A 113636-nucleotide genomic window follows, 5' to 3' on the forward strand; every position below is an offset into this window, starting at 1 on the left:
ACCTCGACGACTACGTGTACCGGGCGCTGCGCGCCGGGGCGAGCGGCTTCCTGCTCAAGGACACGTCGCCCGCACGGCTGCTCGACGCGATCAGGGTGGTCGCCGCGGGCGAGGCGCTGCTGGCCCCCAGCGTCACCCGTCGGCTCATCGCCGAGTTCACCCGCCTGCCGGCGGCGCGGCGGGTGCCGGGCAGGCTCGACGGGGTGACGCCGCGGGAGCGGGAGGTGTTGACGTTGATCACCCGTGGGATGTCCAACACCGAGATCGAGCAGCACCTGCACCTCAGTCGGGGCACCGTCAAGACGCACATCGGCCGGTTGCTGACGAAGCTGGCCGTCCGCGACCGGGCCCAACTGGTGATCGCGGGCTACGAATCCGGGCTCGCCGACCGGTGAGCTGGCGTCGACCGTCGCGAGCGCTGCGCCGCCCCAGCGGGGCCGAGCGTCCGATCCGGTGGCGTTGACCGGGGGACCGGGGGTGTGGCAGCATTCGCGGCCTGACGGCAGTGAAGGAAGCCGGTGCGATTCCGGCGCGGTCCCGCCACTGTCACCGGGGAGCGATCCCCCCTCGTGAGTCACGACCGTGCGTGCGCGGTTGGAAGGCCGGGGGTGAGCGTCGATCCGGGAGCCAGGATACTTCGGCCGTCGGAGTGACCCCAGGGCGTGGACACCCGAGGAGGACCCGATGACGCACCGCGTCTCCGCCATCGACGATCATCGTCGCATCGTGCCCAGGCGCGACAGCGCGCCGGCGAGCAGCCGCATGTCCGCAGCCCCGTCCGGCCGTCGCGCCGCGCGTCCGGCCGGCCGTGGTGTGCCGGCCCCCGGCCGCCCCGCAGCGGTCGGACGCGTCGCCCGTCCCTGACGCCCGCACCGCGCCGCCCGACCCCGCCGGCCCGCCGGTGAGCCGTTTCCCGGCCCGCCGGAACCGCTGAACCGCGTCCATCCCTCGCCTCGCCCCGGTCGCCTCCGCGCCGGCCCGGGCGTCACTCTCCGGAGCTGTCCGTGCGCATCCTGCTGCTCTCCACCGCCGACACCGACCTGCTGGCCGCCCGCGCCAGCGGCGCCGACTACCGGCTCGCCAACCCCGCCCGGCTCGCCGCCGACGCCGTGCCGGCGCTGCTCGACGGCGCGGACCTCGCGGTCGTACGCCTGCTCGGCGGCCGGCAGGCGTGGCCGGACGGGCTCGCCGCGGTCCTCGCCTCCGGCGTGCCCACGGTCGTGCTCAGCGGCGAGGCCCTGCCGGACGCGGAGCTGATGGCGGCCTCCACCGTCCCCGCCGGGGTGGCCACCCAGGCGCTCGCCTACCTGGTGGAGGGCGGCCCGGAGAACCTCGCCCAGCTCGCCCGGTTCCTCTCCGACACGGTGCTGCTCACCGGAGAGGGGTTCGCCCCGCCCGCGCCCACCCCGACGTACGGCGTCCACGGCGACCGTCCCGCGCGACCCGACCGGCCGACCATCGGGATCGTCTTCTACCGGGCGCACGCCCTCGCCGGCAACACCGGCTTCGTCGACGCCCTCGCCGACGCCGTCGACGCGGCCGGCGGCAACCCGCTGCCGATCTTCTGCGGTTCGCTGCGCGGCCTCACCGCCGGCGCGGGGCCGCTCGGGCTCTTCGGCCGCTGCGACGCCCTGCTGGTCACCGTGCTCGCCGCCGGCGGCACGGTCGCCGCCGACGCCTCCGGCGGGGGCGACGAGGACGCCTGGGACGTGGGCGCGCTCGCCGCCCTCGACGTGCCGGTGATCCAGGCGCTCTGCCTCACCAGCACCCGCGAGCAGTGGGCCGGCAGCGACGCGGGACTGTCCCCCCTGGACGCCGCGATGCAGGTGGCCGTCCCCGAGTTCGACGGCCGGATCGTCACCGTGCCGTTCTCGTTCAAGCGGATCGACGCCGACGGGCTCTCCAGCTACGTCGCCGACCCGGAGCGGGCCGCCCGGGTGGCCGGCATCGCCGTGCGCCACGCCCGGCTGCGGCACGTGCCCAACGCCGACAAGCGGCTCGCGGTCGTGCTCAGCTCCTACCCGACGAAGCACTCCCGGGTGGGCAACGCCGTCGGCCTGGACACCCCGGCCTCGGCGGTCCGGCTGCTCGCCGCCCTCGCCGAGGCCGGCTACCACCTCGGCGACGCCCCGGTGCCCGACGACGGCGACGCGCTCATCCACGCCCTCATCGCCGCCGGGGGACACGACGTCGAGTGGCTCACCCCGGAGCAGCTCGCCGCCGCCGAGGCGCGGGTGCCGGGGGAGACGTACCGGCGCTGGTTCGACGAGGCGCCGGCGGAGCTGCGGGAGCGGATGCTCGCCCACTGGGGGGAGCCGCCCGGCGGGCTCTACACCGACGGTGGCGACATCGTGCTGGCCGGGCTGCGCTTCGGCAACGTGGTGCTGCTGATCCAGCCGCCGCGCGGCTTCGGGGAGAATCCGATCGCCATCTACCACGACCCGGATCTGCCGCCGAGCCACCACTACCTGGCCGCGTACCGCTGGCTGGCCGCGCCGGCGGCCGACGGAGGCTTCGGCGCCGACGCGGTGGTGCACCTGGGCAAGCACGGCACCCTCGAGTGGCTGCCCGGCAAGGGCCTCGGCCTGGCCGCCGACTGCGCCCCGGACGCCGTCCTCGGCGACCTGCCGCTGGTCTACCCGTTCATCGTCAACGACCCCGGCGAGGGCACCCAGGCCAAGCGCCGCGCGCACGCCGTCGTCGTCGACCACCTGGTGCCGCCGATGGCCCGCGCCGAGACGTACGGCGACCTGGCGAAGCTGGAGCAGCTCCTCGACGAGTACGCCACCGTGCAGGCGCTCGACCCGGCCAAGGTGCCCACCGTGCAGGCGCAGATCTGGGAGCTGGTGCGCGCCGCCGAGCTGCACCACGACCTGCACACCGAGGACATGCCCGACGCCGACGACTTCGACGACTTCGTGCTGCACCTCGACGGGTACCTCTGCGAGGTCAAGGACGTGCAGATTCGCGACGGCCTGCACATCCTGGCCGCCGCGCCCACCGGCGAGCCCCGGGTCAACCTCGTCCTCGCCGTGCTGCGCGCCCCGCAGGTCTGGGGCGGCGCACGTGCCCTGCCCGGCCTGCGCCAGGCGCTCGCCGCCGCGTACGGGCTCGACGAGCAGGCGCTGCTCGCCGCGCCGGGGGAGCGGCTGGCCGTGCCCGAGGCGCTGACCGACACCGTCGACGGGCCGGCCGGCACCGCCGCCGACGCCGTCGACCTGATCGAGGCCCTCGCGCGCCGGCTGGTCGTCGGCATGGAGACCCTCGGCTGGGACGCCGACAAGGTCGACGCCGTGGTCGAGGAGGTCACCGGTCGGGCCGTCGCGGACGCCGCCGCGGTGCTCCGCTTCGCCGCCACCGAGCTGGTGCCCCGGCTCGACCGCACCACCGACGAGATCGACCGGGTGGTGGGCGCGCTCGACGGGCGGTTCGTCCCGCCCGGGCCGTCCGGCTCGCCCACCCGGGGCCTGGTCAACGTGCTCCCCACCGGCCGGAACTTCTACTCCGTCGACCCGAAGGCCATCCCCAGCCGCAACGCCTGGGACGTCGGGGTGGCCCTGGCCGACTCGCTGCTCGCCCGGCACCTCGCCGACACCGGGGAGTACCCGCGCTCCGTCGGCCTGACCGTCTGGGGCACCAGCGCCATGCGCACCCAGGGCGACGACGTCGCCGAGGTGCTCGCGCTGCTGGGCTGCCGCCCCACCTGGGACGACCGCTCCCGCCGGGTCACCGGCGTCGAGGTGGTGCCGACGGCCGAGCTGGGCCGCCCCCGGATCGACGTGACCGTGCGGATCTCCGGGTTCTTCCGGGACGCCTTCCCGCACGTGGTCGCGTTGATCGACGACGCGGTGCGGCTGGTCGCCGCCCTGGACGAGCCCGCCGAGCAGAACTTCGTCCGCGCGCACGTCGCCGCCGACCTCGCCGAGCACGGCGACGAGCGGCGGGCCACCGCCCGCGTCTTCGGCTCCAAGCCGGGCGCGTACGGGGCCGGGCTGCTGCCGCTGATCGACGCCCGCAACTGGCGCAGCGACGCCGACCTCGCCGAGGTGTACGCCGTCTGGGGCGGCTACGCCTACGGCCGGGGGCTGGACGGGCGGGAGGCGCGGGCCGACATGGAGCGCTCCTTCGCCCGGATCGCGGTGGCGGTGAAGAACCAGGACACCCGCGAGCACGACATCGTCGACTCCGACGACTACTTCCAGTACCACGGCGGGATGGTGGCGATGGTCCGCCACCTCACCGGTGCCGCCCCGGCCGCGTACGTGGGGGACTCGGCCATGCCGCACGACGTGCGCACCCGCACCCTCGGCGAGGAGACCCGGCGGGTGTTCCGCGCCCGGGTGGTCAACCCGAAGTGGATCGCCGCGATGCGCCGGCACGGCTACAAGGGCGCGTTCGAGCTGGCCGCCACCGTGGACTACCTGTTCGGCTACGACGCCACCGCCGGCGTCGTGGACGACTGGATGTACGAGCACCTGGCCGCCGCGTACGTCTTCGACGAGACCACCCGCGAGTTCCTGGAGCAGTCGAACCCGTGGGCGCTGCGCGGCATCACCGAGCGGCTGCTCGAGGCGGCCGACCGGGGCCTGTGGGCCGCGCCCGAGCCGGCCACCCTGGACCGGCTCCGCGAGACGTACCTGGCCAGCGAGGGCGACCTGGAGGATCGCGCATGACCACCTATCCGTTCAGCGCGGTGCTGGGCATGGACGACATGCGGCTCGCCCTGCTGCTCAACGCGGTCTCCCCGGCGATCGGCGGGGTGCTCGTCCGCGGCGAGAAGGGCACCGCCAAGTCGACCGCCGTACGGGCCCTGGCCGCGCTGCTGCCGCCGGTGGACCGGGTGGCCGGCTGCCGCTTCGCCTGCGACCCGGCGACACCCGACCCGTCCTGCCCGGACGGCCCGCATACCGACGAACCGGCCGCCGAGCGGCGTCCCGCGCGGCTGGTGGAGCTGCCGGTCGGCGCGGCCGAGGACCGGGTCGTCGGCTCGCTCGACCTGGAGAAGGCGCTCGGCGAGGGCGTCCGCGCGTTCGAGCCCGGCCTGCTGGCCGCCGCCCACCGCGGCGTGCTCTACGTCGACGAGGTCAACCTGCTCCACGACCACCTGGTCGACCTGCTCCTCGACGCCGCCGCGATGGGCCGCTGCCACGTGGAGCGGGAGGGCGTCTCGGTCAGCCACGCGTCCCGGTTCCTGCTGGTCGGCACGATGAACCCGGAGGAGGGGGAGCTGCGCCCGCAGTTGCTGGACCGGTTCGGCCTGACGGTGGAGGTGGGTGCCAGCCGGGACCCGGCGGTCCGGGTGGAGGTGGTCCGCCGCCGGCTCGCCGCCGACGCCGACCCGGCCGGCTTCGCCGCCCGCTGGGCCGACGCCGACGCGGAGATCGCCCGTCGGGTGGCCGCCGCCCGGGGCCGGCTCGACCGGGTGCTGCTGCCCGACGCCGCGCTGCGTCAGATCGCCGAGGTGTGCGCGGCGTTCGACGTGGACGGCATGCGCGCCGACATCGTCACCGCCCGCACCGCGCTGGCGCACGCCGCCTGGCACGGTCGGGACGTGGTCACGGTGGAGGACGTCCGGGTCGCCGCCCGGCTGGCGCTGCCGCACCGCCGCCGCCGGGACCCGTTCGACACGCCGGGGCTGGACGAGAAGCGCCTCGACGAGGCCCTGGACCGGGCCCGCGACGACGACCCCGACGACGACCCGGGCGGTCCCGGCGGTCCGGGCGACGACCCGCGCGGCCCCGGCCCGCAGGGCGGCCCCGGTGGCCCCGGCAACACCCCCGACGACGGCGGATCCCGGGACGACGGCGGCCCCGGACCGGACGCGGCGGGCGACGCGAACGGGTCGGGTTCCCGGCGCGACGGCGACGCCGGCCGGGACCGGGCTGAGGGGAACGGGCCCGACGGCGCCTGGCCCGACCGGTCCGACCGTGACCAGGCGCCCGGACGGGCCGACGACGTGAGCTCGGCCGACGCCGGCGCCGACGGCGGGACCGGCCGGGCCGAACCGGCGCCCGGCCGGCCCGGCACGGGCGGGCAGCCGGTGGCCGTACCCTGGCAGGGGCTGAGGGCGCGGCTGCTCACCGCACCGGGGATCGGCGACGGGGTGCCCGGCCGGCGCTCCCGCGCCCGCACCGGGCGGGGGCGCACCACCGGGGCGCGGGTGCCGGCCGGCCGGGCCGGGGCGCTGCACCTGCCGGCGACGCTGCGGGCCGCCGCCCCGCACCAGCACACCAGGGGCCGCGTCGCCGGGCCGCTGCGGCTGCGCCCCGAGGACGTCCGCGAGGCCGTCCGCGAGGGACGCGAGGGCAACCTGGTGGTCTTCGTGGTCGACGCCAGCGGCTCGATGGGCGCCCGGGCCCGGATGGCCGCCGTCAAGGGCGCCGTCCTCGCCCTGCTCACCGACGCCTATCAGCGCCGGGACAAGGTCGCGGTGGTCGCCTTCCGGGGGGCCGCCGCGCAGACCCTGCTGCCGGCCACCTCCTCGGTGCTCGCGGCCTCCACGCGGCTGGCCGACCTGCCCACCGGCGGGCGCACGCCGCTGGCCGAGGGGCTGCTCGCCGCCGCCGACCTGCTGCGGGTGGAGCGGTTGCGCGACCCGAAGCGCCGGCCCCTGGTGCTGGTCGTCACCGACGGCCGGGCCACCGCCGGGGAGCGCCCGCTCGACCGGTCGGCCCGCGCGGCGGCCGTGCTCGCCGCCACCGGCGCCCCCTGCGTCGTCGTGGACTGCGAGTCCGGCCCGGTCCGCCTGGGCCTGGCCCGCCGCCTCGCCGCACAGCTGGGCGCCGACCACCACCGGCTCGACGAGGTCGCCACCGCCCCCCTCACCGACCTCGCCACCCACCCCGCCCAGCCCCGCGATCGTGCACTTCGCGCCCCGGCATGACGGACGAAAGCGCCGAAAACGCGGGCGCAAACTGCAAGATCGCCACAGCCACAGCCACAGCCACCGCCACCGCGACCGCCGGGGCGCAGAAGAGGAGCGTTGCCTGATGCCGCAGGGGAAGCCGTCCCACGTGCCCGCCGACGGGTTGACGACGCGGCAGCGGCGCAACCGGCCGTTGCTGGTGGTCCACACCGGGCAGATGAAGGGGAAGTCGACCGCCGCGTTCGGGCTGGCGCTGCGCGCCTGGACCGCAGGGCTGCCGATCGGGGTGTTCCAGTTCGTCAAGAGCGCCAAGTGGCGGGTGGGCGAGGAGAACGCCTTCCGCGCCCTCGGCGAGGTGCACGAGCGCACCGGGCAGGGCGCCCCGGTGGCCTGGCACAAGATGGGCGAGGGCTGGTCCTGGATCCAGCGCGGCGGCGACGCCGACCACGCCGCCGACGCCCTGGAGGGCTGGCGGCAGATCCAGCGCGACCTGGCCGCCGAGCGCTACGGCCTGTACGTGCTCGACGAGTTCACCTACCCGATGAAGTGGGGCTGGGTGGACGTCGACGAGGTGGTCGACACCCTCGCGAACCGCCCCGGCTTCCAGCACGTCGTGATCACCGGCCGGGACGCCGACCCGCGCCTGGTCGACGCCGCCGACCTGGTCGCCGAGCTGACCAAGGTCAAGCACCCGATGGACGCCGGCCAGAAGGGCCAGAAGGGCATCGAATGGTGAGCGGCCCCACCCGGCGCACCGACCAGCGCCGCCCCGACGGGCCGACCGCGCCCGCCGGGCACCCGACCGCCGAGGATTCGGCCGCGCCGTGGGCACTGCCCCGGGTGGTGGTCGCCGCGCCCGCCAGCGGGCACGGCAAGACCACCGTCGCCACCGGGCTGCTCGCCGCGCTGCGCCGCCGCGGCCTGGCCGTCAGCCCGCACAAGGTCGGCCCCGACTACATCGACCCCGGCTACCACGCGCTCGCCGCCGGCCGCCCCGGCCGCAACCTCGATCCGTGGCTGGTCGGCGAGGAGCGGATCGCGTCGCTGCTGCGGCACGGCGCCGCCACTCCGACGCCCGCCGACATCGCCGTGATCGAGGGGGTGATGGGGCTGCACGACGGCGCGGTCGGCCGCCGCGGGTACGCCTCCACCGCGCACGTCGCCCGGCTCGTGGACGCGCCGGTGCTGCTGGTGCTGGACACCACCGCGCAGGGCCGGTCCGCCGCCGCGCTCGCCCTGGGCATGGCCGCGTTCGACCCCGGCGTGCGGATCGGCGGGGTGATCCTCAACCGGGTCGGCTCCCCCCGGCACGAGTCCCTGCTGCGCGACGCCCTCGCCGAGGTGGACGTGCCGGTGCTCGGGGCGGTCAGCCGCGCCGCCGAGGTCGCCGCCCCGGCGCGCCACCTCGGGCTGGTGCCCGTCGCCGAGCGGGCGCCGGAGTCGCTGGCCATCGTGGCCGCCCTCGCCGACCTCGTGACGTCCACCGTGGACCTCGACGCGGTGCTCGAGCTGGCCCGCACCGCCGCGCCGCTGCACGCGCCCGCCTGGGACCCGGTCGCGGCCGTGGGTGGCCCCGCCGGCGACGAGCGCCCGGTGGTCGCGGTCGCCGGCGGTCCGGCCTTCACCTTCTCCTACGCCGAGACCGCCGAGCTGCTCGCCGCCGCCGGCGCCACCGTCGTCCCCTTCGACCCGCTGCGCGACCCGGGCCTGCCCGCCGGCACCCGCGCGGTGGTCGTCGGCGGCGGCTTCCCCGAGGCGTACGCGCCACAGCTCGCCGACAACGCCACGCTCCGGGCCGAGCTGGCCGGCTTCGACGGCCCGGTCGTCGCCGAGTGCGCCGGGCTGCTCTACCTCGGCCGGTCCCTCGACGGCGTGCCCATGTGCGGCCGGCTCGACCTCACCGCCCGGATGACCGGCCGGCTCACCCTCGGCTACCGGGACGCCGTCGCCGTCACCGGCTCCCCGCTGCACCGCCCCGGCGACCCGGTACGCGGCCACGAGTTCCACCGCACCGTCACCGACCCGGGGCACGGCGACCGGCCGGCGTGGCGCTGGGACGGCGCCGACCACGGCTTCGTCGCCGGCCGGGTGCACGCCTCCTACCTGCACACCCACTGGGCCGGGCACCCGCACGCCGCCCGCCGCCTGGTCGAGGCGGCGAGCCGGTGACCGGGCACGAGAACGGCGAGCGGGTGACCGGGCACGAGAACGGTGAGCCGGCGAGCGCGCACAAGAGCGGCGAGCGGGTGACCGTGCGCGGCGGGACGCCGGGCGGGGACGGCCGCACCGCCACGCTGACCGGCGTCGGGGTCGGTCCCGGCGACCCGGAACTGCTCACCCTCCGGGCGGTCCGGGTGCTGACCGAGGCGGACCTGGTGTTCGTACCGGTGATGGACCGCCTCGCCACGGACGGCGACGCGCCCCCCGGGCGGGCCGAGACCACCGTGGCCGCGCACGTCGCGCCGGACCGGCTGCGCCGGCTGCCGTTCGCCCTCAACGACCGGGGCGGGGTGACCGCGCGCCGGGAACGCGCCTGGGACGACGCCGCCCGGGCCGTGGTGGACGCGGTCGACGGCGGCGCCCGCGCGCTCGCCTTCGCCACCATCGGCGACCCGAACGTCTACTCGACCTTCGGCTACCTGGCGCAGACCGTCCGCGCCCGCCGCCCGGCGGTCGAGGTGCGCACGGTCCCCGGGATCACCGCCATGCAGGACCTCGCGGCGCGCAGCGGCGTGCCGCTCTGCGAGGGCCGGGAGCCGCTGACCCTGCTGCCGGCCACCGCCGGGCTGGCGCTCTTCGCCGACGCGCTCGCCGGCCCGGGCACCGTCGTGGCCTACAAGGGCTGGCGGCGGCACGCCGACCTGGTCGCCGAGCTGCGCCGGCAGGGCCGCCTGGGTGACGCCGTGCTGGGCCGGGGCCTCGGGCTGCCCGGCGAGCGGATCGGTCCGGTCACCGACGCCGCCGACGACCTGCCGTACCTGTCGACGCTGCTGGTCCCCGCCCGCCGGGACCGTAGGGGAGGAAAACTGTGACCACCGCGCCGATCGCGGACCGCGCCGACGACGGCGGGCCGACCAGCACGGGCAAGGTGTGGTTCGTCGGGGCCGGCCCCGGCGCGGCCGACCTGCTGACCCTGCGCGCCGCCCGGGTGATCGGCGCCGCCGACGTGGTGGTCTGGGCGGCCAGCCTGGTGCACGCCGACGTGCTCGCCCACGCCCGCCCCGACGCGGAGATCGTCGACTCGTCGCGGCTGCCGATCGAGGGGGTGCTGCCGCTCTACGAGCGGGCCGCCGCCGAGGGGCTGACCGTGGCGCGGATCCACTCCGGCGACCCGGCGCTGTGGGGCGCGGTGCAGGAGCAGCTCGACCTGTGCCGGGCGCTCGGGCTGGCCGTGGAGATCGTCCCGGGCGTCTCGTCGTTCACCGCCGTCGCGGCGATCGTCGGCCGGGAACTCACCATCCCCGAGGTCGCCCAGTCGGTGATCCTGACCCGGCTGGAGGGCGGCAAGACCCCGATGCCGCCCGGCGAGCGGGTCCGCGAGTTCGCCCGGCACGGCACCACCATGGCGCTGTTCCTCTCCGCCGCCCGCTCCGGGCAGGCGCAGTCCGAGCTGCTGGCCGGCGGCTACCCGCCCGACACCCCGGTCGTGGTGGCGTACCAGGCGACCTGGCCGGACGAGCTGGTGGTGCGGTGCGCGCTCGGCGACCTGGAGGCCACGGTCAAGGAGCACAAGCTCTGGAAGCACACCCTCTTCCTGGTCGGCCCGGCGCTCGCCGCCGCCGGCACCCGCTCGCACCTCTACCACCCCGGGCACTTCCACACGTTCCGGCGGGCCGAGCCGGCGGCCCGCGCCGACCTGCGCCGCGCCCGGGCCGGCGCGACGGCGGGGGACGGGCACGCCGGATGACGTACGCCGAGCCGCCGTTGCGCGAGCCGGACCTGCCACGTACGGCGAAGGTCCGGCCCACCGCGCTGCGCACGGGCTGGACCACCGGCGCCTGCGCGACGGCGGCGGCGAAGGCGGCGGTGACCGCCCTGGTCACCGGCGTGCCGCAGCGGGAGGTGGAGATCGGGCTGCCCGCCGGCCGGCGGGTCCGCTTCCCGGTGGCCCGCTGCGAGGTCGACGGCGGCACGTCGGCGGAGGCCGTGGTGGTCAAGGACGCCGGCGACGACCCGGACGTCACGCACGGCGCCGAGCTGACCGTCACCGTCGCCTGGCGGGACGCGCCCGGGCTGCGGCTCGACGGCGGGCCGGGCGTCGGCACGGTCACCAGGCCGGGCCTCGGGTTGCCCGTCGGCGGGCCGGCGATCAACGAGACCCCGCGCCGGATGATCGGCCAGGCGGTCGCCGAGGTGGTCGACCTGACCGAGGTGGGCGTCCGCGTGGTGGTCAGCGTGCCGCGCGGCGAGATCATGGCGCGCAAGACCACCAACCGGCGGCTCGGCATCCTCGGCGGCATCTCCATCCTCGGCACCACCGGCATCGTCCGCCCGTTCTCCACCGCCTCCTGGCGGGCCAGCGTGGTGCAGGCGGTGCACGTGATGGCCGCCCAGGGGGAGCGGACCGTGGTGCTGTGCACCGGCGGGCGTACCGAGCGGGCCGCCCGCGCGCTGCTGCCCGAGCTGCCCGAGGTGTGCTTCGTCGAGGTCGGCGACTTCACCGGCGCGGCGGTCACCGCCGCCGTCGGCGACGGGATGACCGGGGTGGTCTTCGTCGGGATGGCCGGCAAGCTGGCGAAGCTCGCCGCCGGCATCCTGATGACCCACTACACGCGGTCCAAGGTGGACCTGTCCCTGCTCGGCGACGTCACCGCCGAGGCGGGCGGCGACCCCGACCTGGTGGCGGCGGTCGTCGCGGCGAACACCGGGCGGCACGCGTACGAGCTGTGGGAGGCCGCCGGGCTGCTCGGCGCCGCCGGTGACCTGCTCTGCCGGCGGGTACGCCAGGTGCTGCTCCGGTTCGCCGGGAACGCGGTCACCGTCGACGTGGCGATGGTGGACTTCGCGGGCGACCGGGTCGTCGCCTCGTCGGGCCGGTGGGCGGCGTGACCGGGAGCCCGCCCGCCGGGAGCGCCGGGCCGGCCGTGACCGTGGTGGGGATCGACGCCGGAGGGGGGCCGCCGCACCCCGCCGCCGCGCCCGTGCTCGCCGGGGCCCGGCTGGTGGTGGGCGCCGCCCGGCACCTGGCCGCCGTACGCCTGCCGGCCGGCGCCGACACCGTCGCCCTCGGGCCGCTCGCGCCGGCGCTGGACCGGCTGGCCGCCGCCGTCGCCGCCGGGACGGACGCCGTGGTGCTGGCCAGCGGGGACCCCGGGCTGTTCGGGATCGTCCGGCGGCTGCGGGCGGCCGGGCTGCCGCTGCGGGTGCTGCCGGCCGTGTCCAGCGTGGCCGCCGCGTTCGCCCGCGCCGGGCTGCCCTGGGATGGCGCGGCCGTGGTCACCGCCCACGGCCGGGACCCGCGACCTGCGCTGAACGCCTGCCGGGCGCTGCCCGCCGTCGCGGTGCTCACCGCCCCCGGCGCCGGGGCCGCCGAGCTGGGCGCCGGCCTCGTCGGCTGGGCCCGCCGGCTGGTCGTCGCCGAGCACCTCGGCACCGACGCCGAGCGGCTCACCGAAACCACCCCCGAGGCGGCCGCCGCCCGCGACTGGGCCGACCCGCACGTGCTGCTCAGCCTCGCCGGGGAGCTCGGCGCCGCCGGGATGCGGTCGGACAACCAGCCGGCCGCCGCGCCGGCCGGCGGGTGGGCGCTGCCCGAGTCCGCCTACACGCACCGCGCCTCCATGATCACCAAGTCGGAGGTACGCGCCCTCGCCGTGGCCCGGCTGCGCCCCCGCCTCGGCCGGCTGGTCTGGGACGTCGGCGCCGGCAGCGGCTCGGTCGGCATCGAGTGCGCCCTGCTCGGCGCGGCCGTGGTCGCGGTGGACCGCGACCCGACGGCGCCGGTCCGCGCCAACGCCGCCCGGCACGGCGTCGACGTCCGGCTGGTGGTCGGCGCCGCCCCCGGGGCGCTGCACGGGCTGCCCGACCCGGACGCCGTCTTCGTCGGGGGCGGCGGCACCGACGTGCTCGCCGCCGTGGCGCACCGCCGGCCGGACCGGGTGGTGGTGACCCTCGCCGCCGTCGACCGGGTAGCCCCGGCGGTCGGGCTGCTGCGCGCCGCCGGCTACGCCGTCGAGGGCGTCCAGCTCTCCGCCGCCCGCCTCGCCGACCTGCCCGGCGGATCCATCCGACTCGCGGCCACCAACCCGGTGGTCGTCCTCACCGGGGAGCGCCCGTGAACCACCCGCCCACCGCCACGGACCAGCCGACCCGGATCGGGCTCGTCGCCGCCACCGCCGCCGGGCGGCGGCACGCCCGCACCCTCGCCGACGCCTGGCCGCACGCCCGCCTCGTCACGGCGGACACCGTCGCGGACGCGCTGCGCGCCGCCTGGGCCGAGTGCGACGCGGTGGTGGCGTTCCTGGCCACCGGGGCGGTGGTGCGCGTCCTCGCGCCGCTGCTCGGCGACAAGCACACCGACCCGGCCGTGGTGGTGGTCGACGAGGCGGCCCGGCACGCGGTCGCGCTGCTCGGCGGGCACGCCGGGGGCGCCAACGACCTCGCCGGGCGGGTCGGCGCCCTGCTCGACGCCGCCCCGGTGGTCACCACCGCCACCGACGCCGCCGGCCTGCCCGGGCTGGACACGCTCGGCTGGCCCGTCGAGGGCGCGGTCGCCGCCGTCAGCCGCGCCATCCTCGACGGCGAGCCGGTCACCCTGGTCGCCGACGCCGCCTGGCCGCTGCCCGCCCTGCCCGACAACGTGCGCCCCGCCCCGGCGCCGGCCGGGTACCGGTTGCTGGTCACCGACCGGGTGGTGCCGCTCGACGACCGGACGGCCGTGCTGCGGCCCCCGTCGTTGGTCGCCGGGGTGGGGGCCAGCCGGGGTGTGCCCGCCGCCGAGGTGCGCGGCCTGCTGGACCGGGTGCTCGCCGAGGCCGGCCTCAGCCCGGCCAGCCTGCGGCACCTGGCCAGCGCCGACATCAAGGCCGACGAGGCGGGCATCCGGGCGACCGCCGACGCGCTCGGCGTACCCCTGGTGACGCATCCGGCGGCGGAGCTGGCGGCGGTCGACGTGCCGCACCCCAGCGAGGTGGTCCGCGCCGCCGTCGGCACCCCCAGCGTCGCCGAGGCCGCGGCGCTGCTCGGCGGCGACGCCGCGCTGCTGGTGCCGAAGACCGCGACGGCGATGGCCACCGTGGCCGTGGCCCGGCACGCCCCGCGCGGCCGGCTGGCGATCGTCGGCCTCGGCCCCGGCGCGCCCGACCTGCGCACCGGACGCGCGGTGGCCGAGCTGCGCCGCGCCGCCGTGGTCGTCGGCCTCGACCAGTACGTCGACCAGGTCCGCGACCTGCTCCGCCCCGGCACCCGGGTGCTCGCCAGCGGCCTCGGCGCCGAGGAGGAACGGGCCCGCGCCGCCGTCGCCGAGGCCGTGGCCGGTCACGCCGTCGCGCTGGTCGGCTCCGGCGACGCCGGCGTGTACGCGATGGCGAGCCCCGCCCTGGAGTACGCCGACGAGCGGATCGACGTGGTCGGGGTGCCCGGGGTGACCGCTGCCCTCGCCGCCGGCGCCCTGCTCGGGGCGCCGCTCGGCCACGATCACGCCTACCTGAGCCTGTCCGACCTGCACACCCCGTGGGAGGTCATCGCGCGCCGGGTGGCCGCCGCGGCCGAGGGCGACTTCGTGGCGCTGCTCTACAACCCGCGCAGCCGCGCCCGGGACTGGCAGCTCGGCGCGGCGCTGGAGGTCTTCGCCGCGCACCGGCCGCCGGACACCCCGGTCGGGGTGGTGCGCAACGCCAGCCGCCCCGACGAGCGGGTGCACCTGGCCACCCTGGCCGACTTCGACCCCGAGCTGGTCGACATGTACAGCGTCGTGGTGGTGGGCAGCAGCCAGACCCGGGTGGTCGCCGGCCGGATGGTCACCCCGCGGGGGTACCGGTGGCGGCGGTGACCATCGGCGCCTGCCAGGGCTGCGGCGCCTGCCTGCGCACCTGCCCGACACACGCCATCCGGCCGGTGCCCGGCGGCCTCGCCGTCCGCGCGGACCGCTGCACCGGCTGCCTGGAATGCCTGGAGATCTGCCCGGTGGACGCGATCCGCGCCACCGACCCCGACGAAAGTGGAGGAAGCCGATGAGTCCGACCGCGGTCAGCGCCGCACCCCCGGCCGGCCGGTGGAGCCGTGCCGAACGGGTACGCCTCGGCGGCATCGTGCTCGCCGTCGCCGTGCTGCACGTCGCCGGCTGGAGCCTCTACCTGTACTGGAACAACCAGCCCGCCGCGGCGGGTGGTCTCGCCGGGGCGGGCACGCTGGCGTACCTGCTCGGGGTGCGGCACGCCTTCGACGCCGACCACATCGCGGCGATCGACGACACCACCCGGCTGATGCTGCTGCGCGGGCGGCGCCCCGTCGGCGTCGGCTTCTTCTTCGCGCTCGGGCACAGCGGCGTGGTGCTGCTGCTGGCCCTGGTCGTCGGCCTCGCCTCGGCCAACCTCGCCGGCCCCGGGCTGGCCGAGGCCCGCGAGGTGGGCGCGACCGTCGCGATCCTCACCGCCACGCTGTTCCTCGCCCTGGTCGCGGTGCTCAACGCGGCGGTGCTGGCCGGCCTGGCGCGACTGTGGCGGCGGCTGCGCCACGGCGACCTGGACGAGCGCGAGCTGGACCTGCACCTGCTCAACCGGGGGCTGGTGCAGCGGGTGCTCGGCTCCCGGGCCCGCGCGCTGGTGCGCTCCTCCTGGCACATGGCGCCGGTCGGGTTCCTCTTCGGCCTCGGCCTGGAGACCGCCAGCGAGGTGACCCTGCTCGCCCTGTCGGCGAGCACCGCCGCCGCCGGCGGGCTGCCCGTGCTCGCCCTGCTCACCCTGCCGCTGCTCTTCGCCGCCGGGATGTCCGCCATGGACACCGCCGACAGCCTGCTGATGAGCCGCGCCTACTCGTGGGCGTACCGGCACCCGGCCCGGCGGCTCTACTACAACCTGGCGACCACGGCGGTGACGGTGCTGGTCGGCGGCCTGGTCGCCAGCGTCTACGCCGCAGGCCTGCTGGTCGACCACCTCGGGGTGTCGGCGCTGTCCTGGTACGCGGGCATCGCCGACCACTTCGAGCAGCTCGGGTACGCCGTCGTGGCCCTCTTCGTGCTCGCCTGGGGCGGCGCGGTGGCGCTGTGGAAGCTGCGCCGCTACGACGAGCGCTACGGCGCCGGGACGGTGCGGCCGTGAGCCGGGTCGTGCACCCCATCGAGCGGGAGTCGTACCGGATCCTGCGCTCCCGGGTGGACCTCGCGCACCTGCCGCCGCTGACCCGGGCCGTCACCGAGCGGGTGGTGCACGCCAGCGCCGACCTCGACTACGTCACCGACCTGGTGTGCGACGAGGCGGCCCTGGCCGGCGGGCTGGCCGCCCTGCGCGCGGGCGCGCCGGTGGTCACCGACGTGGCGATGGTGGCCGCCGGCATCACCGGTCGGCAGACCGTCTGCCCGGTCGCCGAGCCGGCCGCCGCCGACCTGGCCCGCGCGGCCGGGATCACCCGGTCGGCGGCGGCGGTGCGGATCGCCCTGGACCGGGTCGGCCCCGGCGCGGTGTGGGTGGTCGGCTGCGCGCCGACCGCGCTGGAGGAACTGATCACCCTGGACGCCCGGCCGGCGCTGGTCGTCGGGCTGCCGGTGGGCTTCGTGGGCGCCGCCGAGTCGAAGGCGGCGCTGCGGGCCAGCGGCCTGCCCGGGGTGTCCAACCGGGGCGAGAAGGGCGGCTCGGCGGTCGCCGCCGCCGCCCTCAACGCCCTGCTGTACGTGGAGGAGGAGCATTGACCGCTCTGGTCATCGTCGGGCACGGTACGCGCAGCGCGGCCGGGGTCGACCAGTTCGTGGCGTTCGTGGAGCGGGTGCGCCGGCGCGCCGCCGGCGCGGTCGGTGACGTCGAGGGCGGCTTCATCGAGCTGTCCCGGCCGCCGCTGACCGACGCGGTGGGCGCGCTCGTCGACCGGGGACACCGGTCGCTGGTGGCGTTGCCGCTGGTGCTGACCGCCGCCGGCCACGGCAAGGGCGACATCCCCGCCGCGCTGGCCCGCGAACGGCAGCGCCACCCCGGGCTCAGCTACGTCTACGGCCGGCCGCTGGGCCCGCACCCGCTGCTGCACACCGCCCTGGAGCAGCGCATCGACGCCGCGCTGGCCGGCGACGACCGGGCCGGCACCTGGGTGGCGCTGATCGGGCGCGGCTCCACCGACCCGGACGCCAACGCCGAGGTGGCCAAGGTGGCCCGGCTGCTCTGGGAGGGGCGCGGCTACGCCGGCGTCGAGCCGGGCTTCATCTCCCTTGCCGAGCCGTCGGTGCCGGCGGTGCTGGACCGGCTGCGCCGGCTCGGCGCGCGGCGGATCGTCGTCGCCCCGTACTTCCTCTTCGCCGGGGTGCTGCCCGACCGGATCGTCGCCCAGTCGGCCGACTTCGCCGCTGCCCACCCCGACCTGGACGTGCGGGTGGCCGACCTGATCGGCGACTGCGACGCCCTCGCCGACCTCGTCCTCGAACGGCACGCCGAGGCGCGGCGTGGCGACATCCGGATGAACTGCGACACCTGCGCGTACCGGGTGCTGATGCCGGGCTTCGCGGACAAGGTGGGCCGGCCGCAGACCCCGCACGACCATCCCGACGACCCGGTCGACGGCCACGGCCACCACCACCACCACCACGGGGACCATCACCACGGCGGACATCATCACCACCACGACCAGCGGCCCGGCCTGCGCCCGGGGCAGGTCGCGGTGGTGGGTGGCGGCCCCGGCCCCGACGACCTGATCACGGTACGGGGCAAGGCCCTGCTGGACAGCGCCGACGTGGTGGTCGCCGACCGGCTCGCCCCGCGCGGGCTGCTCACCGGGCTGCGCCCGGACGTGGTGCTGGTCGACGCCGCCAAGGTGCCACGCGGGCCGTCGATGTCGCAGGACACCATCAACGACACCCTGATCGCGTACGCCCGCGCGGGCAGGCGGGTGGTCCGGCTCAAGGGCGGCGACCCGTACGTCTTCGGCCGGGGCCACGAGGAGGTCCAGGCGTGCGCCGCAGCCGGGGTCGAGACCGTGCTGGTACCCGGGGTGACCAGCGCGGTGGCCGTGCCGGCCCTGGCCGGCGTCCCGGTCACCCACCGGGGCGTCGCCCACGACGTCACCGTCGTCTCCGGGCACCTGCCGCCGGGGCACCCCGACTCCCTCGTGGACTGGGCGGCGCTGGGGCGCTCCCGGGGCACCGTGGTGCTGCTGATGGCGGTGGACACCATCGCCAAGATCGCGGCGGTGCTGGTGGAGCACGGCCGCGCCCCGGACACCCCCGTGCTCGTGGTGGCCGACGGTGGGCAGCCGGGGCAGCGCACCTGGTCGTCCCGGCTGGACGAGGTGGGCGGGTTGGCCGCTCGGGAGGAAGTCCGTCCGCCGGCGGTGTTCGTGCTCGGGCCGGTGGTGCGGCTGCGCCCGACCGGCGCGGCGGCGGGTCCGGTTTCGTAGGACGGCCGGGTGTCGCCGGTGCTCCTGCCGACCGGTCCGCGCGGCTCACCTCGGATCGCCGGTGGGCGGCCGTGGACGGTCACCCGCACCGCCGTCGGGTGCGACGTCGGCGGCGCGGGTGACCGGTCAGCCGGTGGCCGCGCGGGCGAGGGCGTAGCCGGCGCTGGCCGCGGCGAGGCCGGCGGCGACGCTGAGGGCCACGTTGGCCAGCGCGGCAAGCCGCCGCCCCGCCCGGGCCAGCCGCAGCGTCTCGTAGCTCAGGGTGGACCAGGTGGTCAGCGCCCCGCAGAAGCCGGTGCCGACCGACGCGGTGAGCGCGGGGCCCGCCGGCAGGCCGGTGACCGCGCCGAGCAGCAGCGACCCCAGGACGTTGACCGTCAGCGTGCCCCACGGGAAGCCGGCGCCGAGGCGGGCCTGCACGGCCCGGTCGGTGAGGTAGCGCAGCGGGGCGCCGAGCGCCGCGCCGAGCGCCACGAGCAGGGCGGTCACCGGCCGCCCCGGGCGAGCAGCCGCCCGGCGGCGGCCTCGCCGACCCAGACCGCGAGCAGCGCGCCGACCAGCGTGGCGCCGAGGGAGGCCAGGGCGGTGCCGGGGGCGCCGGCGAGCAGCGCCTGGTGCGCGTCGACCGCGTAGGTGGAGAAGGTCGTGTAACCGCCGAGCACGCCCACGCCGATGAACGGGCGGGCCAGCGGTCGGCCGCCGCCGGCGTGGCAGAGCACCGCCATCAGCACACCGATCAGCAGGCACCCGCTCACGTTGACGCCGAAGGTGGCCCAGCCGAACGTGGCGGGGGAGTGCGGGACGGCGGCCTGGAGGCCGGCCCGGGCCAGCGCGCCGAGCACACCGCCGGCGGAGACGGCGGCCAGCACCGCTGCCGGACGCGCGGCGAGTTCGTCGCGGTCGGCCGGGACCCGCAGGTCGACGTCCGGATCGACGCGCGACGGCTCGGCGGGGCCGGTCACGTCTCCTCCCACGGTGCCGTCGGCCGCAATCCGGCCGTCGTCGCAGCATAACGCCGACGGCCCCGGCCGCCGGGCCGGTGTCGTGCGGGTCGGCCGACGCTCCGCGCGCCGCGCGGCACCGCTCCCCGGGGCTCGGGACCGGCCTGCGCGCCGCCCCCGGGCAGGCCGGCGGCCCTGCCGGCCGGCGTGCCGCCGGGTCGGCCGGGGACGGCCGACCCGTGCCGTGGCGCGCCGGGTCAGCGCACCGCCGCGACGGCGGCGTCGGCGCCGCCCCGCCAGAGCACGCCGGCCTCGGTGAAACCGGCGTCGGTCAGCGCCGCCAGGTGCCAGGAGACCGGCGGGTTCCACTCCGGGCTGTGTCCGGTCGGGTAGATCTCGCGCCGCCGTGCCACCAGCGGGGCGAGTGCCGGGTCGGCCGCCGCCCGCTGCCACCAGTCCGACCAGGACAGCACGGCGCCGCTGGCGTACCGGGCCTCGCGCCGGGTGCGCGCGCTGTCCAGCAGGCGCTTGGTCAGCTCCGGCAGCGCGTCGTCGGGCATGTGGTCGGCGTTGAGCAGGATCCCGCCGGGGCGCAGCAGGCCGCGCAGCTCGGCGTAGAGACGGGCCAGCCGCTCGCCCGGCAGCCAGTGCAGCGCGGTGGCGGTGAGCACCGCGTCGTACTCCCGCACCGGCAGCGCGGTCGTCCACTCCGGCTGCCCCAGGTCGGCCTCGACCACGGTGACCCGGTCGCCGAACGTCGCCCCGGCGATGGCCAGCAGCGCGGGATCGAGGTCGACCAGGGTGATCTCGGCGTCGGGGAAGCGGCCCAGTGCCCGGGCGGAGATGGTGCCGGTGCCGCCGGCCAGGTCGAGCAGGCGGGGGCGCCCGCCGTCGAGGACCGCCTCGACCGCGTCGAGCATCGCGGCGAACCGGTGCTCCCGGTCCGGCAGGTACGCCTCCTGCTGGCGGTCCCAGCTCTCCTGCCAGGCGGCGGCGTTGCTGATGTAAGGACTCATGGCGATGAGGCTAGTTACTGGCCGAGAGCGTTGTCCAGACCTTGTTGCCAGTAATTTGCAACTGCGGGACTGTTGCAGCACGACGGTCCGGGTGGGGCCGGCGGGGTCCCTGCCCGGCCGGCCCCGCTGTCGCCGCGACGGTCAGGCCGAGGCGACCAGTTCCCGCTCCGCCGGCCGCGCCGCGGCCTGCCGGCGGGCCAGTCGCAGGGCGGCCAGCAGCACGCCCAGGCCGGCCAGGGTGACCGCCGCGCCCGCCCAGATCGGGGCGGTGTAGCCGAGTCCGGCGGCGATCGTCGTCCCGCCCACCCACGCGCCGAGTGCGTTGCCGACGTTGAAGGCCGCGATGTTCGCCCCGGAGGCCAGCGTCGGCGCCTGGCGGGCGTACCGCATGATCCGCATCTGCAACGGGGGCACGGTGGCGAAGCCGAACCCGCCCATCAGCAGCAGCGAGGCCACCGTGAGCGGTCGGCTGCCGGCGGTCAGGGCGAAGGACACGAGCACCACGGTCAGCGCCGCGAGCACGACGACCAGGGTGCGCGACACCGACACGTCGGCGGCGCGACCGCCGAGCAGGTTCCCCACGAACAGGCCCACCCCGAAGAGCACCAGCAGCCACGGCACCGTCCCGGTGGCGAAGCCGCTGACCTCGGTCAGGGTGTACGCGATGTAGGTGAACGCGCCGAACATGCCGCCGAAGCCGAGAACGGTCACCGCCAGCGACAGCCACACCTGCGGGTGGGCGAAGGCGCGCAGCTCGCCACGGAGCCCGTCGGCGGGCCGGTCGGCGTCGCCGGTCGGGCGGGCCGGGACGAGCAGGGCCAGGCCGGCGAGCGCGACCACGCCGACGCCGGTGATCGCCCAGAACGTCGACCGCCAGCCGAGATGCTGGCCGAGGAAGGTGCCGAACGGTACGCCGAGCACGTTGGCCGTGGTCAGTCCGGCGAACATCAGCGCGATGGCGCCCGCGCGTCGGGCCGGCGCGACCAGTCCGGCGGCGACCACGGCGCCGATACCGAAGAACGCGCCGTGGCAGAGCGCGGCGACGATCCGGCCGGCCATCATCACCCCGTAGCCATCGGCCAGGGCGGAGAGCAGGTTGCCGATGATGAAGAGCACCATCAGGCCGAGCAGCACCGGCTTGCGCGGCAGCCGGGTGACCGCCGCGGTCAGCGCCACGCCGCCGATCGCGACGCTGAGCGCGTAGCCGGAGATCAGCCACCCGGCGACCGACTCGGTCACCGCGAAGTCGGCGGCCACCTGGGGCAGCAGCCCCATGATCACGAACTCGGTGAGGCCGATGCCGAAGGCGCCGACGGCCAGCGCGAGCAGTCCACCGGGCAGGGACCGGTTCCGTCCAGACATGGTCTTCCGTTCCAGGAGAGAGACAGATAGCTGGCGCGTGCAACTACGCGCGGAAGCAACTAAATAGTTGCACGCGCGGGATGTCGGCGCAAGCCTGCTAGGCTGGGGGTCGACCAGGTCACACCGCGAGGAGGTCGGATGGGCATCGGCGACGACGCCGTGGAGGTCCGCGCACAGGGCTGGCGCACCCTCGCCGCGCTGCACGGCCTCATCGAGGCGTCCCTGGAACGCGCGCTCCAGGCCGGTCACCAGCTCTCCGTGGTCGAGTACACGGTGCTCGACGCGCTCTCCCGGCAGGACGGCTGGCACATGCGGATGCGGCAGCTCGCCCGCGCCGCCGCGCTCTCCGACAGCGCCACCACCAGGCTGGTCACCCGCCTGGAGGACCGCGGCCTGCTCACCCGGATCCTCTGCGCCGACGACCGACGCGGCATCTACACCGAGCTCACCCCCGCCGGGTGCGAGCTGCTCGCCCAGGCCCGGCCCACCCACGACCGGGTGCTGGCCGAGGCGCTGGCCGAGGCCGAGGCCGCCCCGGAGCTGGCCCCGCTGGTCGACGCGCTGCACCGGCTCCCGGCGTCCCGCTGACCAGCCACGCCACGCCGACCCGCCGTTTCGACATTCCCGGGCCGGGGCACATGCCCGACAGGGGATTGTCGAGAGGGGGTCGTGATGGCGGATACGACGACGACGCCGGCCCACGTGCGTCCGTCCGATCCAGCGTCCGGCGGGGGAAGTCCGCGCCGCGACGCCGAGCGGGCCGGGGGGCCGCCGTTCCGCAAGCCGCGCTGGCCGCGGGCGTACGCGTTCGCGCTGGTGACCGGGGCGCTGTTCCTGTTCGCCTGGATCGGTCAGTTCGTCTTCCAGGTGGCGGTGGAGAGCAACGAGGCGAGCCAGCACGGCCAGTCCTTCGCCTGGGCGGACTTCCTGCCGCAGTTCCTCGCCTCCACCTTCGAGAACTGGCAGTCCGAGTTCCTCCAGCTGATCTGGCAGGCGGCCGGCCTGGCCCTGTTCTACTACTGGGGCTCCTCCCAGTCCCGCGAGTCCGACGAGCGGATCGAAGCCAAGCTGGACGCGCTGCTGCGCGAGCGCAACCTGGACCCCGAGAACCCGTGACGTGCGGGTGGCGCCACCCGCGCCCGTCGACCCCGAACCCGCCCGGGTGATCGAGGTGGCGACGTCATCGGCGGCGGGACCCGGCTCACCGCCCGCCTGCCGGCCGTCCCGGCCGCCGGTGGTGCCGCGCCGCCGGCGGGCGTACGGTACCGAGATCGGCGGGCGGGGCGGCGCTGGCCGGGCCGGTCGAGAACACGATCGGGGTGAGCGTGGTGGTCGAGGTGATCGCCACGGGCGGGTGGAGCGGTCGATGGGCAGGACGGGGCGGATCGTGGACCAGCGGCGGGGCGGCTGACGTGACGGGGCGCAACGCCGCGTACGACATGTTCGACGCCGACGCGGCGTCGAAGGGGCTCGGCATCGAGCTGGTGGACGCCGCCGACGGGGCGGCGGTGGCCAGGATGCGGGTGACCGGCGCGATGGTCAACGGCCACGCGATCGCCCACGGCGGCTTCGTCTTCCTGCTCGCCGACACCGCCTTCGCGCTGGCCTGCAACAGCCGCGGTCCGGTCACCGTCGCCGCCGGTGGCGAGATCACCTTCGTCCGTCCCGCCCGCGAGGGCGACCTGTTGACCGCCCGCGCCACCGAGCGCACCCGGTACGGCCGCAGCGGCATCTACGACGTCACCGTCACCCGCGACGGCGGCGAGGTGGTCGCCGAGTTCCGGGGCCGCAGCCGCACCCTGCCGACGCCCGCCGGCTGAGCCTCGCGCCCGCCGCCGCGGTCGGTCGCGCCGGTCCGCTCGCAGAGCAGTTGCCACTGCGGGCGCAGACGCGGGACAGCTCACAAACGCCCGGGCCGACAGCCGCGTCGTGGTGCGCCGCGGGCCGCCGGAGCGCCGTCGTCGCCGGCGCCGATCCGCCCGACCGCCGCCCCCACGACACTCGCCGGCGCGGCTAGCATCGGGGCGGTGCGAATGCTGGTGGTATCGGCCCCGTTGATCGGGCACGTCTTCCCCCTGCTGCCGCTGGCCGGCGCGTTGCGCGACGCCGGGCACGAGGTGCTCGTCGCCACCGCCGCCGACGGCCTGCGGGCGGAGCAGTCCGGGGTGCCGGTGCGCGACGTCGCGCCGGCGTTCGACTTCGGACGGATCGCCCGCGGGGTCATGCTGCGCCACCCGCTGATCGCCCGGGCCGAGCTGGCCGGCACGGCCGGCACCCGGGGCGCGGCGCTGCTCTTCGGCGCGGTCAACGACCAGATCACCGACGGGGTGGTCGCCGTCGCCGAGGAGTGGAAGCCCGATCTGGTGATCCACGAGCCGTTCGGGGTGGCCGGGGCGCTCGCCGCCGCGAAGCGCGGCGTGCCCGCCGTGCGCCAGGAGAACTCCCTCTTCGACGGCCGGGAGCTGGTCCGGGCCACCCTCGCGCGACTCGGTCCCGCCCTGCGCCGCCACGGCCTGACGCACCTGCCGCCACCAGCCGCCGCCATCGCGGTCGCCCCGCCCAGCGTGCGGCGTCAGGACGGCTGGCCCCTGCGCTACGCCGCCCACGCCGGTGGCGGCGAGCTGCCGGGCTGGCTGCGCGAGCCGGCGGAGCGCCCGCGGGTGCTGGTCAGCCGCAGCACCGTCGCCGGCCCCGGCAGCGCCGGGCCGATGCCGGCGGTCGTCGCCGCCGCGGACCGGGTCGACGCCGATTTCGTCCTGGTCCGCCCGGACGCGCGGCTGGCCCGCCGCGCGCTGCCCGGCAACGTGCGCACCGTCGACTGGATTCCGCTCGCCGAGGCGCTGCCGGCGAGCGCGGCGCTGGTCCACCACGGCGGCGCGGGCAGCGTCTTCACCGCCCTCATCGCGGGGGTGCCGCAGCTGGCCACCGTCGGGCCCGGCGACCGGCGGCACAACGCCGAGCTGGTGGCGGCGCGCGGCGCCGGCATCGCGGCCCGGCCCCGTGACATCACCGCCGAGACGTTGACCCGGCTGGTGAGCGACCCGGCGCTGCGCGACGCGGCGAGACAGGTCAGCGCCGAGATCGCCGCGATGCCGGGGCCCGAGGAGCTGGTGCGGAGGCTGGAGTCGCTGCGCTGACGCCGGTGTCCCGCCCGCGCGGCGGCCCGTCCCCCCAGGCGGTGTGGGGCAGGATGCCCGCATGGGACATGTCGTGCTGTTTCACTCCGTCTACGGGCTGCGGCCGGCCGTGCTGACCGCCGCCGACCGGCTGCGCGCCGCCGGGCACACCGTCGTCACCCCCGACCTCTACGGCGCTCCGGCCGCGCAGACGGTGGAGGACGGCTTCGCCCTGCTCCGCAAGATCGGCCAGGAGGCCGTGCTGGACCGGGCCCGGGAGGCCCTGCGCGAGGCGCCGGCCGACGCGGTGCTGGCCGGCTTCTCGATGGGCGCGGGGGTGGCCGGCGCGATGCTCGCCGAGCGCCCCGACGCGGCGGCGCTGCTGCTGCTCTCCGGCGTCGGCGGCGAGCCGGAATCGGTCCGTCCGGGCCTGCCGGTGCAACTGCACCTGGGCGACCCGGACGAATACGACGCGGAGCCGGAGGTCGGGCAGTGGCGGCGGGCGATGACCGACGCCGGCGCGGAGCTGTCCGTCCACCGCTATCCCGGCGTCGGGCACCTCTACACCGACCCGCACCTGCCCGACCACGACGCGACAGCCGCCGCGCAGACCTGGGAGCGGGCGGTCGCCTTCCTCGCCGACCGCTGACCGGCCTTCGGCGGGGGGGCGGCCCGCCGGTCCGCTCCGCCGGGGCGGGCCAGGCCGACGGGCCGCTCTGTCGCCCCGGGGCCAGGCCGACGGTCCGCCCGCCAGGGCGGCGGAGGCGACGGGGCCGCGCCGCGCCGACGGACCGGGCCCTCAGCCGAGGCGGGCCAGGTCGTCGGCGGAGAGCCGGATCGCGCCGGCCGCCACGTTCTGCGCCAGGTGCTCCGGGTCACCGGTGCCCGGGATGGCCAGCACGTGCTGCCCCTGGTGCAGCGTCCAGGCCAGGCGGACCTGGTGCGGCGTCACCCCGTGGGCGCGGGCCACCGCGCGTACCGCGTCGTCGTGCTCGTCTGCCGCGCCCGTCTCCCGCCCGGCGCCGGCGATCGCGAAGAACGGCACGAAGGCCACCCCGCGCTCGCCGCAGACCCGTAGCAGGTCGTCGGCCCACCGGTTCGCGTCGAGGGCGTACGCGTTCTGCACGCACACCACCGGCGCGACGGCCTGCGCCTCGTCCAGGTGGTCCACCCGCACGTTGGACAGGCCGAGGTGTCGGATCAGCCCGGCGTCGCGCAGCTCGGCGAGGGCGGCGAAGCGTTCCGCGACGGAGTCCTGCCCCTCGCGTCGGACGATCCGCAGGTTGACCACGTCCAGGTGGTCCCGGCCGAGGCGGCGCAGGTTCTCCTCCACCTCCCGGCGCAGCTCGGCCGGGGTCAGCTCCCGGTGCCGGGTCGCCGCGTCGAAGGACGGCCCGACCTTCGTCGTGATGACCAGGTCGTCCGGGTACGGCGCGAGCGCCTCCCGGATGAGTTCGGTGGCGTACCGGCGCGGGCCGGTGCCGACGCCGAGCGGCCCGCCCGGCGAGACGTAGAAGGCGGCGGTGTCGATGTGGTTGACGCCGAGTTCGACCGCCCGGCGCAGGACGCGGACGGCGCGCGCCCGGTCCGGGTCGACGGTCAGCCGCATCGACCCGAAGCCCATCCGGTGCACGGTGCGGTCGCCGAGGGTCCAGGTGCCGGCGGCGGAGGCGGTGATTTCTTCGACAGGCATCGGGCGAACCTAGTCAAGGGGCGCCCGTCCGGGCACTCGGTCAGCCGCCCGATACCGCCCGGGGCCGGCACCGGTTAACGTGGATCGTGGGGAGAGACGCGTCCTCCGTCACGCCGCCGCCGGCGTCCCGCGCGGCAGCCCCCACGCCGACCTCCATTCGCGACGCTCCCGCCGGTCCGGCCGTGCCGCCCCGGCGGCCGCCGGGGCGCGGTCGCCCTCGACGGGCGCGCCGCGGTCGGCCGCCCGGCCGCGGAGGTCCACCACCGGCACCTCGGCGCGCCGACCGGCCGGCGCCACCGCGTCCGACGACTGCCCGGCCCGCCGGGCGACCGCGGCCCGCACCGCCCTCGGCAGCCGGGCGTAGGCGACCTCGCGGAGCACCGGGTCGGCGACCGTGTACCCGCCGCCGGCGCGGCCGACCAGCAGGCCCGCGGCGGCGAGGGCGCGCAACTGCGGCACCGCCCGGTCGGGCGACCAGCCGAGCAGGCGCGCCACCGACGACGCGGTGACCCCCGCGCCGGGGGCCGCGACGCCGAGGGCCGCGACGGCCGTCAGCGCCGCCCGCCGGATGCCGTCGAGGCGGTCCAGCCGGGCGTCCACCTCCCGGCGCACCGCGTCGGGCACGGGCAGCAGCGCGGTCGGCGCCGCGTCGAGCGACGCCACGTACGCGGCGGCCCGGCCGGGGTTGCCGTCGACCAGCGGCAGCAGGCGCGCGGCCTCCGCCGCCGGCCGGTCGGCCCGACCCAGCAGGTGGCGCAGCAGCCGGCCGGTCTCCACCGGGCGCAGCGGCGGCACGTCCAGCCGGTGCCGGCGGTCCCGGGCCCCGGGCAGCACGTCCGCCCACTCGGGCCGGTGCAGCGCCACGACCGCCAGCGGCAGGGACCGGGCGGTGGCCGCCGCGAAGAGCCGGTGCAGGAAGCGGTTCAGCTCGCCGGTGCCCCGGTCCAGGTCGTCCACCGCCACCACCAGCGGCTCCCGGGCGGCGAGCGCCAGCAGCACCTCCCGCGCCACCTCGGCGCCCCGCGCCACCTCGCGGGTGCCGTCCGGCCCGGCCAGCACCCCTTCCAGGGTGAACACCGCCTCGGCCACGTCGGCGGGCGGCACCAGGCCCGTGAGGGTGGCGGTGAGCCGACGGCGTACCACCGCGGGCGGGTCGTCCGCGCGGAGGCCGGCGGCCCCGCGCACCAGGTCGGCGACGGGCGCCAGGGCCTCCGGGCACGGCGGGCAGTGCGCGACGCACCAGCGCACCGGCACGTCGTCCACCGCCGCGACGGCGCGCCGCAGCTCGTGCAGCAGCCGGCTGCGCCCGCTGCCGGCGGGGCCGACCAGCGACAGCCAGCGCGGGCTACGGTCCCGTACGGCGTGGACGATCAGGTCCCGGGCGGTGGCCAGTTCCCGCCGTCGCCCGACCAGCGGGCCCTCGTGCGGGGTCGGGGCCGGCCGGGTGGTGCCGGTGGCCTGCCACACGTCCACCGGCAGCGCCTTGCCGGCGAGGGCCACCGGCGGCACACGGCGCTGGTCGACCAGCCCCACGGTGGCCCGGTGGGTGGCCGCGCAGAGCGCCACGCCGCCGGGCGGGGCGTACTCCTGCAACCGGGCGGCGGTGCTGGTCACCGCGCCGCTGGCCGCGCCGTGCCCGCCGTCGTGCGTCGCGGCGAGGTCCACCAGCGCCTCGCCGGTGGCCACCCCGACCCGGACCCGCAGCCGCGGGGCGCCGGGCAGGGGACGCCGGTCGAGGGCCCGCTGGATGTCCAGCGCCGCCCGCACCGCCCGGTACGCGTCGAACCCGTCGGACTCGCGCGCCCCGAACAGCGCCATGACCGCGTCGCCGACGTACTTCTCGACCACCCCGTGCCACCGGCGCAGCACCCCGGCGACGGTGGCGAAGTAGGCGCGTTGCAGGGCCCGTACGTCCTCGGGGTCGAGCCGGTCGAAGAGCGCGGTCGACCCGACGATGTCGGCGAACAGCACGGTGACCGTGCGTCTCTCCTCCGGCACCGACCAGCCTGCCGAGGCGGCACGCTGCGGAGAAACGACGATGGTGGGCATGGGCATCGCACCCGCCTTTCCCCCCGTTGGCTGACGACGCCTCGGACACTGTCACCTCCGGGTCCGCGGCGGATCTGCAGAACGACGTATGTCGGCCACCCGCAACCTTTGGTCGCGATGTCGGCGCGACGAGCACCACAGGGGCAAAAGACCCGTAGAACGGCGCGTGGACGGATGACTAGGCTGCGTGCCATGGCCAGCGACGTGGACACCGCACCGCTCGTCGGCCGGGCCGACCTGGTGACGACGGTACGGTCCGCGCTGCTCGACGAGGTCGCGCAGGGGCACACCGCCGCGGTCTTCCTCACCGGCGAGAGCGGCGTGGGCAAGACCCGGCTGCTGCGCGAGGTGAGCGACCGGCTGCGCGACGCGGGCGCCCTGGTGCTGACCGGCTCCTGTCTGGACATCGGCGACGCGTCGCCACTGCACCCGCTGCTGCAGGCGTTGCGCCGCTTCGACGCCGAGCTGACCGGCTCCCACGCTCGGACGTCCTCGGCCGTCCGCGGCCTCCTGCGGGTGTTCGCCGACGAGACCGCCGGCCCGGACGGCGCCGGGGCGCTGCTGGAGCGGGTCTCCCGGGGGCTGCACCTGATCGCCGAGGGGCGCCCGTTGGTGCTGGTGCTGGACGACCTCCAGTGGGTCGACCGCAGCACCCGCCAGTTGCTGCTCTATCTGCTCGCCGGCCTCGGTGACCTCCAGCTCTCCGTGCTCGCCGCGGTGCGGGCCGAGTCGTTGCAGGGCGCGCACCCGCTGCGCCGGGTGCTCACCGAGCTGCGCCGGCTGCGCTCGGTGCGGGTGCTCGACCTGGCCCCGCTCGACCGGGCCGGCACCGACCAGCTCGCCGCCGCCGTGGTCGGCCGCCCGCTCGCGCCCGAGGCGGCGGAGCTGGTCTGGCAACGCAGCGGGGGCAACCCGTTCGTGGTGGAGGAGCTGGCCCGCGACCTGCGCGACGGCCGCGACGGGCTCTCCGACACGCTGCGCGAGGTATTCCTGGCGCGGGTCGACGCGCTGCCGCAGCACGCGCACGCCGTGGTGCACGCGGTCGCGGCCGGCGTCGAGCCGGTGGAGCACTGGCTGCTGGCCCGGGTGACGCGGCTGCCCGAGGACGAGCTGATCGAGGCGGTCCGCGCCACCGTGGCGCACCGGCTGCTGGTGGGCGACGACGACGGCTACCGGCTGCGGCACCGGCTGGTCGCCGAAGTGCTGGAGCACGAGCTGCTGCCCGCCGAGCGGGCCGCCCTGCACCGCCGCTACGCCGAGGCGCTCACCTCGGGCCCGGCGGAGCTGCACCAGGCCCGCCTGGCGCACCACTGGCGGCTGGCCGGCGAGCCGGCGCGGGCGCTGCCGGCGGCGACGGCGGCGGCCCGCGAGGCCGAGCGGCTGCACGGCTGGGCCGAGGCGCACCGGCACTGGTCGGTCGCGTTGCAGTTGGCCGGCTCGCCCGGCGTGGGTCCGCGGGACGTGGACCGGCTGACCCTGCTGGAACACGCCGCCGAGGCCGCCCACCACTGCGGCGAGCACGCCCGCGCGCTGACCCTGCTCGAGGAGTTGGCCGGCTCCGGCGCCGACCGGTCGACCTGCGCGCTGCACATCCGGCGGGCCCGCTACCTGGCCGCCGCCGGTCGGTCGGCCCTCGCCGAGGCCGAATACCGGCGGGCCCTGGAGGCCGCCGACTGCACGCCGCGGGAACGCGCCACCGCCGCCGCCCACCTGGCCGAGCTGCTGCTGCACCTCGGCCGGTACGCCGACGCCGGCCGGCGGGCCCGGGAGGCGCTGGAGCTGTCCGCCGCGGTCGAGGGCTCCACGTCGGAGGTCGTGCTGGCCAGCGCGGCCCTCGGCTTCTCCGAGGCGTACCTGGAGGATCCGGACGCGGGCCTGGCGGTGATGCGCCGGGCGCTGGAGACCGCCGAGCGCTCCGGCCGCCCCGAGGACGTGGCCTGCGCGTACCTGCACCTGGCCGAGCTGTTGACCGGCCCGCTGAACGTGCTGGAGGAGGGCGTCGTCGTCGCCCGCCGGGGCGCCGAGCGGGTGGCCGAGCTGGGCCTCGGCCGCACCTGGGAGACCCGGCTGCTGGCCATCGCCACCAACGGGCTGTTCCGCGTCGGTCAGTGGGCGGAGGCGGAGAAGGTCGTCGCGGCGGCGCTGCGGCACCGCCCCTCCGGCGCGGACGCGGTCGAGCTGCTGCTGGCGCGCTGCCGGCTGTCGGTGGGCTACGGCGACATCGCGGCCGCCGACCGCGACCTGGACGCGGTGGCCACCGTGCTCGCCGGCGGCGGGGCACGGCACGTGATTCCGTTGCTGACGCTGCGGGCGGGGCTGGCCATGTGGCAGGGCCGGCACGACCTCGCCCGGCAGGCGGTGCAGCGCGGCCTGACCGAGAGCCGCTCCGACGACGTGGGCATCCTCGCCGCGCTGGTGTGGCACGGCCTGCGGGCCGAGGCGGAGGCGCACGCCAGCCGGACGATCGCGGTGGACGAGACCGCGGTGCGGCGGCTGCGGGAGGTGGCCGACCGGGTGGCCCGCAAGAGCGAGGATGCGGCCCGCCCGGTGCGCGACGTGGTCGACGGGTTCCTGGCGCTGTGCGCCGCCGAGGTGAGCCGCCTCGACGGCAGCGACCCGGAGCTGTGGGCCCGGTCCGTGGCGCAGTGGGACCGGCGTCACCACCCCTACCCGGCGGCCTACTCGCGGCTGCGTCAGGCCGAGGCGCTGCTGGCCCGGCGCAGCCGCAGCGCCACGGCGGGCAAACTGCTGCGGCAGGCGTACCAGGTGGCGCAGGGGCTCGGCGCGGTGCCGCTGACCTCGGAGATCCGGACCCTCGCGGGCCGGGCCCGGGTGTCGCTGGAGGACCGGCCGGTCGCGGGCGAGCCGACGGCCGGCCCGGACGGCGACGAGTTGGCGGTGCTGACCGCGCGGGAGCGGGAGGTGCTCGCCGCCGTCGCCGAGGGGCTGACGAACCGGGAGATCGGCCAGCGGCTGTTCATCAGCGAGCGGACCATCGGCGTGCACGTCTCGCACATCTTCGACAAGCTCCAGGTCCGCACCCGGGTGCAGGCCAGCGCCATCTTCCTGCGTAACCGGCCCGCCTGACGGGCGCGTACGGATACGTCGTTCTACTGATCCGGCCGACGCTCGTCGGCTGGCAGGCTGTGCAGCGTCGCCGACGGCACGAGGTGCCGGAACCACAGTGGAGGAGAGATGACGGAACCGGTGTGGGGCCCCGTGCATCGGGACATCGTCGACCTGCTCGCCGACCACCCCGCCGACGTCCCGGCGGTGGTCGACCACCTCACCAAGCTCCAGGACCTGTTGGTCCGGCTGCCTCCGCTGGAGGCGAGCTGCCCGCTGGCCGACTTCAACAAGCTCTATCTGACGATCACCGAGAGCGTGCTGAACGGGCTCTACGACGACCGGTTCGCCGACCCGGTGTTCCTGTCCCGGCTCGACGTGGAGTTCGCCGCGCGCTACTTCGACGCGATGCGGCTGTGGACCGACTCCAGCCCGGGCACGCCGAAGGCCTGGGCGTGCCTGTTCGAGCGGATGCGCGGGCCGGACGCCCGCCCGCTGCCGTCGGCGGCCGCCGGGGTGAACGCGCACATCAACTTCGACCTGCCGTTCGCGCTGGTGACCACGTTCGACAGCCTGGAGTCGGAGCCGGTCGACGGCACCGAGCAGCACCGCGACTACCTCGAGATCAACAACATCTTCGCCGACAAGATCCCCGGCCTGCGGCGCGGCTACCTGGAGCGGTGGCAGTTGCTCATCGACATGCTCAACGGCGACATCGACGACTGGTACCAGGGGGAACTGGTCGAGTACACCCGTGACGTCGCCTGGCGCAACGCGCAGAAGATCTGGCGGTGCCGGCACGACCCGGCCGCCCACGAGTGCGAGCGCGCGCGGTTGGACGACACCGCCGCGGCGCTCGGCCGGCTGCTGCTGTCGCCCCTCGGGGCGTTCCTGCAGTAGCCGGGACGGGGGGTCCCCGCGCTCCGCACCGGCACACGGCGGAGCGCGGGGACGCGTCCGGGGCCGCGTCGCCGGTCGCCGGGCCCCGCCTCGGGGGTGGGGGAGGGCCGGCCGGCCCGGGGGGTGTCGGCCGGCCCGCACGGGGTACGCCCGCGCCGGCCGGTGGCCACAGGTCGGGCTGGCGGCTCCGGTCGGTCCGTCGGGAACGCCCTCCCGCCTGCGGCGGAAGGGCGTTCCGGGTTCGCCGTTCCGGGGGGCGGCCGGCGGGGGACCGCCTACGGTCGGGTCAGGACGGCCGAGGGGCGGGGACGGGGATGGCTGACGAGCACGGGGCGGGGGCGCGGCGCACGCGTGCCCGCCGCCCGCCGCCGGCCGGCCCGGGCCGGGACCTGCGCGCCGCGCGTGATCCCACCCGCCCCGGCCGCCGCGCCGGTCGCCCGGTCGTCGTCCCGGAGGTCGTGGCCAGCCCGAGCCGGCCGGCGGCGCCTCCCGGCCCGCTGCGACGGTGGCTGCTGGTGCACCGGGTGCAGCCGGTGGGCCCCGAGGCGGCGGAGGGGCAGGCGCGCTCGCACGCCTGGTGGCAGGTCATGTGCCTGACGGGGGTGGACTACTTCTCCACCCTGTCGTACCTGCCGGGGATCGCGGCGGTGGCGGCCGGGGCGCTCTCCCCGCTGGCCACCCTGCTGATCGTCGCGCTGACGCTGCTCGGCATGCTGCCGATGTACCGGCGGGTGGCCCGGGAGAGCCCGCACGGGCAGGGCTCGGTGGCGATGCTGGAACGGCTGCTGCCGTTCTGGCGGGGCAAGGTCTTCGTGCTGGTCCTGCTCGGCTTCGTGGCCACCTCCTGGATCATCACGATCACCCTCTCCTCGGCCGACGCCACGGTGCACCTGCTGGAGAATCCGCTGGTGCCCGAGGGGGTCGGCGGAACGGCGGTCGCCGTCGGCGTCACCGTCGGGCTGCTGCTGGTCCTCGGTGGCGTCTTCCTGCTCGGCTTCCGGGAGGCGGTGGCGGTGGCCATCCCGCTGGTCGCCGTCTTCCTGGTTCTGAACGCGGTGGTCGTGGCGGTCTCGGTGGCCGAGATCGCGGCGGATCCGGGCATGCTGGCGGACTGGACCTCGGCGCTGAGCGTGGGCCGGGGCCCCGGCGAGGTGGCGGTGACCGCCGTGCTGGCCTTCCCGCTGCTGGTGCTCGGGCTCTCCGGCTTCGAGACCGGGGTCAGCATGATGCCGCTGGTGGCCGGGGACGGGCCGGACCGCGCGGCCCGGCTGGCGGCGCGGATCCGCAACACCCGGCGGATGCTCGCCACCGCCGCCCTCGTCATGTCGGTCTACCTGGTCTCGACGTCGCTCGTGACCACGGTCCTCATCCCTCCCGGTGAGTTCGCGCCGGGCGGGGCGGCCAACGGCCGGGCGCTGGCGTACCTCGCCCACGAGCACGTCGGGGAGGTCTTCGGCACCGTCTACGACGTCAGCAGCGCGCTCATCCTCTGGTTCGCCGGCGCCTCCGCGATGGCCGGCCTGATCAACATCGTGCCCCGCTACCTGCCCGCCTACGGCATGGCGCCCGAGTGGGGCCGGGCGGTGCGGCCGGTCGTGATCGTCTACACCCTGGTCAGCATCGCGATCACCGTGGTGTTCCGCGCCGACGTCAACGACCAGGCCGGGGCGTACGCCACCGGGATCCTCGCCATGATGGTCTCCGCCGCCGTGGCGGTCACCATCTCCGCGGCCCGCCGCCGGGAGCGCGCCGCCGCCGTCGGCTTCGCCGTGCTCACCCTGGTCCTGCTGTACGCCCTGGCCGAGAACGCCGTCGCCAAGCCGGACGGCATCACGATCTCGGTCCTGTTCATCCTCGGCATCGTCGCGGTCTCGCTGGTCTCGCGGGTGAGCCGGACCACCGAGCTGCGCGCGGAGCGGATCGAGTTCGACGAGCGGGCCCGACGGTTCGTCGCCGACTCGCTGGCGCACGACGGCCGGCTGCACCTCATCGCCCACAAGCGGGCCCGGGGCGCGGTGAAGGAGTACACGGTCAAGGAGCGGGCGCAGCGGGGGATGAACCCGGTCCCGGGCGAGGGCGACATCCTGTTCCTGGAGATCGACGTGGTCGACCCGTCCGAGTTCAGTCAGGTGCTGCGGGTGCACGGCGTGGAGGTCGGGGGCTTCCGGGTGCTGCGGGCCAGCAGCCCGGCGGTGCCGAACGCCATCGCGGCGATCCTCCTGGCGCTGCGCGACGCCACCGGCGTCCGGCCCCACGCCCACTTCGAGTGGTCCGAGGGGAACCCCCTCGTGCACCTGCTGCGCTACCTCATCCTCGGTCGCGGCGACACCCCGCCGGTGGTCCGGGAGATCCTCCGCAAGTCCGAGCCGGACCCGACCCGCCGACCGGGCATCCACGTCGGCGGCTGACCCCGGCACCCCGTTCCGGCCCCGGACCGCACGGGCCGTTCTCCGCCCCGACAAGGTGAATCGTACGTTTATTCATCTTCGGCTGACTTGTCCGAGTTCCGCTCGTATCGTGGCCTTCGGTGGCTGTCGGGATGTCAGTCACCCCGTGCCCGGTTCGGGCCGGTCGTGTCATGCACGAGAGGCAGGGGAAGCCTGATGTCGACGTATCAAGGGGACCGGCGAGCGGCACCAGCCAGGCGGCGGTCCCGGTGGTTCTTAGCCGGCGGGCTGGTGGCGGGAACCCTGGTGGCCGGGGTGGCGGGCGGCGCCGCGGTGGCCGCGGAACGAGCGCTGCCCACCGCGTCGGACACGCCGTCCCTGGTGCTGCGCGGCGACGACTCCGGCGCGGGGCACCGCGACGACCGTCGCGAGCAGGGCCGCGCCGACCTCGGCGGGCAGCACTCCGGCGACCCCGCCGGGCAACCGTCCCGGGATGCCGCCAGGGAGCCGTCCCGGCATGGCGCCGGGGAGCCCTCCGCCGACGCCGCGGGCGAGCGCTCCGGGGACTGGTCGGGTGACCCCGCCGGGGAGCGCCGGGGCGGGGAGGAGGGCCGGCACCGAGGGTCCGGGGCCGGGCGCCGCGGGGAGGTCGAGGTGCCGTGCGACTCGACGAAGCTCATCGCCGCGCTGGTCCGGGCCAACGCCGAGGGCGGCGCGCACCTGCGGCTCGCGCCGAAGTGCACGTACGAGCTGACGCACGCCTTCCAGCAGCCCGACGACTACGACGGCGGGATCCGGGACGCCCGGGAGGCGGCCGACAGCGCCGAGAACCCGGGCGACGCCGAGGCCCCGCCGCGCAACCCGCAGCACGACAGGGCGGGCCTACCGGTCATCTACCACCCGATCACCATCCGGGGCGAGGGCGCCACCATCGAGCGGGACGTGCACGCCGAGGCGTTCCGGTTCTTCACCGTCCGCGACGGCGGAGAACTGACCCTCTCCGACGTCGTGCTGCGCAACGGCCTCTCCGCCGCCGAGGGCGGCAGCATCCACGTCGTGCACGGCGCGTCGGCCGTGGTCGAGCGCACCACCGTCGTCGGCAGCACCTCCCTCTCCGCGGAGGGCGGCGGTGGCGGGATCTTCAACGACGGCAACATGGTGGTCGCCGACAGCACCTTCGTCGGCAACCACGCCGCCGGCACCGCGGGCAAGGGCGGGGGCCTGCTCAACGGCGGCGTGCTGAGCCTGCGCACGTCGGAGTTCCGGAACAACACCGCCGTCGCGTACGGCGGCGGCCTCGGCAACTACCGCGGGGCCGCCGAGGTGCGGGAAAGCACCTTCGCGGACAACAACGCGGCGCAGGGCGGCGGCATCGCCAGCTTCTCGGCCCGGACCAGGGTGGCCGACAGCAAGGTGCTCGGCAACACCGCCCAGACCGGTGGGGGCATCGCCAACTCGGACGCTCTGATCTTCCTGCGCGGCCTGGAGGTGCGCGACAACACCGCCACCGGCAACGGCGGTGGCATCTCCACCTTCCAGGGCCTGCTGCCGCTCGACGACAGCGTCGTGGCCGGCAACACCGCCCGGGGCGCCGGCGGTGGGATCTACGCCGCCAAGTCCAACCTGCTGGTCCGCCACAGCGAGGTCGACTGGAACCACGCCGTCGGCGCGGCGTCGAAGGGCGGCGGGGTGTTCGTGACCCAGGGGCAGGTCTCCCTCTACCGCAGCCGGGTGGCCGGCAACACCGCCACGGTGAAGCCGGGCGGTCTCTTCGCCGACAAGGCCCGGGTCAGGGTCGACGACGAGACCGACATCATCGACAACGAGCCCACCAACTGCGAGGGCAGCCGGGTGCCGGTGGCCAACTGCTTCCGCTGACCGGCCGCCCCCGAGGGGCGCACCCGGCCCTGCTCCCGACGATCGTGAGGATCGTCGTCGGCGCGGGCCGGGTGCGCCCCTCGTCGCGTGCCCGCCGTCCGTTCGCCGTCGGGCCGAGCCCGCCGGCGCGAGCTCGGCTGGTCGGCCGCTCCGGCCGGGCCCAGCGGCCCAACCGGGACATGGAACCGCTGGCGGTGTGGCCGCTGCCCGGGAGAGGTCGCGGCCACACCGGTACGGTTCCACGGGACCGGGGTTCACGAGGTCGGCGTCGTGGCGGACAGTTCGTCGGCCTGGTCGCGACCGCCGTGCTGTGCCGTCCGCTCCCGGACCGCCCTCGGTGAGGCGGGTCCGGGCCGGTTGCGTGCGGCGCGGAGCATGGTGGCGATCAGGATGGCCCCGCCCGCCGTCAGGACGACGCTGACCATCGCGGCGATCCGCATCTCTTGGGTGAAGGCGTCGAAGGCCGGGCCTCGCCGGTGTCCTGGACGGCATCGCGGCCGATCTCGCGCGGCGGGGCATCGAGGCCTGAGTCGCGGCAGGCGGGTTTGTCACGCGGCCCGGATCGTTCCCGAGCGACTCGGAGTCCATCGCGCGGCGATCACCCACGGTGTCGCCGAGGTGCGGCCGCCGCCGGCCGAGCGCGGCTGCCGGGTGCACGACCGAGCGCGGCTACCCACCCTCGCCGACGTGGTGGCCTGCCTGGGCCATCACCCGCGCGCCTTGATGGACGCCACCGAGGTGCGGGTCCGCCGACCGTTCCCGCCGCCCGCTCCGGCAACGTGCCCCGCCTCCGGCGCGGTTCGATCCCGTCGACCTGACAGCCCATCCTCCTAGGACGCCTTAGGGAATGTGCGGCAGACGGCCGGAACGTGCGGCCGGCGGCCGGCGTGGTCGACCCTCGCAGTGCCCGCCCGTCGCCCATCCCGGTGACGTTCCCCGGCCGGCCCACGGACGTCGTCGCTGCCGCGCCCGCGTCGCCGGCGGTTATCACGTTGACGAGCGCTCCGCGCCGTCACTAGGGTCTGCGTCGTGTCCAGCCCCGAGGCGTCCAGACGCCAGCCACCGGTGTCCGGTGGCTGGCCCTCGTTGACGTCGCGCTAGGCGCTGTCGGAACCGGACAGCGTCCCCTTCGGGCGTCCCCGCCACCGGTCGTCGTCGTCCGGCTGTCCCGGCCGGCGGGTCTCCGCGTCACCACCGTCGTGCCGCCTCCGCGCACCGGGATTGCCTCGCGCGGTGGTCTCCGTGCGCCCGGCTGGACGGTTGTCCCGTGCGCCGCCCAGCCGTGGTCCGCCGTGACCCACCCGCGTCCTCTTCATCCATCCACGACGCGGAATGTGGAGTGTCATGCCGATCGCCATCTACCTGCTCGGACTGGCGGTTTTCGCCCAGGGAACCTCCGAGTTCATGCTGTCCGGCCTGGTGCCGGACATCGCCCGGGATTTGCACGTGCCCGTCCCGGCCGCCGGCGCGCTGACGTCGGCCTTCGCGGTAGGAATGATCATCGGAGCGCCGCTGATGGCCGCTCTCAGCCTGCGGTGGCCCAGACGTCGGGCGCTGCTGGTCTTCCTGACCGCCGTCGTCGTCGTGCACGTCGTCGGGGCGGTCACCGACAGCTTCGGCCTGCTGCTGGCCACCCGGGTCGTCGGGGCCCTGGCGTACGCCGGGTTCCTCGCGGTGGGCCTGGCCACGGCGGCCGGTATGGCCGGGCCCGGGGCCAAGGGCCGGGCCGCCTCCGTGCTGCTCGGGGGTCTCACCCTCTCCTGCGTGGCGGGGGTGCCGGCCGGGGCGTTCCTCGGCCAGTTGTGGGGATGGCGCTCGGCGTTCTGGGCGGTGGCCGTCGTCTCGCTGCCCGCCATCGTGGCCATCCAGCGCGCCGTCCCGGGCACGGCACCGGACGCGGCCGTACCGAGCGCCCGGCGCGAGCTTCGGGCGCTGCGCCGTCCCCGCCTGCTCGTGAGCCTGCTCCTGGGCGCCCTGGTGAACGGGGCGACCTTCTGCACCTTCACCTACCTGGCGCCGCTGATCACGGACGTCAGTGGTTACGACCGGACGTGGGTGCCGATCCTGCTGGCCCTCTTCGGCCTGGGGTCGTTCGCCGGTGTGACGGTCGGAGGTCGCGTGTCGGACTCACAGCCCATGCGGGTCCTGGTGCCCGGTGGGGTGGCCCTGCTCGTCGGCTGGCTCCTGTTCGCGGCGACCGCGGCCAGCGCGCCCGCCGCGTTCCTGCTCGTCTTCGTCCAGGGGACGCTCTCGTTCGCGGTCGGATCCACGCTGATCACCCGGGCGTTGTACGCGGCGGCCGACGCGCCGTCGCTGGGCGGCTCCTTCGCGACCGCTGCCCTGAACGTGGGCGCGGCCGTGGGCCCCCTGCTGGGCGGGGCCGCCATCGGCGCGGGGCTCGGCTACCGGTCCCCGCTGTGGGTCAGCGCGCTGCTGGTGGCACTGGCGTTCGTCACCGCCGTACTCACCTGGACGGTGTGGCGGGATGCCGGGACGGAGTCGCCCGCGGGGGTGGTCGCCTCCTAGCCGGGATCGCGGTCCCCCGCCGCCGCACGAGACCGTCCACGACTTCCGGCCCGCGCCCCCCAGGCGCGGGCCGGAGGGGTTCGTCCTACTCGGACGGCTGGGGCAGCTCGCAGTCGACCTTCGGGTTGGCGCCGATGTAGTTCAGCGGCCCGGCCACGATGGTCACCAGGATGGTGCCCGCCTCGGCGCAGTTGGTGTCGTCGCCGCTGTAGTAGCCGCGCTGGCCGGCGGCGACCGCGCCGATGATCAGCCAGATGACGACGAGGACTCCGAATATCGACGTGCCCCGCATCGGTGCCTCCAGAAAGGGTGTGGTGGTTCGAGGTGTCGGACCTTGTACCCAATCGCGTCGAACGACTAACGACGCCGCCGATCGACCACCGGCGGCCCCACCGGCCCGACGGCCCGCCCGGACCAGGCCGCGCCGGTGCGCTATCGGATCGGCGACCGACGGCGCCGGTGCGCTATCGGATCGGCGACCGACGGCGGCGCGCGGCGGCCCGGCGGGCGTACAACTGCGTCGGAGCACGGCGCAGGAGGACACCATGGACGCCCCGACCCCGCACCTGTACGTCGACCGCCCCGAGGACGTCGCCGCCGCGGCCCGCGCGCTGGCCGAGGGCGCGGTGGTGGCGGTGGCGTTCGGGAACTTCTACGCGCTGGTGAGCCGCCCGGACGCGGCCACCGTGCGCCGGGTCAACGTCGCCAAGGGCCGGCCGGCCGAGCAGGTCGGCAGCATCACCACCGCCTTCGGGCGGATCCCCGCGATGTTCGACTGGTCGCGGCTGCCGCACCGGCTGCCCGCGCACCGGGTGCGGCAACTGATGGGTGTCCTCTACGGCGCGGGCCCGTTCGGCTTCCGTGGTCCGGCCGTGGACGGGCTGCCCGTCCACCTCACCCGGCACGACCGGGGCGTACGCACCACGCAGGTGATCGCGCCCGGGCTGGCCTGCCCGTCGAACGTGTTCCTCGCGCGGGCGGTCGCCGAGACCGGGGTGGGCTACCTCCACGTCACCTCGGCGAACCGCTCCCGGCACCTGACCGGGGCCGCCGAGGAGCCGGCGCACTGGAAGGCCGAGGGCATCGCCGAGGACTTCGCCCACCTCGACGACCTGGTGGTGCTCGCGCACCGCGACGAGGCGGCGGCCCGGGCGGCGCACCCCGGGCACCTGCCGGCCTCGGTGACGGTGCTGTCGTTCCACGCCCCGGCCGGGGAGCCGGAGGAGCCGCCGGTGCTGACCGTCGACCGGCACGGCTCGCTGCACGTCGACGACGTGCGCCGGGCCGCCGCGCCGCTCGGCCTCCAGGTGCGGCTCGGTCCCACCGCCGGTCGGCGCCTGCGGGTCCGGGGGTACGCGGAGGCGATGGTCTGACCGGGTACCGCTTCGGGCTGGTGGTGTCGGGCGCCCCACGGCTGCCGCCCGGGGGACTGGCGGGCCTCGGTCCCCGGGTGCCCCGCGTCCTGCCCGAACGTTCCGAATGCCCGACGTCCCCGGATGCCCGACGTCGCGGCGTCCGGATGAGCGGACGCCGCGACGTCGGTGGCATCGGGTGGATCGTGTCGTGGCGCCGCCCCGGTTCGCGGGGAAGCGCCATCGCGCCGCCGCCGGCGCGGCGGCGGCCCCGGGGGTCAGGCGTCGCCGCCGCCCACCGGCAGCGCGGCGGCCGCCTCCTGCGGGGCACCGGCGAGCACCTTCGCCTGCTGGGGCCAGGTCGCGAGGCTCGGCGCGGCCCGCAGCCCGGCTCCCCGGATCGTCTCCCGCAGCGCGGCCTCGTCCAGCTCCGCGAGCTGCCCGTACGTGCGGATGCCGGCCGCCTGCAGCGCCGCCGCCATCTTCGGGCCGATGCCCTGGATGCGGCGGAAGTCGTCGGCGGCGTCCGCGTCGGCGGCGTCCGCGTCGGCCGCGGGCCGCACCGGCGGGGTCGCCACCGCGCTACGTGCCGCGGGCACGACCACCGGCTCGCCCGGCTCGTCCGCGGGCGGCTCGGCCGGCTCGTTCACCGGCTCGGCCGGCGTGGTCGCCGCCGGCGTCGCGTCCGGTTCGGCGGAGGCGGCGGGAGTCGGCTCCGCCGCTCGGGCGGCTGCGGGGACGGGCTCGGTCTCGGGCTCCGCCTGGGCGGGGATGGCGGCGGCCGGGACGGGCTCCGGCTCGGTCTCGGGCTCCGCCTGGGCGGGGATGGCGGCGGCCGCGACGGGCTCCGGCTCGGTCTCCGGCTTCGCCTGGGCGGGGACGGCGGCGGCCGGGACGGGCTCCGGTTCGGTGGCCGGGGCCTCGCTCGGGGCGACGGCCGGCGCCGGCTCCGGTGCGTTCGCGGCGACGGGTTCCGGCTCGGTGGCGGTGGCCGGCGCCTCGGCGGGGTCGGGGTCGACGGGGCCGGTCAGCCCGGCCGCCGCGGGCAGCACGACCTCGGCGTCCGGCCGGTGATCCGGGGTGGTGTCGAGCGGCGCGGTCGCCGGCACGGGGTCGGTGTCGGGCGCCGGCACCGGGTCGCCGGTGAGCGCCATGTCGGCCGGGTCGACCTCGTCGGTCCGGCCGGCGTCGGTGGCGACGACGGTGACCGGGGCGGCGCCGGCGTCGGCCGGGGCGTCGGGGGCGGGCACGGGGTCGGCGACGGCGTCGGGGGCCCGGTCGAGGGTCACCTCGGGGCGTACCTCGTCGGTGGTGGCGGCGGGCGGCGGGTCGACCACCACGGCGGTCATGCCGGCGACCGGGTCACCCTCCACCGTGGGTGATCCGTGCCCGGCGGCGCCCTGCCGGCCGCGCCAGAACCAACCGCCCGCCACACCCACCAGCAGGGCCACGATCAGTATCAGCCAGTGCCCGAATGACCACGCCACGGCAGACCTCCTATTCGTTCGCGTCGAAACTCCGAGAAAAAACTCGCCGCAGCTTCGCACACGCGCCCTACGGGCGACAGGCAGGATCCGCCGGTCACGGCGGGGATGGGACGGGTTGCACCGGCGGTGTCCGGCGGGCAACGGACCGTCGTCACGCGGCCTCTTCCGCGCACGGTGCCGGACGGACACGGGGGGACCCCGGCGTCGGGCGGGCGCCGGGGTCCGGGTCGGACGGTCAGTCCTCTTCGCCCCGATAGGTGTAGAAGTCGTTGACGAACTTGCGCGCCAGTCGGGGCACCCGGCTGGTGACGCCGAAGTAGCCGCGTGCGCCGAGCAGCGCGAGGCGACCGACGACGGGCTTGTACATCCGGTCGTCGCCGTTGGTGCCGCTCCGGTTGAGCGAGTCGGCGACCCGGGCGAAGCCGTACGGCAGCATCGCGGCCTCGTAGTCGGCCACCGCCTGGAGCAGCGTCTTGTCGCCGGCCGCGGCCTGCCGGAGCTGCCGGCAGAGCAGGGCGGCGTCGCGCAGCGCGGTGTTGGCGCCCACGCCGCGCCCCGGGGTCATGGTGTGGATGGCGTCGCCGAGCAGGGTGACGGTGCTGCTCTTCCACGGCGGCACCGGCTCGCTGGTGGACACCCGGATCGGCAGGGCGCTGCCCGGGTCGCTGCGGGCGAGCAGTTCGCGCAGGTTCGGGTGCCAGTTGCGGGTGAGTTGGAGGGCGAGCAGGACGAGGTCCTCGCCGCGGCGCTGCATGACGTCGGGCGGGAATCGGCGGGCGGTGCTCCAGATGACCAGGTTGATGTTGTCGCGGGTGGTGTCGTGGCGCAGCCCGGGCCAGTCGACCAGCAGGGCGGCGTCGGCGGGGTCGACGCCGGGTTTCAGCGTGCCGTCGCCGTTCCACTTGAACTCCATCACGTGCAGCACGCCCATCATCCCGCCGGTGCCGAAGATCAGCGAGATGCCCTGCTCGATCCGTTCGGGCAGCAGTTGGCGGGTGTGCGGGGTCAGGGGGATGCGGGTGGCGATGTTGACGGTGCCGGCGTCGCGGGTGACCGCGTGCGGCAGGTACTGGCGGCGTACGGCGGAGTGCGTGCCGTCCGCGGCGACGAGCAGGTCGCCGGTGGCGGTGCTGCCGTCGGCGAAGTGGGCGGTGACGGTGCCGTCGTCGCGTTGCTCGTACCGGGTGAAGGTCTTGTCGAAGTGGACGGCGTCCTCCATGCCGGTGAGCAGGACCTGGCGCAGGGTCATCCGCGCCACGGACCGTTCGGTGTCCACCGGGTCGGTGTCGGGTCGCAGGGTGAACGAGGCCGTCTGGCGCATCCGCTGGGTGATGACGTTGAAGTAGCGGGGAGAGCGGGCGCAGGTGGCCAGGTAGGTGTCGAACAGCCGTGGCGGCAGGCACTCGCGCAGGGCGCGGCTGCCGGTGGGGCCGATGCCGACGCGGTAGCCGAGCAGTCCCTCGCCGCGGGTGCGGTACTTCTCGTAGACGGCGACGCTGATCCCGGCGCGGCGCAGGCCGTGGGCCAGGCACAGTCCGCCGGTGCCGGCGCCGATGATCAGGACGTGGGGTGGTCTGGGCGACATGGCGACCACCCGCTCAGCCGGCCGCGTGCGGGGACGGCGCGTCGGCGGCGTCCCAGCGGTAGAAGCAGCCGGCGATCGCGTCGCGCGGCGAGCGCCAGGTCGGCAGGTACGGCGAGGTGTGCGCGGACAGACGCTCGTTGACCTGGCGGTACAGCGGGTGGTTGCGGGCGCCGGCCAGGGCGTCCGGGTCGGCGTCCGCGGTCTCCATCAGGTGGACGCACAGGTCGTGCAGGCAGTACAGGGAGCGGTGTCGGACCCCGGTCAGGGCGGGCAGTTCGGTCGCGTCGGACTCGGCGAAGATCTGCGCGACCCGACCCTCCGCGCCCGGGATGATCCTGCTGACGATCAGTAGACGGCTCATGGGACCCCTCTCGCCGGTGGCGCTCCGCGAGCGGTGTCGGAGACCACGGACTGTTGTGCGGCCCACCCTGCCGGGGCGGCTGTCACCTGCCCGTCACGCGCGTCGCCGCGGCGGTGACGCCGGGGAGTCCGGCGCGATGCCGGTCGTCGTGGCGGTCGGGCCGGTCGTCAGCGGGCGCGGGGTGCGACCCGGGCGGGCGGCGTGCGGTGCGGCGGGGCCGGGGTGTCGCGGGTGGCCTCCCGGATGGGCGCGAGGGTGTCGTCGAGCAGCGCGGTCATGGCCGCGGAGGGTTCGAGTCGCAGTTCCCGCAGCAGCAGGTCGCGGTAGACGTAGAAGGCGTGCACGGCCTCGAAGGCGTTGCCCTCGGCGAGGTGGATGCGCACCACCAGCCGGTGCGGGGTCTCGCGCAGCGGCTCGGCGGCCATCGCCTCGAGCGCGGCCTCGAGGGCCTGTCCGTGCCGGCCCGCCGCCAGGTGCTGGCCGGCCAGTTCCTCCAGCATGTGCAGCCGTAGCTGGCGCAGCCGCTCGCGGTCGGCGAGGACCCAGTCGTCGTACCAGCCGGGGAGCAGGTCGTGCCGGCCGGCGGCGAGGGCGGCGGCGGCGCACGGGTCGTCGCCGTCGCGCACCCGCGCGGCCGTGCCGATCAGGGCGTCGACGTCGACCCGGACGGCGGGGCCGAGGCGTACGGTGTCGCCGGCGGTGGTGAGCGGGCAGCAGGGGTCCTGGCGCAGCCGCCACAGCGCGGTCCGCAGGGACGACAGCGCGCGGTCCTCGGGGGCGTCGGGCCAGAGCAGCCCGGCGAGGTGGCTGCGGGTGGCGCCGGGGCGCAGCCCGATCAACGCGATGACCCGTTGCAGGCCGCGCGGCACCACGACGGGGGCGTCCCCGTGCAGCAGTCGGAAGCCGCCGAGCAGGTGCAGCGATATCTCGGTGCCGGGGCGGCGCCCGGTGGTGGGCATCGACGGATCAGCGGCCACGGCGGCACCCCCTGCGGAACGCTCGTCCCGACTCCTCTGCTGTCCCGGCGCGGCTGCCCTTGACCCCACTGTCGGGTCGCTCCGCCGCGGCACGGCGTCGCGCCGCGGCCGCCGGGCTGACCGTGACGAAGATTATCAATAGTGGTCACTCTCGGTCAACGTGTCGTAGGGGATCCGACTGTCGGCGGCGAGTCCACGAAAACGGTTCTGAACTGCGGATAGTCCTTCGTGGCTGGTGGGGGTTTACAGCGGATACACAGCATGCGTCAACGCAACGTCACGAAGTGGCGTCGTCGGCCGGCGGGCCGCGGTGACGCCGCCGTGACGCCCGTGGCCGCATCGTGTCGCCAGTCGTCCGGCTCGGCCGGCGCCGTCGTCACCGACGTCGGCTGCCGTGGAGGGAGGCCCGCCCATGGACCGTTCGCTGATCGTCGCGAAGGTGGTGCCGAGCGCCGAGGCGCGCGTCGCCGAGATCTTCGCCGAGTCCGACGCGACGGAGCTGCCGCGCCTGGTCGGGGTGCGGCACCGGTCGTTGTACCGGCTGGGTGACCTCTACGTGCACCTGCTGGAGACGGACGCGCCGGCCGGGGCGGCGGTGGAGGCGGCCCGGGGGCACCCCGAGTTCGCGCGGGTGAGCGACCGGCTGCGCCCGTACGTCTCGCCTTACCTGCCGACGTGGCGGGAGCCGCGCGACGCCATGGCCCGGTGCTTCTACCGCTTCGACGCCGCGCCCGCCGGGCGGCCGTCGTGACCGCCACCGCGCCCCGGGAGGGGCAGCTCTGGTCCCGCTGCGGCGGCTGCGCCACCCTGCTGTACCGCAAGCGGCTGCGCCGCAACCTCGACGTCTGCCCGGAGTGCGGCACGCACGCCCGCCTCGACGCGCCGGAGCGGCTGCTCCAGCTCGTCGACCCGGGGTCGTTCACCGCCCTGCCGGACCGGCCGGCGGAGGTCGACCCGCTCGGCTTCGTCGACCTGCTGCCGTACCCGCACCGGCTCACCGCCGCCCGGGCCGGCACCGGCCTGGCCGAGGCGGTCGTCTGCGGCACCGCCACCATCGGCCGGCATCCCTGCGCGCTCGCGGTGATGGACTTCCGCTTTCTCGGCGGCAGCCTCGGCTGCGCTGTCGGGGAACTGATCACCCGGGCCGCCGAGCGGGCGCTGGAGGACGGCACGCCGCTGATCCTGGTCACCGCCTCCGGCGGCGCGCGGATGCAGGAGGGTGTCCTGTCGCTGATGCAGATGGCCACGGTCAGCCAGGCGGTCGCCGCGCTGCGGGAGGCGGGGCTGCTCACCGTCAGCGTCCTCACGGACCCGACGTACGGGGGAGTGGCGGCCTCGTTCGCCACCAACACCGACGTGGTGCTCGCCGAGAGCGGCGCGCGGATGGGCTTCGCCGGTCCCCGGGTGATCCGGCAGGTCACCGGCCGGGCGCTGCCGGAGGGCTTCCAGACCGCCGACTTCCTGCTGCGGCACGGGCAGGTCGACATGGTGGTGCCCCGGCACGCCCTGCGGGGCCGGCTGGCGGCGCTGCTCGCCGCGGCCCGGGCGGGGCGCCGGCCGGCGGCGCGTCCCGCCGTACCCCGGCAGGAGCGGTCGCCGGTCGTGGCGCCGCCGGCCGGCGGGGCGGGTGCCGCGACGGCGCCGGGCCCGGCCGACCCGCCGGGCGGCGACGCCTGGGAGACGGTGCGGCTGGCCCGGCACCCGGGTCGACCGACCACGCTGGACTACCTGGAGTCGGCGTTCGACGGCTTCGTCGAGCTGCACGGCGACCGGCTCGGCGCGGACTGCCCGGCCGTGGTCGGCGGACTGGCCCGGCTGGACGGCCGGCCCGTCATGGTGATCGGTCACCAGAAGGGCCACACCACCGCCGAGCTGGTCGCCCGCAACTTCGGCATGGCCAGCCCGGCCGGGCACCGCAAGGCGCTGCGGCTGATGCGGCTCGCCGCCCGCCTCGGCCTGCCGGTGGTCACCCTGGTCGACACGCCCGGGGCGGATCCGGGCGTGGACGCCGAGGAGCAGGGGCAGGCGGCGGCCATCGCGGAGAACATCCTCGCCCTGGCCGTGCTGCCCACGCCCGTCGTCGCGGTGATCACGGGCGAGGGCGGCAGCGGCGGCGCGCTGGCCCTCGCGGTGGCCGACCGGGTGCTGATGCTCCAGCACGCCGTCTACTCGGTGATCAGCCCCGAGGGCTGCGCCGCCATCCTCTGGCCGGACCGGGGCGCCGCCCCGCAGGCGGCGCGCGCGTTGCGGCTGACCGCGCCCGACCTGTGCCGCCTCGGGGTGGTCGACGACCTCGTGCCGGAGCCGGCCCCGGCCGCGCACCACGAGCCGGAGGCGGCCGCGCGGGCGCTGCGGGCGGCGGTGTCGGCGGCCCTGCTGCCGCTGCTGGACGTGCCGCCCGCCACGCTGGTCCGGCGCCGGCGGCAGCGGTTCCGGCGCTTCGGCGCGGCCCGCGTCGGCGCCCGGGCGGGTGCCCGGTGAGCGCGGGCGGCGCCCCGGTCGACACCGCGCCGGCGGGCACGGAGTCGGCGTCCGGGGTGGACGCGGTGCTGGCCGGGCTGCGGCGGCACGTCCGGGATCTCGTCGCCGAGCTGGCCGGCCCGGTCCGCCGGGTGCGGCTGCGCAGCGGCGACACGGTGCTGGAGGTGGAGTGGCACGGCGGGCCGCCCGTGGAGGCGCCGGAGGCGGTGCCCGTCGTGGCGCGGCCCGCGCCGCCGCCCGCCGACGACGCGCCGGGCCGGTACGCGGTGCGCTCGCCCATCGTCGGCACGTTCTACCGGGCGCCGGAGCCGGGCGCCGCGCCCTTCGTCGCCGTCGGCGACCTGGTCCGCCCCGGGCAGGTCATCGGCATCGTCGAGGCGATGAAGCTGATGAACGAGGTGACCGCAGACCGGGGCGGCCGGGTCGCCGAGGTCCTCGCCGCCGACGGTCAGCCGGTCGAGTACGACCAGCCGCTCGTCGCGCTGGACCCGGCCTGAGGCGGGGCGTGATGTTCGAGAAGGTGCTGATCGCCAACCGGGGTGAGATCGCCCTGCGGGTGCTGCGCGCCTGCCGCGAGCTGGGGGTGCGTACCGCCGTCGTCTACTCCACCGCGGACGCCGACTCCGCCGCGGTGCGCCTCGCCGACGAGGCCGTCCTGATCGGGCCGCCGGCCAGCCGGCGCAGCTACCTCAACGCCGCCGCGATCGTGGAGGCGGCCCGGCAGGTCGGCGCGCAGGCGGTGCACCCCGGCTACGGGTTCCTCTCGGAGGACGCCGACTTCGCCGAGATCTGCGCCGACAACGGGCTGACGTTCATCGGTCCGCCGCCGGAGGTGATGGCCGCGCTGGCGGACAAGTCCTCGGCGCGGGCGCTGATGCGCCGCGCCGGTCTGCCGCTGCCGCCGGGCAGCGTCGCGCCGGTGCCCACCGCGGCCGCGGCGGCGGAGGTGGCCGCCGAGGCGGGCTACCCGGTGATCGTCAAGGCGGCGGCCGGCGGCGGCGGCCGGGGCATGACGGTGGTCGCCACCCCGGCCGAGCTGCCCCGGGCGTACGCGCGGACCAGGGCCGCCGCGCAGGCCGCGTTCGGCGACGACCGGGTGTACGTGGAGCGGTTCCTGACCGGCGCCCGGCACGTCGAGGTGCAGTTGCTGTGCGACTCGCACGGCAACGGGGTGCACCTGGGCACGCGGGACTGTTCGGTGCAGCGCCGGCACCAGAAGCTGGTGGAGGAGGCGCCCGCCCCCGCGTTGTCGGCCGGCACGCTGGAGGCCATCGCGGAGTGCGCCCTGCGCGGCGCGCTGTCCGCCGGCTTCACCGGGGCCGGCACGGTGGAGTTCCTGGTCGACCCGGACGAGCGGTTCCACTTCCTGGAGATCAACTGCCGGATCCAGGTCGAGCACCCCGTCACCGAGATGATCACGGGGATCGACCTGGTGCACGAGCAGTTGCACATCGCCGCGGGGGTGCCGCTGCGCTGGCGGCAGGAGGACGTCCGCCCGTACGGGGTCGCCATCGAGTGCCGGGTCAACGTGGAGGACCCGGACCGCGGGTTCGCGCCGACCCCCGGCCGGCTGGACCGCTTCGTCCCGCCCGGCGGCCCGTTCACCCGGGTCGACACGCACGGCCACGCCGGCTACCTGTTCGGCCCGTACTACGACTCGCTGCTGGCCAAGGTGGCGGTGTGGGCGCCGGACCGGGAGCTCGCGCTCAACCGGCTGGAACGCGCCCTCGACGAGTTCGACGTCGCCGGCCCCGGGGTCCGTACCACCATCCCGTTCGTCCGGCGGGTGCTCGACGACGCCGGGTTCCGCAAGGGCCGCTACTCCACCGGCCTGGTCGACCAGTTGCTCGCCGGCCCGTCCGACGCACACCACAGGAGGCTCCGTTGACCGTCACCCATGGCCGTCCACTGACCGCCGAGATCACCGACATCCTGGTAACCAACTGCGGGCTGGACGCCGAGGCCGCCGCCCGCGCCCCGGCCGCGTCCCTGGAGGAACTCGGCATGGACTCGCTGGCGCTGCTCGAACTCTCCGCCGTGGTCGCCGACCGGTGGCAGGTGCGGATCCCCGAGGAGGCCGGGCAGCTCAGCATCGCGGGGGTGGCCGAGTTGGTGGCCCGCCGCGCCGACCCGCCCGGACACACCGAGAACAGCGTGCTCATCGCCGCGCCGCTGCCGCTGGTCTGGGACGTCACCAACGACGTGGCCGGCTGGCCCGAGCTGTTCACCGAGTACGCCCGGGCGGAGATCCTGGACGGCGACGGCGACACCGTGCGGTTCCGGCTCACCATGCACCCCGACGAGAACGGGGTGGCGTGGAGCTGGGTCAGCGAACGCACGGCCGACCCGGCCACCCGGCAGGTGCGCGCCCGGCGGGTGGAGACCGGGCCGTTCGAGTACATGCGCATCCACTGGCGCTACGCGGAGGAGCCCGGCGGCACGCGGATGACGTGGGTGCAGGACTTCGCGATGAAGCCGACCGCGCCGGTGGACAACGCCGGCATGACCGACCGGATCAACGCCAACAGCGCCGTGCAGCTCGCCGTCATCCGGGACAAGATCGAACGCCTGGCCCGCGAGGGAACGGCTGGCCCGGCCCCCGCCGCCGCGGCCGCCACCACGCCCGGCCCGGCCCCGGCCGCGCGCACCGCCGACGAGGCGACGGGAGCCGGCGATGAGTGACCAGACCCTGCGGCTGGTCGCCGCCGCCGCCGTCGCGCCGGACAGCCGCCGTGGCGGCGAGCTGCGGGTGCTGCTCGGCCCGAAGACCGTCGGCAGCACGTCCGGCTTCATGGGGGTGGCGACGCTGCGCCCGGGGGAGCGGATCGCCGAGCACTACCATCCCTACAGCGAGGAGTTCCTGTACGTCGCCCGGGGCGCGATCACCGCCGACCTGGACGACGAGCCGGTGCCGCTGGCCGCCGGGGAGGCGCTGTTCGTGCCGCGCTACGTCCGGCACCGGCTGCGCAACACCGGCGACGAGCCGGCCGAGGTGGTCTTCCACCTCGGTCCCCTCGCCCCCCGGCCCGAACTCGGCCACGTCGACACCGAGCTCGTCGAGCAACGGGGCGGGTCGTGAGCGCGAGGAGTGAGCCGGGGTTGCGAGCCCCGCAGTCGCGAACCGAGGTGGCGTCGTGAGCGCGAGGAGTGAGCCGGGGTTGCGAGCCCCGCAGTCGCGAATTGAGGTGCCGTCGTGACCGGGCGCCGCACGGTGGTGACCGGCGTCGGGGTGGTCGCCCCCGGCGGCGCCAGCCGGGACCGGTTCTGGAAGGCCATCACCGAGGGGCGCACCGCGACCCGCCGGATCACCTTCTTCGACCCGTCCGCGTTCCGGTCGCAGATCGCCGCCGAGTGCGACTTCGACCCGGTCGCCGCCGGCCTCTCCGAGGCCGAGCGGCGGCGCGCCGACCGGTACGTGCAGTTCGCGCTCGCCTGCTCCGCCGAGGCGGTCGCCGACGCCGGGCTGGAGCTCACCGACGCCGAGCGGGACCGCGCCGGGGTGGTGCTCGGCACCGCCGTCGGCGGCACCATGGCCCTGGAGCAGGAGTACGTCACGGTCAGCGACACCGGCCGCCGGTGGCTGGTCGACGCCGCGCGCGGCGGCCCGTACCTCTACCAGGCGCTGGTGCCGAGCAGCCTGGCCGCCGACGTGGCCTGCCGGCACGGGCTGCACGGCCCCGCGCAGGTGGTCTCCACCGGCTGCACCTCGGGCATCGACGCCATCGGGTACGCCCACCAGCTCATCGCCGACGGCGAGGCCGACATCGTGCTGGCCGGGGCGGCGGACTCGCCTATCTCCCCGGTGACCGTCGCGTCCTTCGACGCGATCAAGGCGACCAGTCCCGACAACGACGATCCGGCGCACGCCTCCCGCCCGTTCGACGCCGACCGGCACGGCTTCGTCCTCGCCGAGGGCGCGGCGGTGCTGGTGCTGGAGGAGGCCGGGCACGCCCGGCGGCGCGGCGCCCACGTCTACTGCGAGGTCGCCGGCTACGCCAGCCGCAGCAACGGCTACCACATGACGGGGCTGCGGCCCGACGGGCTGGAGATGGGGCTGGCCATCTCGGCCGCGCTCAAGCAGGGCCGGATCGCCCCCGAGCAGGTCTCCTACATCAGCGCGCACGGTTCCGGCACCCGGCAGAACGACCGGCACGAGACCGCCGCGTTCAAGCGGGCCCTCGGGCAGGCCGCGTACCGGGTGCCGATCAGCTCGATCAAGTCGATGGTCGGGCACTCGCTCGGCGCGATCGGCTCGATCGAGATGGCCGCCTGCGCCCTGGCCGTCGAGTTCGGCGTGGTGCCGCCGACGGCCAACTGGACCACCCGGGATCCGGAGTGCGACCTGGACTACGTGCCGAACGAGGCGCGGGAACTGCCGGTGGACGTGGCGCTGTCGGTCGGCAGCGGGTTCGGCGGCTTCCAGTCGGCGATGGTGTTCCGCCGGCTGTCCGGGGCGGTGCTGCCGTGACCGCCCGGGCGGTGGTGACCGGCATCGGCGTCGTCGCGCCCAGCGGCATCGGCGCCGGGGCGCACTGGCGGACCGTGCTGGCCGGCACCCGCCGGACCGGGCCGATCACGCTGTTCGACCCCACCGGCTACCCCACCCGGCACGGCGGGGAGGTGCCCGGCTTCGACGCCGCCGCGTACGCCGACAACCGGCGGCTGGTGCAGACCGACCGGTGGACGCACCTGGGGTTCGCCGCGACCCGGCTCGCGCTGGCCGACGCCGACCTGCCCGAGCAGGCCCCCGACCCGTACGGGTACGCGGTCGCCCTGGCCAGCTCGTCGGGCGGGAACCTGTTCGGGCAGCGGGAGCTGCAACGGCTGTGGGGCGGGCCGAGCCGCACCGTGGGGGCGTACCAGTCGATCGCCTGGTTCTACGCGGCCAGCGTCGGGCAGCTCTCCATCCACCACCAGTTCAAGGGGCCCTGCGGCGTGCTGGTCGCCGAGGCCGCCGGTGGGCTGGACAGTCTGGCGCACGCCGCGCGGGCGGTGCGCCGGGGCACGCCGGTGGTGATCGCCGGGGCGACGGAGTGCCCGCTGAGCCCGTACGCCCTGGCCTGCCAGTTGCGTTCCGGGCTGCTCAGCGACGTGGTCGATCCGGAGCGGGCCTACCGGCCGTTCGACGCCGCCGCGAGCGGTTACCTGCCCGCCGAGGGCGGCGCGGTCTTCGTGGTGGAGGAGCTGGGCCACGCGCTGGCCCGGGGCGCCCGCGTGCACGGCGAGGTGACCGGTTGGGGCGCCACCCACGACGCCGTCCACACCGGACCGGACAGCGCCGGTGACCCCGCCCAGTACGCCCGGGCGATGCGGCTGGCCCTGGACCGGGCCGGCGTCGGGCCGGACGCGGTCGACGTGGTGCTGCCCGACGCGCTCGGCGTGCCCCGCTACGACCGCAGCGAGGCCGAGGCGCTGCGCGCCGTCTTCGGCGACCGGCCGCCCCCGGTGACCACGCAGAAGCCGCTGACCGGCCGCGCGCACCAGGGCGGCTCCGCGCTGGACGTGGCCACCGCCCTGCTGGCCTTCGCGCACGACACGCTGCCCGCCTCCGCCGGCCCCGACGAGGTGGCCGACGGCTGCGAGCTGGACTTCCTCCGGGAGCACCGGCGGCCGCGCAGCCGGCTGGCGTTGGTCTGCGCCAGGGGTTTCGACGGGTTCAACAGCGCGCTGGTCCTGCGCGGGGCGGCGCCGGCGAGGGGAGCGGTGGCATGACCGGACAGAGCGGGCAGCGGGCGCGGGTGGTCTTCCTGGTGCGGGTCCCGGCGCCGCGCACGGAGCAGTTCCTCGCCGCGTACGAGGCGATCCGGCACCTGGTCGCCGGTGGCGTGCCGGGGCACCTGGTCGACCAGGTCTGCCGTTCGTCGGCCGACCCGGAGCAGTGGCTGATCACGAGCGAGTGGGCGAGCCTGGCCGACTTCGAGGCGTGGGAACGCAGCCCCGAGCACCGGGACCTGGTGCGGCCGATGCGGGAGTGCTTCACCGACGCGCGTTCGCTGCGGTTCCTCGTCCACGCCCAGACCCCCACGCCGGCCCCGGCCTGACCGCCGCCTCCCACCGCGCCGCCGGTGCCCGCCCGGGCGCCGGCGGCGCCGTCGTCCGCCCTGCGGCGCGGTTGTCCGCCCGCCCCGCACGGTGACCGGGCCGGCGCGTTGCGCCATCGGCCGTCCGGGGGAGGCCGTTCCACCGTACGCACGAGGTGTCATCCGGCGGTTACGCTGAGCCGGCCTACCCGCCCGATCCTGCCCGCCGAAGCGGCTGCCGGCAATCCGGCCAGCCGCTCTTTCTGATCTAGCCATTTGCATCTAGTAATGGATCGGGACGGCGTCGTAAGGTTCCCCGCAGCACTCCGATGGACGCACCTTCTGGGCATTTTGCCCTCTTTGAGGCTGGGCGGTGAACGGCAGTGACAACAGGAAATCCTGCGGCGACGGACCGGGGCTGGGTTGACGAAGTTCTGCTCGCAGGCCGTTCCACCGACGTTTGTCTTCGACTGCCCGAGCCGATCGACCGGGACACGCTGCGCCGGCTGGTGACCGACGCGCAGGCCCGGCTCGCCGCCGCCGGACTGCGTCCCGGAGGCGCCGCGGCGCTGCGGATGCCGCCCTCGCTGGCGTACGTGGTGAACCTGCTGGCCACCTGGCGCACCGGGGCGCAGGCCGTGCTGCTCGACCACCGGCTCACCGACCACGAGGTGGACCGCGCGCTGGAGCGGCTCACCCCGCAGGTGGTCGTCGCGCCGGTGCGCACCGGCGGCGGGGCGCTGCGGATCTTCGTCGACGTCACCGAGGGCGTCACCGCGTACGCCGACCGCCCCGCGGTCAGCGGGCACGCGGTGATCCAGCTCAGCTCCGGCTCGACCGGCCCGTCCAAGGTGATCGGTCGCACCGCCGACGACCTCGTCGCCGAGGTGCACCGCTACACCCGCATCGACGGGGTGGCGCTGCCCGGCGAACGGATCATCCTGCTGCCCTCGATGGTGCACGTGCTCGGCCTGGTCGGCGGCCTGCTCTACGGCCTGCACGCCGGGGTCGAGCTGGTGCCGCCGGAGCGGCTCAGCGGCGACGCCGTGCTGGCCGCGATCGCCGGCGGCGACTCGCCGGCCACCGTGCTCGGCGTGCCGTTCCACATCGGACTGCTCGCCTCCACCCGGCCCGCCGGGCCGCTGCCGCAGTTCAAGCGGATGACCACCGGCGGCGAGCTGGTCCCGGCCGCCGTCGCCCGCGCCTTCACCGACCGCCACGGCGTGCCGCTGGGCAACATGTACGGGATGACCGAGGTCGGCGTCATCGGCACCGACCTGTACGGGCGGCACCGCCCGTCGATCGCCCCCGCCCCCGGCATCGAGGTCCGCGAGGTCGACGGCGAACTCCAGGTCAGCCGCCCCGCGTCGCCGTACGTCGGCCTGAGCGACCCGACCCGCTGGGCCGACGGCTGGCTGCACACCCGCGACGCCGGCACGGTCGACCCCGACACCGGGCTGGTCACCGTGCGCGGGCGGCTGGACTCGCAGGTCTCCGTCGGCGGCCTGAAGGTCGACCTCACCGAGGTGGAGACGACCGTCGCCGAACTGCCCGGCGTCGCCGCCGCCGTGGTCGTCTGGGACAACGGCATCACCGCGTACGTGCAGCCGGACGGGCCGCTGTCGGAGGAGGTGCTGGACAAGCTGCTCGCCGAGCGGCTGGCCGGCTACAAGCGGCCGCGCACCCTGCACCTGCTGGATCAGCTGCCCCGCACCACGACCGGCAAGCTGGTCCGCTCGGTCGACGCGCTCCGGGCGGCGTCGACGTGACCGGTCCGCCCCGCCGCCCCGTCCACCCGTACCTCGACCACCTCGACCGGCGGCGCGTCGGCGCCGACCACCGCGACCGCCAGGACCAGGCCCCCGCCGACCCGCGGGTGCCCGACGCGCAGGCCCGCCACGCCCGGCACCGGCCGCAGCAGCCCGCCGCCCACCGGCCGCGCGGGCCCCGCGCGCCGGGGCACACCGGCAGCGACGGGCACCGGCATCCGCCGGCGCAGGCCACCGTCGCGCAGCCCCACCCCGAGCGCCTTGCCCACCGCCTCCTTCGCGGTCCACAGCCGCAGGAAGTCCGCCGCCCGACCGCCGGCGGGCCGCCCGGCCAGCCAGGCCGCCTCGGCCGGGGCGTACCACCGTCGGGCCAGCGCCAGGGCGGGCAGCGGCCGGGACCGCTCCACGTCGACCCCGACCGGGCCGGCCACGCGGGCGGCGACCACGACCACGCCGTCGGTGCGGCTCACGCTGACCGGCAGCTCCGGCATCGGGTCCACATCGCAAGCGCCGACGAGCGGACGCCCGTCCGGGCCGTGGCCCACCACGATCTGCGCCTCCGCGCGGCCGAGCAGCGTGGCACCCGCCCGCCGCAGCAGCCGCCCGGCCGGGATCGGCAGACCGCCGCCCCCTCGGCCGACCCACACGTACACGGTGTCCCGACCGGGCACCGGTAACTGGCTCACGGAAAGAGGTTAACCATGCGAGCCGAGATCCGCGCCTTCGTCGTCGAGCAGCTCGAGGACATGAACTACGACGTCGAGGGCATCGACGACGAGACCACCCTCGGACCGTCCGGGGTGGACCTGGAGTCGTTGGCCCTCGCCGACCTGGCCGTGCGGGTGGAGGACCGCTACGGCCTGAAGTTCGCCGACGACGAGTCGGAGAAGCTGGCCCTGATGACGGTCGGCGAGTTCACGACGATGGTCGCCGACCGGGTCGCCGGGGCGACGAGCGACAACTCCTGATGGCCGGTCAGCCCGACCTGGGGCGAGCCGACCTGGTGACCATGCTCGCCGAGCTGACCGAGAAGCCGGCCGCCGAGGTCGGCGACCGGATCGGCTCGATGGAACTGGCCTGGTTGGTGCACCTCGTCGAGCAGCGCTACGACCGACGGCTCGACCTCACCGACGACCAGCTCGCCGGCATCCGTACCGTCGACGACGCCCTGGCGGTCTTCCGGACCTCCCTGACCGCACCCGCCGATGGCTGAGCGGGCCGCCGTCCAGCTCACCGGCGTCCACGCGACCAGCGCGCTCGGCAGGGGACCCGACGCGCAGCTCACCGGCGTGCTGACCGGGGCGCCCGCGTTCCGGCCGGTGGACCGCTTCGACACGGCGGCGCGCCGGGTGGACGCCGCCGCCACCCTGCCCGACGTCGGCGACCTGGCCGACGAGCTGGCCGAGGCGGTCGACGCCGCCTGCCGGGCCGCCGGGCTCGACGCGGGCCGCCGGGCCGGCGCGGCGCTGCTGCTGGCCGTGCACGGCTGCGCGGGCGTGCCGGCACTGACCACCGGCCTGGCCGCGCGGACCGGGCTCACCGGCCCGACCCGGGCGTACACCACCGCCTGCGTCTCGGCCAGCAGCGCGGTGGCGGACGCCGCGACGCTGATCCGGCGGGGCGACGTCGAGCGGGCGGTGGTCGCCGCCGGCTACCTGGTCGAGCCGGACCAGTACGCGCTCTTCGACGCCGGCCGCGCCCTCGCCACCGACGGCGCGGTGCGCCCGTTCAGCGCCGGCCGCACCGGGCTGCTGCTCGGCGACGGGATCGCCGCGGTGGTGCTGGAGTCGGCGGCCGTCGCCCGGGCGCCGATGGCCGACCTGCTCGGGTGGGGTCGGGCCGGGGACGCGTTCCACCCGTGCCAGCCGGAGCCGGGCGGGCGTGGCCTGGCCCGCGCGGTCGCCGCGGCGCTGCGCCGGGCCGGGCTGGCGGCGGAGGCGATCGGGTACGTCAACGCCAACGCCACCGGCACCGGCTACAGCGACGCCTCCGAGGCGGCGGCGCTGCGCACGGCGCTCGGCGCGGCGGCGGCGCGGACCCCGGTCAGCTCCACGAAGGCCCTGCACGGGCACGCCCTGGAGGCCTCCGGCCTGCTGGAGCTGGTGGTCACCGTGCTCGCCCTGCGGCACGGGAAACTGCCCGTCAACGCCGGCTGGCTCGGCCCGGACCCGGCCTGCCCGGTCGACGTCATCCGCGACGCGCCCCGGCCGGCCGCCACCGGGTACGCGCTGAGCCTCAACGCCGCCTTCGGCGGCGCGAACACCGCCCTGCTGGTGGGTGCCGCATGAGCGGGGTCGACGGCCCGCGCGCGGGCCGGGACGTGCTGGCGCCCGCCGCCGGTCGCCTCGTCGTGCTGGCCGAGGCGGCCTGGCCCGAGCCGGGCGACGGCGCGCCGCCACCGGTGCCCGGGTTCGTGCACTCCAGCTTCCCGCCGCTGGTCGCGGCGGTCGCCGAGCGCTGCCTGACCCGGGCGTACGACGGGCGACCGGCAACCGACGGCGAGCGGACCGCGATCGTGCTGGCCAGCGCGGCCGGGGACCGGGCCAGCGCGGCGCACGTACGCGCCACGGTCGCCGCCGGCGGCCGGCCCGGGCCGCTGTTCTTCTTCCAGTCGGTGCCCAACAGCGTGGCCGGGCACGTGGCCGCCCGCTGGGGGCTGGGCGGGCCCGTGGTCTGCCTCGCGCCGACCGGGGACCCGCGCGACGAGGGGATCGCCGAGGTCGACCTGCTGCTGCACGACGGCGACGCCGACCGGGCGTTGCTGGTCCTGATCGAACAGGCACCGGACGACGGCGGTGCGCGGGACGCGGGCGGGGACCCCGGGGCCCGGGCCGTGGCGGTGCTGCTGGGGGGAGGAGACGCACCATGAGGACCAGGGGACTACGGGGGACGCTGGCCGCGGACGAGGGGATCGGCGCCGGCAACGTGCTGGCCCGGGTGCTGGCGCACGGCGCCGACCCGGACGGGCCGGGGCTGACCTTCGACACCGCCGTGGACGGCCACCCGGCCGAGCGGCCGCTCACGCTGGGCCGGCTCGACGAGCGGGTCGCCGCCCGGGCCGCGTGGCTGCACGAGCGGGGGATCAAGCCGCGCGACCCGGTCGCCGTCTGGGCCACCGCCGCCGCCGACATGGTGCTCAGCTTTCTCGCGCTGACCCGGCTCGGCGCGATCCCGGCACTGATGAACGGCAAGCTGCGTCCCGAGATCGCCGCCGAGTACGTCCGCCGGCTGCGCGGCGTCGGGGTGCTCGCCGACGACGCGCACACCGCGCTGCTGGTCGGGCACGACCTCGGCGTGCCGGTGATCGGTACCCCCGCCGAGGCGGGCACCGGCGACCCGGCCGCCGCGCCGGCGCACTACCGGCACCACGCCGACGACCCGGTCGTCATCACCCACACCTCCGGCACCACCGGGGTGCCCAAGGCGGTGCTGCACTCGCACGCGAGCCTCTTCGCCGCCACCCGGCACCTGCTCACCATGCCGCAGGCGCAGGGCACCAGCCGCATCCTCAACGCGCTGCCCGCCCCGCACACCGCCACCGTGCTCATGGTCAACCAGGCCCTCGGCAACCGGGCGGAGATGTTCCTGCTCTCCGACCAGAGCGGCGAGCGGGTGCTCGACGCCATCCAGCGCTGGCGCCCTGACGGGGTGTTCGGCTTCTCCGTCACCTGGGCGGAGCTGGCCCGCTTCGACCTGTCCGCGTACGACCTGGACTCGGTGTCGCTGTGGTTCAACACCGGCGACTGCTCGCACGAGCCGCACGTGCGCCGGCTCGTCGCGGTCGGCTCCCGGGACGTGGTGACCCGCGACGGGATCAGCCGGGTGCCCGGCTCGGTCTTCATCGACGGGCTCGGCTCCAGCGAGATGGGGCACTCGATGTTCCACATCACCCACCGCACCGACACCGACCGGTACGGCCGCTGCATCGGCCGCCCCTACCGCTTCGCGAAGGTCGCCGTGCTCACCGCCGACGGCGACCCGGTGCCGACCGGCGAGGTGGGCTGGCTCGGCATCGACTCGCCGTCGCTGTTCCGCGGCTACTGGAACGACTCGGTCACCACCCACCGCTTCCGTCGGCGCGGCTGGTACCTGACCGGGGACCTGGTGTACGCCGACGACGAGGGCCGCTACTACCACATGGACCGGGCCGTCGACTCCGTCGACGCGGGCGACGGCCGGCGGTTCTACACCGCGCTGTCGGAGGAGCGGATCCTCGCCGCCTGCCCCGACGTCACCGACTGCACGGTGGTGATCGTCGCCGAGACCGGCCGGGTGGTCACCGACGTGCTGCTGGAACTCGCCGCCGGCGCCGACGACGCCGAGGACCGCACCGAGCGGGTCCGGGCGGCGCTCGGGCCGGACGTCGGCGCGACCCTGCGCCGGGTGGTGCCGGTACGGCCCGCCGACATCCCGGTCACCGTCACCGGCAAGGTGCGCAAGGTGGTCCTGCGGGAGCGCTATCTCACCGAGTCGCCGTCATGACCGCCGTCATCACCGGGATGGGGCTGTTCACCCCCGTCGGCCGGGGCGTCGCGGCGACGTTCGACGCGCTCTGCGCCGGGCGGTCCGGGCTGACCCGACCACCGGCCGGGCACCCCGCCGCCGGGTCGCTGGAGGTCGCCGGCCTGCTCCCGCAGATCGACCCGCGCACCGTCGCCTCCGGCCCGGAGACCCGGGTGCTGGACCGGATCGTCGTGCTCGCCCTGCTCGCCGCCGCCGACGCGCTCGCCGACGCCGGCATCGAGGTGGGCCGGGACGTGGACCCGGGCCGGATCGGGGTCATCGTCGGCGGGGTCGGCGGAATGTCGACCCTGGAGGCGCAGGTGCTGGCGCGGGCCGAGCGGGGCCGCGCCGCGGTCAGCCCGTACCTGCTCACCGGCATCCTGCCGAACATGCCGTCGGCGCGGATCGCCATCGCGCACGGCATCCGCGGCTACACCTCGTCGGTCGGCACCGCCTGCGCCTCCGGCGCCCAGTCCGTGGCCGACGCGGTCCGGCTGATCCGGGCCGGGGAGGCCGACGTGGTGCTCTGCGGGGCCAGCGAGGCACCGCTGTTCCCGACGTTCGCCGACACCTTCGGCAACGCCCGCGCGCTGGCCCGGGGCTGGGACGACCCGACGGCGGCGAGCCGGCCGTTCGACGCCCGCCGCAACGGGTTCGTGCTCGCCGAGGGCGCGGCCCTGCTGGTGCTGGAACGCGCCGAGCACGCCGCCGCCCGGGGCGTCACCGGCTACGCCGAGGTCGCCGGCTACGGGGCGACCACCGACGCGTACCACCCGACCGCCCCGCGGCCCGACGGCGCCGGCGCGGCGGAGTGCATGCGCCGCGCGCTGGCCAGCGGCGGCGTGCCCGCCGCGCGGGTCGGCTACGTCAACGCGCACGGCACCGGCACGAAGCTCGGCGACATCGCCGAGACCACCGCCCTGGCCGAGGTGTTCGGCGACGGCGGTGTGCCGGTCAGCTCCACCAAGGCGCTCACCGGCCACCTGCTCGGCGCCTCCGGGGTGCTGGAGACGGCGGCCACCGCGCTGGCGCTCGGCCGGGGCCTGCTCCCGCCGACGCACAACCTCGACGACCCGGACCCGGCCTGCCCGGCGGACCACATCCGCACGGAGCCGCGGGCGACGGAGACCGGGTACGCGCTGACCAACTCCTTCGGCTTCGGCGGCCAGAACGTGAGCCTGCTGCTCGCGCGGGCCGCCCGGCCGAGGGCCTGAGACAGGCTCCACCCCGGGCGGGGCGCGCCCGGGCGGCAGACCACGGGGGACCCGTGGAAAGGGCTGAGGACATGGACATCCGTGGAATAGACCACATCGAACTCTACGTGGGGGACGCCCGGCAGGCGGCCTTCTACTTCGGCCGGGCGGTCGGCTTCCACCTCTGCGGCCAGGGCGGTCCCGAGACCGGGCTGGCCGACCAGCGGTCGCTGCTGCTGTGCCACGCCGACATCCGGATGGTGCTGACCTCCGGGCTGACCGCCGAGCACCCGGCGTCGCGGTACGTGCAGCGGCACGGCGACGGCATCGCCGTGGTCGCGCTGGAGGTCGACGACGCCGCCGCCGCGTACGCCGAGCTGGTGCGCCGCGGGGCGGCGGGGGTGACGCCACCGACCACCTGGACCGGGCCGGACGCCGAGGTGGTGACCGCCGAGGTGGGCGGCTTCGGCGACGTGCTGCACCGCCTCGTGTCGCGGCACGGCGACCGCACCGAGTTCCTGCCCGGGGCGGTCGAGATGACGCCCCCGGCCGGCGGCAGCGACGACAAGCTGCTCGCCGAGATCGACCACCTGGCGGTCTGCGTGCCGCCGGGCCAGCTCCACGAGACCGTGCGGCACTACCGGGAGGTGTTCGGGTTCGCGGAGATCTTCGAGGAGCACATCGAGGTCGCCGGGCAGGCGATGAACTCCAAGGTGGTGCAGAGCCCGTCGGGGCGGGTCACCCTGGTGCTGCTCGAGCCGGACCGCAGCCGCCGGCCGGGGCAGATCGACGCCTTCCTCGACCAGCACGCCGGCGCCGGGGTGCAGCACCTCGGGCTGCGCACCGACGACATCGTCACCGCCGTCGGCACCCTCGCCGACCGGGGCGTGCGCTTCGCCGGCACCCCCGGCAGCTACTACGACACCCTCGAGGCGCGGGTCGGCCGGGTGGACGCGCCGCTGGACCGGCTGCGCGACCTCGGTGTGCTGGTCGACCGCGACCACGGCGGGCAACTGCTGCAGATCTTCACCGAGTCCATGCACGTGCGCCGCACGCTCTTCCTGGAGCTGATCGAGCGGCGCGGGGCCCTGACGTTCGGCAGCGGCAACATCAAGGCGCTCTACGAGGCCAAGGAACGGGAACTGGCCGCGGCGGGGGCGAGGACCGCCGCCGCGGCCGCGACACCGCAGGAGGTGCGGGCGTGACCACGACCGAGTTCGAGCCGACACTGACCGCCGAGGAGGAGGCGCTGCTCCCGTCCGACGAGGACGTCGCCTTCTACGCCGAGCACGGCTGGTACCTGTCGAAGAAGCTGCTCACCGACGACGAGGTGGACGCCCTCACGGCGGCCGCCGACCGCTACTACGACGGCGAGCGGGCCCGCCACCTGCCGGTGCGCCCGCCGAAGCTGGCCTACTGGGAGCCGTCGAAGGGCGCGGTGCAGCGGCACAACGACTACGTCCACCACGAGCACGACGGGCTCGGGGCGATCCTGCGCAAGCCGCTCATCGGCGCGGTCGCCGCCCGGCTCGCGCGGGCCACCGAGATCCGGGTCTTCCAGTCCACGCTGATCTACAAGCCGCCGATCTCCGGCGAGCCGTCCAACATCGTGCCCTGGCACTTCGACAAGCACTACTGGGCGTCCTCGTCGTCGGAGAACATGCTCACCGCGTTCATCCCGTTCCATGACTGCGGCGAGGAGATGGGCACGATCACCATGGTCGACGGCTCGCACCGCTGGAAGGAGGTCGGCGCGGACGACACGGTGGTGCGCCACTTCGCCGACCGCGACCGCGACCAGTTGGAGGAGATGCTCGCCGCGAACGCGGCCCACAACGGCGCCGAGATCCGCAAGGTGCCGATGGTGATCCCCAAGGGACACATGAGCTTCCACCACTGCCGCACCTACCACGGCAGCGGCGCCAACGTCAGCGGCCGCCCGCGCCGGGCGATCTCGCTGCACCTGCAGGACGGCGACAACGCCTGGCGGGAGTACCCCCTCTCCGACGGCACGCTCGCCGCGTACAACCACGACGTGCTGGTCCGCCGCACCCCCGACGGGCGGCCGGACTACGCGGACCCCGAGTACTGCCCCATCATCTGGCGCCACCGCGCCCCGCAGGGAGGCTGACATGTCACGGTACGACTGGGGAAAGACGCACCCGGGCATCGAGCGGCTGGAGAAGGCGGTGACCGACCGCCGCGACGTGGTCATCCAGCACCCGCTGTACGCCAACCTCGACACCCACGAGGCGCTGGTCACCTTCATGGAGCACCACGTCTTCGCCGTGTGGGACTTCATGTCGCTGCTGAAGTCGTTGCAGCGGCAGCTCACCTGCGTCACCGTGCCGTGGATCCCGACCGGCCCGACGGGCAGCCGCCGCCTGATCAACGACATCGTGATGGTGGAGGAGAGCGACGAGCTGGGCGACGGCTACATCAGCCACTTCGAGCTGTATGTGCAGGGCATGCGGGAGGCCGGCGCCGACACCACGGCCGTGGAGAAGCTGATCGACCTGCTGCGGGCGGGCCGGCCGGTGACCGAGTCGCTGGTCGAGGCCGGCGTGCCCGGGCCGTCCGCCGCGTTCGCCGCCACCACCTGGCGGATCATCGAGGAGACCCCGGTGCACTGCCAGGCGGCGGCGTTCGCCTTCGGCCGGGAGGACCTGATCCCCGACATGTTCACCCAGGTCGTCGCCGTCAACGAGCGCAGCCGCAAGCTGAACACGTTCGTCGACTACCTGGAGCGGCACATCGAGGTCGACGGCGAGCAGCACACCCCGATGGCGATGCAGATGCTCGCCGACCTGTGCGGCGACGACGACGCCAGGTGGCAGGAGTGCGCCGACACCGTCAACACCGCGCTCGCCGCCCGGGCGAAGCTCTGGGACGACATCCTCGCCGCGGTGAAGGAGGGGCGCGAGCGGTGACCGACGCCGACCCGGTCCGGCTCTACCGGACGGTACGGCTGATCCGCCGGTTCGAGGAGCGGGCCATCGAGCTGGTCCGCTCCGGGCACGTCGTCGGCGGCATCCACCCGTACCTCGGGCAGGAGGGGATCGCCGCCGGGGTGTGCGCCACCCTGGGTGTCGACGACGTCGTCGCCGGCACCCACCGGGGGCACGGCCACGTGCTCGCCAAGGGCGCCGACCCGGCGCGGATGCTCGCCGAGCTGTGCGGCCGGGTCACCGGCCTCAACGCCGGCCGGGGCGGCTCCATGCACGCCGCCGACTTCGGCGTCGGCGTGCTCGGCGCCAACGCCATCGTCGGCGCGTCCGGGGCGATCATCACCGGCGCGGTGTGGGCGCGCCGCCGGCGCGGCGACGACGTCGTCGGGGTGAGCTTCTTCGGCGACGGCGCGGTCAACGAGGGGATGCTGCTGGAGGCGTTCAACCTGGCCGCGCTGTGGCGGGTGCCGGTGCTGTTCGTCTGCGAGAACAACGGCTACGCCACCACCATGCCCGTCGCGGGCGCGGTCGCCGGCAGTATCCCCGGCCGCGCCGCCGCGTTCGGCATCCCGGCCGCCGTCGTGGACGGCCAGGACCCCGAGGCGGTACGCGACGCCGCGGCGGCCGCCGTCGACCGGATGCGCGCCGGCGGCGGCCCCGAGCTGATCGAGGCCCGCACCTACCGGTTCGACGCCCACCACACCTTCGAGCACGCGGTACGCCTCGACTACCGCCCGCCCGACGAGGTGGCCCGGGGCCGGTCCCGGGACCCGGTGGACATCCAGGGCGGGCGGCTGCCCGCCGACGTGCGGGCCGAGGTCGACGCCGAGGTCGAAGCCACGCTGGAGGCGGCCGTCGAGTTCGCCCTCGCCGGACCCGAGCCGGACCCGGCCGACGCCCTGGCGCACCTGTACGCCAGCGGGCTGACCGCCCGCACCGGAGGTGGGTAGATGCCCAGACTGTCCTACCGCAAGGCGCTCACCCGGGCCCTCGCCGACGAGTTGGCCCGCGACGAGTCGGTGTTCCTGCTCGGCGAGGACATCCGGGTGGCCGCCTCGAACGTCACGGCCGGGCTGTTCAAGCGGTTCGGCCCCGACCGGGTGCTCGACACCCCGCTGTCGGAGCAGGCGTTCACCAGCTTCGCCACGGGGGCGGCCCTGGCCGGGATGCGGCCGGTGGTCGAGTTCCAGATCCCGTCGCTGCTGTTCCTGGTCTTCGAGCAGATCGTCAACCACGCGCACAAGTTCCCGCTGATGACCGGCGGGCAGTGCGCGGCGCCCGTCACCTACCTGGTGCCCGGCTCCGGCTCCCGGACGGGCTGGGCGGGGCAGCACTCCGACCACCCGTACAGCCTCTTCGCCCACGTCGGGGTGACCACGGTGGTGCCGGCCACGCCGGCCGACGCGTACGGGCTGCTGGTGTCGGCGGTGCGGTGCGACGACCCGGTGGTCGTCTTCGCCCCGGCCGGGGCGCTCGACGTCCGCGACGACGTCGACCTCGCGGCCCTGGCGCCGGTGCCGCTCGGCCGGGGCCGGGTGCACCGCTTCGGCGACGACGTGACCGTGGTCGCGGTCGGGCACCTGGTGCACGACGCCCTCGCGGTCGCCGACGAGCTGGCCGACCAGGTGTCGGTGGAGGTGTTCGACCCGCGCACGCTGTACCCGTTCGACTGGGACGGGCTCGCCGAGTCGGTGTCGCGCACCGGGCGGCTGGTGGTGGTGGACGACTCCAACCGCTCCTGCGGCATCGCCGGCGAGATCATCGCGACCATGGTCGAGCGGGTGCGCCTGGTCGCGCCGCCGCGCCGCGTCACCCGCCCCGACGGCGCGGTGCTGCCGTTCGCCCCGGCGCTGGACCGGGCCGTGCAGCCGAGCCGAGAGCAACTCCTGGCCGCCATCCAACACGTCATGAAGGACTGACCAATGACCGACGCCGACTACCGCTGGCCCTCCGCCGCGCAGGCGTGGCTCGACCTGCCCGCGCCGATCCGCGCCGAGATGGTGGCCGCCGGGGCAAAGTCCTGGCGGGAGATCTTCGACGGCCGGGCCACGTACAACAAGCAGTGGCGGCTGGCCCGGCCGCCGGTGATGGACGAGACCTCGCTGGGCGTGCTCAACGCCGTCTCCGACCGCCTCGCCCAGCTCCTCTTCGAGGCGTGCCGGCGACGGGCCGGCACGGCGGGCGAGCTGCGCCGGCTGCTGGACGTGCCCGACGGCGAGACCCGGCTGCTCGACGACGACGAGCCGCTGACCGAGGCGCTGCTGGACGCGTTCCGGCCGGACGTGCTGCTCTCCGACGGGGTGCCCCGGTTCGTGGAGTACAACATCGACAGCAGCCTCGGCGGGGCGTTCGACGCGGACACCACGGTGCGCCGCTTCGTCGACGTCTACCGCCGGCGCGGCCTCACCGACCGGATCCGGCTGGCGGCGGCGCCCTCGGCGGTGGACCAGCGGTTCGCCGCGATCCGCGCCGGGCTCGGCCTGCCCGAGGGCGCCCGGGTCGCCATGCTGATCGACTTCGACGCCGAGTACCCGGGGCTGGACGACCCGCAGCGGTTCATCCGGCTGCTGTCGCCGGTGGTCGAGCGCGCCGCCGTGTCCGGCATGGACCTGGTCATCGCGCCGGTCTCCCAGGTGACCCTCGACGACGGCAAGCGGCTGGTCGCCGGGGGCGGCCCGGTCGACGGGGTGTTCCGCCTCTTCGTGCCCAACCGGGTCACCCCGAGCGCCGGGGTGGACGCCCTGGAGGCGGGGCTGGCGGCCGGGACGGTGCCGATGTGGGTGTCGGCGGCGGCCTGGCTGATCGCCAACAAGCGGGCCTTCGCCTGGCTCTGGGAGGACGCCGACGCGCTGGCGCCGGCGGACCGGGACCTGGTCCAGCGGTACGTGCCGCGGACCTGGTCGCTGACCGCCGACCTGCTCGACCGGGCGGTGGCCGACCGGCCCGGCCTGGTGGCGAAGCCGGCCGACGGCTCCGCCGGGGTGGACGTGCTGATCGGCCGGGAGACCGACGCCGACGCGTGGCGGGACGGGCTGACCCGGGCCGTCGAACGGGGCGGCTTCATCCTCCAGGAGTACGTGAAGGCCGACGACGTGCCGCTGGACTTCGTGCACATCGAGACCGGCGAGACGGTCAGCGCGGAGGTGCCGTACAGCATCGCCCCGTACCTGTTCGGCCGGCGGGCCGCCGGTGCCTGCATCCGCACCGGCTTCCCCGGCTGCGACGGCGTGCTCAACCTGGCCCGCGGCGTCCTCCTCTCCGGCCTGCTGGTGGTCGACTGACCCACCACACCGGGCGGTGGGACGGCCGGCGCGGGTCGTCCCACCGCGCTTGGCCGCGCGTCAGTTCTCGGCCTCGTGGTCGAGGCCCTTCGCCACGATCCGGGGCGCGGCGTAGATCGCCATGAGCCCGAGGACGATGGTGACCACGCCGCTGCGCATCGCCTCGTCGACGGGCACGGGTGGCTTCGCGGATCCGTCGTGGTGCCCGGATCGCCGGCGTCCTTGAGACACTTGGATCACAGCCGCCACGCTCTGCACCAGCGCCGCCACGATCACCAACCACTGCAGCCAGGACGCGTCCGGCGACACTCTCAACCTCCCGTCGGACGATGCCCGTTTCAATATGTACCGCCGCGGGTCCACACAGGAACCCTGGGGCAACTCCACCGGCACGGCCGCTCAACCTACGGCGTCGATCCGGATCCCGCAGCCCTCTGCGGTGGGACGGCCGGCGGTGGGACGGCCGACCCACCGGAAACCCGCTTTTCGGCCGGGCAAGACCGGGGCAGCATCAGCGGGGTGGGCGAGGCGCGGGTGGGATTGACGGTCGACCAGTTGCGCCCGGTGGTGCGGGCGGCGTGCGGACGCGGTCGGGAACTGCGGTCGGCCGAGCGGCTGGCGGGCGGCACGAGAAAGGGCGTCTACCGGCTGTCCCTCGACGACGGCTCCACCGTCGTCGCGTACGTGTGGCACCCGGCGGAGGACTACTGGCCGGCGGGGGCGGCCCCGGAACCCGACGACCCGTTCGGGCACGCCACCGGGGCCGGCCTGTTCGCGGCGGCGCACCGGGAGTTCACCGCCGTCGGGGTGCGGGTGCCCCGGCTGCTGCTGCTCGACCGCACCGGCAGCCTGCTGCCGGGCGACGTGGCGGTGGTGGAGGACGTCCGGGGCGGCACCCTGCAGGACCTGCGCCAGCGCGATCCGCGACGCGCCGGGGCGGTGCTGGCCCGGCTCGGCGACGCCGTCCGGGCCATGCACGTCTGCCAGCGCGACCGGTACGGCCGGCCGGGCCTCGACGGGCCGGCACCGGGCCGGCCGGTGGAGCGGGTCGTGCTCGACCGGGCGCTGCGTGACCTGGCCGAAGCCGCCGCCCGGGTCGGGCGGATCGCGGCCGTGTGGCAGCGTCTCGCCGACACGCTCACCGAGCGGTACGCCGCCGTGCCGCCCCGGTCCCGGTACGGCCTGATCCACGGGGAACTCGGGCCGGACCACGTGCTCGTCGACGACCACGACCGTCCGGTGCTCGTCGACATCGAGGGCGCCACGTTCCTCGACGTGGAGTGGGAGCATGCCTTCCTGGAACTGCGCTTCGGCGACGCCTACCCGGCGCTGGCCGTCGACGGTCTCGACGGGCACCGGCTGCGCCTCTACCGGCTCGCGCTGCACCTGTCGCTGGTGGCGGGCCCGCTGCGGCTGCTCGACGGCGACTTCCCGGACCGGGCCGGCATGCGCGCCATCGCCGAGCACAACGTCACCCGGACGCTGGCCCAGCTCACCTGAGCCGTCCCGTCAGCGTCGACGGTGGCGAGTGCCGTGACGGCGTCACGGCGCGCTCGTAGGTGTCGCCGCCTGGTGTCAAAGTCAGCGGCGGAGGGTCGTGGAGGGCGACTCTCCGAAGCGGGCCCGGTACTCGCCGGCGAAGCGACCCAGGTGGACGAATCCGTGGTCGAGGGCGACGGCCGTCACCGACGTCCCGGGGTCGGCCGCGCGCAGCGCGGCGTGGACCGCGTCGAGCCGGCGGGCGCGCAGGTACGCCGTCGGCGTGGTCTGCAGCTCCCGGCGGAAGCAGTCCTGCAGCGTCCGTACGCTCACCCGAAGCGCCTCCGCGACGTCTCCCACCGTCAGCGCCTCGTCGTGGTGTTCCGTCATCAGTGCGCAGGCGCGTCGGACGAGGCGCCCGGGCGCCGGGTGCCCCACCGGCTCGGCGAGCAGGTCGCTGTAGGTGTGGCGGTGGGTCAGCAACAACTTGCCGATGAGCGCCTGCTCGAAGCGGCCGATGATCTGTGGGTGGTCGAGGAGGGAGGCGCCCGCCGGCTGGGACAGCTCGTCGGCGAGGAAGTCCACCCCGCGTGCCCAGGCCAGCGCCGAGGGGGTGCCCATGGTCATGCCGACGTCGAACCGGACCTGGTCGTCCACGGGTCGGCCCAGCAGCCGGGCGAGCTCCCGATCTACCGCCCGCCGGCCGGCGTAGAAGATCCGGTGCGGGGACGCCTCGGACCAGTGCATGTCCGAGGCGTCGTAGGGGGAGAGGACGGAGGCGACGTCAGGTGTCGAGGTCACGGTGCGCCCGGCGTGCCTGACCTCCGCCCTGCCGCCACGGGGAATCTGCACGAGGTAGAAGGTCTCCAGCGCGGCGGGCTGGATCCGCACCGCCTGCGCGTAGTCGAGGTCGACGACGCCCACGCCACCCGAGCGGCGGGCCGTCATCCGCAGGCGGACGCTGCGGACGCCCGGCTGGGGCGTGAGCCGGTGCGGACAGAAGACGCGACCGACCTCCGTGCGGGCGCGCTCGATGTCGTCCGTCCTGACCGTCGTGGTGGCCATCGGGCACCTCCTGCTCGCCCCGCACCGGGACGCCCTGCTGTGCCGAGATTAGGGCGGCGCCAGGGTGATCAGCAGAGGCGTGCTCCAAACCCGACACCACGGGGTCGCCGGGGCGGGCTTCGCCTCGCTCGCGCGACGCGGATGGCGCCCGCGTCCAGCGGATAGCAGCCCTGCCGCCCTGCTGGTTAGCGTGCGATCGCCGCCGGCGCCCCTGTCGTCGCGGCTCCCACCATCGGGTCGCAGAGTCTGTGGAGGTTCGCCATGAGGATCGCCGTCGTCGGTGCTGGATTCGCCGGCCTGAGCGCAGCGAAGGTGCTGCGGCAGAGCGGCTTCGAGGTCTCCGTGTTCGAGAAGGCGCCCGACGTCGGAGGCGTCTGGAGCAGCACCCGGAGATATCCGGGGCTGCGCACCCAGAACAACAAGGGCACCTACCACCTCTCCGACCTGCCGATGCCCGCCCACTACCCGCAGTGGCCGTCGGGCGAGCAGGTCCAGCAGTACGTCGAGAGCTACGTGGACCGGTTCGGGCTCCGCCCCGTCCTGCGCCTGTCCACGGAGGTCGTCGCCGCGAAACTCGTGGACGACGAGACCGCGTGGCTGATCGCGTCGCGACCGACGGGCGGCCGGGATCCCGCGACCTGGGAGCGGTACGACCACCTCGTCGTCGCCAACGGCGTCTTCTCCGATCCGTTCGTCCCGTCCTTCGCGGGCCGTGCGGACTTCGTCGCCGCGGGGGGAAGCGTCCTGGCCTGCGGGGAGTTCCACGATCTCGAGGCGGCGCGGGGAAAGAACGTCCTCGTCGTCGGGTACGGCAAGTCGTCCTGCGACGTGGCGGTCCCGCTGAGCGACGTCGCCGCGCAGACCCACGTCGTCGCCCGTCAACTGCTGTGGAAGATGCCCAAGAAGCTCGGCGGGGCGGTCAACTACAAGTACCTTCTGCTCACCCGGATGGGCGAGGCGCTGTTCCGGTACATCAGCGTGAAGGGCTTCGAGCGGTTCCTGCACGGCCCGGGCAACGGTCTGCGTCGCGGCATGCTCGACAGCGTGGGGTCGGTCGCGACCCGGCAGCTCAAGCTGCGCGAACTGGGTCTCGTGCCGGACGGGACGTTCGAGGACATCGCGCGGAGCACCGTCAGCCTCGCGACGGACGGGTTCTTCGAGCGGGTCGCCGACGGCCGGATCAGCGTCCACCGCGACCAGCAGATCAGCGAACTCCTGGTCCACGAGGGGCGGCCGGCCGCCCGCCTCGTCGACGGCACGGTGCTCCGCGCCGACCTGGTCGTCTGCGGCACCGGCTTCCGGCAGCACGTGCCCTTCTTCGACGCCGCCCTGCACGCCCGGCTCGAGGACGACGCCGGCAACTTCATGCTCCACCGCCAGATCCTGCCGGTCGACGTGCCGCGCCTGACCTTCGCCGGCTATAATTCCTCGTTCTTCAGCCCGCTCAGCGCCGAGATGGCGGCGGTGTGGACGGCCGCGTACCTGCGGGGCGGGATCCCGCTGCCGTCCAGGGAGCGGATGCGGGAGCAGGTGCGTACGCGGCTGGCCTGGATGGCGGCGCGGACCCACGGGCAGCACGCCCGTGGCACGAGCATCATCCCGTTCTCGATGCACAACATCGACGAGGTGCTCGACGATCTCGGGCTCAACCTCGGCCCGCTGGCCCGCGCCCGCCAGTGGCTGCTGCCCGTCGACCCGCGCGCCTACCGGAGGGTCACGCCCCGGATGATCCGGCGCACCGCCGCGACGGCGACCAGGGAGTCGGCGAGCCAGCCCGCCTGACGAGGGGACCTCTGCCGAGCTGGCCCGTCAGCCCGGACGGCGGGTGGTCGTGAGGTGGGCGCCGAGGCGGCGGACGGTCTCGGCGGCGGCGACGGCGTCGCTGCGGGCGCTGCCGTGCCGGCCGTCGCTGCTGTAGATCGACGGGTCGGCGGTGAGCGGGTGGTCGGTGAGCCGCACGTGCAGGGTGCCGAGCCGCTCCGCGAGCGCGCCGGTGTGCGTGGAGAGCCGTCGCATCCGTTCGGCCAGGCCGGCCCGGTGCCGCTCGGGCACCGCCGGGCTGTGCGAGACGTCGAACATGCCGACGGTGATCACGTCGGCCCCGGCCGCCCGCAACGCCTCGATCATCGCGGTCAGCTCCGCGTCGACGGCGTCCGCGTCGTACGCCGGGTGGAAGGCGTCGTTGCCGCCGCACACCACCAGCGCCAGGTCGGGGCGGAACGCCAGCGCCGGGGCGAGCTGGGTGGCGCGCACCTCGTGCGCCCGCAGCCCCCGCAGCCCGAGGTTCAGGTACGCCAGCTCCGGCCGGACGGCCCGCAGCTCGGCGGCGATGCGGTCCGCCCACTGCACCTCGGGATAGCCGTCGACCCGCTCGCAGAGCCCTTCGGCCACGCTGTCGCCGAGCACCGCGAAGCGCCGCCACGGGTGGTCGCGCAGCAGGGCGACGCTCTCCCCGTCGCGGAGGCACCAGGGATCCGTCGATTCGGTCAGCGTCGATGGCATGAGCGCACGTTAGTCGACCGGGTCGCCTCCGGCCAGCGGCCCGTCGGGCAGGGCGACCTCCGCCAGGTAGACGCTCGTGCGCTCCTCGTGGGAGGAGTAGTAGCTGACCCACAGCGTGCCGTCGTGCCAGACCAGGCCGGGGTAGCCGCAGTCGCCGCCGGAGGGCAGCGCGACCAGTTCGGTCAGCCGGCCCCGCCGCGGGTCGACGGCGCAGATCGCCGTCCGCACCGCGCCGTCGTGCAGGCGTACGCCGGCCACCAGACGGCCGTCGGGGAGCCGGCGCAGGGCCGGACCACCCACCCGCACCCCGAGGTCGGTCCACGTCCACTCCCGGTACGGCGGCCGGGCCCGGCCGAGCTGCGCGGTGGCCGTCTCCCGGTCCCGCCGCAGCAGGCAGGTGGCGGTGCCGTCGGGGTCGAAGGCCAGCCCGGACTCGTTCGGGTAGCCGCCGAGGAAGAGCGTCTCCACGACCGGCTGCAGGTCGACACCGTCGCCGCTGCGGTAGAGCCGGACGAAGCGCGGCTCCCGGGTGGCGTAGCCGACGGCGTACATCGCCCCGGCGTGCCACGTCGCCTGCCAGACCCAGACGCCCGGCTCGCCGACCGGGGTGGGCTCGCCCCACCGGTGGCCGTCCGCCGACATCCAGGTGACGGTCCGGACCTGCGGCGGCGCGTCCCCGGTGACCGCGGCCGCGAGCAGTTGCAGCCGGCCGTCCGGCCGCACCACGAACCGCGGGTCGCGCAGGTCCGAGCCGGGCCGGGCCAGCACCGCCGCCGTGCGCCACGCCCGGCCGTCGGGGGAGGCGAGCAGCCGGATCACCCCGTCGGCCGACAGGTGGGACGCGCCCTCGCGGAAGGCACAGAACCAGCCGCCCGCGTGCCGGACCAGGTCGGTGAACGCGCTGTGCGGCGCCGCGTCGCCGATCCGGCGCACCGCGCTCACCCGGGCGAGCGCCGGGCGGTCGGTCGAGGACGTCGTCATGTGGCCCGACGCTAGGGGGCGCGGCCGACGCCCCGGCGGCCCGCGGGCGAACGGCCGGCGAACATGCCGGCGCCGAGTACCTTCCTCACCCCGGGCACCGCACGGACGTGGCCTCCGCCTGGTACGCCAACTCGTCCCGTCGCATCCCGCCGGGGCGCCACGTCGCGTCGGGCATCATGGCGGCATGGTGCAGGTGGCGGTGTGCGGGCCGGCGACCGCGTCGGGCACCGAGCTGGCGTACGCCCGCCGGGTGGGCGAGCTGCTCGCCGAGCGCGGCGCCACCGTGCTCTGCGGAGGCGGCGGCGGGGTGATGTCCGCCGTCGCCGCCGGCGCCCGGTCCCGCGCCGGCCTGGTCATCGGCGTACGCCCCGACGACGGCGCCGCGCCCGGTCCGGTGGCGGACGTGTCGGCCACGGTCGTCACCAACATGGGCCAGGCGCGCAACGCGATCCTGGTGTGGAGCGCCGACGCGGTGATCGCGGTCGGCGGCTCGTGGGGGACGCTCTCGGAGGTGGCCCTGGGCATGCGGCGCGGCGGCATCCCGGTGGTGGTGCTCGGCGGGTGGCGGATCGTCGACGCCGACGGCGGGCCCGTCGACGGCCCGCTGCACGTGTCCACCCCGGAGGAGGCGGTCTCGGCGGCGCTGCCGGCGTGACGTCGCCGCGCCCGCGGGGCCGCCCCGCCTGCGAGTCAGCCCTGCTGCCCGGCCCGGTACGCCGCCGCGAGCCGCTTCGGCGCGCGGTCCTGCCACGCCTCGACGACCAGCTCGGTCAGCTCGTCGGGGTCGATCCGGTCGAGCCGGACCAGGACGGCCGGGTAGCCGTCGAAGTGCGGGGTGGTGAAGTAGACGCCGGGGTCGTCGGCGAGCAGCGCCTCCTTCGCCCCCAGGTCCGGCACCCGCACCCCGAGCACCGGGCCGTCGGGCGCCGCCGCCCCGAGGGCGTCGAGGTCGGCGCGGCGCAGCGGCCGCTCCCAGACGAACGCCCGGTCGCGGACCTTCCACGCCGGCGCCCCCTGGTAGGAGGGGTGCTCGCTCGTCTCCGGCAGGCCCAGCGCGATCCGGCGTACGTCGTCCCAGGTGGCCATGTCCCGACCCTACGCCCGACCGACGACGCGCGGTTTCCGCCCGGCCGGCTCGGGGGCGGGCCGGGGGCGGAGGCCGGGCAGCAGCGGCAGCAGGGTGACCACCAGGCAGAACGCGGTCATCACCAGCAGGGCGGGGACGAGGCCGAGCGCGGTCACGGACCAGCCGCCCAGCAGCGCGCCCAGCGGCAGGCCCGCGAACGCCAGCGACCCCGACAACCCGATCACCCGGGTCTGCAGCTCGGGCGGCACCCGCTCGTAGATCGCCACGCCGAGCAGCGGGTTCACCGCCGCGATGCCGATGCCGGACGCGAACGTCACCGCCAGCACCACCGCCAGTTCCTCGCTCAGCGCCAGGACCAGCAGCCGCGGGGCGCCGCTGACGGCCGCCCCGACCACGAAGGCCAGGTACCGGGGCAGCCGGGGGCCGAACGCGGTGAACAGCAGGTTCCCCAGCAGGGCGCCCGCCGAGAACGCGCCCAGCACCAGGCCCAGCCCGGCCGGGCTGCGCAGCACCTCGGCCACCCAGAGCGGGATGTAGACGGCGACGCTCGCGTTGACCACCATGTTCAGCGCCGAGATCGCCAGCAGCATGGTCAGCAGCATCCGGTCCCGGCCGAGGTAGCGGAACCCGCCCGCCAGCGCGCGCAGGTAGCCCTCCGGCCGCGTCGACGCCGTCGGCGGCGCCGGCGGCCGGACGAGGAGCCCGACGAGCAGCGCGCAGACGGCGAAGCTGGCGGCGTCGATGAGGATCGCCTGGGTCACGCCGAACCACCAGATGAGCAGCCCGCCCAGCCCCGCACCGAGCAGGGTGACGAGCCGTCCGAGCCCGTCGTAGGCGGAGGTCAGCCGGATCAGTCGCACCCCGGCGGCCTCGGCGGCGGGACGGAACATGGCGTGCTTGACCCGGTCGCCGACGCCCCGCAGCGCGCCCACGAGGGCGACCAGCGCGACCAGCGCGCCGAAGCCCAGCCACGGGGTGAGGGCCACCGCGACCATCAGCCCGGCGCTGCCCACGTCGGCCAGGATCGAGGTGCGGCGCAGCCCGATCCGGTCCGCCCAGGGAGTACCCAGCGCGCCGGAGAGCAGGTAGGGCAGCGTCTCCGCGGCGGCCACCACGCCCATCTTCGCGGGGCTGCCGGTGGTCTCCAACACCAGCCACGGGATCGCCACCACGGAGATCCGGCTGCCCAGGTTCGAGATCAGGTCGGCGGCGACCAGGGTGGTCAGTTCCCGCCGGGGCGTCACGCCAGGCTGCCGATCGACGCCTCCGGGTGCTCCACCGCGCTCGGGTGGGCCTCGGCGTACCGGGCCCGCAACGCGCGCTTGTCCACCTTCGCGGAGCGGTTGAGCGGCAGCCGGTCGACGAACTCCACCCCGCCCGGCGCCCAGGTGTCGCTGAGCGCGGAGGTGACCAGGTCGATCAGCTCCCGCGCGGTCACCGTCGCGCCGGGGGCCGGCACCACGTAGGCGTACGGCAGCTCGCCGGCGACCTCGTCCGGCACGCCGATCACGGCGGCCGCGCGGACCTGCGGGTGCCCGGCCAGGGCGTCCTCGATCGGGCGGGAGTAGATCGGCCAACTGCGCCGCCGGGTGAGGATCCGGTCGGCGAGCCGGTCGACGAGGTAGAGGTAGCCGTCGGCGTCGACGTGCCCGATGTCGCGGGTGCGGACCCAGCCGTCGACCAGCGTCTCGGCGGTCAGCTCGGGCTGGCCGTGGTAGCCGGCGAAGCGCAGGTCGGTGTGCACCCACACCTCGCCGTTCTCGCCGGGTGGCAGCACGGTGCCGTCCTCGGCGCGGATCTCGACGCGCACGTCGCCGTACGGCCGGCCGCACGAGCGCAGCCGCTCCGGGCGCTCCGGATCGTCGGTCAGCCCCGGCAGGGCGGTGATCACGACCGCCTCGCTGAGGCCGTACACGATGCGCAGCACCGGGCCGAAGCGGGCGACGGCCTGGCGCAGCCGGGCGGGCGCGGCGGGCCCGGCGCCCACGTTGAACATGAACATGGTGGAGAAGTCCGCGCCGTCCAGCGCCGGGTGGTCGAGCACCTCGTAGAGCATCGGCGGGGTGACGAACGTGGAGTTGATCCGCTCCCGCCCGACGGTCTCGATGAACCGCGCCGCGTCCCAGCCGTCGCGGGGGAACAGCACCCCGCCGGTGAACAGGTTGAACAGTGTGGTGATCTGGCCGCTGGCCAGCCACATCGGCGAGTGCGACAGGTGCCGCAGCAGCGGGTACCCGGCCGCCCGGAAGTCGGCGGCCAGGGCGAGGATCTGCGCGTAGAAGCTCTCCCGGTGGTGCACCAGCTTGGGCGTGCCGGTGGTGCCGCTGGTCTGGAGGAAGGACTCCGGCGCCGGCACCCGCGCCGGCAGGTCGTCCCCCGGCGCCGGGGGCCCGCCGGCGGTCAGGTCCGGGCCCGCGCCGCCCGGACCCAGGCAGAGGACCGGCACGCCGGGCAGCCCGGCGGCCAGCTCCGGGCCCAGGCTCGCGGGGTCGCGGGCGTCGTAGACGAAGGCGTCGGGGCGGGCCAGCCGGACGAACTCGTCCACCTCGCGGCGGGACGTGACCGGCGCGATCCACATCGTCCGGCAGCCCAGCAGGTGCAGGGCCAACTGCAGCAGCGGCCCCTCCACCGGGTTGCCGAGCGCGACCAGCACCCCGTCGCCCGGCCGTACGCCGTGCTCGCGCAGCGTCGCGGCCAGCCGGCGCACCTCGGCGGCGACGTCGGCGTAGCTGAGCCGACGCCCGCCGCCGACCAGCGCCTCCCGGTCACCGAAGTCGGCGAACAGCTCCAGTGCCCGGTGTACGTAGCCGTCCCGTCGCTCCGGTCCGTCAGTCATCCGGCAGCCCCCATCGGCGAAGAGGAGTGGCCGTCCGCCGGCCAGCCCGGGGACGGCGCGGCGGGTGGGCGCGCGCCTCGGCGACCGCACCGCCGCCGTCCGTGAGCGTAGGCACCACCGCCGGTTACGGGACAGAGTCCGAACGGCGTTCCGGCCGGACCGGAGGACATTTGATCACGTCGATCAGGTTGATTGACGCCCGTAAAACGGTGCCGCTAGGTTTCTGGACCATCGTCCAGGCGGTGCCGTCAGCGGACGGCCCTGGGCTGCCAACGATGGAGGTTCAATGTCGACCCCGAAGAGATGGCCTGTCATCGCGTCCGCGGCCACGCTGCTGATCGCGGGCACCCCGGCGGTGGTGGCCAGCGCCGGCCCGTCGGACGCCGAGGCGGCCCGCCACCAGCGGACGGTCTGGGCGGGCAGTTGGGCGGCCGCGGTCACCCGGGGCAACGCGACCGGCCTGACCAACAACGGCCTCAACAACCAGAGCGTCCGGATGGTCGTGCACACCACGGTGGGCGGACCGCAGTTCCGGGTGCGACTGAGCAACATGTACGGCGAGCAGGCCGTCAAGGTCGGCCGCGCCACCGTGGCGAAGCCGAACACCGCGACCCCCGACGACCTGTCCGACATCGACACCTCGACCCTGCGGGAGCTGACCTTCGACGGGGCCGCCTCCGCCACCATGAACCGCGGCGCCGAGCTGCTCAGCGACCCGGTCGCCCTGCCCGTCGGCGACCAGCAGGACCTGGTGGTGACCCTGCACTTCCCGACCCCGACCGGGCCGGTGACCTTCCACGGCCAGTCCCGGCAGACCAACTTCATCGGCGCCACGGACCTCACCTCCGCCGCCGACGGCGCCGGGTTCACCATCCGGCCGAACTGCTGCTGGTTCTTCCTGTCCGGCATCGACGTGCAGCGCAAGCACAGCCCCGGCTCGGTGGTGGTCTTCGGCGACTCGATCGCCGACGGCAACGGCAGCACCGTGAACGCCAACAAGCGCTGGCCGGACCTGCTCGCCGACCGGCTCGTCGACGCCCGCCCCGACGTGCGCACCCCGGGCGTGCTCAACCTGAGCCTGGCCGGCAACCGGCTGAACCACGAGGGCACCGAGCCCGGCGCGGGCGGCTTCCCCGGCTACCACGAGCTGGGCCCCAACGCCCTGGCCCGGCTCGACGAGGACGTCTTCGCGCAGACCGACGCCCGGACCGTCATCACCCACCTGGGCATCAACGACATCTGGATGTCGGGCGACTCCGCCGAGAGCATCATCGCCTCGCTGCGGCAGGTCAACCAGCAGGTGAAGGCGCGCGGCCTGCGCAGCCTGGTGTCGACGCTGACCCCGTACGAGGGGCACGGCAACCCGGGGGTGTGGACGCCCGAGAAGGAGGCCACCCGGCAGGCGGTGAACGCGTGGCTGCGCGGCAGCGACGAGTTCGACGGTCTGCTCGACTTCGACCGGGTGCTGCGCGACCCCGCCCAGCCCAGCCGGCTGCTGCCCGCGTACGACTCGGGTGACCACATCCACCCGAACGACGCCGGCAACCAGGCGATGGCCGACGCCGTGCCGCTGCGCCTGCTCGGCCTGTGACATCCGGCGCGGGCGGCGGGTGACCCCCGCCGTCCGCGCCACCGTTCCTGGGGGGAGACCGATCGACCGTGGACGTCACGCACCTGCTGACCCGCCTCTACAGCGACGAGGGCCGGCAGGACCCGTATCCCTGCTACGCGGGGCTGCACGAGCTGGGGCCGGTCAGCCCGGTGCCGGCGCGCCCCGAGCACCGTTCGGTCGCCGCCGTCGCCGTCGGCTACGACCTGGTCAGCCAGGTGCTGCGCGACCCGGAGTGGTACAAGCAGGCGCCGCCGGGCTGGCAGGAGCAGGAGGTGCTGCGCACCCTGCAGACCTCGATGATGTTCGTCAACCCGCCCGACCACACCCGGATGCGGGCCGTCTTCGCGAAGACCTTCACGCCGCGCCGGCTCGGCGCGCTGGAACCGGCCGTGCACCGGGTCGTGGACGGGCTGCTGGACCGGATGGCCGACGCCGGGGAGACCGGGTTCGACTTCGTGGCGGATTTCGCGTACCCGATGCCGGCCCTGGTGATGGCCGAGTTCATCGGCATCCCCGCCGGTGAGCTGGACTTCTACCGGCAGCGGGTGGAGCGCATCGACGAGTTCCTGGACGTGGCGGGCAAGACCCCGGAGCGGCTCGCCGCCGCCAACACCGCCGCCGCGGAGCTGCGTGACTTCTACGCCGACCTGATCGCGCACCGGCGCCGCCAGCCGGGTGAGGACCTGATCAGCGGGCTGGTGGAGGCCGTCGACTCCGGCGACGTGGGGCTCACCGCCGACGAGCTGGTCAGCAACCTGATCGTGCTGTTCAACGCCGCGTTCGTCACCACCGTCTACATGTTCAGCAACGGCCTGCCGCTGCTGCTGGCGCACCCCGACGTGGCCGCCGCGCTGCCCGGCGACGACGCGCTGGCCCGGGGCGCCGTCGACGAGATCCTGCGGCTGGAGGCCCCGGTGCACTTCCTGGCCCGGGCCGCGCCCCGGGACACCGAACTTGGCGGGGTACCGGTCGCGCGGGACGAGAACGTGCTGCTGATCATCGCCGCCGCCAACCGCGACCCGGCCCGGTTCCCCGAGCCGGACCGCTTCGACCCGCGCCGGTCCGGGCCGCCGTCGCTAGCCTTCGGCGTCGGCCTGCACTTCTGCCTCGGCGCGGCGGTGTCCCGGCTGGAGGGCCGGCTCGCGCTGCCGAAGCTGCTGGCCCGCTTTCCCCGGCTCGCGGTCGCCGAGCCGCCCACGTACAGCGGCAGCCTGTTCCTGCGCGGCATCGACAAGCTGCTGGTCCAGACGGGAGGGGAGGCCGCGTGAACGTCCACCCGCAGGTATCGGCGTACCGGGTCGCCCGCGCGGCGGCCGGCACCCCGCCGCTGTACACGCAGACCCTCGCCGAGGCCCGTGCCGCCGACCTCGCCGCGATCCGCGCCGGCGGCGGCGCGGTCGAGCCGGTGCACGAGGTACGCGACACGCACGTGCCCGGCCCGGCCGGCGACCTGCCGGTGCGCATCCACCGGCCGGCGGGGGAGGGGCCGCTGCCCACCCTGGTCTACTTCTTCGGCGGCGGCTGGACGCTGGGCAGCGTCGACACCGCCGACGGCATCTGCCGGCGGCTGGCCAACGCGGTGCCCTGCCAGGTGGTCACCGTGGGCTACCGGCTGGCCCCGGAGCACCCGTTCCCGGCCGCCGTGCACGACTGCCACGCGGCGGCCCGGTGGATCGCCGCGCACCCCGAGGAGTTCGGCGTCGACCCGGAGCGGCTGACGGTCGGCGGGGACAGCGCCGGGGGCAACCTCGCGGCGGCCGTCACCCTGCTGGCGCGCGACGGCGGCGGACCCACGCTCGCCGCCCAGCTGCTGGTGTACCCGAACACCGACCAGACCGGGGAGCCCGGCGGCGACGGCGAGGACCCGCTGCTGTTCAACCGCCGTTCGGTCGCCTGGTACCGCGGCCACTACTTCGCCGACCCCGCCGACGCGCGGGACCCGCTGGCCTCGCCGCTGCTCGCCGAGGACCTGAGCGGCCTGCCGTCGGCGCTGGTGATCACCGCCGAGCACGACCCGCTGCGCGAGGAGGGGGAGCGGTACGCCCACCGGCTGCGCGACGCCGGCGTGCCCACCACCCTCGCCCGGTACGCCGGCATGATCCATGGCTTCTTCGCCATGCCCGGCGCGTTCGACGACGGCCGCCGCGCCCAGGACCTGGCCGCCGCCTTCCTGCGGGAGCGGTTCGGCCTGTCGGCCGGCGACGCCGGCCCGGGGACGGTGGCGGCGGCTGCGGGTTCCCGCCCGGCGCCGACCCGGCCGGCGGTGGGGACGGACGCGAGCGATGGTTGAGACCGTGCTGCCCCGGCAGGACGTGCCGCTCGGCGAGGCGCCCGCGCCCGCCGGCCTGGCCGACTTCGCCGAGCGGGCCCGGGCGGTGCTCCCCGCCGACGTCTGGGACTTCATCGAGGGCGGCAGCGGCACGGAGACGACGCTCGCCGCCAACCGGCGCGCGCTCGACCGGGTGGCCGTGCTGCCCCGCGTGCTGCGCGGCGTGGCGGCCCCGCGCACCGACACGCGGCTGCTCGGCGCCCCCTGCGCCCTGCCGGTGGCGGTGGCGCCGATGGCGTACCAGCGGCTCGTGCACCCCGACGGGGAGACGGCGCTCGCGGCGGCGGCCGGCGCGGCCGGCGTGCCGTACGTGGCCAGCACGCTGAGCAGCGTGCCGATCGAGGAGATCGCGGCGACCGGCGCGGCCGTCTGGTTCCAGCTCTACTGGCTTCGGGACCGGGGCCTCGTCGCGGACCTGCTGGACCGGGCGCACGCGGCCGGGTGCACCGCGCTGACGGTCACCGTGGACGTGCCGATCATGGGGCGGCGGCTGCGCGACGTCCGCAACTCCTTCGCCATCCCGCCGCACGTCGTCGCCGCCAACCTGCCGGCCGGGCGGGACGCGCTCGCGCACGCCGCCATGCCGGGCGTCTCGGCCGTCGCGGCGCACACCGGCGAGGTCTTCGCGCCCGCGCTGAGCTGGGCCGACCTGGACTGGCTGCGGGGCCGTACCGCCCTGCCGCTGGTCGTGAAGGGCATCCTGGACCCGCGCGACGCGGAGCTGGCGGCGGCCGCCGGAGCGGACGCGGTGGTGGTCTCCAACCACGGCGGCCGGCAGCTCGACGGTGCACCGGCCACCGCCACCATGCTGCCCGAGGTGGTGACGGCGGTGGCCGACCGGTGCGAGGTGCTGCTGGACAGCGGCGTGCGCGGCGGGGTGGACGTGCTGCGTGCGCTCGCCCTCGGCGCGCGGGGGGTGCTGGTCGGCCGCCCGATGCTGTGGGCGCTCGCCGCCGGGGGGCGGGCCGGGGCGGAGACGGCGCTGGCGCTGCTGGCCGGCGAGTTCCGCGACGCGCTGACGCTGGCCGGCTGCGCCGACCCGGCGGCCGTCCGCGAGCTGCGCGTGCTGAGGGAGGGCTGAGCGGTGGCCGAACCGGTGGACCTGCACGTCGCCGACCTGCACCCGGCGGTCGACGACCCAGCGCTGAACTCGATGAACTTCCTCAACGAGGTGGCCCAGCACTATCCCGACGCGGTGTCGCTGGCGGCCGGCCGGCCGTACGAGGAGTTCTTCGACGTCGCCGCGCCGCACCGGCACCTGGAGAGGTTCCGCCGGCACCTGGCCGACGACCTCGGGCAGAGCCCGGCGCAGGTGCACCGGACCCTGTTCCAGTACGGCCGCACCAAGGGCATCGTGCACCACCTCGTCGCCCGCAACCTCGCCGTCGACGAGAACATCACGGTCGACCCGGAGGCGATCGTGGTGACCGTCGGCTGCCAGGAGGCGATGTTCCTGGTGCTGCGGGCGCTGCGGGCCGACCCGCGCGACGTGCTGCTCGCCGTCGCCCCGACGTACGTCGGACTGACCGGCGCCGCGCGGCTGCTGGACCTGCCGGTGCGGCCGGTGGCCGGCGGCCCGGCCGGGGTGGACCTGGCCGACCTGCGCGGGCAGGTGCGCCGGGCCCGGGCGGCGGGTCTGCGCCCGCGTGCCTGTTACGTGATGCCGGACTTCGCCAACCCGTCGGGCACGAGCATCGGGCTGGCCGACCGGCGGCGGCTGCTCGACCTCGCCGCCGAGGAGGACCTGCTGCTGCTGGAGGACAACCCGTACGGTCTCTTCCCGGCCGGGGACGCGGGACGACTGCCGACGCTCAAGGCGTTGGACACCGCGCGGCGGGTGGTCTACCTGGGTTCGTTCGCCAAGACGGTGCTGCCCGGCGCGCGGGTGGGCTACGTGGTCGCCGACCAGCGCGTCGCCGGCTCCGACGGCGCGGTGGGCCTGTTCGCCGACCAGCTCGCCAAGATCAAGAGCATGGTCACGGTGAACACCTCGGCGATCGCCCAGGCCGTCGTCGGCGGCGCGCTGCTGGAGCACGGGTGCAGCCTGGTGGCCGCCACCGCCCGGGAGCGGGCCGCGTACGGCCGGAACCTGCGCCACCTCGTCGACGGCCTGGCCCGGCGCTTCCCGCCGGGCGCGTCGCCGGTGCGGTGGAACGTGCCGGCCGGCGGGTTCTTCGTGGTGGTCACGGTGCCGTTCGCGGTCGACGACGCGCTGCTGCACCGCTCCGCCCGCGAGTACGGGCTGCTCTGGACGCCGATGGCGCACTTCTACGACGACGGCGCCCCGGTCGACGCGCTGCGGCTGTCGGTCAGCGCGGTCACCCCGGAGCAGATCGACCTGGGCCTGGACCGGCTGGCGGCGCTGGTCGCCGACGAGACGACCGCCCGGTCGCGGGCGCTCGCCGTCACCCCGCCAACGGCCCGCTGATCTCCCCCGAGCCGCGCGGGATCAACCGGCTCGCGACGAGGTGGGTGGTGGGCGGCCACTGTTCGCCGTCCAGCCGCCGGAAGATCAGCGACGCGGCGACGCGGCCCATCTCCGACGGGTCCTGCGCCACGACGGTGACCGCCGGCTGGAGCAGGTCGGCCAGCGGGAAGTCGTCGAAGCCCACCAGGGCGACGTCGTGCTGGAGACCGAGCTGTTGCAGGGCCCGGATCGCGCCGATGGTGACGAGGTTCTGGGAGGTGAACAGCGCGGTGGGGCGGGGGTGTGCGGACAGCAGCCGGCGTACGGCCTCCTCGGCCTGCTCCTCGGTGTGCAGGTCGTGCACCGCGAGGGAGGGCGTCGGCGGGATGCCGTGGTCGCTGAGCGCCTCCTTGAAGCCCTGGAACCGCTGTCGGGCCGTCGGGATGGTCCGCAGGTCGCCCAGGTACGCGATGGTGCGGTGGCCGTGCCGGACGAGATGCCCGACGGCCGTGGCGGCGCCCTCGTGGTTGTCGGTGAGGACGGCGTCGACGGCCAGCCCCACCGGCGGGCGGTCGACGAACACCACCGGGGTGCCGGCGTCGACCTCACCGGCCAGGTAGCTCTGGTTGTCGCTGGCCGGCGCGACCACCAGGGCGTCGGCCTGCCGCATCGTGAAGGCGTGGATCAGGTCCCGCTCCCGCGCCGGATCCTCGTCGACGCTGCCGGCGAAGATCAACACCCCGCGTTCCCGCGCGGCGTCCTCGAGCGCCCGGTGCAGGGCGGCCGAGAACGGGTTGGCCACGTCCTCCAGGACCGCCGCGATCGCGGCGCTGCGACCGCTGGTGCGGCGGAGACTGCTCGCGGTGAAGTTCGGCCGGTAGTCCAGTTGGGCGATCGCCCGCTGCACGGCGGCGGTCTTCGGGGCGGAGACGCCCGCCTCGCCGTTGACGACCCGCGAGACGGTCTTCGGGCTCACTCCCGCGAGCAGCGCGACGTCCCGCAGGGTGGGCCGCGCCCGGGCGGCGGTCGACGTAGCGGAGGCGGCACCGTGCATGAGCGCTCCTACCGGACTGGTGCTGCGGCGGCCGGGGGCCGTTGACCGTGCCCCCGGCCGCCGATGATCGACTCCCAGGTTATCGCCACACCGAGCGCAACGGCCGCACGGTGAGCGAGCGCACCACCACCTGACCGCCCTCGGCGAACAGGCGGGTCTGGTCGCTGGACGCCGCCGGGAAGATCTGGTCGGTGATCGTGGTCTGACCCGCGCCGCCGAAGACCTCGACGGAGGAGCGGTCCACGTAGATTGTCATCCGCACGCGGTTCCCGTCCATTGTCAGCGGGCCGCTGTGCACGCCAGGGAAGAGCGGACCGACCTCGACCCGGCCGGACCGGGTCCGGTCGACGAAGAGGCGTCGCGCCGCCGCGTCGTACCCGACCACCGTCCGTTCGTCGTCGCCGCCGCGCACGTGCAGGCCGAAGCGGTCGGCGTCGCGCAGCTCGAACTCCGCCTCGATCTCCAGCACGTCGCCGTCGGCGGCGGGCGGCAGGTCCCGTACGCCAGGCCCGAGGGTGGCGTCGCGCAGGGTGAAGGCCGTTCCGTCGCCGCGCAGGCCGCGGACCTGCGCCGCCGGCCGCTGGGTCAGCCGGACCTCACCGTCGATCGTGGACAGCTCGAACTCCCGGGGCAGGGCCATGGCGCCGCGCCAGGGCGAGGTCGGGACGTTGCCGGCGTACTGCCAGTTGTTCATCCAGCCGATCAGGATCCGCTTGCCACCCGGCACGCCGTTGTAGGAGACGGCGGCGTAGTAGTCCTTGCCGTAATCGACCCAGTCGTAGCGTTCCAGCTCGCTGGTCGCCGGCCGGTCGCCGGACATCACGTGGTCGACGAGGATGTGTCCCCAGCCGCCCGAGTTGAAGTCGTTGATCTCCAGGTGCGCCCGCCGGCCGGCCAGGTCGCGCACGTCCCAGGCCACCCAGTCGAGGCGTTCGCTGTCCCTGCCGGTGGCGGTACGGACGACCTCGCCGTCGACGACGAGGTTGACCGCGGTCTCCACCGACCTCGGCAGCACCGGCGCGTCGGTGGCGATCAGGTGGTCGACCAGCAGGTGGCCCCAGCCGCCGGTGTGCTCGTCGACCACGCGCAACTGGGCGCTGCGGCCCCGGAACTCGGTCACGTCCCAACTGCGCCAGTTCACGAAGCCGGAGAAGTTCCCGGTGCCGGTGCGGACCACCTCGCCGTCGACGAGCAACTCCACCACCGTCCGGGGCGTGTCGGTGCCGAGGTGGCCGCCGGCGCCGACGAGAACGCTGAGGTGATTCCGGTCGATGGTGAACGCCGGCGAGGTCAGCGTGCCCGTGGTCGTGTCCGCCTCGAAGAAGGTGGTGAGCAGCTTGTCGCCCACGTGGCCCCGCTCGGAGCGGGCCGGGCCCGCCACCGGTGCGCGGTTGCGCAGGCCGCCGGTCGCCGTCCAGCCCGCCTGCTCGTACGTCCGGCCGTCGGGGAACTCGAAGTCGAGCACCGGTTCGGCGTCCTCGGGCACGAACGCGGTGGTCGTGCCGGGCAGGTGCGGGTGCGCGCCGCCACCGACGAGGAGGTTCAGGTAGTCCTGCCGGAGCGTGAACTCGGGGGAGACCATGCGCCCCTTCGGGGCGTCGAAGCCGAGGAAGCTGTTGACCAGGGCGCGGCCCTGGAAGCCGCTGACCTGCTGCTGGCCGGGGACCGTGCCGGGGTACGGGGCGGCGCCGAAGGGACCCGGCCCGAGTGCCGGGTCGTTCTCGACCGTCCAGCCCGCGTAGCCGTCCTCGAAGTCGGCGAGGAGCGTCCCCGTCGGCGGGGCCGGGTCGCCCGTCACCACGTTGTCGGCGGTGAAGGTGGTGCCGTCCCAGTCGCCGACGAAGTACTGCGCGCCCGATCCGCCGGCCACGGCGCCCGGGTTGAGGTTGACCACCAGCACCCACTTCGTGCGGTTCGGGTCGCCGTCGACCGGCAGTTCGAACAGGTCCGGCACCTCCCACACGCCGCCGACGGCGTTGGCGGGCCCGAAGTCGCTCAGGTGGGCCCAGGACCGGAGGTCGTCGGAGCGGTAGAAGCGCACCTTGTGCTCGGTGGCCAGCACGATCGCCATGACCCAGTAGCCGGCCTCGGCGTCCCAGAAGACCTTGGGGTCGCGGAACTCCCGCGAGCCGAGGTCGAGCACGGGGTTGCCGGCGTACTTCGTCCACGTGCGTCCCCGGTCGGTGCTGTACGCCAGGGACTGCGCCTGGATGCCGGTCGCCGGGTACGCGCTGGTGTAGACGGCGACCATCGCCGGCGCGCCGGGCCGGCCGAAGCCGGAGGTGTTCCGCTCGTCGACCACGATCGAGCCGGAGAAGACGTGCTCGTCGGCCGAGTACGGGATCGCGACCGGCAGCTCCTCCCAGTGGAACAGGTCGCGGCTGACCGCGTGTCCCCAGGACATGTTGCCCCACTGCGCGCCCTCGGGGTTGTACTGGTAGAAGAGGTGCCACTCGTCCTGGTACCACACCAGGCCGTTCGGGTCGTTCATCCAGTTCCGCTCGGGACTGAAGTGGATCTGCGGCCGGTGCGGCTCGTCCCTGGCGCCGGGCGGCGCGCCGCTGGCGGTGGTGCCGGTCAGTGTCGCCATCAGGGCCGCGGTCGTGAACGCCGCGGCCAGCAATCGACGGACCCTCATCCACACTCCTCCGTCCTTCGGGGCTCGCCCGTCGCCGAGACGCGCCGGGCGGCCGAACGTGGAGCGAATGCTGGGCGGTGGCTGACATCGTTGTCAAGAGCGTCCGGCGTGTTACTGCCCGATTACGAGAAAGTGCTTCCAGATGTATTGACACCGTGGCGTGGCTCACTGGAAACTCCGCTGACATCGTTGTCGAGCGAGTCCGGTGAACCGGGCCGGGTGTTTGTCGAGGAGAGAACATGATCCAGCGCACGGGCCGCCGTCGGGGCGCCCTGCTGCTCGCCGCCGTCGCGGCCACCAGCATGGTCGCCAGCGGCTGCGGGGACGGTTCCGGCGGCGCGGGCTCCGCCGGTGGCGGCAGCGTCGCCGTCTCCCTGATCACCAAGAACTCCACCAACCCCTTCTTCGTCGCCATGCAGCAGGGCGCGAAGAAGGCCGCCGAGGCGGAGGGCGTGAAGCTGACGTTGGCCGCCGGCAAGGAGGACGGCGACGAGGCCGGCCAGGTGCAGGCCATCGAGGACGCCATCGCCCGCGGCGACGAGGGCATCCTGATCACCCCGAACGGCCCCGGCGTCAACCCCGCCATCAAGAAGGCCCGGGACGCCGGGCTCTACGTCATCGCGCTGGACACCCCGCCCGACCCGGCCGACACCGTCGACATCACCTTCGCCACCGACAACTTCAAGGCCGGCGAGCTGATCGGGAGATGGACCGCGACCCAGCTCGGCGGCAAGCCGGCGACCATCGCGATGCTGGACCTGTTCAACGACAAGGTCGTCTCCGTCGACTACAACCGGGACCAGGGCTTCCTGACCGGCATGGGCATCGACACCGCCGACCGGCGGAAGAACGGCGACGAGGCGAAGACGGGCAGCTACTCCGGCGGCACCTACACCATCGCGTGCAACGAGCCGACCAACGGGGCCGAGGACGGCGGGCGCACGGCCATGGAGAACTGCCTGACCCGCAACCCCGACATCAACGTCGTCTACACCATCAACGAGCCGGCCGCGGTCGGTGCGCACAAGGCGCTCCAGGCGGCGGGCAAGACCCAGGGCGTCCTGGTCGTCTCCATCGACGGTGGCTGCGACGGCGTACGGCAGGTCGAGGGCGGGGTCATCGGCGCGACGTCCCAGCAGTACCCGCTGACGATGGCCGAGCTGGGCGTGCAGGCGATCAAGAAGATCGCGAACGGCGGGGAGAAGCCGAAGGTCTCCGACGGCCTGGACTTCTTCGACACCGGCGTCACCCTGGTCACCGACAAGGCGGCGACCGGGGTCGAGAGCATCACCAGCACCGACGCCGCCCAGCGCTGCTGGGGCTGAGCCACCCCCGCCGGGCCGGGGCGCCGGGAGCACTCCGGGGCCCCGGACGGGCAGGTCGTCCGCCATCGACAACGGCAGGAGTACGCCGTGACCACCACGACACCACCGACCACCGCCGCGCAGCAGTTCGCCCTGCGCCGGCACTCACCGCTGCAACGCGTCCAGCACCTGCTGCACGCGCACCCCGCGATCAGCCCCTTCCTCGTGCTGGTCGTCTCGTTCGTCGTCTTCTCCACCGTCAACCCGCGCTTCGCCTCGCCCAACTCCCTCTCGCTCGTCCTGCAGCAGGTGGCGGTCATCGGCGCGCTCGCCGTGGGTCAGACGCTGATCATCCTGACCGCGGGCATCGACCTGTCGGTCGGCGCGATCGTCATCCTGGCCATGATGTTCTCGGCCAAGCTGGCCGAGGGGCAGGGCCTTCCCGGCGTGCTCGCTATCCTCCTCGCCATCGCGGTCGGCGCGGCGGCGGGAACGCTCAACGGGGCGCTCGTGACCCGGCTGAAGCTGCCACCCTTCATCGTCACGCTCGGCACGCTCAGCGTCTTCACCGCCGTCGGGCTGCTCTACTCCGGCGGGCAGAGCGTGCAGGCCACCGACCTTCCGCCGGTGCTGAGCTGGACCGGGGAGTCCTTCCCGGTGGGACCGTTCCGGATCACCGCCGGTGTCGTCGCGGTGGTGCTGCTCTACCTGGTGGTCGGGTACGCGCTGGCCAGGACGGCCTGGGGCCGGCACGTCTACGCCGTGGGCGACGACAAGGAGGCGGCGCGGCTCGCCGGCATCCGGGTCGACCGGGTCCTGCTGAGCGTCTACCTCGTCGCCGGCGCGATCTACGGCCTCACCGCCTGGATCCTCATCGGTCGGGCCGGCGCGGCCAGCCCCAACGCCATCACCGACGCGAACCTGGAGAGCATCACCGCCGTGGTCATCGGTGGCACCAGCCTGTTCGGCGGGCGGGGCGCGGTGCTCGGGACCCTGCTCGGCGCGTTGATCGTCGGGTTCTTCCGCAGCGGACTGTCGCTGGCCGGGGTCGACGACCAGTACCGCGTCCTCGCCGTGGGCCTGCTGGTGATCCTCGCCGTGGCCGTCGACCAGTGGATCAGGAAGGTGAGGGCATGACCGCCACCACGCACACCCCCGACGGGCGGACCGGCGCGGCCGGCCCGCGGCGGCGCACGCCGGTGCTGTCGGCGCGAGGTCTGGTCAAGACGTTCGGCAGGGTCGTCGGTCTCGACGGGGTCGATCTCGACCTCTATCCCGGCGAGGTGCTGGCCGTCATCGGCGACAACGGCGCGGGCAAGTCGACGCTGATCAAGTGCCTGACCGGCGCGCTGATCCCGGATGCCGGGGAACTGTTCCTGGAGGGCAGGCCCGCCCAGTTCAAGCGGCCGCAGGACGCCCGGGACGCCGGCATCGAGACGGTCTACCAGACGCTTGCCGTCGCGCCGGCGCTGGACATCGCGACCAACCTCTTCCTCGGCCGGGAGAAGCGCCGGCGCGGCCCCCTCGGCTCGATCTTCCGGATGCTCGACCAGAAGGGCATGCGGCGCGAGGCCGCCCAGGCCCTCGCCGACCTCGGCATCGGCACCCTGCAGAACGTGGGACAGGCGGTCGAGACGCTCTCCGGCGGGCAGCGCCAGGCGGTCTCGGTGGCGCGCGCCGCGGCCTTCGGCAGCAAGGTGATCGTGCTCGACGAGCCGACCGCCGCCCTCGGCGTCAAGGAATCCCAGCAGGTGCTCCGGATGATCGAGGAGGTCCGGTCGCGAGGGCTGCCGGTCATCCTCATCAGCCACAACATGCCGCACGTGTTCGAGGTCGCCGACCGCATCCACATCCAGCGACTGGGTCGCTGCGCGGGCGTGGTGACGCCGGCGTCGCACACGATGCCGGAGGCGGTGGCGATCATGACGGGCGCGACCACCCTCGAGGAGACCCCGGGCCGGACGGCGGCCTGAGGGCCGCTCCGCACATGGCCGGGGCTCGGCGCAGCCTCGGGAAAGGAAGACTGTGATCATCGTTGTCGGCGAGGCCCTGGTGGATCTGATCGAGGAGCCACCGGGGGAGGCCGTCGCCCACCCCGGGGGCAGCCCGGCGAACGTCGCCGTGGCCCTCGCCCGCCTCGGCCTGCCCACGACCCTGCTGACCCAGCTCGGCGACGACGCGCACGGGCGGTTGCTCCGCGCCCACCTGGCCGACAACGGCGTGCGCCTCGACCCCGCCTCGGTGCCGGACCTGCCGAGCACCAGCGTGGCCCGCACGCACGTGGACGCGGACGGTCAGGCGGGGTACGACTTCCGCATCGCGTGGCGGTCCTTTCCGCGGGCGGCCCTGACCGGCGCCGGCGTCCACGCCGACTGCCTGCACACCGGGTCGCTGGGCGCGGTCCTGCCACCCGGCGCCGACGACGTGCGGGCGCTGGTGCACGCCCGACGGGCCACCACGATGATCAGTTACGACCCGAACTGCCGGCCGTCGCTGATGGGGGACCGGTCGGCGGCCCGGAGCCGGGTCGAGGACCTGGTGGCGGCCAGCGACATCGTCAAGGTCAGCGACGAGGACCTGGCCTGGCTCCATCCGGGGCGCGGGCACGAGCAGGTCGGGCGGGAGTGGCTGGACCTGGGCGCTCGCCTGGTGGTGGTCACCCGGGGCCGCGGCGGGGCGTGGGGGGCCACCCGGTGCGGCGAGGCGCGGGTGGACGCCCGGCCGGTGGAGGTGGTGGACACGGTCGGGGCCGGTGACGCGTTCATGGCGGGCCTGCTGGCCGCGCTCAACGACCTCGGCCTGCTCGGCGCGGCGCGCCGCGGGGCGCTCGCGGCGGCCGGCCGGGACGACGTCGCCGCCGCGCTCCGCCGCGCCGCCGACGTCGCCGCCTGGACCTGCCGCCGGCGGGGGGCCGACCCGCCCACGCGGGCCGAGCTGGCCGCCGGGGAATCCGCCGGCGGACCGCTGCGGGTGGGTTGAACGCCCTCGGGTGGGGGTGGCCGTCCACAGTCGACGGCCACGCCCAGGCGTCTCGGTGCTGACACACCGCGTTCACCGCACGGCAAAGCGCGACTGCCCGTATTCCGCCGTCCTCGATGGACACCCATAATGGACGTCATGATCGCCTGGGAGTACGCGTTGCTGGTCCGCCGCTATCAGGGGCAGGGCCGCAACTTCCATGTCAGCTTCATCTGGTACGGCCCCGACGGGACGCGCCGGGACATCACCGCGTACGGCGACACCGCGATCGCGCACCTCAACCGGGCCGGCCGGGAGGGCTGGGAGCTGGTCTCCGCCGCCGAGGACGTGAACAACATCCAGGGCAGCACCGAGGTGCACCGCTACCACCTGAAGCGGCCCGTCGCCTGATCCAGCAGCCCGTTCCGCCCCGGCGGTCCGGCAAGCTGATGCCTGGACCGCCGGACACGGCGGCCGGGGGTCGACGGTCAGTCCCACTGGTCCTGGTTGAGGAAGCGGGCGAAGCCCCGCCACGAGTTCGGCCCCATCACCCCGTCGATCGGCCCGGTGTAGCCCCAGCCCGAGGCGAGCCGCTGCACCGCCTTCCACGTGTTCGGCCCCGGCACGCCGTCGATGGGGCCGGTGTAGCCGTAGGCGCGCATCGCCCGCTGGAGCGCGGCGTACGTGTTCGGCCCCGGGACGCCGTCGATCGGGCCCGTGTAGCCGGCGGTGATCCGCAGCCAGTTCTGCATCCGCTGGTAGCAGACCGGACCGGGGATGCCGTCGTACTCGGTGGTCGTCTTGGGCAGGCCGCCGCCCGGGTTCTGGCTGATGTAGGTCAGCGGGTTGATGCGTACCCCGCTCGGGTTGATCATGTGCCAGTGCAGGTGCGGGCCGGTGGAGCTGCCCGACCCGGGGGCGCCCACGGCGCCGCCCGACCGCCCCACGACCGTCCCGGCGCCGACCGCGGTCCCGTTGGCCAGCAGGAACTGTGACAGGTGCATGTACTGGCTGCGGTACCCGTCCGCGTGGTGGATCGTGACGGTGTGCCCGCCCGTCCCGTTGTAGGGGATGTTCTGGATCGTGCCGGCGCCGCACGCCGGCAACGCGGTGCCGACCCCCATCCCGAAGTCGATCCCGCCGAGCGACCCGTAGTTCAGGTGGTCCTGCCAGGTGCCGGTGATGGGGTAGCCGGCGAACGGGTTGTAGATCACCGGCGCCGCGTGGGCGGTGCCGGGCAGCCCGACGACCCCACCGACGGCGAGGGCGCCGGTGGTCCACGCGGTGCCGCGCAGCAGCGTACGGCGACTGAGTCCGGTCGGTGGCCGGCCGGTCGCAGCGCCACAGCAGGGGGGCAGGTTCTCGCTCATCGTCGGCTCCTCATTCGTGGGGTGACGCGTGGGTGGAGGGGGTGCCGAGACTACGGTCATTCACACATTCGGATCAATGACTGCGGTAGCGTTGCCTCCCGTCGCCGCTGACCGGCCGCCCCGCCCGGGCGCCGGAGCGTCGCGGCGCGAGGAGGAGCGGTGGCGCAGCCGGCAGTCGGGGCGCCCCGGCACGTCGTCGGGGTCGACTTCGGCACCCTCTCCGGCCGGGCGGTCGTGGTGGACGTCGCCGACGGCACCGTGCGCGGCGAGGCCGTGCACGCGTACCGGCACGGGGCGATCACCGAGCGGCTGCCCGACGGGACGCCGCTGCCGCCGGACTGGGCGTTGCAGCACCCGGACGACCACCGCGAGGTGCTCCGGGCGGCGGTGCCCGCCGCGCTGCGGGCCGCCGGCGTACGCCCCGAGGACGTGCGCGGCATCGGCATCGACGCCACCTCCTGCACGATGCTGCCCACCCGCGCCGACGGCACCCCGCTCTGCGAGCTGCCGGAGCTGGCCGGCCGGCCGCACGCGTACCCGAAGCTGTGGAAGCACCACGCGGCCCAGCGGCAGGCCGCCCGGATCACCGACGTCGCCGCCGCGCGCGGCGAGACCTGGCTGCCCCGCTACGGCGGCCGGGTCTCCGCCGAGTGGCAGCTCGCCAAGGCGCTGGAGGTGCTGGAGGAGGACCCGGCGGTCTTCGACCGGGCGGAGCGCTTCGTCGAGACGGCGGACTGGCTGGTCTGGCAGCTCTGCGGCCGGGAGACCCGCAACGTCTCCGCCGCCGGCTTCAAGGGGCTGCGGCAGGACGGGCGGTACCCGTCGGCGGAGTTCCTGCGCGCCGTGCACCCCCGCCTCGACGGGCTGCTGCCCCGGATCGACGGCCCGCTCGCGCCGCTGGGCGCCCGGGCGGGCGGGTTGACCGCCGAGGCGGCCCGGTGGACCGGGCTGCCGGTGGGCACCGCCGTCGCGGTCGGGTCCATCGACGCGCACGTCACCGCGGCGGCGGCCCGCGCGGTCGAGCCGGGCCGGATGCTCGCCGTCCTCGGCACCTCCACCTGCCTGATCATGAACGCGACGGCGTACCACGAGGTGCCCGGGGTCTGCGGCGTGGTCGACGGGGGCGTCACGACCGGTTCCTGGGGCTACGAGGCGGGGCAGAGCGGGGTCGGGGACATCTTCGCCTGGTACGTGCGCACCGGCCTGCCCGCCGAGTACGCCGACGAGGCGCGCCGCCGCGGGCTGAGCCCGTACGAGCTGCTGGACGCCCTCGCCGCCGAGCAGCCGGTGGGCGGGCACGGGCTGCTGGCGCTGGACTGGCACAGCGGCAACCGGTCGGTGCTCATGGACCACGAGCTGAGCGGGGTGCTGGTCGGGCTGACCCTGGCCACCCGGCCCGAGGAGATCTGGCGGGCGCTGCTGGAGGCCACCGCGTTCGGCGCCCGGACGGTGGTCGACGCGTTCACCGCCGCCGGAGTGGCCGTCGACGAGCTGACCGTGGCCGGCGGGCTCACCAGCAACCGGCTGCTGCTGCGGATCTACGCCGACGTCATCGGCCGGCCGCTGCACGTGGTCGACTCCGCGCACCCGGCGGCGCTGGGCGCGGCGATCCATGCGGCGGTGGCCGCCGGGGCGTACCCGGACGTGCCGGCCGCCTCGGCGGCGATGGGCGCCGCCCGGCGCGAGACCTGGCACCCCGACCCGGCCCGGGCGGCCGCCTACGACGAGCTGTACGCGGACTACCGCGCGCTGCACGACCACTTCGGCCGGGGCGGCACCGACGTCCTGCACCGCCTGCGCGCCCGCCGCCACCGCACCCACCCCCGCTGACGCTCCCGGCCCCGCACGCCCGGCGGGGACGAGAGCGGGACGGGGACGCCCCCGCGCGGCGGGGCCGGGCGGGGGCGTCGTGGTGGGGCAGGACTCAGCCGAGGTCGACGGCCGGGTAGAGCGGGAAGCCCGTGAGCAGGTCGCTGGCCTGCTTGCCGACCCGGTCGGCGACGGCCGGGTCGAGGACGTACTTGGCCTTCGACGGGGTGCCGTCCGGGTTCGCGCCCGGCCGGGTCTGGCTGAGCACGGTGTGGATCAGCTCGGCCGTCTCGTCCATCTGCGCCGGGCCCAGCCCCCGGGTGGTCAGCGCCGGGGTGCCGATGCGGATGCCGGAGGTGTACCAGGCGCCGTTCGGGTCCTGCGGGACGGAGTTGCGGTTGGTGACGATGCCCGAGTCGAGCAGCGCCTGCTCGGCCTGCCGGCCGGTCAGCCCGTAGCCGGTGACGTCGATGAGCACCAGGTGGTTGTCGGTGCCGCCGGTGACCAGCTTGCCGCCCCGGCGCAGCAGCCCCTCGGCGAGGGCCTGGGCGTTGGCGACGATCCGCTGGGCGTAGTCGGCGAAGTCGGGGCGGCGGGCCTCGGCCAGGGCGACGGCCTTGGCGGCCATCACGTGCGGCAGCGGGCCGCCGAGCACCATCGGGCAGCCCCGGTCGACCTGGTCGGCCAGCTCGGGCTGGCAGAGCACCATGCCGCCGCGCGGGCCGCGCAGCGACTTGTGCGTGGTCGTGGTGACGATGTGCGCGTGCGGCACCGGGTCGAAGTCGCCGGTGAAGACCTTGCCGGCGACCAGGCCGGCGAAGTGCGCCATGTCGACCATGAAGGTGGCCCCGACGGAGTCGGCGATCTCCCGCATGATCCGGAAGTTGACCTTCCGCGGGTACGCCGAGTAGCCGGCGACCAGGATCAGCGGCTTGAACTCGCGGGCCGCCTCGGCGACCCTGTCGTAGTCGACCAGCCCGGTGGCCGGGTCGGTGCCGTAGCTGCGCTGGTCGAACATCTTGCCGGAGATGTTCGGCCGGAACCCGTGGGTGAGGTGGCCGCCGGCGTCCAGGGACATGCCGAGCATCCGCTGGTTGCCCAGCTCCCGGCGCAGCGCGAACCAGTCCGCCTCGGTGAGGTCGTTGACCTGCCGCACCTGGGCCTTCTTCAGCGCCGGGGACTCCACCCGGTCGGCGAGGATCGCCCAGAACGCGACCAGGTTGGCGTCGATGCCGGAGTGCGGCTGCACGTACGCGTGGGCCGCGCCGAACAGCTCCCGGGCGTGCTCGGCGGCGAGTGCCTCGACGGTGTCCACGTTCTGGCAGCCGGCGTAGAAGCGGCGGCCGACGGTGCCCTCGGCGTACTTGTCGCTGAACCAGTTGCCCATGGCCAGCAGGGTGGCCGGGGAGGCGTAGTTCTCGCTGGCGATGAGCTTGAGCGACTCACGCTGGTCGGCGAGCTCGGCGCCGATGGCGTCGGCCACCCGCGGCTCGACGGCGCGGATCACCTCGAGGGCGCTGCGGAAGGCGGTGGATTCGGCGTTCGGCGACGACATGCGACCTCCAGTGACGTGCGGAAGGCCCAGGCGCTCGGCATGCGTCCTCATGACGGGACCGCTTCCCGATGGTTCTCCATCCCCACGCGCCAGTCACGGCCCGCCGCCGATCCTACCGGGTCGGCCGGGCGCACCCCGGCCCACCTGGGGACCGCCGCACCTGAGGTGTGGTGCATCGACCGGCGTGCGGCCCGCGCGGTTCGCGGTCGTCCCCGGCCGCGCATAGGATCGTGGTCATGGCGGGGGAGGACGGCGGGGGCGGCAGCCTGCTCGCCATCAGCGACCTGCACGTGGGGCACCCGGGCAACCGGGCGGTGGTGGAGGGGCTGCGCCCCGAGTCGCCGGACGACTGGCTGATCGTCGCCGGAGACGTCGGCGACACCGTGGCCGACGTCGAGTGGGCCCTCCGGCTGCTCGGCGACCGCTTCGCGCGGGTGGTCTGGGCGCCGGGCAACCACGAGCTGTGGACCCCGCCGGCCGACCCGGTGACGCTACGCGGGGTCGCGCGCTACCAGCATCTCGTCGACCTGTGCCGGCGCCTCGGCGTGCTGACCCCGGAGGATCCGTACCCGGTGTGGCGGGGGCCGGGCGGGCCGGTGCTGGTGGCGCCGCTGTTCCTGCTCTACGACCACAGCTGGCGCCCGGAGGGTTTCGACACCCCGGAGGCGGCGCTGGCCGAGGCGTACCGGACGGGGATCGTCTGCACCGACGAGTTCCTGCTGCACCCCGACCCGTACCCGAGCCGGTCGGCCTGGTCCGCCGCCCGGGTCGCCGAGACCGCCCGCCGGCTCGCCGCGCGGGAGCCGGGGCTGCCGACCGTGCTGGTCAACCACTGGCCGCTGCTGCGCGAACCGACCCGGATCCTGCGCTATCCGATCTTCGCCCAGTGGTGCGGCACCGAGGCCACCGCCGACTGGCACCTGCGCTTCGACGCCGCCGCGGTGGTCTACGGCCACCTGCACATCCCCCGCACCACCTGGCACGACGGGGTGCGGTTCGAGGAGGTCTCGGTGGGCTACCCGAGGGAGTGGCGGTCCCGGGCCGTACCGCCGTCGCTGCGGCGGATCCTGCCCGCGCCCCCGGCGTGACGACGGGCCCCGGCGCACCGGGGCCCGTCCGAGTCGGTCGGCTCAGGCCGTCACGGCGTCGAGCGACTTCTTGATCGCCTTCGGGGCGGCCGGCGTGCGCGGCGCGTCCGCGCGCAGCTCGATCATCCGCTCGCCGATCTCCTGGAGCTGCTTACGGCCGAGCGCGTCGCGCACCTTGGGGAACCACTCCTGCTCCTCCTCCTCGACGTGGTGCAGGACGTTCTCGATCAGCACCGTGGTCTTGGCGTTGAAGCGCTCGTCGTCGGCGTCCATGGCGAACAGTTCGGCGCAGAGCACGTCGGCGACGTGGTGCTCCTCGTACGACTCGAGGATGTCGTCCTCCAGGTCGGGCAGGAGCTTGCGGACCTCCGGGTACATCACCTCGTTCTCCAGGTAGGTGTGCACCGTGAGGGCCTCCAGGATCTGGCTCACCAGCTTCTGGCGCTGCGCGGCCGGCCCCTCCTCGGCATCCTGGAACGCCTTGAACAGACGGCGCATCTCCTTGTGGTCCTCTTTCAACAGGACGATGGCATCGGTGGACACCGTTGACCTCCTCGGCTCGTCGGACGCCTCCTCCCGTACCCCCGCCGTGAGCAGCGAAAACGGGTGGGGCCCGGCGGATCACCGCCGGGCCCCACCACGGGTCGTGCCGTGCTGTCACTTCACCACGTTGTACGCGTTGACCATGCCCGCGCCGTAGAACGAGTTGCGCTCGCCCCCGGTGCAGACGGCCGGGAAGCCCGGCCGCGGCTCCCAGACGCCCTCCTCACAGGGGACCGACTCGGCGGTCCGCTCGAGGAAGGACGCCAGTTGGCCCGGCGCCATGCCGGGGTGGGCCGACAGGGCCAGCGCCGCCACGCCGGCCGCGTGCGGGCTCGACATCGACGTGCCCTGCTTGTAACCCCAGCCGTTGGTCTTCGTCGCCGGGTCGAAGGTGGTCGACAGGATGCCGTCGGTCGGGGTCGGGCTGACGCCGTTGGTGCGGAACCGGGTGTCACCGCCGGGCGCGGTGACGTCCACGACGCCCAGGCCGTACGAGGAGTAGTAGCTCTTCTTGCCGGTCGGGGCGACCGCCGAGACGGTCACCACGCCCGGCGCCTCGCCCGGCAGGACGAGGCAGGCGCTGTTGAACTCCCCGGACTCGTCCGGGTAGCTGCCGTCGTTGGGCCGGTCGCTGCTGTAGTTCTTGTGCGCCAGGTCCCAGTTCGAGTTGCCCGCCGACGCGACGTGGAGCACGCCCTTGCTCTGCGAGTAGCGGATGGCCCGCTGCACGGCCTGCCACACCGGGCGCTGGCGCGCGTCGTTGCGGCAGTTCAGCTCCCACGGGTCGATGAAGTAGCTGTTGTTGGTGACCTGCATGCCGTGGTCGGCCGCCCACATGAAGCCGCAGAGCGCGGCCTCGGGGTAGATGTACCGGTCGTCGTTGACCACCTTGACGGCGGCCACCTTGACACCCGGCGCCACACCGGTCACGCCGACGCCGTTGACGGCGGCGGCGATGGTGCCGGCCACGTGGGTGCCGTGGTCGGAGACGGTCGGGTTCCAGGCCGCCTCGGTGGTGTCCGCGACACCGCCGATGCAGGACGCGCTCCTGTCCTTGGCGATCTGGTCCTTCAGGTCGGGGTGGCTGGAGGAGATGCCGCTGTCGAGCACGCCCACCACCACGTCGGCGCTGCCGGCGTTGACGGCGTGGGCCTGCGGGACGTCGATCATCGGCATGTCCCACTGCTGGCCGAAGAGGGGCTCCTTGGTCGGGTCGGCGGTCGCGTGCGCCGCCGCGGCCGCGGAGACCTCCAGGGTCTCGCCCTCCTCGAGCGCGGTGCCCAGGCCGGCGGTGGGCGCGGCCGACTCGACGCCCGCCCCCGCCACGTCCCTGACGAAGTCGGGGTTGGTCGAGCGGACGACGAGCACGCCGATCTGGTCGTAGCTGGCCACCACGGTGCCCTTGGCGGCGGCCACGCGGGCGGCCGCCCTGTCGGTCTTGGCACCCTGCGGGGCGAGCACCAGGAACGTGGTGTCCGGGCCGGCGGCCGACGCCGCCGGGGCCAGCCCGCCGGTGACGGCGAGGCCCACACCGAGCGCCACGGCGGACGCGGCAGCCAGTGTCTTGCGACGGAGGTTCTTCACACAGACTCCCAGGGGGCTGTTTCCAGCCGGGCACGCGCCCTGGCGGGGAGCGGCCGGCGGGAGGTGGCGGGGCGCCCTCCTCCGACCCACCAGCGTAGGAGCGGAGTGTGGCGTTACACACACCCGTTCGGACAGACAGGAAGTGTCAGACGGTGGCAAGGGTGTGGGGAATCTCGTCGAGCAGCTCCCGGGCGAGGAACCCGATCCGGCCGAACCGCGGCACCAGCCGCTGGCCGCTCACCGCGTGGGCGAACGCCGCCCAGCAGGCGGCCTGCGCCGGCTCGGCGCCCCGGGACAGCAGCCCGGCCAGCAGCCCGGCGCGGACGTCCCCGCTGCCGGACGTGCCGAGACCGGCGTCGCCGCTCTCCTCCCGCCAGCTCCGTCCGTCGGGCGTGGCGACGTGGCCGTAGAGCGAGACCACGGCGTCGTACCGGCCGGCCAGCTCGATCGCCTCGGCGTCCAGGTCGTCGCCGGGATCCCGGCCGAGCAGGTGCCGCGCCTCGGTGACGTTGGGGGTCAGCACCACCGGCCGCCCGGACCCGACCAGCAGGTCCGGGGCGTGGCTGAGCGCCCCCAGGGCGTACGCGTCGAGCACCAGCGCCGTCTCCCGGGCGGCCGCGTCGAGCACCACGCGCAGCAGGCGCGCGGTCTCGTCGATGTCCTTGAGCCCCGGGCCGAGGGCCACCACGTCCGCCTCTGCCACCAGGTCCGTCAGCCGGTCGCCGGGCCGGCCGGCGACGGCGCCGTCGGCGGTCTCGGGCAGGTCCACCACCAGCGCCTCCGGCACCTGGATGCTCAGCGCGGCGGCGGTGGACTCGGCGGCGGCGAGCTGGAGCACCCCGGCCCCGGCCCGCAGCGCGGCCACGCCGGCGAGCAGCACCGCCCCGGGGGTGAACCGGGAGCCGCCGACCACCAGCACCGTGCCGCGGGCCTCCTTGCCCCCGGTCGGCATCGGCAGCGCCCAGTCCCGCAGCAGCCCGGGGGTGATGACCCGGGTGTCAGACCGGTTCGGCATGGACCTCGTCCTCCCTGGTCGGCCGGGCGCCCTGCGCCCGCAGGTGGCCGACGTCGTTGAACACGTCCGGGACCAGCCGGCCATCGGTCCCGGCGGACCAGCCGGTGATCGAGCAGTTGGCGATGACGTGCTCCCGGGTCAGCGCCATCAGCTCCGCCTCGGTGAGCCCCTCCACCAGGTAACGGGTCAGGAAGACCAGGGCGTCGTGGCCGAACAGCAGCACCCGCCGGCCCTCGTGGTCGCGGCGCAGGTCGCCGAGGAGGGCGCGGAGCCGCAGCGCCACGTCCGTCCAGGACTCGCCGCCGGGCGGGCGGTAGTAGAACTTGCCGAGCCGGTCCCGACGCGCCGCCTCCTCGGGATACCGGCGGCGCGCCCCGTGCCCGGTCAGCCCGTCCAGGATGCCCAGCTCCCGGTCGCGCAGCCGTTCGTCGCACGTGAGCGGGATCCCGGTGCCGGCCAGGGCCAGCTCGGCGGTCCGCACCGCCCGCAGGTACGGCGACACGACCGCGACGTCCGGCCGGCGGGCCTCGGGCAGCCCGGCCAGCCAGCGCGCCGTGGCCCGCGCCTGCTCCTCCCCGGTCGGGCTCAGCGGCACGTCCGGGTCCCGGTGGGTGAGGTCGATCAGCTCCGCGCCGGACGACTCGGCCGCCGTGGCCGCCACGTTCGCCGTGCTCTCACCGTGCCGGACGATCCAGAGCGCTGCCAGTTCCGCCATGCGGCAACCCCTACCCGAGGCCCGCCCCGGATAACCGCCCCCGCGCCCGCCCGGGCGGCGGGACGCTCAGGCCGTCGGGCAGCGGGCGAAGAGGGTGGTGAAGCCGGACTCGACGCGCTCGACGCCGAGCACCAGGCCCGTGCCCTCCCCGGCGATCGTCAGCTCCAGCTCCTCGCTCACCTGGATCGACTCGAAGCTCGCCCAGTCGAGCACGACGTGGTCGCGGCGGGCCTGGAACAGGTCGCCGCGGTCCACCGAGCCGCGCCACCGGCCGGCGCCGTGCCGTGGCACCGCGCCCCCGTATTCGGTCTTCCGCCGGTAGCCCGGCACGAAGTCCTCGTCGTGCAGGACCTCGTCGATCAGCGGGGTGGAGATGTCGGTGACGGTGAACCCACCGGCGGCGTCGAGGGTGAGCACGTCCCGTTCCGGGCCGCACCAGACACCGGTGACGTCGGCGGCGGCGGGCGGCGGGGACTCGCCCGCGCAGCCGGCGGCGACGAGCACCAAAGCCAGCGACGCGTACCCCGTTCGTCCGCGCACGAACGCCCCCCTTCGCCCCGGGATGGTAGCCCCGGCGTCGGGCGTGAACGGGACCAGGCCGGGTAAGCGCTGCTGCCACCGAACAGCGAGAGCGAGATGGGGAGGTACGCCCGTGGCGACCATGACCAAGGAACAGATCAGCCCGGTCAAGGATCAGAACTACGACCTGATCCACGTTCTGCAGATGTCGTTGCAGCACATCTGGAAGCTGGACACGTACATCGCCGACGCGGATTCGCGGGGTGACACGGAACTGGCCACCTGGTTCCGGAAGATGCAGGAGAACAACCGCAAGGCGGGTGAGCAGGGCAAGAAGATGCTCATGTCGCGCCTGCAGGAGGAGATGAGCTGAGTTCCGCCGGCGGTGGCCGGGCGGCCGGACAGGGGCCGCCCGGCCACCTCGCGTACGCCCGAAGCACGGGGCAGCGCGGACGGCCGTCGACCGGCAGAATGTCCATCCTGGTCGTACGGGATGGAGCCGCCGATGACGGTCGTCAGGGGACTGCGGGAAGCGTTGGTGCTGTTCGTGATCGCGCTCGTCGTGGTCGCGGCCGCCGCCGGGGTCTGGGTCGCCCTGGGCGGCGGCGACTTCGTCTACCGCTTCGGCATCGCCCTCGTGGTGGTCGGCGGGCTGCTCGGGGTCACCGGTGACCTCACCCTGAGCCGAATCGGCATGATGGGGGCGCGGGCCACCTTCGGCGCGGCGCCCGAGCGCGAGGCCGCCGGCGAGGGGCGGGTGCTCACCGGGATCGGGATCTTCCTGTTCGTCGGTCTGCCGCTGATGGCCGTGGGCATCGCGCTGATCGCCTGAGACTGCGCCCGGCAGCCGCCGCACGTGAGCGGCACGTCCGGCGCACCGTCGGCGGGCCGGTCGTGGAGCCGCTGGCGGTGGTCGTCGAGGCGACGGTGCTCGTGCGACCTCGCGCCCGGGGCCGGCGACGGCGCCTGGCCCCGGCGCCGGACCGGGTGGGCGCGGCGCTGCGCGACGGTGCCGACCGGCCAACCGGGTTACGGTGTCAGGCGTGGCGACGCCGGCCGAGGAGATCAAGGTGGGGGAGCGGCTGGTCCGCGTCTCCAGCCCCGACAAGCCCTACTTCCCCGAGCTGGGGCTGACCAAGCTGGACGTGGTGCGCTACTTCCTCGCTGTCGGCGACGGCATCCTGCGCGCCCTGCGGGACCGGCCGACCATGTTGGAGCGGTGGCCGCGCGGCGTCTTCGAGGGGGCGAAGATCGGCACCCGGCAGGACAACCGGGGCGACGCCTTCTACCAGAAGCGGCTCCCGGCGGGGGCGCCCGAGTGGGTGCGCACCGCCCACATCACCTTCCCGAGCGGGCGTACGGCCGACGAGGTCGCGCCGAGCGAGCTGGCCGTGGTGATCTGGGCGGCGAACCTCGGCACGCTGCGGTTCCACCCCTGGCCGGTCTCCGCCGCCGACGTCGAGCGGCCCGACCAGCTCCGCATCGACCTCGACCCCATGCCCGGGGTGGGCTTCGACCAGGTGGTGCCGGTGGCCCACGAGGTGCGCGCGTTCCTGGACGAGCTGGGCCTGACCGGCTACCCGAAGACCACCGGCGGCCGGGGCCTGCACGTCTACCTGTCGATCGAGCCCCGGTGGAGCTTCGGCGACTGCCGGCGGGCGGTGCTGGCGCTCGGCCGGGAGATGCAGCGCCGGCTGCCGGAGCTGGTCACCACCACCTGGTGGCGGGAGCAGCGGGACCGGCCGGTCTTCGTCGACTACAACCAGATGTCCCGGGACCACACGATGGCCTCGGCGTACTCCATCCGCCCGACCCCGCGGGCGCTGGTCTCCGCGCCCCTGGACTGGTCGGAGCTGGACGACGCCCGGCCGGAGGACTTCGACGTCACCACGATGCCGGCCCGCTTCGCCGAGCGCGGCGATCCGCACGCGGGCCTCGACGGCCGGCGCTTCTCGCTCGAACCGCTGCTGGACCTGGCCGACCGGGAGGGGCTGGAGGCCCCGCCGGAGCGCTGAGCCCGCCGACCACCGCGGGCCGCGGCCCGGGTGCCGAGCCCGCCGGCCACCGCGGGCCGCGGCCAGGGTGCCGAGCCCGCCGGCCACCGCCGCGGCCGGGACGACTGAGCCCGCCGGCCGCCCCGGGCCCCTCCGGCGGCACACCGCAGCGGTGAGCCCGCCCGGCCACCGCCCGCGCGGCTCACTGCCACGGGCTGCGTTCGCCGTCGAACTCGTCGAAGACCAGCCAGGTGCGGGTGGACAGCACCCCGGCGATGCTCTGCACCCGGCCCAGCACCACGTCCCGCAGCGTGGCGTTGTCCGGCGCCCGGACCAGCGCCAGCACGTCGTGGTCGCCGCCGAGCAGTGCGGCGTGCTCGATGTAGCGCACCCGGGCCAGCTCCGCCGACACCTCCCGCCAGGTGTTCTGCTCGATCTTCAACGCGACGTACGCCGAGGTGCCCAGCCCCGCCGCCTCGGGCGCGACCTGGGCTCGGAACCCGGTGATCACCCCGTCGCGCAGCAGCCGCTCCACCCGCGCGTACGCGTTGGTGCGGGAGATGTGGATCCGCTCGGCGAGGGTGCGCACCGAGGTGCGGCCGTCGCGGACCAGCTCGTCGAGGATCCGCCGGTCCACCTCGTCCAGGGGTCGGGCCGAACGTCCCGTTCCGGCGGCCGGCTCTCCGTTCGGCCCGGACTCCTGGCTCATCTCGATGCCTTCCGCATGCCATCCGTCCCGCGTTTGTCATGGATCTTGAGTCAATCATCCGACGGCAGGAGCATAGGCCCACCACACGTCCCAGGAGGTCCCGCCGTGACGACCACACCCGAGGCGGTCCGCAGGGCATCCCCGCGCAAGCGCCGGGCGGCCACCCCGCCCGACCCGGCCAAGCCGCTGCTGCCGGCCACCGAGCCGGTCCGCCTGCTCGACCCCGCCGGCACGCCGCTGCCCGCCCACGCCGACTACCCCGAGCCGCCCGTCGAGGCGCTCGCCGACATGTACCGGCGGATGGTCATCGGCCGCCGCTTCGACATCCAGGCCACCGCCCTGACCAAGCAGGGCCGGCTGGCGGTCTACCCGTCCTCGCGCGGTCAGGAGGCCTGCCAGGTCGGCGCGGTCCTCGCCCTGCGCGAGGACGACTGGGTCTTCCCGACCTACCGGGAGTCGATGGCCCTGGTCTCCCGGGGCATCGACCCGGTCGAGGTGCTGACCCTGCTGCGCGGCGACTGGCACTGCGGATACGACCCCGCCGCCCGGCACACCGCCCCGCAGTGCACCCCGCTGGCGACCCAGTGCGTGCACGCCGCCGGGCTGGCCTACGGCGAGGCGTACCAGGGGCGGGACACCGTCGCGCTGGCGTTCATCGGGGACGGGGCCACCAGCGAGGGCGACTTCCACGAGGGCGTGAACTTCGCCGCCGTGTTCAAGGCGCCGGTCGTCTACTTCGTGCAGAACAACAAGTACGCGATCAGCGTCCCGCTGTCCCGGCAGACCGCCGCCCCGTCGCTGGCGTACAAGGGCGTCGGCTACGGCGTGCCCAGCGAGCAGGTCGACGGCAACGACCCGGTGGCCGTCCTCGCCGTGCTCACCCGCGCCGTCGCGCACGCCCGCTCCGGCAGGGGCCCGTTCCTCGTCGAGGCCCACACCTACCGGATGGAGCCGCACACCAACGCCGACGACGCCACCCGCTACCGCGACGGCGCCGAGGTCGACGCCTGGCGGGACCGGGACCCGGTCGCCCGCCTGGAGACGTACCTGCGGGCCCGGGGTGTGCTCGACGACGCGCGCGTCGCCGCGATCGCCGAGGAGGCCGAGGCGTACGCCGCCGACCTGCGCACCCGGATGAACGCGCAGCCGACGGTCGACCCGATGAGCCTCTTCGACCACGTCTACGCCGAGCCCACCCCGCAACTGGTCGAGCAGCGCGAGCAGGTCCGCGCCGAGCTGGCCGCCGCCGCAGACGAGGAGGGTGAGCGCTGATGGCCGCCCTGACCATGGCGAAGGCGCTCAACGCCGCGCTCGCCGACGCGATGCTCGACGACGACCGGGTGGTCGTCTTCGGCGAGGACGTCGGGGCGCTCGGAGGCGTCTTCCGGATCACCGACGGCCTCCAGGCCCGGTTCGGCGACAAGCGCTGCTTCGACACCCCGCTCGCCGAGGCCGGCATCGTCGGCTTCGCCGTCGGGCTGGCCATGTCCGGGCTGCGCCCCGTGGTCGAGATGCAGTTCGACGCGTTCGCGTACCCGGCGTTCGAGCAGATCGCCTCACACGTGGCGAAGCTGCGCAACCGCACCCGTGGCGCGCTCAGCGTGCCGATCGTCATCCGGGTGCCCTACGCCGGCGGCATCGGTGGGGTCGAGCACCACTGCGACTCCAGCGAGGCGTACTACGCCCACACCCCCGGCCTGAAGGTGGTCACCCCGGCCACGGTCGAGGACGCGTACTCGCTGCTGCGCCAGGCGATCGACGACCCCGACCCGGTCGTGTTCATGGAGCCGAAGAAGCTCTACTTCTCCAGCGCGGACGCGGGGCTGCCCGCCACCACCGCGCCGATCGGCCGCGCGGTCGTGCGCCGGCCGGGCCGCGACGCCACCCTCGTCGCGTACGGGCCGGCGGTGCCGGTCGCGCTGGAGGCCGCCGAGGCCGCCCGCGAGGAGGGCTGGGACCTCGAGGTGGTGGACGTGCGCAGCATCGTGCCGTTCGACGACGAGACCGTCACCGCCTCGGTCCGCCGCACCGGGCGGTGCGTGGTGATCCAGGAGGCGCAGGGCTTCGCCGGGGTCGGCGCGGAGATCGCCGCCCGGGTGCAGGAGCGCTGCTTCCACGCGCTGCACGCCCCGGTGCTTCGGGTGTCCGGCCTGGACATCCCGTACCCGGCGCCGATGTTGGAGCACACCCACCTGCCGTCGGTGGACCGGGTGCTCGACACGGTGGCCCGGCTCCAGTGGGACGACCAGCCGGACGGGCGCTGGCTGAGCCGGGGGAGCGCGGCGTGACCAGCGTGGACGCGACGCGGGTCTTCCTCCTGCCCGACCTGGGCGAGGGGCTGAGCGAGGCCGAGATCGTCGAGTGGCGGGTCGCCGTGGGCGACGTGGTCACGGTGGACCAGACCGTCGTCGAGGTGGAGACCGCCAAGGCCGTCGTCGACGTGCCCTGCCCGTACGCCGGGCGGGTCGTCGCGCTGCACGGCGCGGCGGGTGAGGTCCGCCCGGTCGGCCAGCCGCTGATCACCATCGCGCCGGTCGACGGCGTCGGCGGGGCGGGCGACGAGCCCGCCGGGCACGCCACCTACCGCGAGGAGGAGCGCGCCGGCTCCGGCAACGTCCTGATCGGGTACGGCACCGGCCACGGCGGCTCGGGGCGGCGGCGTCGCCGTCCCCGGCTCGCGGTCGCCGCCGACCCCCGCCCGGGCGAGCCCCCGGCGGCGCCCGCCGCCCCGGCGGTGGCGGCGGACCGCCCGCACGACGCGGCGCCCCTGGTCATCTCGCCGATCGTGCGCCGGCTGGCCCGCGAGCACGGCCTCGACCTGGCCGCGCTGCGCGGCACCGGCCCCGGCGGGGTGGTGCGCCGCGCCGACGTGGAGGCCGCCGTGGCCCAGGCCGCCGCGCCGGCCGCCCGGCTCGCCGCGGTGCCGGACCAGCCCGTCGGGCCGGCCGCGCCCGACGCGGCGGACGTGGTCGTCCCGCTGACCGGCATCCGCAAGGCGATCGCCGACAAGCTCTCCCGCAGCCGGCGGGAGATCCCGGAGGTGACCATCTGGGTGGACGTGGACGCCACCGGGCTGCTGGAGACGCGGGCCGCGATCAACGCCGCGACCCCGGACGCGCCGGTGAGCATCCTGGCCCTGCTGGCTCGGATCTGCCTGTCCGGGCTGCGTCGGTTCCCGCAGCTCAACGCCCGTGTGGACACCGAGGGCCAGCGCATCGTCCAGTCCGCCGGGGTGCACCTGGGCATCGCCGCCCAGACCGACCGGGGGCTGGTCGTGCCGGTGCTGCGGGACGCGCAGCGGCTCACCACCGCCGAGCTGGCGGCCGAGCTGACCGCGACCACCTCGGCGGCCCGGGCCGGCACGCTGCCCCCGGCGCGGCTCACCGGCGGCACCTTCACGCTGAACAACTACGGCGTCTTCGGCGTCGACGGCTCCACGCCGATCATCAACCACCCGGAGGCGGCGCTGCTCGGGGTGGGGCGGATCGTGGACAAGCCGTGGGTGGTGGACGGGCAGCTCGCGGTGCGGAAGGTGACCCAGCTCAGCCTGACCTTCGACCACCGGGTCTGCGACGGCGGAGTGGCGGGCGGCTTCCTGCGGCACGTCGCCGACTGCGTCGAGCAGCCGGCGCTGCTCATCGCCAACGTCTGACCCGCCGCGACGGCCCCGGTTCCGCCTCCCGGGCGACACCGGGGCCGTCGCCGTCGCGGCCGGCGTTTCCCCGAAGACGGGCCGGGAATGCGGGCCTGGCTGTCCCGCCGAGGGGAGGACGAGGTGGCGTACCCCGACATGCCCTCCGCCGGTGGCGTACGTCGGCACCCGGTCGCCGGTGCCCCGCTGCTCTGCGACGCCCGGGAGCACGGCCTGACGGGCGACGGGGCGACCAACGACCAGCCGGCCCTGGCCGCGCTGGTGGACCGCCTCGGCGACGCGTACGCCGCCGACGGCCGGGTCCGGATCATCCGCTGCCCGCCCGGGGTGTACTCGATGCGGGACTCGGGCACGGTCTGGCGTTCCGGCGTGTCGCTGATCGGCGCCGGCCCGGGGGCGACCCGTTTCGTCCTCAGCAACTCCGGCAACCGGGCCGACCCCGCCCCGCTGGCCTTCTACACCGCGCAGCAGCACGGGGCCGACCGGGACCGCCACCTGGCCGACTGCACCTTCGCCGACTTCGAGATCGACGGTTCGGGCGTGGCGTCGGCGGACTACAACCCGCTGGCCAAGGGCCTCGGCCTCCAGTACGTCGCCCGGGGTGTGTTCCGCAACCTGTACATCCACCACACCGCCGCCACCGGCCTGGGCTGCGACTTTCTCCAGGACTGCCTGATCGACGGGGTGCTGGTGGTCGGCTGCGGGCGGCTGGACAACGGCACGGAGATGGGCGGCGCGGGCATCGGCATCGGCATCGGCGGTTGGGGCAGCGTCGAACGGTTCAACATCGTCAACTGCAGCGCGGTGGACAACGCGACCAACGGGATCTTCCTCGAGTTGCAGGAGGCGAGCCACCTGCGTCCGCGCGGGGTGCGGATCATCGGCTGCCACGCCCAGGGCAACCGCTTCGGCATCTCCGACTGGGGCGCGAACGGCCTGATCGTCTCCGCCTGCACGATGACCGGCAACCTGGAGGCGGGCTTCCATGTCTCGGCGAAGGGCACCACGCACACCGCCGGGCGGGCCGGCCTGCTCACCGACTGCGTGATCGACGGCAACCTGGGCGACGGGGTCAGCATCGGCAACACCCCGGGCCCCTACACGATCCGCGGCAACCGGATCAGCGGCAACGGTCGGTACGGCTACCACCAGCGCAACCTCGGCGGCGCGGAGGAGCACATCGCCGAGGAGATCGTCATCGAGAGCAACGACTTCTACGGCAACAGCGCCGACGCCATCCGCATCGACCGCCCGCTCCGCGACGCGATCCTGGTCGGTAACCGCATCCGCAACAACGGGCGGCAGTGCGCGGCGGCGACGGGCGGGCACGGCGACTCGGTGCGCTACAGCGAGCGGAAGGTGGTGGACCGGCGGGCGACCTGGCCGAACGACGGTCACCGGGGCAAGATGGTGCGGGTCGGCGACCAGATCGCCATGGTGGCCGCCAACAACGACACCGAGCTCACCCTGGCGCCGATCCGCCCCGACGGGCGCAGCGCGTGGAGCGGGGGCACCCCGCTGCCGGGAACGCGGTACGAGTTGCCGCCCGGCCCGCCGGTGCGAGCCGGCATCACGATCAACGCGGCGGTCGACTCGGCCACCATCCGGGGCAACCGGATCTGGGACAACAAGAACCCGAGCACCCAGAGCCACGGCCTCTGGATCACCGACGAGGGCAGTTGCGTCGACTGCCGGGTGGAGGACAACGACCTCGCCGGCAACGCCGACTCGGCCATCCGCATGGACACCCCGCCCGTCGGCGGCCGGTGGGAACGCAACCACGGCGACGACGACTGGACCTGAGCGGCGGGCGGCGGGGGCCGGGCCGGTGGGAATCGCCCGGGGCGGCGCAACCGGGACGCGGCAGGATGGCCGGGCGTCGGCGGTGCCGGTCCGGGCGATCCCGGACGGACCCGGAAACGGGGGCGGCCGCGCCCATTCCGCGCAGTCCGGCAAACGCCTCCCATAATTGCTCTCCGCCATTTCGCCGAAATTGCGCGCCTATCCGCACCGCGTGGAGAGAATGTGGCGGAGGGACACCAATTAACGGGGGGACGCATCATGAAGTTGAGGCGGCGACTGACGGTGCTGGCCGTGACCATCGCGGCTGCGCCGTTGGCCCTCGGCGGGTGCACCGCCGACCGCAAACCGGGCGCCCGGCCGGCCGAGGGCCAGGCGGCCCCGGAGCTGGCCGTGACGCCCGCCGACCGCGCCCGCGAGGTGCCGATCAGCGCCGAGGTGGGGACCGTCGTCAAGGGCGGACGGGTCACATCGGTCCGGATCACCGACGACAAGGGCGCGCAGATCAAGGCGGAGCCGCGGGAGGACGGGTCGGGCTGGGTGCCGAGCCGGCCGTTGCAGCCGCGGCGCACCTACACCGCGGAGGTGACCGCCACGTCTGACTCGGGGAAGACCACCACCCGGAAGACCACCTTCACGACGACGCCGCAATCGACGAAGCCGGAAATCACCAGCACGTTGTATTTTGCCGGCAACCGGACGTACGGCACCGCCATGCCGGTGACCGTCGCGTTCGACCCGCCCATTCCTAAAGAGGCCAGGGCGGACGTGCAGCGCCGATTGTTCGTGAAGACCGACCCGCCGCAGCCGGGCACCTGGTCGTGGGTGTCCGACGGCAGCCAGGTCTATTACCGGGCCCCCGATTTCTGGCGTCCGGGCACCAAGATCAGCGTCCGGACCGGGCTGGAGGGCCTGCCGATCGGCAAGGACCGGGTCGGCGACTCCGACCGGACCGCCACCTCGAAGATCGGCCAGCAGGTGGCTCTGGAGATCGACAACGCGACCAAGCAGATGTCCGTGGTGCGCGACGGCAAGGTCGTCCGCAAGATCCCGGTAAGCATGGGCAAGCCGAGCACGCCGACCTCCAGCGGCAAGATGGTGATCATGGAGAAGCACGAGTTCACGACGTTCGACACCCGGGGTTCGGCCGACCCCTACGTGGTCGACGTCGAGGACGCCCAGCGGCTCACCTGGGGCGGTGAGTTCATCCACGCGGCGCCGTGGTCGGTGGGGGACCAGGGCAACACCAACGTCTCGCACGGCTGCACCAACGTCTCCAACGAGGCCGCGGACTGGCTGATGGGCGTCACGCAGGTCGGTGACCTGGTCACCATCAAGGGCACCGAGGTCAAGTTGAACGAGGGCAACGGCTGGACCGCCTGGAACGTCGGTTGGGACGAGTTCGTCAAGGGCAGCGCGCTGCCCGTGCCGGCCGGGCTCCGGCCCGCCCCGTCGCAGGTGCCCCACCCGGGCGCCGTGGCCGGGGGCTCGCCGGCTCCGGCACCGTCCGTCCGCGGCGGCTGACCCTGCCGTACGCACCCAGGGGACCGGTCCGCCAGGCGGGCCGGTCCCCGACCTGCGGGCCGGCGCGGCGTCGTCGTGGCGCCGGACGTGGCCCGGTGCCGTCCCGCCGCTGGACGTCGTTCAGGGACCGTCATGCCGCCGGACGTGGTCCGGCCGGGGTCGCCGTCGCTCAAGCCAGCGGCACCCGCGCGATGCCGGGGCCGGTGAGGCTGCCCAGCCAGAGGTACTCGCCGTGCTGGCGCACCCCGGTGACCATGTCGTAGCTTCCGCGCGGCCCGTGCAGGGTCCGCAGCACCCGCCCCTCGCCGTCGACCAGCGCGACCAGGCCGTAGCGCAGCGGCTTCGGCTGCACGGCGGCCGGCAGCACGGCGACCAGTTGGCGCAGCCGCGGGTGGGGCAGCAGCCGCTCGACGATCGGCACCCGGGGGCTGGGCAGCGCGATCCAGTACGTCCCGTCGCCGACCGGCGTGAGATTGTCCGGATACGCCGGCAGGTCCGCCAGCACGGTGACCGCCCCGTCGGGCAGGGCGACCCGCACCAGCCGGTGGGTGGCGGTCTCCACCAGCATCAGCGCCGACTCGTCCGGCGTGAGCGCGATCCCGTTGGGGAAGTAGAGCCCCGCGCAGAGGACGTCGGTGTGCCCGCTGCGTGGGTCGTACGCCAGCACCCGCCCGTTGGGCCGGTGCTCCAGCAGGTCCCGCTTCCAGTGCGAGACGGGAAAGCGGTCGGAGGAGTCCGTGAAGTAGACGGTGCCGTCGCGGGCGATGGTGGCGTTGTCGGCCAGGCGCGCCCTCGCGCCGACCCCGCCCAGCTCCCGCACCGCCCCGTCACCGGTCACCCGCAGCAACCCCCGGTACGCGTCGCACACGACGAGGCTGCCGTCGACCGGGTCGACCTCCACGCCCAGCGGCCGGCCGCCGGTCTCGGCGAGCGGCCGGGGTCGGGTGCCCGCCGGCGCGTCCACCGGCCACCACCAGAGCCGGCCGTCCTCCGTCCCGCTGACCACCCGCCCGGAGGGGTCGACGACCACGTCCTCCGGGCCGCTGACGCCGTCGGGCAGGGGCAGCAGCTCGGCGGAGTCGAGCCGGCGGTCGGTGGGAGCCCACGGCCCGTCGAGCGGGGGCGGGACGGTGGCGGGCTCGCGGACGGGACGGATCAGCCGGGGCACGCGGGGGCGGGGAGCGACCATCGGCCCATTCTCGCCCCCCGGGTGTCCCACCCACCGGCCCTCGGCGCGGGCCTTCGGCGCCGCACCGGCGGTCGGGGGCGAGCGTCGGCGTGGTGGTGCGTCTCCTCCCTGAGGATGATCAGGGAGGCCCTCGGGGGTGACCCTGGGTGGACCCGGATCCCGTCCCCGGGCAGGGCGGAAATGTCGGTGGTGGGGGCTAGATTCGTCGGCATGGGGCAGCGTGAGGACAGGTTCCACGTCGAGGTCAGTGTGGACGACTACGTGGTGGACGTGCGGGCGGTCGGCGAGGTCGACATCGCCACGGTCGCCGCGTTCCGGTCCGCGCTCTGGGCAGCCCCGGCCCGGCCCGTGCTCCGGCTGGATCTTTCCGGCGTCCGCGTGCTCTCCGCCGCCGGGGTGCGGGCGCTGGTCGCCGCGCACCTGCGCATCCGCGCCCGGGGCGGCGAGCTGGTCCTGCTGCACCCCGACCCGGTGGTCGCGCGGGTGTTGCGGGCCACCGGCCTGCACCGGGTCATCCCGATCGTCGACCCGTGCGCCGACCGGGAGCTCGTGGCCTGCTGACCACCCCTCGACCGACCGACTGGGCGGGTCCGAGGCCGACCGGATTGACCCGGTGTGAGGCCGGTGGCCGACCGGTCGGGTGCGTGTGCGGCCCGGGGTCGGCAGATCGAGACGACCCGGGTGGCGGCCGGCCGGTCGGGTGTGTGCGGCCCGGGGCCGACCGCGGGTCTGCGGGTCGGCCCCGGGCCCGTGCTCAGCGGCTCAGCGGACGCCGACGAGGTCGACGACGAAGATCAGGGTCTCGCCCGGCTTGATGACGCCGCCGGCGCCCCGGTTGCCGTAGCCCAGGTGCGGCGGGATGGTCAGCCGGCGCCGGCCGCCGACCCGCATGCCCACCACGCCCCGGTCCCAGCCGGCGATGACCTGGCCGGCGCCGAGCCCGAACTCGAACGTCTCGCCCCGGTTCCAGGAGGAGTCGAACTCGCGGCCGGTGGAGTGCGCGACCCCCACGTAGTGGACGTCGGCCAGC

Annotated in this window: 100 protein-coding genes, 2 pseudogenes and 2 riboswitches (2 of these 104 cut by a window edge); of the genes and pseudogenes, 71 read left to right on the forward strand and 31 right to left on the reverse strand. The window is 75.4% G+C overall.

From position 1 onward, the window contains the following. The 14 genes and pseudogenes from ACFY23_RS26215 to cobA all read left to right on the forward strand — a co-directional run. A protein-coding gene (locus ACFY23_RS26215; RefSeq protein ID WP_350681910.1) for a response regulator transcription factor crosses the window boundary here: on the forward strand, window positions 1-395 show its 3' portion. Its footprint begins 262 nt before the window's first position; only the last 395 of its 657 coding nucleotides appear in the window; its start codon lies beyond the left edge, outside the window; the stop codon is at window positions 393-395. 113 nt (window positions 396-508) lie between these two features. Further along, a riboswitch (cobalamin riboswitch) is annotated at window positions 509-638 on the forward strand. A gap of 366 nt (window positions 639-1004) precedes the next feature. Further along, entirely contained in the window at window positions 1005-4673 is a 3669-nt protein-coding gene (cobN, locus tag ACFY23_RS26220; RefSeq protein WP_350681908.1) for a cobaltochelatase subunit CobN, read from the forward strand. Next, the gene (locus ACFY23_RS26225; protein ID WP_387038038.1) at window positions 4670-6883 is read left to right on the forward strand and encodes a putative cobaltochelatase; all 2214 of its coding nucleotides are present in this window, start codon (window positions 4670-4672) and stop codon (window positions 6881-6883) included. The genes cobN and ACFY23_RS26225 overlap by 4 nt, the downstream gene beginning before the upstream one ends. A 106-nt stretch (window positions 6884-6989) precedes the next feature. Next, window positions 6990-7601, forward strand: coding sequence for a cob(I)yrinic acid a,c-diamide adenosyltransferase (gene cobO, locus ACFY23_RS26230; protein ID WP_350686804.1), 612 nt, complete (start codon window positions 6990-6992; stop codon window positions 7599-7601). 95 nt (window positions 7602-7696) lie between these two features. Then, window positions 7697-9034: a cobyrinate a,c-diamide synthase gene (locus ACFY23_RS26235; protein WP_350819413.1), complete on the forward strand. Its 1338-nt coding sequence runs from the start codon at window positions 7697-7699 to the stop codon at window positions 9032-9034. An 83-nt stretch (window positions 9035-9117) separates the two neighbouring features. Beyond that, window positions 9118-9897, forward strand: a complete 780-nt coding sequence (gene cobI, locus ACFY23_RS26240) for a precorrin-2 C(20)-methyltransferase (protein WP_350686807.1) — start codon at window positions 9118-9120, stop codon at window positions 9895-9897. Next, the gene (gene cobM / locus ACFY23_RS26245) at window positions 9894-10772 is read left to right on the forward strand and encodes a precorrin-4 C(11)-methyltransferase (RefSeq protein ID WP_350686803.1); all 879 of its coding nucleotides are present in this window, start codon (window positions 9894-9896) and stop codon (window positions 10770-10772) included. Before cobI ends, cobM begins: the two co-directional genes overlap by 4 nt. After that, window positions 10769-11914, forward strand: coding sequence for a cobalt-precorrin-5B (C(1))-methyltransferase (locus tag ACFY23_RS26250; RefSeq protein ID WP_350686802.1), 1146 nt, complete (start codon window positions 10769-10771; stop codon window positions 11912-11914). Before cobM ends, ACFY23_RS26250 begins: the two co-directional genes overlap by 4 nt. Next, entirely contained in the window at window positions 11902-13143 is a 1242-nt protein-coding gene (cbiE, locus tag ACFY23_RS26255) for a precorrin-6y C5,15-methyltransferase (decarboxylating) subunit CbiE (protein WP_350819382.1), read from the forward strand. Before ACFY23_RS26250 ends, cbiE begins: the two co-directional genes overlap by 13 nt. Beyond that, window positions 13140-14855 (forward strand): precorrin-3B C(17)-methyltransferase, encoded by a 1716-nt coding sequence (gene cobJ, locus ACFY23_RS26260; RefSeq protein ID WP_350685157.1) that lies wholly within the window; start codon window positions 13140-13142, stop codon window positions 14853-14855. The genes cbiE and cobJ overlap by 4 nt, the downstream gene beginning before the upstream one ends. Then, window positions 14843-15066: pseudogene (locus ACFY23_RS26265) on the forward strand (4Fe-4S binding protein); the annotation flags it as partial. The gene cobJ and the pseudogene ACFY23_RS26265, both read left to right, overlap by 13 nt. A gap of 63 nt (window positions 15067-15129) precedes the next feature. Then, on the forward strand, window positions 15130-16122 hold the full coding sequence (locus ACFY23_RS26270; protein ID WP_387038134.1) for a HoxN/HupN/NixA family nickel/cobalt transporter: 993 nt from the start codon (window positions 15130-15132) through the stop codon (window positions 16120-16122). Then, complete coding sequence (locus ACFY23_RS26275; RefSeq protein WP_350685160.1) at window positions 16119-16709, forward strand: precorrin-8X methylmutase; 591 nt, start codon at window positions 16119-16121, stop codon at window positions 16707-16709. Before ACFY23_RS26270 ends, ACFY23_RS26275 begins: the two co-directional genes overlap by 4 nt. Then, window positions 16706-18397: a uroporphyrinogen-III C-methyltransferase gene (gene cobA / locus ACFY23_RS26280; protein ID WP_350685161.1), complete on the forward strand. Its 1692-nt coding sequence runs from the start codon at window positions 16706-16708 to the stop codon at window positions 18395-18397. Before ACFY23_RS26275 ends, cobA begins: the two co-directional genes overlap by 4 nt. A gap of 126 nt (window positions 18398-18523) precedes the next feature. Here the strand turns inward: cobA and ACFY23_RS26285 are convergent, their stop codons facing one another. The 4 genes from ACFY23_RS26285 to ACFY23_RS26300 all read right to left on the reverse strand — a co-directional run bounded on the left by ACFY23_RS26285 (window position 18524) and on the right by ACFY23_RS26300 (window position 21716). Next, on the reverse strand, window positions 18524-18886 hold the full coding sequence (locus ACFY23_RS26285; protein ID WP_350685162.1) for a CrcB family protein: 363 nt from the start codon (window positions 18884-18886) through the stop codon (window positions 18524-18526). Further along, the gene (locus tag ACFY23_RS26290; protein WP_350685163.1) at window positions 18883-19371 is read right to left on the reverse strand and encodes a CrcB family protein; all 489 of its coding nucleotides are present in this window, start codon (window positions 19369-19371) and stop codon (window positions 18883-18885) included. Before ACFY23_RS26290 ends, ACFY23_RS26285 begins: the two co-directional genes overlap by 4 nt. Window positions 19372-19595: 224 nt before the next feature. Beyond that, the gene (locus ACFY23_RS26295; RefSeq protein ID WP_350685164.1) at window positions 19596-20354 is read right to left on the reverse strand and encodes a class I SAM-dependent methyltransferase; all 759 of its coding nucleotides are present in this window, start codon (window positions 20352-20354) and stop codon (window positions 19596-19598) included. Window positions 20355-20495: 141 nt separating this feature from the next. Beyond that, the gene (locus ACFY23_RS26300; protein ID WP_350685165.1) at window positions 20496-21716 is read right to left on the reverse strand and encodes an MFS transporter; all 1221 of its coding nucleotides are present in this window, start codon (window positions 21714-21716) and stop codon (window positions 20496-20498) included. A 138-nt stretch (window positions 21717-21854) separates the two neighbouring features. Between ACFY23_RS26300 and ACFY23_RS26305 the strand changes: the two genes are divergently transcribed. From ACFY23_RS26305 to ACFY23_RS26325, 5 genes are all read left to right on the forward strand, one after another. Then, window positions 21855-22304, forward strand: coding sequence for a MarR family transcriptional regulator (locus ACFY23_RS26305; RefSeq protein WP_350685166.1), 450 nt, complete (start codon window positions 21855-21857; stop codon window positions 22302-22304). An 84-nt stretch (window positions 22305-22388) separates the two neighbouring features. Next, complete coding sequence (locus tag ACFY23_RS26310; protein ID WP_350685167.1) at window positions 22389-22832, forward strand: DUF6766 family protein; 444 nt, start codon at window positions 22389-22391, stop codon at window positions 22830-22832. 323 nt (window positions 22833-23155) lie between these two features. Further along, window positions 23156-23536 carry a hydroxyphenylacetyl-CoA thioesterase PaaI gene (gene paaI / locus ACFY23_RS26315; RefSeq protein ID WP_350685170.1) on the forward strand — a complete coding sequence of 127 codons (381 nt, stop codon included), beginning with the start codon at window positions 23156-23158 and terminating at the stop codon, window positions 23534-23536. A gap of 213 nt (window positions 23537-23749) precedes the next feature. Continuing rightward, the gene (locus tag ACFY23_RS26320) at window positions 23750-24853 is read left to right on the forward strand and encodes a glycosyltransferase (protein WP_350685171.1); all 1104 of its coding nucleotides are present in this window, start codon (window positions 23750-23752) and stop codon (window positions 24851-24853) included. Between the two features lie 61 nt (window positions 24854-24914). After that, window positions 24915-25481 (forward strand): dienelactone hydrolase family protein, encoded by a 567-nt coding sequence (locus ACFY23_RS26325; RefSeq protein ID WP_350685168.1) that lies wholly within the window; start codon window positions 24915-24917, stop codon window positions 25479-25481. Window positions 25482-25631: 150 nt separating this feature from the next. Here ACFY23_RS26325 and ACFY23_RS26330 read toward each other — a convergent pair whose 3' ends face one another. After that, the gene (locus tag ACFY23_RS26330) at window positions 25632-26525 is read right to left on the reverse strand and encodes an aldo/keto reductase (RefSeq protein WP_350685169.1); all 894 of its coding nucleotides are present in this window, start codon (window positions 26523-26525) and stop codon (window positions 25632-25634) included. Window positions 26526-26633: 108 nt separating this feature from the next. After that, window positions 26634-28580 carry an adenylate/guanylate cyclase domain-containing protein gene (locus tag ACFY23_RS26335; protein ID WP_350819383.1) on the reverse strand — a complete coding sequence of 649 codons (1947 nt, stop codon included), beginning with the start codon at window positions 28578-28580 and terminating at the stop codon, window positions 26634-26636. A gap of 186 nt (window positions 28581-28766) precedes the next feature. Between ACFY23_RS26335 and ACFY23_RS26340 the strand changes: the two genes are divergently transcribed. The 4 genes from ACFY23_RS26340 to ACFY23_RS26355 all read left to right on the forward strand — a co-directional run bounded on the left by ACFY23_RS26340 (window position 28767) and on the right by ACFY23_RS26355 (window position 36805). Beyond that, window positions 28767-31661, forward strand: a complete 2895-nt coding sequence (locus ACFY23_RS26340; RefSeq protein WP_350819384.1) for an AAA family ATPase — start codon at window positions 28767-28769, stop codon at window positions 31659-31661. A gap of 108 nt (window positions 31662-31769) precedes the next feature. Continuing rightward, entirely contained in the window at window positions 31770-32540 is a 771-nt protein-coding gene (locus ACFY23_RS26345) for a DUF5995 family protein (RefSeq protein ID WP_350686424.1), read from the forward strand. A gap of 314 nt (window positions 32541-32854) precedes the next feature. Then, window positions 32855-34948, forward strand: coding sequence for an amino acid transporter (locus ACFY23_RS26350; protein ID WP_350686425.1), 2094 nt, complete (start codon window positions 32855-32857; stop codon window positions 34946-34948). Window positions 34949-35143: 195 nt separating this feature from the next. Continuing rightward, the gene (locus ACFY23_RS26355; RefSeq protein WP_350686426.1) at window positions 35144-36805 is read left to right on the forward strand and encodes a hypothetical protein; all 1662 of its coding nucleotides are present in this window, start codon (window positions 35144-35146) and stop codon (window positions 36803-36805) included. Between the two features lie 254 nt (window positions 36806-37059). Here the strand turns inward: ACFY23_RS26355 and ACFY23_RS26360 are convergent, their stop codons facing one another. Then, window positions 37060-37230, reverse strand: coding sequence for a hypothetical protein (locus tag ACFY23_RS26360; protein WP_350819385.1), 171 nt, complete (start codon window positions 37228-37230; stop codon window positions 37060-37062). 919 nt (window positions 37231-38149) lie between these two features. On the opposite strand from ACFY23_RS26360, the gene ACFY23_RS26365 reads away from it, so the two are divergent. Then, window positions 38150-39331: a Cmx/CmrA family chloramphenicol efflux MFS transporter gene (locus ACFY23_RS26365; RefSeq protein WP_350819386.1), complete on the forward strand. Its 1182-nt coding sequence runs from the start codon at window positions 38150-38152 to the stop codon at window positions 39329-39331. Window positions 39332-39416: 85 nt separating this feature from the next. Here the strand turns inward: ACFY23_RS26365 and ACFY23_RS26370 are convergent, their stop codons facing one another. Beyond that, window positions 39417-39623 (reverse strand): hypothetical protein, encoded by a 207-nt coding sequence (locus tag ACFY23_RS26370; protein WP_091095227.1) that lies wholly within the window; start codon window positions 39621-39623, stop codon window positions 39417-39419. A 253-nt stretch (window positions 39624-39876) separates the two neighbouring features. On the opposite strand from ACFY23_RS26370, the gene ACFY23_RS26375 reads away from it, so the two are divergent. Then, window positions 39877-40704, forward strand: coding sequence for a hypothetical protein (locus ACFY23_RS26375; RefSeq protein ID WP_350686232.1), 828 nt, complete (start codon window positions 39877-39879; stop codon window positions 40702-40704). Window positions 40705-40961: 257 nt separating this feature from the next. On the opposite strand, the gene ACFY23_RS26380 is transcribed toward ACFY23_RS26375, so the two are convergent. The 4 genes from ACFY23_RS26380 to ACFY23_RS26395 form a co-directional block, all read right to left on the reverse strand. Further along, a complete protein-coding gene (locus ACFY23_RS26380; RefSeq protein ID WP_350686233.1) occupies window positions 40962-42170 on the reverse strand; it encodes a helix-hairpin-helix domain-containing protein in 1209 nt (402 codons plus the stop codon). Window positions 42171-42405: 235 nt separating this feature from the next. Continuing rightward, entirely contained in the window at window positions 42406-43755 is a 1350-nt protein-coding gene (locus ACFY23_RS26385) for an NAD(P)/FAD-dependent oxidoreductase (RefSeq protein WP_350686234.1), read from the reverse strand. 13 nt (window positions 43756-43768) lie between these two features. Beyond that, complete coding sequence (locus tag ACFY23_RS26390; protein ID WP_350686236.1) at window positions 43769-44116, reverse strand: TcmI family type II polyketide cyclase; 348 nt, start codon at window positions 44114-44116, stop codon at window positions 43769-43771. 167 nt (window positions 44117-44283) lie between these two features. Further along, entirely contained in the window at window positions 44284-45093 is an 810-nt protein-coding gene (locus tag ACFY23_RS26395; RefSeq protein ID WP_350686238.1) for a BTAD domain-containing putative transcriptional regulator, read from the reverse strand. A 412-nt stretch (window positions 45094-45505) separates the two neighbouring features. On the opposite strand from ACFY23_RS26395, the gene ACFY23_RS26400 reads away from it, so the two are divergent. The 10 genes from ACFY23_RS26400 to ACFY23_RS26445 all read left to right on the forward strand — a co-directional run bounded on the left by ACFY23_RS26400 (window position 45506) and on the right by ACFY23_RS26445 (window position 55363). Beyond that, entirely contained in the window at window positions 45506-45844 is a 339-nt protein-coding gene (locus tag ACFY23_RS26400; RefSeq protein ID WP_350686239.1) for a TcmI family type II polyketide cyclase, read from the forward strand. Next, window positions 45841-47574 (forward strand): acetyl-CoA carboxylase carboxyltransferase subunit alpha, encoded by a 1734-nt coding sequence (locus ACFY23_RS26405; protein WP_350819388.1) that lies wholly within the window; start codon window positions 45841-45843, stop codon window positions 47572-47574. The genes ACFY23_RS26400 and ACFY23_RS26405 overlap by 4 nt, the downstream gene beginning before the upstream one ends. Further along, entirely contained in the window at window positions 47571-48071 is a 501-nt protein-coding gene (accB, locus tag ACFY23_RS26410; RefSeq protein WP_350686004.1) for an acetyl-CoA carboxylase biotin carboxyl carrier protein, read from the forward strand. Before ACFY23_RS26405 ends, accB begins: the two co-directional genes overlap by 4 nt. Window positions 48072-48082: 11 nt before the next feature. Further along, window positions 48083-49462 carry an acetyl-CoA carboxylase biotin carboxylase subunit gene (locus tag ACFY23_RS26415; RefSeq protein WP_350686003.1) on the forward strand — a complete coding sequence of 460 codons (1380 nt, stop codon included), beginning with the start codon at window positions 48083-48085 and terminating at the stop codon, window positions 49460-49462. Continuing rightward, window positions 49459-50256, forward strand: coding sequence for an SRPBCC family protein (locus ACFY23_RS26420; RefSeq protein ID WP_350686002.1), 798 nt, complete (start codon window positions 49459-49461; stop codon window positions 50254-50256). The genes ACFY23_RS26415 and ACFY23_RS26420 overlap by 4 nt, the downstream gene beginning before the upstream one ends. Beyond that, window positions 50249-50653 carry a cupin domain-containing protein gene (locus tag ACFY23_RS26425; RefSeq protein WP_350686000.1) on the forward strand — a complete coding sequence of 135 codons (405 nt, stop codon included), beginning with the start codon at window positions 50249-50251 and terminating at the stop codon, window positions 50651-50653. The genes ACFY23_RS26420 and ACFY23_RS26425 overlap by 8 nt, the downstream gene beginning before the upstream one ends. 114 nt (window positions 50654-50767) lie before the next feature. Then, window positions 50768-52042, forward strand: coding sequence for a beta-ketoacyl-[acyl-carrier-protein] synthase family protein (locus tag ACFY23_RS26430; protein WP_350685998.1), 1275 nt, complete (start codon window positions 50768-50770; stop codon window positions 52040-52042). Further along, complete coding sequence (locus ACFY23_RS26435; RefSeq protein ID WP_350685996.1) at window positions 52039-53286, forward strand: beta-ketoacyl synthase N-terminal-like domain-containing protein; 1248 nt, start codon at window positions 52039-52041, stop codon at window positions 53284-53286. The genes ACFY23_RS26430 and ACFY23_RS26435 overlap by 4 nt, the downstream gene beginning before the upstream one ends. Further along, window positions 53283-53615 carry an antibiotic biosynthesis monooxygenase family protein gene (locus ACFY23_RS26440; protein ID WP_350685994.1) on the forward strand — a complete coding sequence of 111 codons (333 nt, stop codon included), beginning with the start codon at window positions 53283-53285 and terminating at the stop codon, window positions 53613-53615. The genes ACFY23_RS26435 and ACFY23_RS26440 overlap by 4 nt, the downstream gene beginning before the upstream one ends. Window positions 53616-53977: 362 nt before the next feature. Continuing rightward, window positions 53978-55363 carry a class I adenylate-forming enzyme family protein gene (locus ACFY23_RS26445; protein ID WP_350685993.1) on the forward strand — a complete coding sequence of 462 codons (1386 nt, stop codon included), beginning with the start codon at window positions 53978-53980 and terminating at the stop codon, window positions 55361-55363. Here ACFY23_RS26445 and ACFY23_RS26450 read toward each other — a convergent pair. Next, entirely contained in the window at window positions 55294-56049 is a 756-nt protein-coding gene (locus ACFY23_RS26450) for a 4'-phosphopantetheinyl transferase superfamily protein (protein WP_350685992.1), read from the reverse strand. The two genes, ACFY23_RS26445 and ACFY23_RS26450, sit on opposite strands and share 70 nt — an antisense overlap. Window positions 56050-56064: 15 nt before the next feature. Between ACFY23_RS26450 and ACFY23_RS26455 the strand changes: the two genes are divergently transcribed. The 13 genes from ACFY23_RS26455 (at window position 56065) to ACFY23_RS26515 (ending at window position 68788) form a co-directional block, all read left to right on the forward strand. Then, window positions 56065-56331, forward strand: coding sequence for an acyl carrier protein (locus ACFY23_RS26455; RefSeq protein ID WP_350685991.1), 267 nt, complete (start codon window positions 56065-56067; stop codon window positions 56329-56331). Beyond that, window positions 56331-56576: an acyl carrier protein gene (locus ACFY23_RS26460; protein ID WP_350685990.1), complete on the forward strand. Its 246-nt coding sequence runs from the start codon at window positions 56331-56333 to the stop codon at window positions 56574-56576. Before ACFY23_RS26455 ends, ACFY23_RS26460 begins: the two co-directional genes overlap by 1 nt. Next, window positions 56569-57651 (forward strand): beta-ketoacyl synthase N-terminal-like domain-containing protein, encoded by a 1083-nt coding sequence (locus ACFY23_RS26465; protein WP_350819390.1) that lies wholly within the window; start codon window positions 56569-56571, stop codon window positions 57649-57651. Before ACFY23_RS26460 ends, ACFY23_RS26465 begins: the two co-directional genes overlap by 8 nt. Then, complete coding sequence (locus ACFY23_RS26470; RefSeq protein ID WP_350687248.1) at window positions 57648-58232, forward strand: beta-ketoacyl synthase chain length factor; 585 nt, start codon at window positions 57648-57650, stop codon at window positions 58230-58232. Before ACFY23_RS26465 ends, ACFY23_RS26470 begins: the two co-directional genes overlap by 4 nt. Then, window positions 58229-59845 (forward strand): class I adenylate-forming enzyme family protein, encoded by a 1617-nt coding sequence (locus tag ACFY23_RS26475; RefSeq protein WP_350687246.1) that lies wholly within the window; start codon window positions 58229-58231, stop codon window positions 59843-59845. The genes ACFY23_RS26470 and ACFY23_RS26475 overlap by 4 nt, the downstream gene beginning before the upstream one ends. After that, window positions 59842-61080, forward strand: coding sequence for a beta-ketoacyl-[acyl-carrier-protein] synthase family protein (locus ACFY23_RS26480; protein ID WP_350819391.1), 1239 nt, complete (start codon window positions 59842-59844; stop codon window positions 61078-61080). Before ACFY23_RS26475 ends, ACFY23_RS26480 begins: the two co-directional genes overlap by 4 nt. Before the next feature lie 71 nt (window positions 61081-61151). After that, window positions 61152-62264 carry a 4-hydroxyphenylpyruvate dioxygenase gene (gene hppD / locus ACFY23_RS26485; protein WP_350684308.1) on the forward strand — a complete coding sequence of 371 codons (1113 nt, stop codon included), beginning with the start codon at window positions 61152-61154 and terminating at the stop codon, window positions 62262-62264. Further along, on the forward strand, window positions 62261-63190 hold the full coding sequence (locus tag ACFY23_RS26490) for a phytanoyl-CoA dioxygenase family protein (RefSeq protein WP_350684309.1): 930 nt from the start codon (window positions 62261-62263) through the stop codon (window positions 63188-63190). The genes hppD and ACFY23_RS26490 overlap by 4 nt, the downstream gene beginning before the upstream one ends. Before the next feature lies 1 nt (window position 63191). After that, complete coding sequence (locus tag ACFY23_RS26495; RefSeq protein ID WP_350684310.1) at window positions 63192-63989, forward strand: DUF3050 domain-containing protein; 798 nt, start codon at window positions 63192-63194, stop codon at window positions 63987-63989. After that, on the forward strand, window positions 63986-64957 hold the full coding sequence (locus tag ACFY23_RS26500) for a thiamine pyrophosphate-dependent dehydrogenase E1 component subunit alpha (protein WP_350684311.1): 972 nt from the start codon (window positions 63986-63988) through the stop codon (window positions 64955-64957). Before ACFY23_RS26495 ends, ACFY23_RS26500 begins: the two co-directional genes overlap by 4 nt. Then, window positions 64958-65926 (forward strand): transketolase C-terminal domain-containing protein, encoded by a 969-nt coding sequence (locus tag ACFY23_RS26505; RefSeq protein ID WP_350684312.1) that lies wholly within the window; start codon window positions 64958-64960, stop codon window positions 65924-65926. A gap of 3 nt (window positions 65927-65929) precedes the next feature. Further along, window positions 65930-67288 (forward strand): hypothetical protein, encoded by a 1359-nt coding sequence (locus ACFY23_RS26510; RefSeq protein WP_350684313.1) that lies wholly within the window; start codon window positions 65930-65932, stop codon window positions 67286-67288. Between the two features lie 519 nt (window positions 67289-67807). Then, the gene (locus tag ACFY23_RS26515; protein WP_350684314.1) at window positions 67808-68788 is read left to right on the forward strand and encodes a phosphotransferase; all 981 of its coding nucleotides are present in this window, start codon (window positions 67808-67810) and stop codon (window positions 68786-68788) included. A gap of 81 nt (window positions 68789-68869) precedes the next feature. On the opposite strand, the gene ACFY23_RS26520 is transcribed toward ACFY23_RS26515, so the two are convergent. Further along, on the reverse strand, window positions 68870-69832 hold the full coding sequence (locus ACFY23_RS26520) for an AraC family transcriptional regulator (RefSeq protein WP_350684315.1): 963 nt from the start codon (window positions 69830-69832) through the stop codon (window positions 68870-68872). Between the two features lie 261 nt (window positions 69833-70093). Between ACFY23_RS26520 and ACFY23_RS26525 the strand changes: the two genes are divergently transcribed. Beyond that, entirely contained in the window at window positions 70094-71614 is a 1521-nt protein-coding gene (locus tag ACFY23_RS26525) for an NAD(P)/FAD-dependent oxidoreductase (RefSeq protein ID WP_350684316.1), read from the forward strand. 27 nt (window positions 71615-71641) lie between these two features. On the opposite strand, the gene ACFY23_RS26530 is transcribed toward ACFY23_RS26525, so the two are convergent. Both ACFY23_RS26530 and ACFY23_RS26535 read right to left on the reverse strand, forming a co-directional pair. Further along, window positions 71642-72334 (reverse strand): SGNH/GDSL hydrolase family protein, encoded by a 693-nt coding sequence (locus tag ACFY23_RS26530; protein ID WP_350684317.1) that lies wholly within the window; start codon window positions 72332-72334, stop codon window positions 71642-71644. 9 nt (window positions 72335-72343) lie between these two features. Beyond that, on the reverse strand, window positions 72344-73315 hold the full coding sequence (locus ACFY23_RS26535; protein WP_350684318.1) for an exo-alpha-sialidase: 972 nt from the start codon (window positions 73313-73315) through the stop codon (window positions 72344-72346). Window positions 73316-73499: 184 nt separating this feature from the next. On the opposite strand from ACFY23_RS26535, the gene ACFY23_RS26540 reads away from it, so the two are divergent. Then, window positions 73500-73970, forward strand: a complete 471-nt coding sequence (locus ACFY23_RS26540) for a dethiobiotin synthetase (RefSeq protein ID WP_350684319.1) — start codon at window positions 73500-73502, stop codon at window positions 73968-73970. Window positions 73971-74005: 35 nt separating this feature from the next. Here ACFY23_RS26540 and ACFY23_RS26545 read toward each other — a convergent pair whose 3' ends face one another. From ACFY23_RS26545 to ACFY23_RS26555, 3 genes are read right to left on the reverse strand one after another with little or no spacing between them, the layout of a single operon-like run. Next, window positions 74006-74401 carry an MmcQ/YjbR family DNA-binding protein gene (locus ACFY23_RS26545; protein ID WP_350684320.1) on the reverse strand — a complete coding sequence of 132 codons (396 nt, stop codon included), beginning with the start codon at window positions 74399-74401 and terminating at the stop codon, window positions 74006-74008. Between the two features lie 9 nt (window positions 74402-74410). Next, a complete protein-coding gene (locus ACFY23_RS26550; protein ID WP_350684321.1) occupies window positions 74411-75646 on the reverse strand; it encodes an MFS transporter in 1236 nt (411 codons plus the stop codon). Then, complete coding sequence (locus ACFY23_RS26555) at window positions 75643-77238, reverse strand: AMP-binding protein (protein WP_350684322.1); 1596 nt, start codon at window positions 77236-77238, stop codon at window positions 75643-75645. Before ACFY23_RS26555 ends, ACFY23_RS26550 begins: the two co-directional genes overlap by 4 nt. Window positions 77239-77551: 313 nt before the next feature. Here ACFY23_RS26555 and ACFY23_RS26560 point away from each other — a divergent pair, with 313 nt between their 5' ends. The 5 genes and pseudogenes from ACFY23_RS26560 to ACFY23_RS26580 all read left to right on the forward strand — a co-directional run bounded on the left by ACFY23_RS26560 (window position 77552) and on the right by ACFY23_RS26580 (window position 83607). Continuing rightward, on the forward strand, window positions 77552-78829 hold the full coding sequence (locus ACFY23_RS26560) for an SGNH/GDSL hydrolase family protein (protein WP_350684325.1): 1278 nt from the start codon (window positions 77552-77554) through the stop codon (window positions 78827-78829). 68 nt (window positions 78830-78897) lie between these two features. Then, window positions 78898-80118: a cytochrome P450 gene (locus tag ACFY23_RS26565; protein ID WP_350684323.1), complete on the forward strand. Its 1221-nt coding sequence runs from the start codon at window positions 78898-78900 to the stop codon at window positions 80116-80118. Next, window positions 80115-81059, forward strand: a pseudogene (locus ACFY23_RS26570) (alpha/beta hydrolase); the annotation flags it as partial. The gene ACFY23_RS26565 and the pseudogene ACFY23_RS26570, both read left to right, overlap by 4 nt. Window positions 81060-81132: 73 nt before the next feature. After that, window positions 81133-82260, forward strand: a complete 1128-nt coding sequence (locus tag ACFY23_RS26575) for an alpha-hydroxy acid oxidase (RefSeq protein ID WP_350819392.1) — start codon at window positions 81133-81135, stop codon at window positions 82258-82260. A gap of 3 nt (window positions 82261-82263) precedes the next feature. Next, on the forward strand, window positions 82264-83607 hold the full coding sequence (locus ACFY23_RS26580; protein WP_350684674.1) for a PLP-dependent aminotransferase family protein: 1344 nt from the start codon (window positions 82264-82266) through the stop codon (window positions 83605-83607). On the opposite strand, the gene ACFY23_RS26585 is transcribed toward ACFY23_RS26580, so the two are convergent. Both ACFY23_RS26585 and ACFY23_RS26590 read right to left on the reverse strand, forming a co-directional pair. Continuing rightward, a complete protein-coding gene (locus ACFY23_RS26585) occupies window positions 83585-84640 on the reverse strand; it encodes a LacI family DNA-binding transcriptional regulator (protein WP_350684675.1) in 1056 nt (351 codons plus the stop codon). The genes ACFY23_RS26580 and ACFY23_RS26585 overlap by 23 nt on opposite strands. Before the next feature lie 79 nt (window positions 84641-84719). Beyond that, a complete protein-coding gene (locus ACFY23_RS26590; RefSeq protein WP_350684676.1) occupies window positions 84720-87278 on the reverse strand; it encodes a GH32 C-terminal domain-containing protein in 2559 nt (852 codons plus the stop codon). Window positions 87279-87517: 239 nt separating this feature from the next. On the opposite strand from ACFY23_RS26590, the gene ACFY23_RS26595 reads away from it, so the two are divergent. The 5 genes from ACFY23_RS26595 to ACFY23_RS26615 all read left to right on the forward strand — a co-directional run bounded on the left by ACFY23_RS26595 (window position 87518) and on the right by ACFY23_RS26615 (window position 91951). Further along, on the forward strand, window positions 87518-88603 hold the full coding sequence (locus tag ACFY23_RS26595) for a substrate-binding domain-containing protein (RefSeq protein WP_350684677.1): 1086 nt from the start codon (window positions 87518-87520) through the stop codon (window positions 88601-88603). Between the two features lie 87 nt (window positions 88604-88690). Then, window positions 88691-89719 carry an ABC transporter permease gene (locus ACFY23_RS26600; RefSeq protein WP_350684678.1) on the forward strand — a complete coding sequence of 343 codons (1029 nt, stop codon included), beginning with the start codon at window positions 88691-88693 and terminating at the stop codon, window positions 89717-89719. Next, on the forward strand, window positions 89716-90555 hold the full coding sequence (locus ACFY23_RS26605) for an ATP-binding cassette domain-containing protein (RefSeq protein ID WP_350684679.1): 840 nt from the start codon (window positions 89716-89718) through the stop codon (window positions 90553-90555). The genes ACFY23_RS26600 and ACFY23_RS26605 overlap by 4 nt, the downstream gene beginning before the upstream one ends. Window positions 90556-90607: 52 nt before the next feature. Then, window positions 90608-91561 carry a carbohydrate kinase gene (locus ACFY23_RS26610; protein ID WP_350684680.1) on the forward strand — a complete coding sequence of 318 codons (954 nt, stop codon included), beginning with the start codon at window positions 90608-90610 and terminating at the stop codon, window positions 91559-91561. Window positions 91562-91690: 129 nt separating this feature from the next. After that, window positions 91691-91951: a hypothetical protein gene (locus tag ACFY23_RS26615; protein ID WP_350684681.1), complete on the forward strand. Its 261-nt coding sequence runs from the start codon at window positions 91691-91693 to the stop codon at window positions 91949-91951. Between the two features lie 77 nt (window positions 91952-92028). Here ACFY23_RS26615 and ACFY23_RS26620 read toward each other — a convergent pair whose 3' ends face one another. Continuing rightward, on the reverse strand, window positions 92029-92910 hold the full coding sequence (locus ACFY23_RS26620) for a peptidoglycan DD-metalloendopeptidase family protein (RefSeq protein WP_350684682.1): 882 nt from the start codon (window positions 92908-92910) through the stop codon (window positions 92029-92031). A 159-nt stretch (window positions 92911-93069) separates the two neighbouring features. On the opposite strand from ACFY23_RS26620, the gene araB reads away from it, so the two are divergent. Further along, window positions 93070-94740 carry a ribulokinase gene (gene araB / locus ACFY23_RS26625; protein ID WP_350684683.1) on the forward strand — a complete coding sequence of 557 codons (1671 nt, stop codon included), beginning with the start codon at window positions 93070-93072 and terminating at the stop codon, window positions 94738-94740. Window positions 94741-94834: 94 nt separating this feature from the next. Here the strand turns inward: araB and ACFY23_RS26630 are convergent, their stop codons facing one another. Further along, window positions 94835-96274: a glycine hydroxymethyltransferase gene (locus ACFY23_RS26630; RefSeq protein WP_350684684.1), complete on the reverse strand. Its 1440-nt coding sequence runs from the start codon at window positions 96272-96274 to the stop codon at window positions 94835-94837. Window positions 96275-96291: 17 nt separating this feature from the next. Beyond that, window positions 96292-96381: riboswitch (ZMP/ZTP riboswitch) on the reverse strand. A 129-nt stretch (window positions 96382-96510) separates the two neighbouring features. On the opposite strand from ACFY23_RS26630, the gene ACFY23_RS26635 reads away from it, so the two are divergent. Then, window positions 96511-97362, forward strand: a complete 852-nt coding sequence (locus ACFY23_RS26635; protein ID WP_350684685.1) for a metallophosphoesterase — start codon at window positions 96511-96513, stop codon at window positions 97360-97362. A gap of 42 nt (window positions 97363-97404) precedes the next feature. Here ACFY23_RS26635 and ACFY23_RS26640 read toward each other — a convergent pair whose 3' ends face one another. The 5 genes from ACFY23_RS26640 to ACFY23_RS26660 form a co-directional block, all read right to left on the reverse strand. Further along, window positions 97405-97905 carry a hemerythrin domain-containing protein gene (locus ACFY23_RS26640; RefSeq protein WP_350684686.1) on the reverse strand — a complete coding sequence of 167 codons (501 nt, stop codon included), beginning with the start codon at window positions 97903-97905 and terminating at the stop codon, window positions 97405-97407. 114 nt (window positions 97906-98019) lie between these two features. Then, complete coding sequence (locus ACFY23_RS26645) at window positions 98020-99489, reverse strand: S8 family serine peptidase (protein ID WP_350684687.1); 1470 nt, start codon at window positions 99487-99489, stop codon at window positions 98020-98022. Window positions 99490-99634: 145 nt separating this feature from the next. Next, window positions 99635-100504, reverse strand: coding sequence for an NAD(P)H-hydrate dehydratase (locus ACFY23_RS26650; RefSeq protein WP_350819393.1), 870 nt, complete (start codon window positions 100502-100504; stop codon window positions 99635-99637). Next, entirely contained in the window at window positions 100488-101219 is a 732-nt protein-coding gene (locus ACFY23_RS26655; protein WP_350687243.1) for a histidine phosphatase family protein, read from the reverse strand. The genes ACFY23_RS26650 and ACFY23_RS26655 overlap by 17 nt, the downstream gene beginning before the upstream one ends. Before the next feature lie 66 nt (window positions 101220-101285). Continuing rightward, window positions 101286-101759, reverse strand: coding sequence for a hypothetical protein (locus ACFY23_RS26660; protein ID WP_350687242.1), 474 nt, complete (start codon window positions 101757-101759; stop codon window positions 101286-101288). Window positions 101760-101880: 121 nt separating this feature from the next. On the opposite strand from ACFY23_RS26660, the gene ACFY23_RS26665 reads away from it, so the two are divergent. The 3 genes from ACFY23_RS26665 to ACFY23_RS26675 all read left to right on the forward strand — a co-directional run bounded on the left by ACFY23_RS26665 (window position 101881) and on the right by ACFY23_RS26675 (window position 103753). Then, window positions 101881-102111 carry a hypothetical protein gene (locus ACFY23_RS26665; RefSeq protein ID WP_350687240.1) on the forward strand — a complete coding sequence of 77 codons (231 nt, stop codon included), beginning with the start codon at window positions 101881-101883 and terminating at the stop codon, window positions 102109-102111. A gap of 132 nt (window positions 102112-102243) precedes the next feature. Then, window positions 102244-102570 (forward strand): hypothetical protein, encoded by a 327-nt coding sequence (locus ACFY23_RS26670; protein WP_350687238.1) that lies wholly within the window; start codon window positions 102244-102246, stop codon window positions 102568-102570. A 211-nt stretch (window positions 102571-102781) separates the two neighbouring features. After that, entirely contained in the window at window positions 102782-103753 is a 972-nt protein-coding gene (locus ACFY23_RS26675; protein WP_350687236.1) for a DNA primase small subunit domain-containing protein, read from the forward strand. Window positions 103754-103934: 181 nt separating this feature from the next. Here the strand turns inward: ACFY23_RS26675 and ACFY23_RS26680 are convergent, their stop codons facing one another. Further along, window positions 103935-104441 (reverse strand): Lrp/AsnC family transcriptional regulator, encoded by a 507-nt coding sequence (locus tag ACFY23_RS26680; protein WP_350687225.1) that lies wholly within the window; start codon window positions 104439-104441, stop codon window positions 103935-103937. Between the two features lie 105 nt (window positions 104442-104546). Between ACFY23_RS26680 and pdhA the strand changes: the two genes are divergently transcribed. The 5 genes from pdhA to ACFY23_RS26705 all read left to right on the forward strand — a co-directional run bounded on the left by pdhA (window position 104547) and on the right by ACFY23_RS26705 (window position 111417). Beyond that, window positions 104547-105713, forward strand: a complete 1167-nt coding sequence (gene pdhA, locus ACFY23_RS26685) for a pyruvate dehydrogenase (acetyl-transferring) E1 component subunit alpha (protein ID WP_350687223.1) — start codon at window positions 104547-104549, stop codon at window positions 105711-105713. After that, on the forward strand, window positions 105713-106729 hold the full coding sequence (locus ACFY23_RS26690) for an alpha-ketoacid dehydrogenase subunit beta (protein WP_350687221.1): 1017 nt from the start codon (window positions 105713-105715) through the stop codon (window positions 106727-106729). The genes pdhA and ACFY23_RS26690 overlap by 1 nt, the downstream gene beginning before the upstream one ends. Further along, window positions 106726-108093, forward strand: a complete 1368-nt coding sequence (locus ACFY23_RS26695) for a dihydrolipoamide acetyltransferase family protein (protein WP_350819394.1) — start codon at window positions 106726-106728, stop codon at window positions 108091-108093. The genes ACFY23_RS26690 and ACFY23_RS26695 overlap by 4 nt, the downstream gene beginning before the upstream one ends. A gap of 138 nt (window positions 108094-108231) precedes the next feature. Then, window positions 108232-109896, forward strand: coding sequence for a right-handed parallel beta-helix repeat-containing protein (locus ACFY23_RS26700; protein ID WP_350681547.1), 1665 nt, complete (start codon window positions 108232-108234; stop codon window positions 109894-109896). A 258-nt stretch (window positions 109897-110154) separates the two neighbouring features. Then, entirely contained in the window at window positions 110155-111417 is a 1263-nt protein-coding gene (locus ACFY23_RS26705) for an Ig-like domain-containing protein (RefSeq protein WP_350681545.1), read from the forward strand. Window positions 111418-111586: 169 nt separating this feature from the next. On the opposite strand, the gene ACFY23_RS26710 is transcribed toward ACFY23_RS26705, so the two are convergent. Continuing rightward, window positions 111587-112606 carry an SMP-30/gluconolactonase/LRE family protein gene (locus ACFY23_RS26710; RefSeq protein ID WP_350681539.1) on the reverse strand — a complete coding sequence of 340 codons (1020 nt, stop codon included), beginning with the start codon at window positions 112604-112606 and terminating at the stop codon, window positions 111587-111589. Between the two features lie 210 nt (window positions 112607-112816). Between ACFY23_RS26710 and ACFY23_RS26715 the strand changes: the two genes are divergently transcribed. Beyond that, window positions 112817-113167, forward strand: coding sequence for an STAS domain-containing protein (locus ACFY23_RS26715; RefSeq protein WP_350681537.1), 351 nt, complete (start codon window positions 112817-112819; stop codon window positions 113165-113167). A 201-nt stretch (window positions 113168-113368) separates the two neighbouring features. Here the strand turns inward: ACFY23_RS26715 and ACFY23_RS26720 are convergent, their stop codons facing one another. Further along, window positions 113369-113636 carry the 3' portion of an FKBP-type peptidyl-prolyl cis-trans isomerase gene (locus ACFY23_RS26720; RefSeq protein ID WP_350681535.1) on the reverse strand. The gene runs 125 nt beyond the window's last position, so 268 of the gene's 393 nt are visible here — the last part of the coding sequence; its start codon lies off the right edge, out of view; the stop codon is at window positions 113369-113371.

The organism is Micromonospora sp. NPDC000121, assembly GCF_042899165.1.
In the GTDB taxonomy this organism is placed as follows: Bacteria; Actinomycetota; Actinomycetes; order Mycobacteriales; family Micromonosporaceae; genus Micromonospora.

Excerpts from the sequence above, each read along its gene's own strand:
- ACFY23_RS26225 (WP_387038038.1), top strand. The coding sequence starts at position 4,670 with ATGACCACCTATCCGTTCAGCGCGGTGCTGGGCATGGACGACATGCGG.
- cobO (WP_350686804.1), top strand. The coding sequence starts at position 6,990 with ATGCCGCAGGGGAAGCCGTCCCACGTGCCCGCCGACGGGTTGACGACG.
- ACFY23_RS26250 (WP_350686802.1), top strand. The coding sequence starts at position 10,769 with ATGACGTACGCCGAGCCGCCGTTGCGCGAGCCGGACCTGCCACGTACG.
- ACFY23_RS26295 (WP_350685164.1), bottom strand. The coding sequence starts at position 20,354 with ATGAGTCCTTACATCAGCAACGCCGCCGCCTGGCAGGAGAGCTGGGAC.
- ACFY23_RS26300 (WP_350685165.1), bottom strand. The coding sequence starts at position 21,716 with ATGTCTGGACGGAACCGGTCCCTGCCCGGTGGACTGCTCGCGCTGGCC.
- ACFY23_RS26305 (WP_350685166.1), top strand. The coding sequence starts at position 21,855 with ATGGGCATCGGCGACGACGCCGTGGAGGTCCGCGCACAGGGCTGGCGC.
- ACFY23_RS26310 (WP_350685167.1), top strand. The coding sequence starts at position 22,389 with ATGGCGGATACGACGACGACGCCGGCCCACGTGCGTCCGTCCGATCCA.
- paaI (WP_350685170.1), top strand. The coding sequence starts at position 23,156 with ATGTTCGACGCCGACGCGGCGTCGAAGGGGCTCGGCATCGAGCTGGTG.
- ACFY23_RS26320 (WP_350685171.1), top strand. The coding sequence starts at position 23,750 with ATGCTGGTGGTATCGGCCCCGTTGATCGGGCACGTCTTCCCCCTGCTG.
- ACFY23_RS26325 (WP_350685168.1), top strand. The coding sequence starts at position 24,915 with ATGGGACATGTCGTGCTGTTTCACTCCGTCTACGGGCTGCGGCCGGCC.
- ACFY23_RS26330 (WP_350685169.1), bottom strand. The coding sequence starts at position 26,525 with ATGCCTGTCGAAGAAATCACCGCCTCCGCCGCCGGCACCTGGACCCTC.
- ACFY23_RS26335 (WP_350819383.1), bottom strand. The coding sequence starts at position 28,580 with ATGCCCATGCCCACCATCGTCGTTTCTCCGCAGCGTGCCGCCTCGGCA.
- ACFY23_RS26340 (WP_350819384.1), top strand. The coding sequence starts at position 28,767 with ATGGCCAGCGACGTGGACACCGCACCGCTCGTCGGCCGGGCCGACCTG.
- ACFY23_RS26345 (WP_350686424.1), top strand. The coding sequence starts at position 31,770 with ATGACGGAACCGGTGTGGGGCCCCGTGCATCGGGACATCGTCGACCTG.
- ACFY23_RS26350 (WP_350686425.1), top strand. The coding sequence starts at position 32,855 with ATGGCTGACGAGCACGGGGCGGGGGCGCGGCGCACGCGTGCCCGCCGC.
- ACFY23_RS26355 (WP_350686426.1), top strand. The coding sequence starts at position 35,144 with ATGTCGACGTATCAAGGGGACCGGCGAGCGGCACCAGCCAGGCGGCGG.
- ACFY23_RS26360 (WP_350819385.1), bottom strand. The coding sequence starts at position 37,230 with ATGGTCAGCGTCGTCCTGACGGCGGGCGGGGCCATCCTGATCGCCACC.
- ACFY23_RS26365 (WP_350819386.1), top strand. The coding sequence starts at position 38,150 with ATGCCGATCGCCATCTACCTGCTCGGACTGGCGGTTTTCGCCCAGGGA.
- ACFY23_RS26370 (WP_091095227.1), bottom strand. The coding sequence starts at position 39,623 with ATGCGGGGCACGTCGATATTCGGAGTCCTCGTCGTCATCTGGCTGATC.
- ACFY23_RS26375 (WP_350686232.1), top strand. The coding sequence starts at position 39,877 with ATGGACGCCCCGACCCCGCACCTGTACGTCGACCGCCCCGAGGACGTC.
- ACFY23_RS26385 (WP_350686234.1), bottom strand. The coding sequence starts at position 43,755 with ATGTCGCCCAGACCACCCCACGTCCTGATCATCGGCGCCGGCACCGGC.
- ACFY23_RS26390 (WP_350686236.1), bottom strand. The coding sequence starts at position 44,116 with ATGAGCCGTCTACTGATCGTCAGCAGGATCATCCCGGGCGCGGAGGGT.
- ACFY23_RS26400 (WP_350686239.1), top strand. The coding sequence starts at position 45,506 with ATGGACCGTTCGCTGATCGTCGCGAAGGTGGTGCCGAGCGCCGAGGCG.
- ACFY23_RS26415 (WP_350686003.1), top strand. The coding sequence starts at position 48,083 with ATGTTCGAGAAGGTGCTGATCGCCAACCGGGGTGAGATCGCCCTGCGG.
- ACFY23_RS26425 (WP_350686000.1), top strand. The coding sequence starts at position 50,249 with ATGAGTGACCAGACCCTGCGGCTGGTCGCCGCCGCCGCCGTCGCGCCG.
- ACFY23_RS26440 (WP_350685994.1), top strand. The coding sequence starts at position 53,283 with ATGACCGGACAGAGCGGGCAGCGGGCGCGGGTGGTCTTCCTGGTGCGG.
- ACFY23_RS26455 (WP_350685991.1), top strand. The coding sequence starts at position 56,065 with ATGCGAGCCGAGATCCGCGCCTTCGTCGTCGAGCAGCTCGAGGACATG.
- ACFY23_RS26460 (WP_350685990.1), top strand. The coding sequence starts at position 56,331 with ATGGCCGGTCAGCCCGACCTGGGGCGAGCCGACCTGGTGACCATGCTC.
- ACFY23_RS26465 (WP_350819390.1), top strand. The coding sequence starts at position 56,569 with ATGGCTGAGCGGGCCGCCGTCCAGCTCACCGGCGTCCACGCGACCAGC.
- ACFY23_RS26470 (WP_350687248.1), top strand. The coding sequence starts at position 57,648 with ATGAGCGGGGTCGACGGCCCGCGCGCGGGCCGGGACGTGCTGGCGCCC.
- ACFY23_RS26475 (WP_350687246.1), top strand. The coding sequence starts at position 58,229 with ATGAGGACCAGGGGACTACGGGGGACGCTGGCCGCGGACGAGGGGATC.
- ACFY23_RS26480 (WP_350819391.1), top strand. The coding sequence starts at position 59,842 with ATGACCGCCGTCATCACCGGGATGGGGCTGTTCACCCCCGTCGGCCGG.
- hppD (WP_350684308.1), top strand. The coding sequence starts at position 61,152 with ATGGACATCCGTGGAATAGACCACATCGAACTCTACGTGGGGGACGCC.
- ACFY23_RS26495 (WP_350684310.1), top strand. The coding sequence starts at position 63,192 with ATGTCACGGTACGACTGGGGAAAGACGCACCCGGGCATCGAGCGGCTG.
- ACFY23_RS26505 (WP_350684312.1), top strand. The coding sequence starts at position 64,958 with ATGCCCAGACTGTCCTACCGCAAGGCGCTCACCCGGGCCCTCGCCGAC.
- ACFY23_RS26510 (WP_350684313.1), top strand. The coding sequence starts at position 65,930 with ATGACCGACGCCGACTACCGCTGGCCCTCCGCCGCGCAGGCGTGGCTC.
- ACFY23_RS26520 (WP_350684315.1), bottom strand. The coding sequence starts at position 69,832 with ATGGCCACCACGACGGTCAGGACGGACGACATCGAGCGCGCCCGCACG.
- ACFY23_RS26525 (WP_350684316.1), top strand. The coding sequence starts at position 70,094 with ATGAGGATCGCCGTCGTCGGTGCTGGATTCGCCGGCCTGAGCGCAGCG.
- ACFY23_RS26530 (WP_350684317.1), bottom strand. The coding sequence starts at position 72,334 with ATGCCATCGACGCTGACCGAATCGACGGATCCCTGGTGCCTCCGCGAC.
- ACFY23_RS26535 (WP_350684318.1), bottom strand. The coding sequence starts at position 73,315 with ATGACGACGTCCTCGACCGACCGCCCGGCGCTCGCCCGGGTGAGCGCG.
- ACFY23_RS26540 (WP_350684319.1), top strand. The coding sequence starts at position 73,500 with ATGGTGCAGGTGGCGGTGTGCGGGCCGGCGACCGCGTCGGGCACCGAG.
- ACFY23_RS26545 (WP_350684320.1), bottom strand. The coding sequence starts at position 74,401 with ATGGCCACCTGGGACGACGTACGCCGGATCGCGCTGGGCCTGCCGGAG.
- ACFY23_RS26555 (WP_350684322.1), bottom strand. The coding sequence starts at position 77,238 with ATGACTGACGGACCGGAGCGACGGGACGGCTACGTACACCGGGCACTG.
- ACFY23_RS26575 (WP_350819392.1), top strand. The coding sequence starts at position 81,133 with ATGGTTGAGACCGTGCTGCCCCGGCAGGACGTGCCGCTCGGCGAGGCG.
- ACFY23_RS26585 (WP_350684675.1), bottom strand. The coding sequence starts at position 84,640 with ATGCACGGTGCCGCCTCCGCTACGTCGACCGCCGCCCGGGCGCGGCCC.
- ACFY23_RS26590 (WP_350684676.1), bottom strand. The coding sequence starts at position 87,278 with ATGAGGGTCCGTCGATTGCTGGCCGCGGCGTTCACGACCGCGGCCCTG.
- ACFY23_RS26595 (WP_350684677.1), top strand. The coding sequence starts at position 87,518 with ATGATCCAGCGCACGGGCCGCCGTCGGGGCGCCCTGCTGCTCGCCGCC.
- ACFY23_RS26605 (WP_350684679.1), top strand. The coding sequence starts at position 89,716 with ATGACCGCCACCACGCACACCCCCGACGGGCGGACCGGCGCGGCCGGC.
- ACFY23_RS26615 (WP_350684681.1), top strand. The coding sequence starts at position 91,691 with ATGGACGTCATGATCGCCTGGGAGTACGCGTTGCTGGTCCGCCGCTAT.
- ACFY23_RS26620 (WP_350684682.1), bottom strand. The coding sequence starts at position 92,910 with ATGAGCGAGAACCTGCCCCCCTGCTGTGGCGCTGCGACCGGCCGGCCA.
- ACFY23_RS26630 (WP_350684684.1), bottom strand. The coding sequence starts at position 96,274 with ATGTCGTCGCCGAACGCCGAATCCACCGCCTTCCGCAGCGCCCTCGAG.
- ACFY23_RS26635 (WP_350684685.1), top strand. The coding sequence starts at position 96,511 with ATGGCGGGGGAGGACGGCGGGGGCGGCAGCCTGCTCGCCATCAGCGAC.
- ACFY23_RS26650 (WP_350819393.1), bottom strand. The coding sequence starts at position 100,504 with ATGCCGAACCGGTCTGACACCCGGGTCATCACCCCCGGGCTGCTGCGG.
- ACFY23_RS26655 (WP_350687243.1), bottom strand. The coding sequence starts at position 101,219 with ATGGCGGAACTGGCAGCGCTCTGGATCGTCCGGCACGGTGAGAGCACG.
- ACFY23_RS26665 (WP_350687240.1), top strand. The coding sequence starts at position 101,881 with ATGACCAAGGAACAGATCAGCCCGGTCAAGGATCAGAACTACGACCTG.
- ACFY23_RS26670 (WP_350687238.1), top strand. The coding sequence starts at position 102,244 with ATGACGGTCGTCAGGGGACTGCGGGAAGCGTTGGTGCTGTTCGTGATC.
- ACFY23_RS26680 (WP_350687225.1), bottom strand. The coding sequence starts at position 104,441 with ATGAGCCAGGAGTCCGGGCCGAACGGAGAGCCGGCCGCCGGAACGGGA.
- ACFY23_RS26690 (WP_350687221.1), top strand. The coding sequence starts at position 105,713 with ATGGCCGCCCTGACCATGGCGAAGGCGCTCAACGCCGCGCTCGCCGAC.
- ACFY23_RS26700 (WP_350681547.1), top strand. The coding sequence starts at position 108,232 with ATGCCCTCCGCCGGTGGCGTACGTCGGCACCCGGTCGCCGGTGCCCCG.
- ACFY23_RS26705 (WP_350681545.1), top strand. The coding sequence starts at position 110,155 with ATGAAGTTGAGGCGGCGACTGACGGTGCTGGCCGTGACCATCGCGGCT.
- ACFY23_RS26710 (WP_350681539.1), bottom strand. The coding sequence starts at position 112,606 with ATGGTCGCTCCCCGCCCCCGCGTGCCCCGGCTGATCCGTCCCGTCCGC.
- ACFY23_RS26715 (WP_350681537.1), top strand. The coding sequence starts at position 112,817 with ATGGGGCAGCGTGAGGACAGGTTCCACGTCGAGGTCAGTGTGGACGAC.